The organism is Anaerostipes butyraticus, assembly GCF_016586355.1.
GTDB classification, from domain to species: domain Bacteria; phylum Bacillota; class Clostridia; order Lachnospirales; family Lachnospiraceae; genus Anaerostipes; species Anaerostipes butyraticus.
Window position 1 is genome coordinate 1 of record NZ_BLYI01000006.1, and the last position, 112,852, is coordinate 112,852.

The following is a 112,852-nucleotide window of genomic DNA, read 5'->3' on the forward strand; positions in this document are numbered from 1 at the left end:
GGTGTGGCTCAGCTTGGCTAGAGCGCTTGATTTGGGATCAAGAGGTCGCAGGTTCGAATCCTGTCACCCCGATTTAAGCGGGTGTAGTTCAATGGTAGAACTCCAGCCTTCCAAGCTGATCACGTGGGTTCGATTCCCATCACCCGCTTTTTGAGTCTGTAGCTCAGCTGGATAGAGCAACGGCCTTCTAAGCCGTGGGTCGGGGGTTCGAATCCCTTCAGGCTCGTTTTGTTCTGTAAGAACGATATATGACAGGAAGTCTGTCAGTCTGTGGTTATGGTGGGTATAGCGCAGCTGGTTAGCGCGCCAGATTGTGGCTCTGGAGGCCGTGGGTTCGAATCCCATTACCCACCTTTTTGTTATATAGATTTTTCTATGCATTGGGCTATCGCCAAGGGGTAAGGCACAGCACTTTGACTGCTGCATTCGCTGGTTCGAATCCAGCTAGCCCAGTTTAATTTTATCAGGGTGTGTAGCTCAGGTGGTAGAGCACTTGACTTTTAATCAAGTTGTCCGGGGTTCGAATCCCCGCACGCTCATTATAAATAATTAAATAGATACTATCAACCTGGATCACATGATGCCGGGTTGTTTTTATTTTTACAGGAAAAATTAAGAAATGTTTAAGAAAAAGAAGACACACGAAATGGAATATGAAGAACTGGAAATGAAGTGGAAACAGCTTCATCTGGGAATCGGCATTCTGCTGATTTTATGTGCTGCCATGATTGAAATAGGAATGTTTTTTATCATGGATCATTATCGTCTGGTAAACTGTACGACGGAACGGTATTTTAAAAAGTATGTATTTTTTCCAAGCGGAATCAATTTCGGGATTTTTATCATTTCCATGATGATGCTGGCACGCTGCTCTGAAGCGGCAAAGAAATATATTATATCGATTTTTCTGTCGCTGGTATGCGCGGTTCTGATGTTTGTACATGGGAATTTCATTTCCTTATATGTTCTGCCAATCATTCCAATCCTGACCACAACGATTTATGGAGAATATGCGCTGGTAACATGTACAGCTGCTGTTTCCGGAATCCTGGAGTTTATTATTTTTCTGTATGGACACTGGAACGGATATGCGGTAGAAGTAAAACAGCAGCCGGAATCCAGAGCAGATTTTATTGTCGGAATGCTCCTGGCAGGATCGGCTTATCTGATCAGCCTGATTATTATCTGGTTTGAAAAGAAGAAAAGGGAAATCCGGATCAGAAAAGAGCAGGAACGGATCCTTTTAAAACAGGAATTGATGGAAGACAGCCTGACGAGGATCAGAAACCGTCTGGCGCTGCAGCTGCTGTTTGACAAGATTGTAGATCAGGAAGAATTCCGTTCGTATGTTTTGGCGATTATGGACATCGATGATTTTAAAGGCATCAATGATCGGTACGGACATTTGTCCGGAGATTTGTTCCTGGAGAAAACAGGGGATATCCTGCGCAGCCATGAAGATATTTTCACGGGGTTTCGGTTTGGCGGAGATGAGTTCTGTCTGTATTTTAAAGAAACAGACCTGAAACAGATCAAAAAGATATGCAGTGAACTGAAAAGAGAAATAAAAGGAATCGGAGGCGGAAAGCTTCAGGTTTCTGTCAGTATTGGAATCGCAGCGGCTCAGGAAGGGGTGAAGCCGAAAAAAATCCTTGAGTATGCGGATGCTGCGCTGTATCAGGCAAAAGGAGAAAAAGACAGTATTTGCGTATATAAGGAAAAAAAGAATTGACAAATGAGAGCTCATTGGATATTATGTAATAAATAAAAGGGAGTAGCTGGCGCGAAGCGTTTGCGATGTCGTCAATCTCGGCAGGAGACTGCCCGTATCGTAATGAAACAGCGAGACTTTTATTGCAGCAGCTGATTTGTATGCAATAAAAGTCTCTTTTTTTGTCTATCTTATAACTATGGACAATTGGAGAGACTTAATTCCAGATTCAGAAAGGGAGAATGATTATGAAAGAATTTTACCATCAGTCCGTAACGGAAGTTCGGAAACAGGTCAATGGTTCGATGAAACCGCTGACAGATCAGCAGGTGGCAGAACATCAGAAAGAATATGGAATGAATGAGCTGACAGAAGGAAAGAAAAAGAGTACTCTGCAGATATTTCTGGAGCAGTACAAGGATTTCCTGGTTATTATTTTGATCTGCGCAGCCATCATTTCGGGATTTTTAGGAGATGTGGAGAGTGCTGCCGTTATTTTGATCGTAATTACGATTAACGCTATTCTGGGAACAGTGCAGACTGTGAAGGCAGAGCAGTCTCTGGCCAGCTTAAAACAGCTGTCTTCCCCGATGGCAAAGGTTTTAAGAAATGGGCAGATTGCAAAAATTCCATCCAGAGAGGTAACAGTAGGTGATGAAGTCATCCTGGAAGCCGGAGATCAGATTCCGGCGGATGGACGTATCCTTGAGAGCGCCAGCATGAAAGTAGATGAAAGCGCGCTGACAGGAGAAAGTCTGGCAGTGGAAAAAGAGGAGACGATCCTGGAGGACAAGGTGCCGCTGGGAGACCAGAAGAATATGGTGTTTTCCGGAAGTTTTGTAACTTACGGAAGAGGATCTTTCCTGGTAACGGCTGTTGGAATGAAAACAGAGGTTGGAAAAATTGCGTCTCTGCTTAAAAATACATCTGAAAAGAAGACACCGCTTCAGGTCAACCTGGATCAGTTTGGACAGAAATTATCTATTATTATCATTGTGTTCTGTGCTGTTTTATTCGGAATCAATGTATGGCAGGAGAAACCGATCGGAGATGCTTTTATGTTTGCGGTTGCGCTGGCAGTAGCCGCGATTCCTGAAGCTTTAAGCTCCATTGTAACCATTGTTCTTTCCTTTGGAACGAGAAAGATGGCAAAAGAAGGGGCAATCATTCGTAAACTTCAGGCGGTAGAGGGGCTTGGAAGTGTATCAGTCATTTGTTCTGACAAGACGGGAACTCTGACACAGAACAAAATGACAGTTGAGCATTATTATGTAGAAAATAAATGTTATTCCGCAGATGTTTTAAAGAAAGAAAATTCTGCGCAGAATCAGCTTTTAACAGCAAGTATATTGTGTTCTGACGCAAAAGTCTTGGACGGAAAAGATTTTGGAGATCCGACAGAGACTGCTCTGATTCATATGGGAAATAAGATGCAGGTTTCAGCAGATGAGATCAGAGAAAAATATCCGAGAATCTCAGAGGTTCCGTTTGACAGTGATCGTAAACTGATGTCAACGCTTCATGATCTTGATTCTGGAAGGACGATGATTACAAAAGGAGCAATCGATGTTCTTCTGGATCGTGTGACGGGAATTCAGAAAGACGGAAAAGTCTGTCCGTTTACAGAAGAAGACAGAGAAGAAATTGAAAAACAGAACCAGTTCTTTTCAGAAAATGGACTGCGTGTTCTGGCATTTGCTTATAAGAAGATGGATGGAGTCGAGGAAATTTCTCCGGAAGACGAGAAGGATTATATTTTCCTTGGATTAATTTCCATGATGGATCCTCCGAGAGAAGAATCCCGCATGGCGGTTGAGGAATGTATAAAAGCAGGCATGAAGCCTGTGATGATCACGGGAGATCACAAAGTCACGGCGGCTGCAATCGCGAAGAGAATCGGAATCCTGAAAGACGAAAAAGAAGCATGCGAGGGAATGGAGATTGATGCTTTGTCAGATGAAGAACTTCAGGATTTTGTGGAGAACATTTCCGTTTACGCCAGAGTATCACCGGAACATAAGATCCGGATCGTGAAGGCATGGCAGGAAAAAGGAAATATCGTTGCCATGACCGGAGATGGAGTCAATGACGCTCCTGCCTTAAAACAGGCGGACATTGGTGTTGCCATGGGAATCACGGGGACAGAAGTATCCAAGGATGCATCCTCTATGGTGCTGACCGATGATAACTTTGCAACGATCATCAAAGCGGTGGAAAATGGACGAAATGTTTATGAAAATATCAAACATTCCATTCAGTTTTTGCTGTCTGGAAACTTTGGCGGAATTCTGGCAGTTCTGTATGCGTCTGTCCGGGCGCTTCCGGTGCCGTTTGCGCCGGTGCATCTGCTGTTTATCAATCTTTTGACAGACAGTCTTCCTGCGATCGCACTTGGTCTGGAACCTCATACAAAGAAGGTAATGGAACGTAAGCCGCGTCCGATGAATGAGTCTATCCTCACAAAAGATTTTCTGATCAGAATCGGAACGGAAGGCCTGGTAATCGCATTTATGACGATGACGGCATATATGCTCGGATATGGAAGCAGTCATAATACGCTGCTGGCTCAGACAATGGCATTTGCTACCCTTTGTACTTCACGGCTGGTACATGGCTACAACAGCAAATCAAATTCACCGGTTATTTTTACAAACCGATTTTTCAATAATGTTTATCTGGCTGGAGCTTTCCTGATCGGCCTGGTTTTGATCACTGCGGTTGTTATGATACCTGGACTGCACGATATATTTAAGGTACAGACACTGCAGTTCAGCCAGCTGATGATGGTTTATGGACTGGCACTGTTGAATCTGCCGGTGATCCAGCTGTTAAAAGCGGTTACAAGAAAATGGCTGAAATAGAAAAGAAAAGTACTGCTCCAGAAAGAACTGACAGCAGTAAAAACGGCTCCGGTATATTATCTGCCGGAGCCGTTTGATTAAGATTCTTTGTAAAGAAAAGGCTGTAAAGATGTTTCAAGCTGTTCAATATCATTGTTTTCGTAGACGGTAAGGGTTAATGGATTCTGCAGATCCAGGCTGAAGATTCCCATGATAGATTTGGCGTCGATGATATATCTGCCGGAAGCCAGATCGGCGTCACATTCAAACCGATTGATCATATTGGCGAAATCTTTTACCTTATTAATAGAATTTAACAGAATTGTATAAGTTTTGTTCACACTTCTTACCTCCTTATAATCTGAATGTTACTTTCATCCTACATTCTTTTGATGAGAAAGTCAAACTTCTTTCTTGTGAGAGAAGATTTTATGATATAATAAACTCAAAATATGGATGTATATCGTAAAAGGTCTATGATGGAGGCAGAGGAATGACAGAAAAACAAAAGATGTATATGGGGATCTTATACCGGGCAGACGATGAACATTTAATAGCAGAGCGCAATTATGCAAAGGGGATTACCAGAGAATACAATCAGACACATCCTGACCGGGAGGAAGACAGAAAGAATCTGATGGGCAGGCTGCTTGGAAAAGTCGGAGAGAAAGCTCATATTGAAACGCCGTTTTACTGCAATTATGGCTACCGAATTTCGATTGGGAAGAATTTTTTCTCTAATTTTAATGTTACGATTCTGGATGGAGGGCAGGTCACCATCGGTGATAATGTGTATATTGCGCCGAATGTAGGAATTTATACGGCGCAGCATCCGACAGATGTAAGAAGGAGAAATCTGGGATATGAATGGGCTTTGCCGGTCGTGATCGGAGATAATGTCTGGATCGGAGGGAATGCAACGATCATGCCTGGCGTGACCGTAGGCAGTAATGTGACGATTGGCGCAGGAAGTGTTGTTACAAAAGATATACCGGATAATGTCATTGCGGCAGGTAATCCATGCAGAGTGATTCGAGAAGTGAAAGAAGGAGATATCAATGGGATTATTAACTAAAAAGACAGACACCAATCCATACAGCAGGGATATTGATGAACTGCTGGATCGTATGGATGAAGAAAAAGAAACAGAAAAAGAGTCAAAAGGTTCTTATGAGGAATCCTTGAAAAAAATTGAGGAACGTATCAGAGAGCTAGGCATCCTGGATGAAGAAGAGGAAGAAAACGAAGAATAAAAAACAGGTTCTGGCATAAGAGCAGCTGTGAATCCTGCAGCCGCAGGATTCTTTTTTTAATAAATTGTCAACTTATAAAATGTTGTTGTTGACAATAGGGAGCAAAACGGGTATAGTGTAAAAAAACAAACAACAGGAGGAAATGATGAAAACAAAAGATATTACAATCATCGGGCTGATGGCGGCGGTGATCTGCGTCCTGGGGCCATTGTCCATTACAATACCGGGAACGCCAGTACCGATTTCTTTTACAAACCTGGCTCTTTATTTTATTGTTATGACAGCGGGAAAGAGAAAGGCGGCAGTCAGCTATCTGATCTATATGCTTCTGGGAGCAGCAGGGCTGCCTGTGTTTTCTGCGTTTACAGGAGGAGCGGCAAAGCTGGCAGGACCGACAGGCGGCTATCTGATAGGCTTTCTCTTTCTGGCTTTAATCAGCGGGTGGTTTGTAGAGCGGTCTGATGGAAACCTTTGGATCAGCGCCTTTGGAATGGTGTTAGGAACTATAGTGACTTACGGATTTGGCACCGCCTGGCTGTGTGTTCAGATGAATCTGAAGTTTGTCCAGGGGCTGTGGATCGGAGTGATCCCATATCTTCCGGGAGATGCGGTAAAGATTGTGATTGCGGTGATCGCAGGAGCAAGAGCAAGATCCGCCCTGAAAAAATCTGTTGACATTTTTTGAGAAAAAGCATAAACTAAACATAGATAAATGCAGGGAACAGAAGGAGTACCATATTTGGAACTATCAGAGAGAGACTGTCACCGGCTGAAAGCAGTCTTTAGGAAAGAAGATGGGAATGCATCTGGGAGCAGACAGGACGAAGGAACAGTAGTCCTGTACGTAGCCGGCGTTAACGGAGAATGAGCGGAAGTCTTAAAAAGGCTTCTAAGAAGAGTGGAACCGCGGAATACTTCGTCTCTTTTTTTGAGACGGAGTTTTTTTATTTCACAGGAGAGCAGTTTCCTATAGAATAAAAATGATCCGCGAGGAACCGCACTGTGGCGGAGGCAAAGAAGCGGAATTGTCCGCTTCCTTATTATATGGCAGACTGAGAGGTAAGACGATGGGTTTTCGAAAATTTGCGAAGAGTCAATATGATACGATTAAAATGCGCGACCCGGCGTTAAAAGAAGAACGGGAAGTATTTTTATATCCGTATGTAAAAGCGCTTTACTGGTATCGTATTGCACATAAATTATATAAAAAAGGACATTTTTACATAGCGAGAAAAATATCCCAGTGGATGGCGCGGAAAACAGGGATTGAGATACATCCTGGAGCGCAGATTGGTGAGGGATTTTTTATTGACCATGGACATGGTGTTGTAATCGGAGAGACGACGATCATCGGAAACAATGTAACGCTGTATCAGGGAGTCACTCTTGGAGGAACCGGTCATGAAACCGGAAAACGTCATCCAACCATTGAGGATAATGTTATGGTAAGTTCCGGCGCAAAAGTACTGGGTTCCATTACCATAGGAGAAAATTCCAAGATTGGAGCAGGGAGCGTTGTGGTAAAAGACGTTCCGCCAAATTCTACGGTGGTCGGAGTACCGGGAAAAGTGATCAAGAGAGATGGTGAGAGAGTTCACCAGATTCAGAGTTTTGATCTGAATCAGATCGATCTTCCGGATCCGGTGGAAATGGATATTGAAAAACTCGCGAAGGAAAATGCAGAACTTCGTCAGGCACTGCAGACATTTATCGATCACTGCCTGAAAAATGAAAAACAGAGAAAGGAAAAAGAAGACAATGAAAATTTATAATACTCTGACAAGAAAGAAAGAAGAATTTGTGCCGGTTCATCCCGGGAAAGTGGGAATGTACGTGTGCGGGCCGACTGTATACAATTATATCCATATTGGAAATGCGAGACCAATGATTATTTTTGATACAGTCCGCAGATATTTTGAATACAAAGGATATGATGTAAACTATGTTTCTAATTTTACCGATGTAGATGACAAGATTATCAAAAAGGCCAATGAGGAAGGCGTATCTGCTATGGAAATTGCAGAGCGTTATATCAAAGAATGCAAAAAAGATATGGAAGGGCTGAACATTAAACCAGCCACTCATCAGCCAAGAGCAACGGAAGAAATTGACGGAATGATTCGTATGATTCAGACTCTGATTGAAAAAGGACATGCGTATGAAGTAGACGGAACCGTTTATTTTAAGACCCGTTCTTTTAAAGATTATGGGAAATTATCTAAGAAAAATATTGATGATCTGGAAGCCGGACATCGGGAAATCAAAGTGACAGGAGAAGAAGGAAAGAAAGATCCTCTGGATTTCGTTTTATGGAAGCCGAAGAAAGAAGGAGAGATCGCCTGGGATTCTCCATGGGGAGAAGGACGTCCTGGATGGCATATTGAATGCTCTGAAATGTCCAAGAAGTACATTGGAGATACTATTGATATCCATGCAGGGGGAGAAGACCTGATCTTTCCGCATCACGAAAATGAGATTGCCCAGAGTGAGGCATGCAACGATGAACCGTTTGCAAATTACTGGATGCATAATGGATTTTTGAATATTGATAATAAAAAAATGTCCAAATCCGCGGGAAACTTCTTTACAGTCCGGGAAATCAGTGAAAAATATCCTCTGCAGGTGATTCGATTCTTCATGCTGAGCGCTCACTACCGTACACCTCTTAATTTCAGTGATACTCTGGTGGAAAGTGCAAAAACAGGTCTTGAGAGAATACTGACAGCAGTGGATCTGTGCCGTGAAATGTCACAAAAAGACATGGGCAGAGAAATTTCTGAAGAAGAAAAGGGACATCTGGAAGAAGTGAACCGGCTGGTGAAAAAATTTGAAGATGCCATGGAAGATGATTTTAATACAGCAGATGCGGTTTCTGCTATTTTTGAAATCGTCCGCGTATCCAATTCTACAGTTAAGGATGCCGGAGCAGCATATGCCGGAGAGGTATTAAAAGTATTTGAGACATTATGCGGGGTTCTTGGAATTGAGACAAAACGCAGGGAAGAGATCCTGGATAAGGAAATTGAAGCGCTGATCGAAGAAAGAAATCAGGCCAGAAAAGAGAAAAACTATGCCCGTGCAGACGAGATCCGTGATCAGCTGCTGGAGCAGGGAATCATATTAAAAGATACCAGAGAAGGTGTAAAATGGAGCAGAGCGTAGTACAATATATAAAAAAGGAACTTAATCTGCCTGGATTGGATCCGAAATCATATTCACCGCTGGGGCTTGCTTATATTGGAGACGCGGTGTATGAAATGGTAGTCCGCACGATCGTATTGTCAGAAGGAAATATGAGTGTAAACAAATATCATAAAAAATCAAGCAGTATGGTAAAAGCCGCTGCGCAGGCGGAAGTTTTTGAAAAGATAGAGCCTCTTTTGACGGAGACAGAAATGGCTGTCTATAAAAGGGGAAGGAACGCCAAATCTGCAACGGTTGCAAAACACGCTACGGTTATCGATTATCGAAAGGCGACAGGAGTAGAAGCCCTGATCGGTTATTTATATTTAAATGGAGAAATGGAGAGAGCCGTCCGTCTGATCGGAACGGGTCTTGGAGCAGGAGAAGACAATGAAACATAGGGAAGATTTAATAGCAGGCCGGAATGCGGTAATAGAAGCGCTCCGGGCGAAAAAACCAATCGATAAGATTTTTATTTTGGATGGATGCAAAGACGGTCCGATCCGCACGATCATAAGAGAAGCAAAAAAGACGGATGCGATCCTGAAATTTGTTGATAAAGAACGCTTAAATCATCTGACCAGTGAGCAGCATCAGGGAGTTGTTGCCATGGCAGCGGCATATGAATACGCAGAGATTCAGGATATGTTTGATAAGGCAGAAGAAAAGGGAGAAGCTCCATTTTTCATTCTGCTGGATGGAATTGAAGATCCTCACAATCTGGGAGCAATTATCCGGACAGCGAATCTTGCAGGCGCTCATGGAGTTATCATTCCGAAAAACCGTGCGGCAGGACTGACTCCTACGGTGGCGAAGACGTCTGCCGGAGCCATTCATTATACACCGGTGGCAAAAGTAACGAATCTTGCCAGAACCATGGAAGAACTGAAGGAAAAAGGCATGTGGTTTGTCTGTGCGGATATGGATGGAGAAGTGATGTACGATCAGAATCTTACAGGATCCATTGGTCTGGTGATAGGAAACGAAGGAACGGGCGTAAGCCGTCTGGTAAAAGAACATTGCGATTTTACTGCGTCAATTCCTATGAAAGGGGATATCGATTCGCTGAATGCCTCAGTTGCGGCAGGAGTGCTTGCGTTTGAGATTGTAAGACAGCGGATGAAAAAATAGAACATATGAGCAGAAAAAAAGAATGCTCCGATCGTTGTCTCCTTCGGCGGATCCGCCAGGGAGACGATGATGCCATGGAGAAACTTCTGGAAAAGTACCGGGGACTGGTTCGCACAGAAGCCAGAAAATTTTTTCTGGCCGGAGGTGATGAAGAAGATTTGATTCAGGAAGGAATGATCGGTCTTTTTAAGGCAATACAAAGTTATCGGGAAGAAGAAGACACTGCTTTTTCAACTTTTGCGGTATTGTGTGTCCGGCGTCAGATTTATACAACGGTAACTGCCTCCAATCGAAAAAAACACAGTCCTTTGAATCATTATATTTCGATTTTTGGTGAAACGGGAGACAGAGAAACAGAGAATTTAAACAGCGCTCTTGGAGATCCGGTTGAAAATCCGGAGGAGCTGATGCTCCAGAAAGAAGCAATCCAGGATTACTACAGAGAAATGGATCAGAAGCTGAGCAGATTTGAAAAACAGGTGATGGAACAATATCTGAAAGGAGAGGACTATACAGAGATTGCGGGGAAACTGGGAAAGACAAATAAGTCGATCGATAATGCAATTCAGAGAATCCGCAGAAAATTAAGTCAGGATTCCTGAAGAAAGAAAGGCGGGATCGTATGGAAAATATTTATGTTATATCTGATCTGCATGGTCAGGGGAAAGCTTTTTTCCGGATGCTGAAAAAAATAAAGTTTTCGGAGGCGGATATCATGTACATTTTAGGGGATGTGATCGACCGCGGTCCGGATGGAATTTCCCTGCTTGAATATATCCGCAGGCAGCCCAATATGAAAATGATCATGGGAAATCATGAGGATATGATGCTGAAATCAACCAGATACCCAGCGGAAGAGATGTGGATCGGCACATGGATGTTTAATGGAGGCGGAACGACTCTTAACAGCCTCCGAAGTTTGTCCAGAGAAGACCGCCTTGCGTGTCTGGATTACGTTCGAAATCTGCCTTTGTACCGCGTAGTTTCTGTAGGGGGTATAGACTATCTTCTGATTCATGCAGGCCTTTCTGTAAAAGAAGGAACCATGGAAGAAAACTGCCGTGATATTGATGAAGAAGAAGCATTATGGATCCGGGCGGAATTTTTTAATTCTCCGGTGGTTCCGCCGTATTATATTATTTTTGGTCATACTCCGACCGGGGCAATGCTTCGGTATGCGGATACTCTTCCGGCGGATCAGAGGGAAAGATGCAGCAGATTTCAGATGGCTTTCTGGAACCACAGAATCGGAATTGACTGTGGAGCGGCTTATGGAAAGAATCTGGGCTGCCTGCGATTAAACGATTTTAAAGAATTTTATGTAAAAATCTGAGAGTTTTCAGAGAAAAAGATAAAACCGAGTGATTTCCATACGAGAATCGCTCGGTTTTTGTCTGACAAAAATAAAAAATAATTACCTGTGGAATACCTCAATATTATAAAAAGGTAATCACAAGTAATCATCTTAAATTGCATCTGGTATCTCGGAAAATGGCTTAAATACGTCATTTTCAAGCGTTTTTAAAAAAGCTGCTGACGGGAGTTGAACCCGTGACCTCCTCACTACCAATGAGGTGCGCTACCTCCTGTGCCACAGCAGCAAGACCGTTATTTACTTTACCATGAGAAGCTCTGTATGTCAACTGTTTTTTATGAAAAATACAGGATATTTTAAACCAGTATTTTCTGTGAAGATGCCTTGACACTCTGTATAGCAGGGTGTTATAATTTAGCACATAAAAGCGTTGAAGCATTAACGTGTAAGAGGAGGAAAAGTTATGAGATTGAAGAAGTTGGCAGCGATCGGACTGGCTGCGATAATGGCTGCATCCACACTGACAGGGTGTTCCGGGGGAGATGACAGCGCAGATGGGAAAAAGAAGATAGGAGTTGTTCAGCTTGTTGAACATGACGCGCTGGATTCTGCATATAAAGGATTCAAAGACGGACTGGAAGAAGCAGGATATAAAGATGGGGATAATATCGAAATTGAATATAAAAACGCTCAGAATGAGCAGTCAAACTGTCAGACGATTGCTCAGCAGTTTGTGACAGATAAATGCGATCTGGTTCTTGCGATTGCAACGCCGGCAGCGCAGGCGATGGCCAATGAGTCAAAGGATATTCCGATTCTTGTGACTGCGGTAACGGATCCGGCAGATGCAAAGCTGGTAAAATCCAACGAGAAGCCGGGGACCAATGTATCAGGAACTTCTGATCTGACTCCGGTAGCGAAGCAGATGAATCTATTAAAAGAACTGGTTCCGGATGCCAAGAAGGTTGCGATGCTTTATTGTTCTGCAGAGGCTAACTCAAAATTCCAGGTAGATCTGGCGAAAAAAGCAGCGAAGAAACTCGGTCTGGATACAGTTGATGCAACTGTCTCTGAGTCAAGTGAGATCCGCCAGGTTGTAGAATCCCTGAAAGGAAAAGTAGATGCGATCTATTCACCGACAGACAACATGATCGCGGCAGGAATCAATACGGTGTCCATGGTAGCCAATGAGGCAAAGCTTCCATTGATCGTTGGAGAAGAAGGTATGTGCCAGGGCGGCGGACTTGCTACATACGGAATCAACTATTATAAATTAGGAAAACAGACGGCAGCACAGGCGGTGAAGATTCTGAAAGGGGAGGCAGAACCGAAAGATATGCCGATCGAATATCAGGAAAATGCGGATCTTATCATCAACGAAGATACGGCAAAAGAACTGGGAATCACAATTCCGGACAATCTTAAAAAAGAAGCCAAGATGGTAACGACCCAGAAGACAGCAGAATAAGCAGTAAGAATATAAATGAATGATGAAGAAAGTGTCTTCTTATTTATTAAGAAGACACTTTTATGTTCGTTAAAAATGAGGTGGAAATATGACTTTAATAACAAATCTTTACAGTGCGCTTGCCCAGGGAACACTGTGGGGAATTATGGCACTGGGCGTATATATTACATTTAGGATTCTGGATATCGCGGATCTTTCCTGCGATGGAACATTCGCTTTGGGAGGATGTATCAGCGCAGTATTTATTACAAGAGGAGTCGATCCGTTTCTGACACTTTTAATGGCGCTGGCAGCAGGTATGATTGCCGGAGCCGTGACAGGAATTCTGCATACGAGGCTTATGATTCCGGCGATTCTGGCAGGTATCCTGACAATGATCGCATTATGGTCTGTGAACATCAGGATCATGGGAGGGCCAAACATTTCTCTTCTGGGAGAAGATACGGTATTTACCAAGATGATTTATTCTCTTGGGCTGGATCAGACGCTGGCAACTTTAGTGGTTGGTCTGGTGATTGGAATCATCGTGATTGCAGCTTTGTACTGGTTTTTTGGAACAGAAATCGGAAGTGCTGTCCGCGCTACCGGAAATAATGAGTTTATGGTAAGAGCCCTGGGAGGAAATACAGACACTGCCAAAGTGCTGGGACTGGTCATTTCAAATGGACTGATCTCACTTTCCGGAGCTTTGGTTGCGCAGAATCAGGGATATGGAGATATTAAAATGGGAACAGGATCAATTGTAATCGGTCTGGCTTCCATTGTTATAGGTGAAGTGATTTTCGGAAAGCGGTTTAATTTCGCATATATCCTTGCATCTTTGATCGGTGGTTCTATTGTATACCGCATGATCATATCTTTAGTGCTCCATTTCGGATTAAGCACAGACGATATGAAACTGTTCACAGCAATCATCGTGGCAATCGCACTGGGAATTCCGGCGCTGAAAGCAAAGTATTCCCAGAGAAGGACACCGGCGTAGAAAGGGGAATCAGGAAATGTTAGAGATTAAAAATGTTCATAAAACATTCAATAAAGGAACCATTAATGAGAAAAAAGCATTAAATGGAGTAGACTTGAAGCTGCAGCCGGGCGATTTTGTTACGGTAATCGGCGGAAACGGTGCGGGAAAATCCACGATGCTTAATATGATTGCCGGAGTGTATCCGATCGATCAGGGAACGATCCTGCTGGATGGAAAAGATATTTCAGATCTGCCGGAATATAAAAGAGCGTATATGCTGGGACGTGTATTTCAGGATCCGATGATGGGAACTGCAGCAGGTATGGAAATTCAGGAAAATATGGCAATGGCATATCGAAGAGGGAAAAGAAGAGGCTTAAGCTGGGGCATTACAAAGAAAGAGAAGAAGATGTTCAAGGAGAAACTGGCAACGCTGGATCTGGGACTGGAAGAGCGCATGACCTCAAAAGTAGGTCTGCTTTCCGGAGGGCAGAGACAGGCGCTGACGCTGCTGATGGCAACGTTGAAAAAGCCGAGCCTGCTCCTTCTGGATGAGCATACAGCAGCGCTGGACCCTAAAACAGCAAAGAAAGTTTTGGATCTTACAGAGAAGATTGTTGCCAAAGACAACTTGACAACATTGATGGTAACACATAATATGAAAGATGCAATTAATATCGGAAATCGTCTGATTATGATGAATGAAGGCCGGGTCATCTATGATGTTTCCGGACAGGAGAAGAAGAATCTGAAGGTTCCGGATCTCCTGAAGAAATTCGAAGAAGTCAGCGGTGAAGATTTTGCAAATGACAGGATGTTATTATCATAATAAAAGAAAAGAGGTAGACAATGAGCGACTTTAGAATGGAAACAAAATGTGTCCAGTCAGGATGGACGCCAAAGAAAGGGGAACCAAGAGTTCTGCCGATTTATCAGAGTACTACTTTCAAGTATGATACCAGCGATCAGATGGGAAGACTGTTTGATCTGGAAGACAGCGGATATTTTTATACGAGACTCCAGAATCCGACCAATGACGCGGTTGCTGCAAAAATTTGCGATATGGAAGGCGGTGTGGCAGCGATGCTTACATCTTCCGGACAGGCAGCGAATTTTTATGCGATCATGAACATTTGTGAAGCTGGTGATCATATTGTATGTTCTTCTGCTCTTTATGGAGGAACTTACAACTTATTTGCTCATACAATCCGTAAAATGGGAGTTGACGCAACTTTTGTAGAGCCGGATGTAAGCGAAGAAGAATTAAATAAAGCTTTTCAGGAAAATACAAAAGCGGTATTTGGAGAGACAATTTCAAACCCGTCTCTGGATGTACTGGATTTTGATAAATTTGTAAAGGCTGCGCATGATCATGGAGTACCAATGATCGTTGACAATACATTCGCGACTCCGATTAACTGCCGTCCATTTGAGTGGGGTGTTGATATCGTGACACATTCTACAACAAAGTACATGGATGGTCATGCTACCTGTGTTGGAGGAGCAATTGTAGACAGTGGAAATTTCGACTGGGAAGCACAGGGAGATAAGTTCGCCTGCCTGACACAGCCGGATGAGACATATCATGGAATTATTTATACACAGAAGTTCGGAAAAGCAGCGTATATTACAAAAGCAACTGCGCAGCTGATGCGTGATCTGGGATCTATCCAGTCTCCGGAAAATGCCTTCCTTCTGAATATCGGACTTGAGACTCTTCATCTCCGTATGGCACGGCACTGTGAGAATGCGCTGAAAGTGGCAAAATTCCTTCAGGGTCACGAAAAAGTTGCATGGGTGCATTCCCCGGCTTTAGAGGGAGATAAAAACTATGAACTGGCGCAGAAATATCTTCCGAACGGTACCTGTGGAGTTATCACATTTGGATTGAAAGGCGGAAGAGACGCATCCATCAAGATGATGGACAGCCTGAAGCTGATCGCAATCGTAACACATGTAGCTGATGCAAGAAGCTGCGTGCTTCATCCGGCAAGTCATACACATCGTCAGATGAACGATCAGGAATTGATGGAAGCAGGCGTTCAGCCTGATCTGATTCGTTTCAGTGTCGGAATTGAAAATGCAGAAGATATTATTGATGATTTGAAGCAGGCTTTGGAGAATATATAAAAAAATAAATAAAATGCAAAAAAAAGCTTGACTTTTTTCGAAAAATAAGGATAATAGATAGAGGTGGCTGGAACAGCCGCCTCTATCAAATAAAAAGGCTCCATGGTCAAGCGGTTAAGACGCGACCCTCTCAAGGTCGAATCACGGGTTCGATTCCCGTTGGAGTCATCCGAAAACCTGCGTATTTACGTGGGTTTTTTCTTTTCTGTTTTGCATTTGTGCTGCATTTATCTCTATAGCATCATCCACTCGTTCCTTTTCATCTGAAAAAGTCTGCTGATAAACGTTTTCATGATCTTGTCTGACTTCCATCCCCACGTTACTGGGCATATTTGCCCGGGATCCTGAGCAAAGCCATAAAATATTTCACATGGCTTATGAAATATTTTACTTTCGAAATTATTTTCAAACCTGTATAATATGGATGGACAGAAAAGAAGACAGAGAATTTGATTTAGAAAGGAAAGCAAACCTATGGAATTTAAATTAGATGTACATACCCATACGATTGCCAGCGGACATGCTTACGCAACAGTTACGGAAATGGTAAAGGCGGCATCCGAGAGAGGGCTGGAACTGATTGGAATTACTGAGCATGCCAAGGGAATTCCGGGAACATGCGACAGCATGTATTTTCATAATATGAAGATCATTCCAAGAAAAATGTACGGCGTAGAAGTCATGATGGGAGCGGAAATCAACATACTGGATTATGACGGGACTTTGAGCCTGGATGAAAAAATAATTGATAAGACGCTGGATATCAGAATTGCAGGAATCCATGATCCGTGTTATACAGTTGGAACCATTGCCCAGAACACACAAGCTTTGGTAAAAGCCATTGAAAATCCTCAGGTTGACATTATCAGCCACCCGGATGATTCCAGGATCCCGGTGGATTATGAAACCATAGTGGATGCAGCAAAAGAAAATCATACACTTCTGGAAATCAATAATAGTTCGCTGGATTGCCTGTCTTCCAGAGTCGGAGCCTGGGATAATCTCCAGGTAATGCTAAGGTTCTGTGAGGATAAGAAAGTACCGGTGATTGCCAATACAGATTCTCATTTTGCAGATGCAGTGGGAGTTTTTGACCATGTCAGTGTATTATTGGAAGAAATGAATTTTCCGGAGGAACTGGTGGTGAATCGTTCTGTTGATTTGCTGAAAGAGCAGATACAGAAACACCGGACAATCCGAAAGATCGGGAAGCAAAGATGCAGCAGTTAAAAAATACCGGCAGGAGATTTCTGCCGGTATCTGTATGTAAAAGAACTATTTAATCGGCCGGATTCATAAGGTAGATGATACTGTGGTGCAGAAAAGACTGCAGCGCCTGTGTATCATAAAGGAAATCCTGAGACGGTTTAAATTTTGAATAGCATCTGGAAGGAGAAGCGGGGATCCTGGCCTTTCGGTCGACAAAAGATCCCATGGATTTAGGGATAATGATATCTTCTTCTGGCAGATAGTAATAATCTTTCGGATTTGGATAATAGTGCCGAAGCGTCATGTCTTCTCCGAATTTGGCAGAAAAACGGGCAGAGTCCTTTTCAGTCTGAAGTGACATGCCGTCTTTTTCAAAATGAGCGGCTGCGGGAAAAGGATGTCTCAGAGAAAGCCCGGCGGTAAATCCGGAGGAAACAAATTCTGCATTTTGTACTGTGAAAGAGCCGGATTCCAGAGAAGGATAACAGAGAAGCTGAAATACAGCCCTGAGTCCTGTCAGGTCTTCCTTGTTATGAAGAAGAATCTGGTCTTTTAAAGCAGTGTCACCGGTTTTCAGCCAGGACTGGTAAGCCTTAATGACCTTTTTTCCGGAAAGTGAGTCTTTGCGCTTAATGCCAAGATAATCTTCAAAATTTTTCTGCCGGAAGCTGCGGAACGGGAAAAGGTGGCGGTATCGGCGCAGCTTTTGGTACAGATCCAGATGTTCTTTGGAACTTAGAGAATCTGAAAATCCGTATTCCCGGATTTTGGCAGTCAGAAACGGGAGATCAAAGGCCGCACCGTTGAAACTTATGATGGTTTTATAATCTTTGCAGAAGGAAAGAAAATCAGCAAGGATTTGTTTCTGGGAAAAACCATCTTCGTTAAACCACTGGACACAGGCGCCGTCAGACGGACAGCAGCCTATGATGGTAATGGCAGAAAGATCTGCACTGAGTCCGGTTGTCTCAATATCAAAAAATAAACAGTCATCCATTCTCATTTTCATAAAATATCCTCCAGAACATGTGTTTTTATTATAGCTTTTCCATATTTTTTTTGCAATCCCTAGGAATCAGAGGAACATATGTGTTATAATACCAGACAAATGGCGTATCAAGGAGGATAGACAGTGATTGCATATATAAAAGGAATTTTGGCCAGTGTAGATCCCAAAGGGATTGTTTTGGAAAATCAGGGAATCGGATACCGAATGATGATGCCAATGAGGATGGAAAGTTTTCCAAAGATCGGCCAGGAGATGAAAGTGTTTACCCACATGCATGTCAGAGAAGATGACGTCAGTCTTTTTGGCTTCAGAACACAGGAAGAACTGGAAGCGTTTGAACTGCTGATCAGTGTCAGCGGGATCGGGCCGAAAGTCGGTCTTTCTATTTTGTCCACTCTGACTGTTTATGAATTAAAGATTGCGCTGATGAGTGAAGATGTAAAGACCATTTCCTCAGCTCCGGGACTCGGACCGAAAGGAGCAAGGAAGCTGATCCTGGAATTGAAAGATAAGCTTGTGCTGGATGAATTTGAGGACAATGGATCAAAACCGCAGACAGCAGGTCTTTCAGAAGGAGAAAATGACGCGGTTCTTATGACCATAGAAGGCCTGGTAAGCCTGGGATATTCGAGGACAGAGGCTGCTGTTGCTGTGAAGAAAGTAGAAAATGCCCAGTCTTATGAACCGGAAGAGCTATTAAAGAAGGCATTAAAAAACATTATGATATAGGGGAAAAAGATGATAGATCGTGTGATTTCTACAGAACTGGAAGAAGAGATAACAATAGAGAATCATCTGCGGCCGCAGAGGCTTGCAGATTATATCGGACAGGAGAAAGTAAAACAGAATTTGAAGATTTTTATCGAGGCGGCAAAGAACAGAGGAGAATCATTGGATCATGTATTGTTTTATGGCCCTCCGGGGCTGGGGAAAACGACACTGGCCGGAATCGTTGCCAATGAGATGGGAGTTCATCTAAAAGTAACCAGCGGTCCTGCGATTGAAAAACCGGGAGAGATCGCGGCGCTGTTAAATAATCTTCAGGAAGGAGATGTCTTGTTTATTGATGAGATCCACCGCCTGAACCGTCAGGTAGAAGAGGTTCTTTATCCTGCAATGGAGGATTATGCTATTGATATTCTGATCGGGAAAGGACAGGCAGCAAGATCCATCCGGCTGGAACTGCCGAGATTTACTCTGGTTGGAGCGACTACAAGGGCCGGGATGCTGACGGCTCCGCTGAGGGATCGTTTCGGGGTGGTAAACCGTCTTGATTTTTATACAAAAGAAGAATTAAGTACGATTGTCAAAAATTCAGCCAAAATGCTGGAAATTGAGATTGATGACCAGGGAGCGCTGGAGATTGCCAGGCGGTCCAGAGGAACGCCAAGGCTTGCAAATCGTCTGTTAAAGAGAGTAAGGGATTTTGCCCAGGTGAAATATGAAGGGAAAATTACAGAGGAAGTAGCCGTAGATGCCCTGAATCATCTGGAAGTTGATACGATGGGGCTGGATCAGACAGACCGGTCGATTTTAAAGATCATGATGGAGACATTCGAAGGAAAACCTGTAGGTCTGGATACTCTGGCGGCAGCAGTAGGCGAGGATTCAGGAACGATTGAAGATGTATATGAGCCGTATCTGATTCAAAATGGGCTGATTCAGAGAACTCCGAGAGGAAGGATGCTGACAAAGGCTGCCTATGAACATTTCGGAGTGCCGGCTCCGGAAGGAAAGGAAAGATGAAAAAAAGAGAGATTGAGGTTCTGGCTCCGGCAGGATCCATGGAGTGCCTGCGGGCAGCGGTTTTAAATGGCGCTGACGCAGTTTATCTGGGCGGGGAGATGTTTGGCGCCAGAGCCTATGCGGGAAATTTTAAAAAAGAAGAACTTTGTGAAGCGATTGACTATGCTCATATTTTTGGAAAGAAGATTTTTCTTACGATCAACACGCTGGTGAAAGAAACAGAGAGCAGACAGCTTATTGAGTTTCTGATTCCCTATTATGAGCAGGGGCTTGACGCAGTAATCATTCAGGATCCTGGAGTCATTCGGATGGTCAGAGAACATTTTCCGGATCTGGAGATTCATGCCAGTACACAGATGACGGTCACAGGAGTGAACAGTGCCAGACTGGTCAAACGAATGGGAGCGAAAAGGGTCGTTCCGGCGAGAGAACTTTCCCTGGAAGAGATCAGAGAGATCAAAGAGGCAGCAAAGATGGACATTGAGTGCTTTGTGCATGGAGCTCTTTGTTACTGCTATTCCGGACAATGTTTTATGAGCAGCATGCTGGGCGGAAGAAGCGGAAACCGTGGAAGATGTGCGGGAACCTGCAGGCTTCCTTTTTATGGAAAAGATTCTGGGAAGAATAAATATCTTCTGAGTCTGAAAGATCTGTGTACGATCGAACAGCTTCCGGAAATTCTGGATCACGGAGTGGATTCTCTTAAAATAGAAGGAAGGATGAAAGGCGCCAGGTATGTAGGAGAAGTGACGAGGATTTACCGGAAATATGTAGATCTGTATTTGTCCGGAAAAGAATATAAGGTAGATCCGCAAGATAAAAAAATCCTGATGGAGTTGTTTAATCGCGGCGGTTTTACAGATGGTTATTATAACAGATATCACGGACGGGATATGATGAGCATGGAACGTCCGGATCATCAGGGAATTTTGATCGGGAAGATTCAGTCCATAAAAAAGGGAACATTATCATTTACATCCATGGAAAAAATCCATAAAGGAGATGTTCTGCAGATCCGGACTCGAGATGAAGAAAATATCGAACTGACCAGTCCGTCTGACTGGGAAAAGGGTGATTTTGTAACACTGAATGGACAGAAGATGAAGAAGCTTTCTGTGGGAATGAAAATCATGAGGACCAGAAACATGGAGCTGGTCACAAGGATTGATGGAATGCTTCAGCAGAAAAAGAAAGAAAAACTTAAGGGAAAAGTTACACTTTGTCCCGGCAGATGTGCTAAACTCTGGATAGAGGATGGTGAAATTTCTGTCAGTGCAGAAGGGCCGGTGATCGAAGAAGCGAAAAAACACGGAGCCCGGGCAGATGAGGTGCGGCGGCAGCTGGAAAAGACGGGAGAGACTCATTACGAATTTCAGGAGCTGGAAGTGGAATTAAGCGGTCAGGCGTTTGTTCCGGGTTCCGTCCTGAAAAAGCTGCGCAGGGAAGCGTTTTCACGGATGGATGAAGAAAAGACCGGAAGATACCGGAGACAATACCGGCGGATGGAGCCGGATACTGTACAGGAAGATAAACCATCGAAGGATCGGGAAGCCCGGTTTAGTGTTTCCCTGGAGAGTCTGGAACTTCTTGATACGGTTTTAAACCATCCGAAAGTTGAGGATATCTATCTGCCATGGCGGCAGTTAAAACAGGAAGCGGATCCGGAACACATTGTGAGAAGGGTCAGAGAGACAGGGCGGAAATGTTATCTTATGCTGCCTCAGATTGCAAGAAGACAGCAGATCAAGGAGCTGGATCAGGCAAAAAGCTGGATTCTGTCAGAAAAGATAGACGGTCTGATCATCCGGAATCTGGAAGAATATGGATGGGCCCTGGAAGCAGGATACGGCGGGGAAATGATCCTGGATTATATGATGTATGCCTATAATCGGAAGGCTGTTATGGAATATAAGGAGTACGCCAGAGGGGATGTCCGTATGACGTATCCGGAAGAATGCAGTCTTGAGGAGATGGAAGAACTGAATCTTGAAAGCGCGGACCTTCTGATCTACGGCTATCTTCCGCTGATGGTATCTGCTCAGTGTGTAAAGGAGAATCTGCATCGGTGTGATGGCAGAGAGCAGTGGATGACGATCCAGGACCGGTATCGAAAGAAGTTTTTTGTGCACAGCTGCTGCAGCGACTGTGTCAATGAAATTTATAATGGGCAGCCTTTGTGGCTTGGAGGAGAGATTGAGGCAGTCTGCCGGCGTCTGCGTCCAAAAGCATACAGGGTCCATTTAACAAAAGAAACGCCGAAAGAGGCGGAGTTGGTTTTAAAGGCGGCAGAGGAAGTGTGGGACGGCAAAGACCACGCTCCGGTCAAAGATTATACGAAAGGACATTTTAGGCGGGGAGCCTTATAGGTAGTGGTATGATACAGATTATTACAGTCATTGCAAAATATCTGATTTTGATCATGTGTCTGATTTACACTTTTTCCTGTTATACGATGTTTCGTCCAAAGAATAAGGAACGACAGGGAGATTTGCTGGATAATCAGGTAATCTACATGTTCATTTTCCTTTTTTTGTGCAATGCGGTTTTATTTTTAAAGACATTTGATTTGAAAATATTGATTTTTTTTGCGGCACAGATTGTATTTTTCGAGATACTGATGATCCTGTTTCCAAGGATTTATAAGAAGTGTTCGCGGCTTCTGATCAATAACACATGTTTTCTTCTGGGTGTGGGATTTGTTATCCTGACCAGGCTGTCATTTGATCTGGCAATCCGTCAGTTCGCGATCGCGGCGGTCAGTGTTCTGGTGACCAGTGTAATTCCGCTTATGATGCATAAGATCACAATCTGGAATAAACTGGGATGGCTGTATGCGGCGGCCGGTTTTGTTCTTCTTTCCTCTGTATTTGTAATTGGAGTACAGAAGAATGGATCGTATAACTGGGTCAGCATTGGCGGATTCGCATTTCAGCCGTCGGAGTTTGTAAAGATTATTTTTGTATTTTTTACTGCTGCGCTGCTGTGCAAAGCAAAAGAGTTTAAGGATCTGGTAAAGATAACGATTGTAGCAGCTTTGTATGTTATGGTTCTGGTAGTGGAACGAGATCTGGGAGGAGCTCTGCTTTACTTTATGATATATCTGATGATGCTGTATGTGGCAACGGCAAAAGCGATTTATTTGTTTGGCGGCCTGGGAGCAGGATCTCTGGCGGCGGTCATTGCGTACCATCTGTTTTCCCATGTGCAGGTCAGGGTGGCGGTATGGAGAGATCCGTTTTCCATGATTGAAGGCAGAGGACTTCAGGTATGTCAGTCTCTTTTTGCCATTGGAACCGGAGGCTGGTTTGGCATGGGACTTGGAAACGGACGTCCTAATGATATCCCGGTTCGGGAATCTGACTTTATTTTTTCTGTGATCAGTGAGGAATTTGGCGTTATTTTCGGAATCTGTCTGATTTTTGTACTGATCAGCTGTTTCATTTTGTTTATGGATATTTCAACCAGGAGCAGGAAGCTTTTTAATAAGCTGCTGTGTCTGGGATTTGGCGTATGTTTTTTATTCCAGGTGTTTTTAAGTATCGGAGGAGTAACGAAATTCATTCCTTCCACAGGAGTTACGATTCCTCTGGTGAGTTATGGAGGCACATCGGTTGTCAGTACGCTGATTATCATCAATATCATTCAGGGATTGTATATGTTAGCAGATAGTGAGGAAGAGGAACATGAGCGTATTAAGGCGGAAGAAGAAGCAGAAAAACGAAAATACAGAGAAAAAGACTATTCTTCAAAGAATTCAGGATTCCATTAAAGAAGGACCGAAAAAAAAGAGAAAGGCCAATCGGCAGATTCTTCAGATTACGTATATCTTTGTGGGAATGTTTCTGGTGCTGATCGGTTATATCATTTATTTTGTGGCTGTGGACAGCAAAGATGTGATTACAGATCCTCATAACAGAAGAGTCCAGGAGATGGCCAAAAATGTAGTCAGAGGAAAGATCATCAGCAGTGACGGCAATGTCCTTGCGCAGACGATCACGGAAAATGGCGAAGAAGAAAGAGATTACCCGTACGGCAGGATGTTTGCCCATGTGGTAGGTTATAATGATAAAGGAAAAGCCGGACTGGAATCAAAATGCAATTTTGATCTGCTGACATCCAACGCGAATCTTCTTTCTCAGATTACGAGCAGTCTGAAAGGAGAAAAAAGCCAGGGTGACAATGTCTATACCACGCTGAGTACAAAAGTTCAGACAGCGGCATATAATGCTCTTCAGGGAGAAAAAGGAGCGGTTGTTGCCATGGATCCGGAAACCGGGGCAGTCTATGCCATGGTTTCAAAACCGGATTTTCGTCCGGGACTGGTAGCGGAGAACTGGGAGGAGTTAAATACGGACGAAGATTCCCTCCTGTTAAACCGTGCCACACAGGGACTGTATCCGCCGGGTTCCACCTTTAAGGTTGTGACAGCGCTGGAATATATGCGGGAGCATCCGGATGACTATCAGGATTTCACATATAACTGTACAGGGCATACGACGATCGGAACGCTGGATATCCAGTGTTATGGCGGCGCAGTCCACGGAACTGTCGACCTGGCAGGAGCGATCGAACATTCCTGCAACACGGCATTTGTCCATATTGCGGAAAAGCTGGATAAGGATAAACTGGCATCTCTTGCTGGTGACCTGATGTTTAATTCCAAGATACCGATCAATCTGCAGGCAACTTCAAGCCGTTTTACATTCAACGGAGATTCCGGAATCAATGAGCTGGCGCAGACAGCCATTGGACAGGGCAAAACACTGGTGACTCCGCTTCAGAATGCCATGGTCATGTGTGCCATTGCCAATGACGGAGTGATGATGCAGCCGTATCTGGTGGATCAGGTGAGAAATGTAGACGGCGGTGTAATCAAAGAAACGGAAACAGAAGAACTGGCGCAGCCGCTTCAGAAAGGTGAATGTGAGACATTAAAGACGATGCTCAAAAAAGTTGTTGCCAGCGGAACCGGAACCAAGGCATATTCTTCAGAGTATACTGTTTATGGAAAAACCGGATCAGCGGAATATAATGACAACAAAGATTCCCATGCATGGTTTATCGGATGCGCGGAAAAAGATGGAAAGAAAATCGTTGTCAGTGTTCTGGTGGAAGACGGAGGTTCCGGAGGAAGTACGGCAGCTCCGATTGCGGACAAAGTTTTCCATTCATTTTTCGACTGATGACGCAACTTTTGGAAAAGAACTATTATGAGTTGAAATCGTGATTTAATCAAGGTATAATATTTTCAAGGAAAGGCACACAACATGCGGAACGGGAAAAGAAAATCCGCAGACAGGAGGTTGTTATGACGGAGGCAACGAGCTGTGGGGGTGTCGTAATATTTAGAGGGAAGATTTTGCTGTTATATAAGAGTTATAAGAATCGTTATGACGGCTGGGTACTTCCAAAAGGTACTGTTGAGAAAGGAGAAAATCACGAGGAAACGGCTCTACGGGAAGTGAAGGAAGAGACAGACGCAGATGCACGGATTGTAAAATATGTCGGGAAAAGTGAATATTCTTTTTATTCGTTTCATGAACAGATTGTAAAGAGTGTCCACTGGTATTTGATGGAGTCTGATAATTATCACTCCCGACCGCAGAAAGAAGAATTTTTTGTGGACTCAGGGTACTACAAATTTCACGAGGCTTACCACTTATTGAAATTCCCGAATGAGAAGGAGATTTTAAAAGAAGCGTATGAAGAATATAAAAAAATGAAATCTTCGAACTGCTGGGGAAAGAGGCCAAGATACTGAAGAAGGATCAAGAGATTGATTCTTCTTTTTTTGTCTTGTGGGGAAAAAGGAAATATGTTACAATTCTGATATGGAATAAAATTTCTTAATAATAAAAATAGTAAAAAATAATTTCTTCAAGATAGCTTCTTTTTTATGTATAAAACCAAAAATCTCATATTAAACTGTAATATAAGAGATTTGAGGTGTAAAAATGAAGCGATTATTCGCAGCTGTCATTTTCATTTGCTTCACGGCAGTACATACCGTCTGTGCGAATCAGCCGGAAGCGGTAGTGACATCAGCAGTTCCGGATTTAAACTTAACGGCAAAATCAGCAGTTGTTATGGAAGCAGGCAGCAAAACACTGCTTTATGAAAAAGACAAGGATAAAGAGCTTCCTCCGGCAAGTGTGACAAAAGTTATGTCGCTGCTGCTGATTTTTCAAGAGCTGGATGCAGGAAAACTCAGCCTAAAGGATGAAGTGACGGTCAGTGATCATGCGGCATCCATGGGCGGATCGCAGGTGTTTTTGGAACCGGGAGAAAAGCAGGATGTGGAAACTCTTATAAAATGCGTAGTTGTTGCCAGCGCCAATGATGCGGTCGTTGCTCTGGCAGAACATATTTCCGGAAGCGAAGATGCTTTTGTTCAGAGGATGAATCAGGAAGCGAAAAAACTGGGAATGAAACATACGGTTTTTAAAAATGCCTGTGGTCTGGATGAAGACGGACATGTAACGACAGCCTATGATATTGCCCTGATGTCAAGAGAACTGACAGTAAAGCATCCGGATGTATTTCAATATACGAAGATCTGGATGGATTCTTTTACTCATAAAACAAAAAAAGGAACCAGTGAATTTCAGTTAAGCAATACCAATAAGATGATTCGGCAGTACAACGGCTGTACCGGATTGAAGACCGGCAGCACCAGCACGGCAAAATTCTGTCTGAGCGCGACGGCGACAAGAAATCATGTGGATTTGATTGCGGTGGTCATGGCAAGCAGTGATTCCAAATCACGAATCAAAGATGCAGGAGCTCTTCTTGATTACGGATTCGCCAGCTGCCAGGTTGTAGAGGATGTTACAACCGCAGAAGAGATTGGAACGATCAAGGTTGAAAAAGGTAAAAAAGATACGGTGGTGTATCCGGAGAAGATAACGGCCAAAATAACAAGAATCAAGCAAAAAGACGGGAATCTGAAGAAAGAAATTAAGATTGATTCTCTGACGGCTCCGGTGAAAAAAGGACAGACCATCGGGAAAATCATATATAAAGACGGCAGTAAAACGGCAGCAGAGACCGATATCAAATCTATGGAATCCATACAGAAAATGGACTATTTGTCCAGCCTGCAGAAAATAGCGGAAGCATATTTTTAAGACAGTTCATGAAATTTCTTGCCGGCGGAAAATGACAACATTAAATTTAATTTCAGCGCTCATTATAATGAACTCATGAAGCAAAGATACTCAGTTTAAAAAGGAGGATTATAATGAGCGAATCTTGGTTAAATCTTGAAGGAAAAACTGTTATCGTTACCGGAGGAGCATCCGGAATCGGCAAAGCGGTTGCCCAGGAATTCCTGGAAGTCGGAGCAAATGTAGTAATTTCAGACATGGCTCCGGAAGCTCCGGAAATGAAAGCGGAAGAAGGAAAATTCCTCTATGTCAGAACAGATGTAACAAAATTGGCAGATGTTGAGGCAATGGTGGAAAAAACAAAAGAAACTTATGGAACGATTGATGTTCTGGTAAACAATGCCGGAATTAACATTCCAAGGCTTCTGGTAGATCCTAAAGATCCAAAAGGACAGTATGAACTGGACGAAGCTGTATGGGACAAAGTTTGCAACGTAAACTTAAAAGGTGTTTTCTTCTGCGCACAGTCAGTTGGAAGAGTCCTGGCAGAAAAAGGCAGCGGAGTCATCATCAATATGTCTTCTGAAAGCGGACTGGAAGGATCTGAAGGACAAAGTGTTTATGCAGCAACAAAAAATGCAGTGAATTCTCTGACAAGATCATGGGCAAAGGAACTTGGAAAACAGGGAGTCCGTGTCGTAGGAGTTGCGCCTGGAATTATGGAAGCAACAGGACTGCGGACACTTGCTTATGAATCTGCGCTGGCTTATACAAGAGGAATCACGGTAGACGATCTGAGAGCAGGATATTCAAAAACTTCAACAATACCTCTTGGAAGATCAGGAAAATTATCAGAAGTGGCAGATATGTGTGTTTATCTTGCCAGTGACCGTGCATCTTATGTACATGGAGTTACGATCAATGTAGCTGGAGGAAAGACAAGAGGATAAAAGAAACAAAAGCGGATGGAAAGGATAGAGATGGAGCTTTTTAATGATGAAAACAGGATATCATCCATTTTAAAAAATATTGAGATGCAGTCTGTTTGCAGCATTGATAAAATTGCCGGAAAGCTGAATGTATCCGCTAAGACGATTCGTAATGATATAAAGGAGCTGAATTACCTGCTGGGCGGGTATGCCTTGATCAGCATGAATAAGGGAGAGTGTAAACTGATCGTATTTGATCAGAGGGGATTTATGGAAATACGGAATAAAATTTTCCAGCAGAAAGATTTCTTTAATTCTCCGCAGACAAGAATGGCATATTTGTTCTGGCAGCTGATGAACGCCAAAGAACCTTATCTGACGGACGATCTGTCAGAGGAAATGAAGGTAGGGAGAACAACGGCCATCAGCGATTTGAACAAGCTTCGAAAAATCATCGATAAATATCAGCTGAAGATCAAAGGGAAAGCGAATACGGGACTGAAGCTGATAGGAGACGAATTGCACATCCGTTTATTTATTCTTGAGAATATTTATGAACAGCTGTATCTGAATTTTCCATTGGGCTCAGAAGTAAGAGAAAAATTAACCGGTTTCCAGGAAAGATTTTCGCTGGATGCGCTGGGATTCGGATTTTTCTATCGGTTTTTTGTTGTTATGATCCAAAGGATAGAAAGCGGACATGTGATCAAACATCTGGAAGAGAAATATATGGACCTTTATCAGAGTCAGGCATATGGCATTGTAGATGAATTCCTCAATGAGATCGAAGAGGTGAAAGGATATAAGATACCAAAAGAAGAGAGAATCTTTTTATGTATCCCTGTAGCCGGCATGAGGACTCCTGCCAATACGCGGGAGATTGAGCAAAAAATCAGTGTGTCTGAAGATGTCGCGGATATGATCATCGAAATGCTGGACCGGATCCATTCAGAGCTGAATGTAACGGTCATTGCCAATGAATTGTTTGATGATTTCGTATATCATATTTTCTTTATGATCAATCGGCTGAAATATGGTCTGCATATTCATAATCCTATGATCGATGACTTTAAGAATCAGTACAGTGTCGCTTATAAAATGGCGGAAATTGGAAAAGAAGTCATTGAAAAAAGAGAAGGAATCACGATCACAGAAGATGAAATGGCGTTTCTGGCAGCTTATTTTGGAGTGTTTCTGATTGAACAGGAACCGGAAGAAAAAAGATGCAGGATTGCGATCGTCTGCGGATCCGGAAAAATCATCGGAAGACTGATTGAGAACCAGCTGAAAAAGATTTTTGATGTGGAGCCGGAATTTGAGTTTTTTTACAATGGGAATTTTGCGGAACATAAGAAAGATACATTCGATTATATCGTTACGACTACAGAACTGGACCTGGATACCAAAACACCGGTAATTTTTATGGATGAAGTGTTTGACAGGGAATATATCCAGAAGAAATTTGAGAATATAAAATACCTGTCAGATGCAGGAAGAAATATCAGGAGAGGAATTGATTCGCTGTTTATGAATCTGCTGGATGAAAAAAGATTCTTTCTCCTGGATCCGGAACATACATATGATGAAAACGTTCGTCTTATGGCAGAAACACTGACGAAGCAGGGAGAACTTGACGAAGGATTCGCGGACAGAGTAGAGAAAAGAGAACAGTATTCCACAATGATACTCAATCAGCATATTGCGTTTCCGCATACAAAGAATCTGCTGTCAAAACTTACCCTTGCCCTGGGAGTATATCCAAGCCCTTCTCATGAAGAGGGGTGTGAAAATGTCGAACTGGTGATCCTGCTTGGCATTCCGGAAACCATGGAAGATGATACGGTGCTGGTAAGACTGTATGATGAGATTCTTACAATAGGAAAAGATGTGGGAGTAATCGATAAAATACGGTCTATGAAAAGCTATAAAGAATTGCTGCTGTATATAACAGAAGAAAATAATATTTTTAGATAATGAAAGAAGGAGGAAGAAAATGTCTTATTTTATGATCGTTGCAGTAGGTTTTTTGGCTGCCCTGATTCTGCAGTTTCTGATGCAGATGGTGCAGATGAAAAGTTTTAATCAATATTATACAAAGCTTCGAAAAATGGGAAGAGTAGCCATTGGAAAAGCAAAAGGCGGTTTCCATGCCGGCGCAATCGTTATGTTTGCAATCGATCAGAATGGCATTATTCTGGACGGATGCTTTATGAGAGGCTTTACGATGTTCGCAAGGTTTAAAGACTGGGATTTCTTTAATGGAATTGATGTTGGAACGATTCGGAAAGAAGACTGCGAAACGATCGGAGTATCTCTGCGCAGAGCAGTGTTAAACGCTTCCTCCAATTACAACACGATTATGAGTGGAGGCGAAGTCTTGGAGAAACCGGGGCTCCTTACCAGAATTGGTGATAAGATCTACGGTGTCAACAAGAAGAAAGCCTGAATGAAAGGAGAAATTTATGAACGTAATTGTAAATGCCGCATCAGGATTTATGGGATTGTTTGATGTAGGAGCTGAAAACCTTATTGGCTGGGTGTCAACAATCGTACCGAAAGTACTGTTACTGCTTATCTTAATGAATACGATCATCGCCCTGATCGGACAGGAGAAGATCAATAAATTTGCAAAAGTGTGTTCCGGAAATGTAATTCTGGCATATGGAGTCCTTCCATTTCTGTCAGCATTTATGTTAGGAAATCCAATGGCGCTGTCTATGGGAAAATTCCTTCCGGAAAGAATGAAACCAAGCTATTATGCGTCTGCCGCATATCACTGCCATACGAACAGCGGTATCTTCCCTCATATCAATGCCGGAGAGCTGTTTATTTACACAGGGATCGCGTCTGGAATTCAGACACTGGGATTAAATGAGATGGATCTGGCAATCCGTTACCTTCTGGTTGGTCTTGTTATGAACTTCTTCGCAGGATGGGTAACAGACTTTACAACGAAGATCGTTATGAAACAGCAGGGAATCGAACTTAGCAATGAATTGAAATAAGATGGATTAAAATACAGGAGGAAAAACTATGTCAGAATATAGAGCAATTACAATCAGACAGGGAAGCGGTGGATTCGGCGGTCCTTTAACGGTAAAGCCACAAGAAGGCAAAGATGTGTTATTATATATTACAGGAGGCGGAGCAGAACCTGACATCCTTCAGAAGATCGTTGACCTGACAGGATGCCGTCCGGTCAACGGATTTAAGACAACGGTACCGGAAGAAGAGATTTTCCTTGTTATCATCGACTGCGGCGGAACTCTTCGCTGCGGAATCTATCCACAGAAGAGAATTCCGACTATCAATATTAACCCGGTTGGAAAATCCGGTCCAATGGCAAAATATATCACAGAAGATATTTATGTTTCTGGTGTAACAAACAATGAGATTGAGCTGGCGGATGGATCTGAGGCTCCAATCCAGAGTGAAGCAGGACCGGCAGAAGAAAAAGAGGAAAAGGAATTCAAATACAGCGCAGATAAAAAAGTATCTGAGACAATGGGTGAGACATCAAAATCAAGTTTTATCCAGAAGATTGGAATGGGAGCCGGTAAAGTCGTTGCGACATTCAACGCGGCAGCAAAAGAATCTACTAATACGATTCTTCATACGATCATCCCATTTATGGGATTCGTATCACTCCTGATCGGTATCATTCAGGGATCCGGTTTCGGTGACTGGTTTGCAAGACTCTTACAGCCATTGTGCGGAAACGTGATTGGTCTTTGTATCCTGGGATTTATCTGTTCTATTCCGTTCTTAAGCTGTCTGCTTGGACCTGGAGCGGTTATCGCCCAGATTATCGGTACTTTGATCGGTGTGGAAATCGGAAAAGGAAACATTGAGCCAAGCCTTGCGCTTCCGGCATTATTTGCCATCAATACACAGTGCGCATGTGACTTCATTCCTGTAGGACTGGGACTCGCTGAAGCAGAACCGGAAACAGTAGAGGTTGGTGTTCCGTCTGTTTTATATTCAAGGTTTATCATTGGTGTACCGCGAGTACTGGTTGCATTTGTAGCAAGTTTCGGACTGTATAAATAGCAGTGGAGAATAAATAACTTAAAGAAAGGAAAATAGTATGATGTATCAGGTAACGATTAAAGGAAAAGGTGATATGGTAGAAGCATTCAAGGACGAAGGAATCTTTGTTACGTTTGGTGACAATGCGCCGGATACACTGAAAGATTTCTGCTATGCCATCGATGTAAATCCCGTAAACGGCGTAGTGAAGCCAGGATGCAAGCTGGTGATTGACGGCAAGGAATATAAGATTGTGAAAGTCGGAGATGTTGCCAATGAAAACCTTGCAAATCTGGGACATGTTACATACAGCTTCAACGGTGAGGATGCAGAGTGTCTGCCGGGAACGATCTGTGTAGAAAAAGCAGAAATTCCGGCTCTTGACATTGGAAGCACGATCGCGATTGTGGAGTAAGCTGTTTTCCTTGACTCAAAACACAAAGAACGAAGGCGGTGAGACAAAATGGTTCTTGCCGCCTTCGTTTTTTGGTTCTTTGTCAGGCAGACCATGAAGGGAAAGCTTTCTATGGGTCGAAAAGATTTTCCAGGAGGCTTCTAAGGGAAAAAACTGAGAAAGGATAGAAAAGCCAAGGATTCTTTCTTGATTGCCCATCTTGTATTTTCTATTTATATTTAGTAAAATAGAAAAAAGTATGATAGTGAACAGAGGACAGGCGGAAACTCTCTGTGTGAGGGAGGGAGCAGTTATGATTCCTTTTTGGATAGGGGGATTTATTTTAGCGGCCGTGATCTTTACAGTTGTGGTCGTGCTGGCAAGCAGGAGAGAAAATAAAAAATTAGTCGTTGAACGATATGAGATTCGGTCTCCGAAGATTCCGGAGGCTTTTGATGATTTTCGGATTGTTTTTCTTACGGATCTTCACTGCAGTGAGTTTGGCGAGGAAAACAGGGAACTGATAGAGATGGTGAAAAAATGCAGACCGCATATGATTTTGGCAGGCGGAGACATGCTGATCAGTAAAGAGGACAAGTCAATTGAGGTGCCGCTTAAGCTGATGCATCAGCTGGCAGAGAAATATCCGGTCTATTACGCAGATGGCAATCACGAGCTGCGTCTGATGAGAAATGAAGAGATTTTCGGAGTCAGATACAAAGAATACATTCATGAACTGAAGGAATACGGCGTGTGGCATATGTCCAATGAGACTGTGATCCTGGAACAGGAAGGGCAGTTCATTCATCTGACGGCAGTGGATCTTGAACCAAAATTTTATCAAAGATTCCGGATTCCGGAGATGAAACAGGAAGATATGGAACAGGCAGTTGGGAAAGCGTTTCGCGACAGGTTTCAGATTCTTCTTGCCCACAATCCTAATTATTTTGAAACTTATGCGCAGTGGGGAGCGGATCTGGTCCTGGCAGGACATTTTCATGGAGGAATGGTCAGAATACCGAAAATAAACCGGGGAGTGATTTCACCGCAGTTTCAGCTGTTTCCAAAGTATGATGCAGGGGAATTTCATATTGGAAACAGCACAATGATCCTAAGCAGGGGACTTGGGAACCATTCGATCAAACTGCGGCTGTTTAACAAACCGGAAATATCCTGCATTACATTAAAAAGTCGGAGAGATAAGACATGGCATTAGATATCAAACTGAATGTATTCGAGGGTCCGCTGGATCTTCTGCTGCATCTGATTGAGAAGAATAAAGTGGATATCTATGATATCCCGATTGCAGAAATCACGGAACAGTATATGGAGTATATCCAGGCAATGAAAGAGGCGAAGCTGGACAGTATGAGCGATTTCCTGGTCATGGCAGCAACTCTGCTTAAGATCAAAGTGAAGATGCTTCTGCCGGCTCCGGAAGAAGAGGAAGAAGAAGGAGATCCGAGAGGAGAGCTGGTCCGGCGGCTGATTGAGTATAAGATTTATAAGTATGCGTCAGGGAAACTCCGGGCATATGGCCAGGAAGCGGAAAAAAGTTTTTACAAAGAGCCGCAGATTCCGGAAGAGGTGCTGGCCTACAAAGAAGAGATCGATCCGTCAGAGCTTCTGGAAGGAGTTTCTGTTGAAAAACTATGCGAAGTATTCTGTTTTGTAATGCGCAGGCGTGAGAATAAGAAGGATCCGATTCGAAGTGATTTTGGTGAGATTCATGAAGAAGAGATCAAGCTGGAAGATAAGATAGAAGAAATCGATCAGTATATCCGAAGCAGCAAAACCGCTAGTTTCTTTCAAATCATGGAAATTCAGAAAACGAAGGAAGCCGCGATTGTTGCTTTTTTATCAATATTGGAGCTGATGAAGCAGGGGAGGATCTGGGCAGCTCAGGAAACCATCGGGGGTGACATTATAATAGAAGCATTGGAGCAGAAAGATGAAAGAAAAACAGGCAATGATTGAAGGAATCCTATTTTCTATGGGAACAAGTGTTTCCAAAAAACAGCTGAAGACAGCGCTGAATGTGGACGATGATCTGCTGGAATATCTGATCGATCAGCTGAAAAGGGAGTATAAACGGTCGGAGAGAGGAATTCGGCTGCTGGAATTCGATGATTCCATTCAGCTTTGTACAAAACCAGAATATTATGAGGCATTGATCAGGATTGTAAATCATCCAAAGAAACCAAAGCTTACGGATGTGATGCTGGAAACGCTGTCGATCATCGCATATAAGCAGCCGGTCACCAAGCAGGAAATTGAGGCAATCCGCGGGGTAAAATGCGATCATCCGGTCAATAAGCTTTTAGAATATAATTTAATCTGTGAAGCCGGGCGCCTGGATGCGGTAGGCCGTCCGATTCTATTCAAAACGACGGAAGAGTTTCTTCGGTGTTTTGGAGTCTCGTCAGTGAAAGATCTTCCGGTGGTACAGGAAGAGACGATTGAAGGCTTTAAGGCAGAAGCTCAGGAAGAAGTAAAATACGCATTGGAGGAAGAGGCTGCAGAAGAGATGGAGGAAAAATAGTATGGGTAAAATGACAGGAAATGAATTTTTAGTAAAAGCACTGCAGGAAGAAGGTGTTGAGAAAATTTTCGGATATCCTGGAGCCTGCGTTATAGATATCTTTGATGAGATCTATAAACAGGATCAGGTGGAACTTATACTGCCGCGTCATGAGCAGGGACTGATTCATGCGGCAGACGGTTATGCCAGATCAACTGGCAAGGTTGGCGTCTGTCTTGCGACCAGCGGACCTGGAGCTACAAATCTTGTAACTGGAATTGCAACTGCTAATTATGACAGTGTTCCGCTTGTATGCTTTACAGGACAGGTAGCGACGAATCTGATCGGAAATGATACTTTCCAGGAAGTAGATATCGTTGGAGTAACCCGGAATATTGCAAAGTTTGTAATTGTGGTCCGCAAGAGAGAAGATTTGAATCGTCTGATCAAAGAGGCGTTCTATATTGCCAGAACAGGAAAACCGGGGCCTGTACTCTTGGATCTTCCAAAAGATGTTATGGCAGAGCTGGGAAGCGATGAATATCCGGAGACAGTTAATATCCGCGGATATAAACCGAATACCAAAGTACATCATGGACAGATTCTCAGGGCCATGGAGATGATTTATAAAGCAAAGAGACCTTTGTTTTTGATTGGAGGAGGAGCTAAGATTTCAGGGGCATTTGATGAAATGACCCGTCTGATGGAGATGCTCAGGATTCCTGTGGTTACAACGATTATGGGAAGAGGGATTGTTCCGACCAATCATCCGCTGTATTTTGGAAATATAGGAATGCATGGAAATTATGCGGCCAATGAGGCGGTGAACAGCTCTGATCTTCTGATTTCCATCGGAACCAGATTCAACGACCGAATTACCGGCAAGCTGGGAACATTCGCTTCAAAGGCAAAGATCATACATATTGATATTGATACGGCGGCAATCTCAAAAAATGTTACCGTTGATGTTCCGATTGTCGGAGATGCCAAGGAAGCCATCGAGCTTATGACAGAGATTGCAGAACATGAAGAGGCGTGCAGGACAGAGCGCTGGCTGGAAACGATGGAAAGCTGGCAGAAAAAATATCCAATTAAGATGGAAGAAAAGGAAAAGCTGGTTCCGATCCAGATCATTGATGCGATCAATAAATTTTATGATGAACCGATCGTAACGACAGATGTAGGACAGAATCAGATGTGGACAACGCAGTTTCTGGAACTGCGGGGCAAACGCCAGATGCTGACGTCCGGCGGACTTGGAACTATGGGATACGGTCTTCCGGCGGCAATTGGGGCGGCGATCGGTAATCCGGGAAGAGATGTGATCACTATCTGCGGTGATGGAGGATTCCAGATGAATTCTCAGGAAATGGCAACCGCAGTGGTACAGGAACTGCCGATCACAATCTGTATTTTAAATAACGGATATCTCGGAATGGTACGCCAGTGGCAGGATCTGTTCTACGGCAAAAAATACGCAGGAACCTGCCTGAGAAGGAGAAAGAGCTGTGAACATTTCTGCGGAAATGATTTTTCAAAGTGTCCTCCATATACGCCGGATTTTGTCAAACTTGCAGAAAGTTACGGCGCACAGGGAATCAGAGTCTTTAAAAAGGAAGAGATCATCCCTGCCTTTGAAAAAGCAAGGGAGAAGAAAGACGGCCCGACACTGATCGAGTTTATTATAGAAGACGAAGAACTGGTAATGCCTATGGTGAAACCAAATGGTTCTATTACTGATCTGATCATGGAACGATAGGAGGAAGAGAGATGAAGAGAAGATGGTTATCTTTATTTGTAGAAAACAGGGTCGGCGTGCTCGCAAGGATTTCCGGATTGTTTTCCGGAAAAGCGTATAATATTCACAGTCTGACAGTGGGAGAGACGGAAGATCCTACAATGTCCAGAATGACAATCTGTATTGATGCGGATGACAAAACTTTTGAGCAGATCAAAAAGCAGCTGAACCGGAGCATTGAAGTAATAAAAGTCATCGATTATACAGATACATCAATCCGTACCAAAGAAATCATGTACATCAAAGTAAAAAGCATCAATGCGAAACAGAGAGCAGAGATTTTCCAGATGGGAGAAGTGTTCCGTTTTCTGATCAAGGATATGGGAAAAGACAGCGTTCTGATTGAAGCGATCCGGACAGAAACAAAAAATGATTCAATTTTGAAGGTTTTTAAAGAACGGTTTACGAATATTGAAGTTGTGCGGGGAGGCCCTGTGGCCATTGAATGCATCAGCATGCAGGACCGCTGATTGTGAGAGAGCAGATGATCTGCTCTCTTTTCTTTTTTTTCTGAAAACTTACAGAGGAAAACATTGTGAGGATTGCACATAAAAATAGAAAAAATATGGAAGAAATTATATAAAATGAATAGAAAATTGTTATTTTTTTGACGAAAATTTCAAAAAAAACCCTCACAAAACCGTGCTTTTTCGTATAGAGAAAAAAAGTCAGCTTCCAATTTATTAAGATTGTGTTAAAAAAAATACAATTTCCGACACAGATTGTATACAAGCGCAAGCCCAGTATTTATGCGGGTTTCAGGGATTTGTAATATTTATTGGAATTCTTTTTAAAAATTATTAATTGAAAAGAAATAAAGATTGTGATACTATTAACACAACGATGATATTTATCATCAGCACTTGAAAATTAATTTTATGGAGGAGAATTGATATGGCAAAGAAAGTAGTTATCGCAGGAGCATGCCGTACAGCAATTGGTAAAATGGGCGGAGGATTAAGCACGACTCCGGCAGCAGATCTTGGTTCAATCGTAATCAAAGAAGCATTAAACAGAGCTGGGGTTCCGGCTGACAAAGTGGACCATGTATATATGGGATGTGTAATCCAGGCTGGTTTAGGACAGAACGTTGCTCGCCAGGCTTCCATCAATGCAGGCCTTCCAATCGAAGTACCGGCAGTTACAGTAAACGTAGTTTGTGGATCTGGTCTTAACTGTGTAAACATGGCAGCACAGATGATTCAGGCAGGAGATGCTGACATCGTAGTTGCAGGTGGTATGGAAAACATGTCAATGGCTCCATTCGCATTACAGAAAGCTCGTTTCGGATATCGTATGAACAACGGCGTTCTGGTTGATACAATGGTAAATGACGCGTTAACAGATGCATTCAATCATTATCATATGATGATCACAGCAGAGAACGTTGCAGAACAGTGGAACTTAACTCGTGAAGAGTTAGATGCTTTTGCAGCAAAATCTCAGCAGAAAGCTGTTGCAGCACAGGAAGCTGGAAAATTCAAAGATGAGATCGTTCCTGTAGAAGTAAAACAGAGAAAGAAAACAGTGATCGTTGATACAGACGAGGGACCAAGACCGGGAACAACAGAAGAAACACTTGCAGGATTAAGATGCTGCTCAGGAAAAGCAGACGGAATGGTAACAGCAGGTAACGCTTCCGGAATCAATGACGGTGCAGCAGCAGTTGTTGTAATGAGCGAAGAAAAAGCAAAAGAATTAGGTGTAACACCAATGGCTACATACATCACAGGAGCTCTTGGCGGTGTTGATCCTAAGATCATGGGTGTCGGACCGGTAGCATCTACAAAGAAAGCATTCGCTAAATCCGGACTTACAATCGATGATATGGACTTAGTAGAAGCAAACGAAGCTTTCGCAGCTCAGTCTGTAGCAGTAGCAAAAGAATTAAACTTCAATATGGATAAAGTCAATGTTAACGGTGGAGCAATCGCTCTTGGACATCCGGTAGGAGCTTCAGGATGCCGTATCCTTGTTACACTGCTTCATGAAATGCAGAGAAGAGATGACGTGAAGAAAGGTCTTGCAACTCTTTGCATCGGCGGTGGAATGGGCTGCTCAACAATCGTTGAAAAATACGAATAAAACCTGTAGATTTTACTGAAACGATGGGAAAGGAGAATTCTAAGATGGAATTCGTTACATATGAACAGGATGGTTTTGTCGGAATCGTGACGATCAACCGTCCAAAAGCGTTAAACGCACTGAACAGTGAAGTGTTAAAAGAAATCGAAGCAGCATTTGACGCAATCGATCTGGATGCGACAAGAGCTGTCATTCTGACAGGAGCAGGAGAAAAATCTTTCGTTGCAGGTGCTGATATCGGAGAGATGAGCACACTGACAAAAGAAGAAGGAGAAGCATTCGGTAAAACAGGAAACGATGTATTCCGTAAGATCGAAACATTCCCGATTCCTGTAATCGCTGCAGTCAACGGATTCGCCCTTGGCGGAGGATGCGAGATCTCCATGAGCTGTGATATCAGACTCTGCTCTGACAACGCTGTTTTCGGACAGCCTGAAGTAGGACTCGGAATTACTCCGGGATTTGGCGGAACACAGAGACTTGCACGTCTTGTAGGCGCTGGAAAAGCAAAAGAGATGATTTACACTGCTTTCAACATCAAGGCAGACGAAGCATACAGAATCGGTCTTGTAAATGCCGTATATCCACAGGCTGAGCTTATGGACGCAGCAAAGAAGATGGCTGCAAAGATCGCAAAGAACGCTCCGATCGCAGTCCGCGCATGCAAGAAAGCGATCAACGAAGGCCTTGACGCAGATATGGATCAGGCAATCGTGATCGAAGAGAAAGCATTCGGAAGCTGCTTCGAGACAGAAGATCAGAAAGCAGGAATGGAAGCATTCTTAAATAAAACAAAAGTAGACGGATTTAAAAACAAATAGTCAGTTTTGGATCATGCTGCCGGCACTGCCGGCGGCGGATTCTTCATGAGTTTATATTTATTAGGAGGAATTAGAATGAAAGTTGGAGTTATCGGTGCTGGAACAATGGGCAGCGGAATTGCACAGGCATTTGCCCAGACAGAAGGATATGAAGTTTGCCTTTGCGACATCAATGATGAATTTGCTGCAAACGGAAAAGCAAAGATCGCAAAAGGATTTGAAAAACGTATTGCAAGAGGAAAAATGGATCAGGAAACAGCAGACGCTGTTCTTGCAAAAATCACAACTGGTACAAAAGAAATCTGTACAGACTGTGATCTGATCGTTGAAGCAGCGATTGAAAACATGGAAATCAAAAAACAGACATTCAAAGAACTGCAGGATATCTGTAAAGCAGATGCTATTTTCGCAACTAACACATCTTCTTTATCTATCACAGAAATCGGTGCAGGACTTGATCGTCCATTGATCGGAATGCATTTCTTCAACCCTGCTCCAGTTATGAAACTGATTGAAGTAATCGCAGGAATCAATACACCAAAAGAGACAGTTGACAAGATCGTTGCAATTTCTGAAGAAATCGGAAAGACTCCTGTACAGGTAGAAGAAGGAGCAGGATTCGTAGTTAACAGAATCTTAATCCCAATGATCAACGAAGCAATCGGAATCTATGCAGATGGAATCGCTTCTGTAGAAGGAATTGACACTGCAATGAAACTGGGAGCAAATCATCCGATGGGACCTTTAGCACTTGGTGACTTAGTAGGTCTTGATGTCTGCCTTGCAATCATGGAAGTACTTTACAATGAATTTGGTGATCCAAAATATCGTCCGCATCCATTATTAAGAAAGATGGTTCGTGGAGGATTATTAGGACAGAAGACTGGTAAAGGATTCTACGATTATAGCAAATAAGATTGAGAGCTTTTCTTCCGCATTGGTTTTTTCAGGGAGGACTGGTGCGGAAGATTAACTTTATAGAATCAATTATGGAGGAATAAAGAATGGATTTCACATTAAGTAAGAAACATGAGATGGCTAGAACTCTCTTCAAAGAGTTTGCCGAGAAAGAAGTAAAGCCTCTTGCACAGGACGTGGATGAAAATGAACAGTTCCCGGAAGAAACTGTTGCAAAAATGGCAAAAAGCGGATTCCTTGGTATTCCGATTCCGAAAGAATACGGCGGACAGGGATGCGATCCTCTTACCTACATTATGTGTGTGGAAGAGTTATCTAAAGTTTGCGGTACAACAGGCGTTATCGTATCTGCTCATACATCATTATGTATGGATCCGATCTTAACATTCGGTACAGAAGAGCAGAAGAAAAAATATCTTCCGGATCTGGCTTCCGGTAAGAAATTAGGAGCTTTCGGTCTGACAGAGCCAGGAGCTGGTACAGACGCTCAGGGACAGCAGACAAAAGCTGTATTAGATGGAGACGAGTGGGTATTAAACGGATCTAAATGCTTCATCACAAACGGTAAATACGCAGATGTTTACATCATCATCGCTGTAACAGGAACCGTTGAAAAACGTGGAAGAAAGCAGAAAGAGATTTCTTCTTTCATCGTTGAAAAAGGAACACCGGGATTCTCCTTCGGAACAAAAGAAAAGAAGATGGGTATCCGCGGTTCAGCTACATATGAACTGATCTTTGAAGACTGCCGTATTCCAAAAGAGAACCTTTTAGGAAAGAAAGGAAAAGGATTCGGTATCGCAATGCATACTCTTGACGGAGGACGTATTGGTATTGCTTCCCAGGCACTTGGTCTTGCAGAAGGTGCATTAGAGCGCACGATCGAATATGTAAAAGAAAGAAAACAGTTCGGACGTACGATCGGACAGTTCCAGAATACACAGTTCCAGTTAGCAGATATGGCTACAAAAGTAGAAGCTGCTAAGAACCTGGTATACAAAGCTGCTATGGCAAAAGCTACACAGAAGACATACAGTGTGGAAGCTGCTATGGCTAAATTATACGCAGCAGAAGTTGCTATGGAAGTAACAACAAAAGCTGTTCAGTTGCATGGTGGTTATGGATATATCAGAGAATACGAAGTAGAACGTATGATGCGTGATGCTAAGATCACAGAAATCTACGAAGGAACATCAGAAGTTCAGCGTATGGTAATTTCTGGAAGCTTATTGAAATAAGGGAGGTAATACCGTGAAGATAGTTGTTTGTATAAAACAGGTACCAGATACAAAAGGCGGAGTTAAATTCAATCCGGATGGTACATTAGACAGAGGTGCAATGCTTACAATCATGAACCCAGATGACAAAGCTGGTCTGGAAGCTGCACTTAGAATCAAAGACGAATATGGAGCAGAAGTTACTGTTCTTACTATGGGACTTCCAAAAGCCGATGAAGTTCTTCGTGAGGCTATGGCTATGGGAGCAGACAAAGGAATCCTTGTAACCGACAGAGTCCTCGGAGGAGCAGATACATGGGCAACCTCCACAACAATCGCAGGAGCGATCAGAAACCTGGATTATGACCTGATCATCACAGGACGTCAGGCAATCGACGGTGATACAGCCCAGGTTGGACCTCAGATTTCCGAACATCTGGATATTCCTGTTATTTCTTATGCACAGGATATCAAAATCGAAGGAGACAGCGTAATCGTTCAGCGTCAGTATGACGACAGATATCATGTAGTAAAAGCAAAAATGCCTTGCCTGATCACTGCATTATCTGAATTAAACGAGCCACGTTACATGACACCAGGCGGAATTTTTGATGCTTATGATGCAGAAGTAACAACATGGGGAAGAAAAGATCTGAAAGATGTAGATGATTCTAATCTTGGTCTTGCAGGATCTCCTACAAAGATCGCGAAAGCATCTGACAAAGTGAGAAAAGGTGCTGGAGAGAAAGTTACTCTTGATCCAGAAGAAGCAGTCAATTATATCGTTGATAAATTAACTGAAAAACATGTAATTTAAGGAATTTTCGAGACAAGATTTCTTAGCCTTCGGCGGATGCCGCGGATTCTGTGTTTTGCACGGAGTCCCGGTTGGCAAGTACGTCGCGGCGCACTTGAAAGGAAATAAAGGAGAAGAAAATGGGTTTAGAAGAATATAAAGGCGTATTTGTCTTTGCACAGCAGGTAGACAATGAGTTAAGCGGAATCGCTTTCGAACTGCTCGGCAAAGCAAAAGACTTAGCAAAAGACTTAGACACAGATGTAACAGCAGTTCTTGTTGGTTCTGACGTAAAAGGACTGGTAGATGATCTCGCAAAATACGGCGCAGACAAAGTAATCGTTGTAGACGATCCTGAACTGAAAGACTACAGAACAGAACCATATACACATGCACTTGCATCTGTAATCAATGAATACAAACCGGAAATCATGCTGGTAGGTGCAACAGCCATCGGACGTGACTTAGGTCCTCGTGTATCCGCAAGGGTTGCAACAGGTCTGACAGCTGACTGTACTGTACTTGAGATTGGTGATTTCCCATTAAATCCGATTCCAGGAAAAGAGCAGAAACACAATCAGCTGCTTATGACACGTCCTGCATTCGGTGGAAATACAATCGCAACAATTGCCTGCCCGGACAACCGTCCACAGATGGCAACTGTACGTCCTGGTGTTATGCAGAAGATTGATCCGATCGAAGGAGCAAAAGCTGAAGTGATCGAATTCAATCCAGGATTTACACCAAACGACAAATATGTAGAAATCCTTGATGTTGTAAAATCCGTATCTGATGTTGTTGATATCATGGATGCTAAGATCCTTGTATCCGGCGGACGTGGAGTTGGAGAAGAAGGATTCGCTATGTTAAGAGAATTAGCAGATGTTCTCGGCGGAGAAGTCAGCTGCTCTCGTGCTGTAGTAGACAACGGATGGCAGCCAAAAGACCTTCAGGTAGGACAGACAGGAAAAACAGTACGTCCTAATGTATACTTCGCAATCGGTATTTCTGGAGCAATCCAGCATGTTGCAGGTATGGAAGAGTCTGACATCATCATTGCAATCAACAAAGATGAGACAGCTCCTATCTTTGATGTAGCAGATTACGGTATTGTTGGAGATCTTAATAAGATCGTTCCGGCTTTAACAGAAAAATTAAAAGCTGTTGTAAAATAATCAACTTTTTACGAATTTAATCCTTTTTGAGAGGGGAATCTTGAGTTTTTTAGAAACAGAGAGATTCCTCTTTCTTTTCATGTTCGGCTATGGAAATCAATGGAGGGGTTGAGAATAAATATGAAATATTTTTGCGGTTGACCTGGCAGGAATATTCCTATATACTCAGACAGTGAAATAGAAAAGGAAAAGGAAAGATATGTTAAAAATACAGAGAGATGATATTATAATCCGCAAAGGAATTTTGCACATTCTTGACAGTAATAACGGTTATCTGGGGTTATCCGGAACACTTCTGGATATGGGACCGGATCTGATGGAATTTGTACGCGGACACATTTTTAAAATACTGGAAAGTGATGATGCAAAGAAATGCCAGTTTGACGGCAGTGTTTCACCGATGCTGAGTCTCCTTGAGACAATGGAAGAGACGGATGATGAGAGTTTTATTGAGGCAACCAGAGTGCTTGCTGAAAATCTTTTTGACATTATGTGCGACAGCGTGACCATTCCGTCAGCGGATCTTTTGTGTGTTACGTTCCAGTTAAATAGTGTTGTGCATCTTGCCCTTTTAAAAATGAATTATAAAATGACATACGTTCACCGACAGGATGAAAAAGACGGAAATGATATTGTCCGTCAGAGGGTCATGCCAACAGATTCTGCAAAGCTTACAGAAGCAGTGATTATTGATTTGACGGAGTATAAAGTTCAGCTGGCAGAGAAGAAATATGAGATGCTGAATGGAGATAAGATCAATTATCTTTCTGAGCGGTTTCTCCAGTGTTATGCAGATATGGCTCCAAAGAAGAAATTTCAGATCCTCAACAAGGTCATTACGGATATTAATAACAAATATCCGGAAGACGGAGTGGATAAACGGCTGGAGGCGAAAAGCCGTCTGAGAGAAGAATTTGAAGAAAACCAGGCGTTTAAAGTAAGTGAGATCGGAGATCGTCTGTTTGGAGATCATCAGGAAAAGAAGCGGGAATTCGATGAAAAAATCGAGCGTTATGATATGCAGTACGATACTTTTACAGTTGCGAAAGAAAATACAGTGCGTAAACTGGAGTATCAGATGATAGAGACGGATACGGGAATTGAAATTAAGATTCCGATGGAAGAATATGACCGGAAGCAAAATGTAGAGATCATAGAAGAGCCAGGAGGAGGAAGTACGATCGTCATTAAAAATATTGAACAGGTGAAGATCAAATAGAGAAGAACGAAGAAGCATGCGCTGTATCCGGCCGGATACAGCGCATGCTTCTTTAAATGGAAAGATCCAGAGAAGCAATGACTTCTTTTAATGTTTTAGCGGATTTTGTAAGTGCCAGATGTTCCTGACCGCTCAATGGAATTTCCAAAGGCTGCTGGGCGCCGCCTCGATTTACGATCGTTGGAATGCTGAGATAAAGATCCCGGATGCCGTATTGTCCTGTCAGGAGACTGGATATAGGCAGGATGGAGTTTTTGTTCCGGATAATACTTTCTGTAATATGACTGACTGCCATAGCGATTCCATAATAAGTCGCTCCTTTGCGGTCAATAATATCATAGGCGCTGTTTTTGACTCTGTGATAGATTGCCTCCATTGCTTCTGTGTGATGATAGTGCCCGCGAAATTCACAGAAATCATGGATGGGGATTCCAGCAACATTGGTACCGCTCCATACTGCAAGTTCACTATCGCCGTGTTCCCCGATGATAAACGCATGGATGCTTTCTGTATCAACCTTAAGATGTTCGCTTAGAAGATAACGGAACCGGGCGGAATCAAGCACTGTCCCGGATCCAAATACCCGGCTGCTTGGAAAGCCGGAAAGGCGGAAAGCCGCGTATGTGAGAATATCCACCGGATTGGATACAATCAGGAGCAGTCCCTCACAGCCTCGCTTTGTGATCTCGGGGATGATGCTTTTCAGGATCGCAACGTTTTTGTGAACCAGATCCAGTCGGGTTTCATTTGGCTTTTGATTAGCTCCGGCTGTAATGATGATCAGGGAACAGTCGGTGATATCATCATAAGTTCCTGCATAGATGCGGGCGGTATCTACATAAGGCCTTCCATGACTTAAATCCATGGCTTCTCCTTCGGCTTTTTTCTGGTCTGTATCAATCAGAACCAGTTCTGTAAAAAGACCCTGGTGCATCAGGCTGAATGCGGTTGTGGCTCCAACAAATCCGCATCCGATAATGGCAGCTTTTCTCATATTGATCATAAAAAATCCTCCTTTCCCGATTATTGTTCGGGAAAGGAGGACGTTTTATTCATATAAAGTATATAATACTTATTTGTTGGATCTTCTCCAGATCTTGGCAGCTTCAGCGTCTTTAATCAGCTGATCCCTGAAATCAGGATGCGCAATGCTGATCAGAGCTTCTGCACGTTCCCATGTAGATAATCCCTTCATGTTTACCATACCGTATTCTGTTACGATATAGTGAGCGTTGGCACGTGTATCTGTAACAACAGATCCCGGATGAAGGGTTGGAAGAATTCTTGAATGAGTTACGCCTTTCTTATCTGTGAAAGTAGAAGATAAGCATACAAAGCTCTTTCCGCCCTTAGACAGATAAGCGCCCATTACGAAGTCAAGCTGTCCGCCGGCACCGCTGATCTGTCTTGTTCCTGAAGATTCAGAACTGATCTGGCCGTATAAGTCAATATCTACCGCATTGTTGATAGAAATAAAGTTGTCCAGAGAGGAAATCGTTGCGATATTATTTGTATAGTTTACCGGAGCGCTCATACATTCCGGATTATTGTCAAGGTAATCGTATAATTTCTTGGTTCCTGCCGCAAAAGCGTAGGTCTGACGATACCGGTCAATGGATTTGTTTGCGCCTGTGATCTTACCGGCCTTTGCGATATCTACGAATGCGTCAACGTACATCTCAGTATGGACACCAAGATCTTTCAGGTCAGATTCTGCGATCAGGGATCCGACAGCGTTCGGCATTCCGCCGATTCCAAGCTGAAGACATGCACCGTTTGGAATCTGGTCTACGATCTGTTTCGCAACTGCTTTGTCTACATCTGTCGCAGCTCCGCCGCCGCCTAATTCAGCAATCGGAGGATTATCTCCTTCAACAATCATATCAACTTTTGAAATATGTACAGAGTCTTCAAATCCGCCGAGACAGCGAGGCATATTCTCATTAACTTCAACGATGATGCAGTCTGCTTTTTCCATCATGGCGCAAAGATGAGAAGCGCTAGGTCCAAGGCTGAAATAGCCATGCTGATCCATAGGAGCTACCTGCATCATAGCGACATTGGTTCTTGGCAGGTAATCACGATAATATCCCGGAAGCTCAGAATAACGGATCGGAGCATAGTATGAAAAACCTTCATTGATCCATTTTCTTTCAATGCCTCCCATGTGCCAGGAATTCCATGTAAAGTGGTCTGCAGGATTCTCAATCTGGGCGATTGCCAGAGGTTTCATAAGAATACCTCCATGAATCTGGATATTCTCGAGTTCCGGCATACGTTTTGCAAGAGCCACATCCAAAGCATCAGGCGTTGTTACACACCAGCCGTACTCCAGACGGTCCCCGGACTTGATGACTTTTACTGCTTCATCAGCAGTCGTTAATTTCTTCTGATATTCTTCAGCGAATGACATAATCAAGTGTCCTCCTTATAAAAATTATAATCATGTTTTAAGCTTTGCCTGTTACATTATGTATATTTTACCATTATGGAGATTAAAAGACAAGCATTTGGAGGCAAGAATGTGAAAAAATTATCAATCTGCAGAGAAAGAAGAAGATTGTTTTTTTATTGATACCTTTCCAAAAGGTATGGTTATTTTAAAATGAGTGTATTATAATACGGTTGTTGTGTCTAGGAGGTATTAAAATCATGAAAGGAAAGAAGTTAACATGGAAACACTACACCGGAATTGGCGTAGGAATTATTATCCTGATTTACTGCTGTGCTGCCTTTTACTATAGCAAAGGATTTGTCTGCGGGACAAAGATCAACGGGGTAAATGTTGCAGGAATGACGGCAGATGAGGTCATTGAAGTATTTCAGAAAAAAGCGCAGGATTATTTCCTGACGATCAAAGAACGAGAGGGGAAAAAAGAAGTCATAAGCGGCAGCCAGATTCAGGCAGAATTTAAAGGCGCGGACGAGATCCGGGAAATTGCAGAAAACCAGAGTCCGCTTCTTTGGATCAAGGGATTGTTTGGAGGGGAGACATACGACGATGTTTCGATGTTTTCCTATGATCAAGATACATTTGAAAAAGCATATAATCGTCTGGAATGCATTGATCCGGACAAGATGACAGACTGTGAGAATGCGAAACCGGTTTATAAAGATGGAAAATTTGTTGTGAAGAAGGAAGTAAAGGGAACGACCCTGGATCTTGACCGGACCAAAAAGACAGTGGAAGAATATGTTTCCAGCGGAATCAGCACGCTGAACCTGGAAAAAGAAAAATGTTATGAGAATCCGAAATATACCAGCACCAGCGAAAAAATCACGAAACTTGCCGATAAAATGAATGACGCCCTGAAAGGCAGCATTACATATAAATTCGGCAAACAGAAGGTTGTGCTGGATAAAGATGTGTACTCCGGCTGGATGAAGGTTACAGATGACGGAACCAATTATGAGATTGATGAAAACAAGATGGAAAACTGGATTTTAAAATTCATCTATCAGTATAATACCCAGTATGGATGGCATACATTTAAGACCCATGACGGCCGGACAAAGAGAATCTTTGGAGGACCATATGGATGGAGAATCAGCAAGGATAAAGAAATGGATGCAGTCAGAAAAATGCTGAAGGAAGGAACAACTGAGACAAGAGAGCCTTACTGGCGTCAGAAAGGCAAAGTATATGACGGTGTAAATGGTGATATCGGAGATACGTATGTGGAAGTTGATATGGGAGCGCAGACGGTTTATTACTATAAAGATGGAAAACAGAAGTTTTCTGCTCCGTGTGTAACAGGAATGATGACAGCGGACCGTAAGACGCCGGAATGTGTTGCGTATATTATGTATAAAGAGCGCAGCGCCACGCTGGTTGGAGAAAATTACTCTTCACCGGTTAAATACTGGATGCCGTTTGTCGGCAACGTGGGATTCCATTCTGCTTCCTGGAGAAATTCTTTTGGAGGAAGCATTTATATCAATAACGGTTCCCATGGATGTGTCAATCTTTCTGAGGCATCAGCCAAACAGCTGTACAGTCTGGTGGAAAAAGGGGATCCGGTAGTAACCTACTATTAAGAAAGGCCGGGATTTATGAGAATTACAATAACAGACTGGATTCATGATGTGCTGAGAGGACATATCAAAGAAGGAGACTTCTGTATTGACGCTACTATGGGAAAAGGAAACGATACCCTTTTTCTATGCCGCATGGCAGGAAAGGACGGCAAAGTTGCTGCCTTTGATATCCAGCAGACAGCGCTGGATCTAACGAGAAAAAAACTGCAGCAGAACGGATGCCGGGCGGAACTTTATCTTAAGAGTCATGAATTCATGGCAGAGTATTTTGATCCGGAAACGGTACAGTGTATTATGTTTAATCTGGGATATCTTCCAGGAGGGGACCATAGTCTGGCAACCAGGCCAGAAGGGACAATCGCGGCGGTAAAAGCCGGACTTACACTTTTAAAACCGGGAGGGATCATGAGCATCTGTATTTACAGCGGAGGGGACAGTGGATTTGAGGAACGAGATGAAGTTCTGAAATTCCTGGGCGGACTGGATGACAGAAAGTATTTTATTGCGGCACAGGAATTCTTAAATAAGAGGAATCATCCGCCGATGCCGGTTTTTATTGTTAAATTGTAGACAAAGGAATAAAGAAATGATTCGCTTCATATAATGTCTTGGAACGGGAAGGACAGGAAATATGAAGAGGATCATTTCTTTTTTGGTTGGAATTGTACTGCTGTGCAGCAGTATCCGTGTGCAGGCAGATGATGTAAAGCTGTACGCAAAGGCGGCAGTTCTGATGGATGCGGAAAGCGGAAAAGTATTATATGGAAAATCAGAGAAAAAGAAGATGGCAAATGCCAGCACAACGAAAATCCTGACCTGTCTGTACATTATCGAGCACTGCAACCTGGAAGAAGAGGCGGAAGTTTCTCAGAATGCGGCGTCCCAGCCTCAGGTCCGCCTGGGAGTCCGAAAAGGAGAAAAATATAAAGTCAAAGATCTTTTGTATGGCCTGATGCTGGAATCTTATAATGACTGCGCAGTAGTGCTGGCAGAACATGCAGAGGGATCCACAGAGAAATTTGCAGAAAAAATCAATCAGGAAGCAAAAAAGGCAGGTGCCAAAAACACTCATTTTGTCACACCCAACGGACTGGATGCGTCGGATGACGGTGGAAGCCATGGGACAACAGCATATGATCTGGCTGTGATCATGAAAAAATGTATCAGAAATGAAAAGTTTCTGGAAATCACCCGGACTGGATCTTACTCTTTTCATGATGCATCCGGAAAACGCAGTTTTACCTGTACGAATCATAATTCGCTTCTTTCTTCGATGGAAGGAGCGATCTCCGGAAAGACAGGGTATACATCCAAAGCCGGATATTGTTATGTGGGTGCTTTCGAGCAGGGAGGGATCCGAATGATCGCAGTTGTCCTGGCGAGCGGCTGGCCGCCTCATAAGAGTTATAAATGGACAGATGTGAAAGTGCTGGCTGCTTACGGTACAGAACATTATGAATACCGGGAAATTCAGCCGGATACCAGTGCTGTTGCAAAAATACCGGTCATAGGAGGAACCCAGTCATATGTAGGACTAAATGCCGGCAAAAAGAAAGTAAAGATTTTAATGAAAAAATCAGAAGAAGTAAAGATCAAATGCAGACTGCCGAAAAAAGTGGAAGCGCCGGTAAAACAGGGGGATGTGATCGGAGAAATTTTTTATATGGCTGGGAAACAATGTGTCGCCAAAACGAAAATAACAGCCCGGGAGGATGTCGAGCGGAAAGATTACTGGTGGTATCTCGGGAGCGCCATTGAGAAATATTCCCTTTGATGCAGGCAGGGAGTGCCCTGTCTGTATTTTTTTTAATTTCTGTGATAAGATAAAAATGAACTGAAAAATGAAAGGAGATCGCTATGTTATTTTTAGAATATCCAAAATGCAGTACCTGCAGAAAAGCAAAAAAGTGGCTGGATGAAAATGGAATCGCATACGAAGACCGCCATATCATTGAGGAAAATCCGACAAAAGAAGAATTAAAGGAGTGGTATGAAAAAAGCGGGCTTCCTTTGAAACGCTTCTTTAATACCAGCGGCATGAAATATCGGGAACTGAAATTAAAAGACAGGCTTCCTGATATGTCAGAAGATGAACAGTTAACCCTTCTTGCAACGGATGGAATGCTGGTGAAACGCCCGCTGGTGATCGGAGATGATTTTGTTTTAACTGGATTTAAAGAACAACAATGGAAGGAGACATTATAATGGAAAGAAAGAATGCATGGACGACCTATGAAGGAAAAGACCTGATTGAACTTACGGATTTGACAGAAGATTACAAAGAATTTCTTTCTTCAGGAAAAACCGAGAGAGAATGTGTAAGACAGTCTGTAAAGATGGCGCAGAAAGCCGGATACCGGGATCTGGAAGAGATGATTCATAACAGAGAGGAATTAAAGCCGGGAGATAAAGTGTATCGAACCTGGATGGAAAAAGCAATTGTTTTATTTCAGATCGGAAAAGAACCGCTGGAAGCAGGAATGAATATTTTAGGGGCACATATTGATTCTCCGCGTCTGGATCTGAAACAGAATCCGCTGTATGAGGATACGGAAATGGTTCTTTTGGATACTCATTATTACGGAGGAGTGAAAAAATACCAGTGGGTAACCCTTCCAATGGCGCTGCATGGCGTGGTAGTAAAAAAAGATGGGACACGGATTGATATCTGTATCGGTGAAAAGGAAGACGAACCGGTAGTTGGCGTTACGGATCTCCTGATTCATTTGTCAGGCAAACAGATGGAGAAGAAAGCCAGTGTCGTAGTAGAGGGAGAAGATCTGAATGTGTTGATTGGAAGCCGTCCTCTAAAAGGAGAAGAAAAAGATGCTGTGAAGAAACAGATGACGGATCTTTTAAAAGAAGAATACAATATCGAAGAAGAAGACTTCCTGTCTGCGGAAATTGAAGTGGTTCCTGCAGGAAGAGCAAGAGATTTTGGCCTGGACAGGAGCATGGTCATTTCCTACGGTCAGGACGACAGAGTCTGTGCCTTTACTTCTCTTGCGGCAATGCTGAATGTAGAAGAACCGGAGCGAACATCCTGCTGTATCCTGGTGGACAAAGAAGAAATCGGAAGCGTGGGAGCAACCGGCATGCACTCCAGATTTTTTGAAAATACCGTTGCGGAAGTGATGGCACTGAACGGATCTTACAGTGAACTGGTGCTGCGAAGAACCCTGCAGAATTCCTATATGCTTTCTTCTGATGTCAGCGCGGCATTTGATCCGAACTATCCAAATGTGATGGAAAAGAAAAATGCGGCATACTTTGGAAAAGGTCTTGTGCTTAATAAATATACAGGATCCAGAGGAAAATCCGGTTCCAACGATGCAAATCCGGAATTTATCGCAAAACTCAGAAGAATTTTCGATGATGAAAAAGTGGCATTCCAGACAGCAGAACTTGGAAAAGTGGATCAGGGCGGTGGAGGAACCATTGCGTACATCCCGGCTTCTTATGGCATGAATGTCATTGACTGTGGAGTTGCGGTTTTGAGCATGCATGCGCCATGGGAAATTACGAGCAAATCTGACATTTATGAAGTAGAAAAAGGTTATGAAGCTTTCCTGAAGAACTGCAGATAGAAAAAATTAAATCTTGACAAATGATAGGTACCTAATTATAATTCGTTAATTAGGTACCTTATTTTTGTGCAGCGAAAGATTCTGGCACAAGACTTAGATGGCAGGGAGAAGCACTGAAAATAAAGGAATTCTGTAGTGAAAAAGAAAGGGATGAAAGTATGAAGCACACAGACGACGAACTGGCAGATCTGTTTTTTTCAGCCGCCAGAATCAGTCAGTATACTTCTTCTGGCAGCAAGGGCCCGTCATTTTCCCACATGGGGCAGTGCCGATGCCTTTTTTATCTGGAAGAACATGGAAGTGTAAAACAAAAAGAGATGGCAGAAGAAATGGGAATTCGGCCGGCATCTCTGAGTGAGCTGATTTCTAAGCTGGAGCAAAGAGGATTTGTGAAAAAAGAACACTCAGCCAAGGACAGGAGAAGCGTATTGGTTTCCCTGACAAGAAGTGGAATGATGACGGCAAAACACTGCCGTGCCGGCCAGAGCCGTTTTCACAGCCTTATTTTTGAACCTTTGAGTGAAGAGGAAAAAGAAACACTGTATGGGCTGCTCTTTAAGATCAGACAGTACCATGAGAGGAGAAAAGATAATGACAAATAGACAGAAAATGCTGATATTTATTAATATTATGATCACCTGTATCGCGTCTTCCATGCTTGCTACGGCTCTGACAACGGCACTGCCGCCGATCATGGAAGATTTCGGCCTTACCATTGCAACCGGGCAGTGGCTGACCAGCGGATATTCTCTGGCCATGGGAATCATGATGCCGCTGACAGCTTTTCTCATTACCCGGTTCCCGACAAAGAGACTGTATGTGACAGCGATCGGATTGTTTATCGCAGGGCTGCTGATCTGTGTACTGGCGCCTTCTTTCCCGGTTATGATGGTGGGAAGAATTCTCCAGGCATCTGGAAATGGAATTCTTACATCTATGGCGCAGGTCATCCTGCTGACGGTTTTCCCGGAAGACAAGAGGGGTACAATCATGGGCTGGTATGGGTTATCTGTGGGAGCGGCGCCGGTAATCGCCCCTACACTGGCAGGAGTTCTGGTAGACTCTTTCGGCTGGCAGATGATTTTTTACATTGACGCAGCGATTATGGCGGTTTCTTTTGTTTTTGCGCTGATTGTATTCCGGGATGTACTGGAAACAAAGAAACAAAAATTTGATGTATCCTCTTTTGTTATGAGCGCGGTAGCGTTTGGAGGCGTTACCCTCGGAATTGGAAATCTGAGCGGACAGGGAATCACAAATATGGCCAACTGGGTTATTCTTGCTGTTGGGGTGATTGTATTCGTGGTTTTCGTGAGACGCCAGATTCATTTGAAAGAGCCATTCCTGGAAATGCGGATTGTGAAAGATTATAAATTTGCCTTAAGTCTTGCGGGAAGTATGCTGCTTTATCTGGTTATGATGGGTTCATCCATCATTATGCCGCTGTATGTACAGACTGTTATGGGGTATTCTGCAACGGTTTCCGGCCTGGTGACCCTTCCGGGATCTCTGGCCATGGCAGTTGTCAGTCCGTTTGCGGGAAAAATTTATGATAAGCTTGGAATGAAAAAACTGTTTGTGGCAGGTGCGGTCTGTATGCTGTTGAGCAACATAGGAATGTTTCTGATTACTATGGAAACTTCCATCTGGATTGCTGCATTCTATAATGTGATCCGCTGCATTTCCATCGGATGTCTGATGATGCCGCTGGTTACATGGGGCGTCAGTGGATTTGACAGTTATAAGACAGCGCATGGAACCGCTCTTCTTACATCACTGCGCACCATTGCCGGTGCTGTGGGATCTGCAGTATTCTCAGGAATCATGACTGCAGTCGGAGCAGCTTCTGCGGCTTCTTATGGAAGCGGAGCGCAGATGCATGGACTGAACACTGCTTTTCTGGCCATGTCTTTTGCAACCGCAGTGCTGTTGTTGATCGCAGTATTTCTTGTAAAAGAGAAAAAAGAACCATGGAGATAAAGTGAAAATCGAAGAATGGAAAAACGGGAATCCGGCAGAAAACCGGATTCCCGTTTTGTATCTGTGAATGCTGCTATTTTGCAGGGACAATCTCGATCCAGTAGCCGTCCGGATCATTGATAAAGTAAATTCCCATGTCCGGATTTTCGAAACAGATGCATCCCATTTCTTTATGACGCTGGTGCAGAGCATCAAAATCATCAGATGCCATGGCCAGATGGAATTCTTCATCTCCAAGATTATATGGTTCTGTACGGTCCTTCAGCCATGTAAGTTCCAAAGTGAAAGAAGTTTTTCCGTCTCCCAGATAAACTAATTTGAAACTTCCGTCAGATGCGTTTTTCTCCCGCACTACATCCAGATCCAGAGCCTTTTTGTAGAATTCTACACTTTTGTCCAGATCCAGAACATTAAAATTAAAATGATTAAATGTAATCATAGGATCCTCCTTTTGATGATTTATGACTTAATCATATCATACTGTTTTTATTTTACAAGAAAAAAATGGATTTTGCACCGCATAAAGAGTATTTTGGACAGTTGACACTTTTGCTTAATGTGATAAAATAAATTAGTTAGAAGAATTCATGAAAAGAACGATACCGACTCCGCGGACAGTACAGGAATCCGCAGGAGCGAGACTTGAATACGGCAGGAGGAGAAAAATATGGCAACACCTTATAATCATAAGGCAATTGAACAAAAATGGAGAAAACACTGGGAAAGCCATCCGGTGAATGTAAACGATGGAAAGAAGCCGAAATATTACTGCCTGGATATGTTCCCGTATCCATCAGGAAGCGGACTTCATGTAGGACACTGGAGAGGCTACGTGATCAGTGATGTATGGAGCCGTTATAAGATGCTCAACGGATACTATGTCATCCATCCAATGGGATGGGATGCGTTTGGATTGCCGGCAGAAAACTATGCGATTAAAATGGGAACCCATCCGAGAATTTCCACAGAGCAGAATATTAAAAATATCAAGCGTCAGATCAATGAGATTTCAGCAATCTATGACTGGGATATGGAAGTAAATACAACAGATCCAAGTTTCTACAAATGGACACAGTGGATTTTTGTAAAAATGTTTAAAGCAGGTCTGGCATACGAAAAAGAAATGCCGATCAACTGGTGTCCTTCCTGTAAGACAGGACTTGCCAACGAAGAAGTCGTAAATGGAAAATGTGAACGCTGCGGCGCTGATGTTACCAAGAAGAATCTGCGTCAGTGGATGTTAAAGATCACAGCGTACGCAGATCGCCTTCTAAATGATCTGGACAAACTTGACTGGCCGGAGAAAGTTAAGAAGATGCAGACAGAATGGATCGGCAAGAGCCATGGCGCGGAAGTTGATTTCCAGGTAGACGGAAGAGATGAAAAGATCACGGTTTATACAACACGTCCGGATACTCTTCACGGAGCAACTTTCATGGTGCTTGCTCCGGAACATGAACTGGCAAAGAGTCTGGCAACAGATGAGACGAGAGAAGCAGTGGAAGAATATATTTACCAGGCATCTCTGAAATCTTCTGTAGACCGTATGCAGGATAAAGAAAAGACCGGAGTTTTCACAGGAAGCTATGCAATCAATCCGATCAATGGAAAGAAAGTTCCGATCTGGCTGTCTGATTATGTACTGGCAGACTATGGTACAGGAGCGATCATGTGTGTTCCTGCCCATGACGATCGTGACTTTGAATTTGCAAAGAAATTTGACATTCCGATCATTCAGGTTATCGCAAAAGACGGAAAAGAAATTGAAAATATGGAAGAAGCTTATACAGAAGCTTCCGGAATCATGATCAATTCCGGTGACTGGAATGGAAGAGAATCTGCGGAACTGAAAGAAGAAGCGCCTGAGATCATCGAGAAGATGGGAGTTGGAAAGAAGACAACGAACTATAAACTTCGCGACTGGGTATTCAGCCGTCAGCGTTACTGGGGAGAACCGATTCCGATCGTTCATTGTCCGGACTGCGGGGCTGTTCCGGTACCGGAAGAAGAGCTTCCGTTAACTCTGCCGGATGTAGACCGCTATGAGCCGACAGGAACAGGAGAATCTCCGCTGGCTGATATTGAGGAATGGGTCAACTGCAAGTGTCCGGTCTGTGGAAAACCGGCTAAGAGAGAGACCAATACCATGCCTCAGTGGGCAGGATCTTCCTGGTATTTCTTAAGATATATTGATAACAAGAATGACAAAGAACTGGTTTCCAGAGAAAAAGCAGACAAATACCTTCCGGTGGATATGTATATCGGCGGTGTAGAACATGCTGTGCTGCATCTGCTTTACTCCAGATTCTATACAAAATTCCTGTATGATATCGGAGTGATCGATTTCGATGAGCCGTTCCATAAACTGTTTAACCAGGGAATGATCACTGGAAAGAACGGCATTAAGATGAGTAAATCCAAAGGAAATGTAGTATCTCCGGATGATCTTGTTAGAGATTACGGATGCGATTCCCTGAGAATGTATGAACTCTTTGTAGGTCCGCCTGAACTGGACGCAGAGTGGGATGAAAGCGGAATCGATGGCGTTTACCGTTTCCTGACGAAATTCTACAAATTAGTGATGGATCAGAAAGACAGCGGCGTAAAAGCCGATAAGGAACTTCTGAAAGAACGCCACAAACTGATCTATGATATCACAACCCGCCTGGATAACTTCAGCCTGAATACAGTAGTCAGTGGATTTATGGAACACACCAACAAGCTGACTGCCATGGCAAAGAAAGACGGTGTAGACAAGGAAACTCTGGAGACGGCAGTTGTGCTGTTAGCTCCGTTCGCACCGCATCTGTCAGAAGAACTCTGGGAGATGCTCGGTCATGAGGAAAGCGTCTTCGAGCAGACATGGCCGAAATATGATGAAGAAGCCATGAAAGAAGATGAGATCGAGATTGCCGTACAGATCAACGGAAAAGCAAGAGGAAAAGTTGTAATCGGCGCCGATGAAGCGAAGGATTCTGTATTAGCCAAGGCAAAAGAAGCTCTTGCTGACAAGATTACAGGAAATGTCGTGAAAGAAATTTATGTACCAGGCAGAATTGTGAACCTGGTTGTAAAATAATAAAATAGGAATGACCATATTCCACAAGATAAAAGATAAGATCTCCTGGGCTTAATTCCAGGAGATTTTATTATATACAAATAAGAAGAGGGAGAAACGGAAATGGAAAGCAGGAAAAAAGGGGAAATCCTGAAAAAACTATTTGGATTTCTGCAGCGGAAGCAGAAAATAGAGTTTGCCGGAGTGCTGGTGATTCTGGCAGTTTCAGCCGGGCTGTCACAGGTCACGCCAATAGCAGTGGAATATCTGACAGATTCGATTTTGAAAGCAGATCAGATTCATTTTCAGACGGTTGTTCCGGTTTTGCTTTTTATTCTGATTGCAAATGTCAGCAATGAAACAATCAAAGTCATTCGGCGGCTGATGGTGGAAGACACGGCAACATACATCGAAAAGTCTGCCCGGCAAAGAGCGACACAGGCTCTTTTGAAAGCACCGCTTATGTATTTCCGGAGTCATATGACAGGAAATATCCATGGCAGGCTGAATCGAAATCTGGAAGGGACCTCCAGACTGATCAAATTGATCTTTATGGATTTTGCTCCGGCGGTGGCGAGCGGAATCGCAGCAATCATTGTGATTTTTGTAAAGCTTCCGGTAACGGTAGCATGCATTGTAATTCTTGTAATTCCTCTTGGGACGTTTATTGTTTTCCGTCAGATTTCCACACAGAAAGGCATCCGGGTGGAACTGATGAATACAAAGGCGGCCATGGATGGCACTATGGTGGAACTGCTTGGCGGTATTGAGACGATCCGCATTATGGACTGCGCTGAACTTGAGACGTCCAGGATCGAAGAACGGTCAGAACAGCTTCGGGAAAAAGAAATGAAGCATCATAAGGCGATGGCTTTTTATGACTGTATGAAATTTATCAATGAGGCGGTCTTCCATGTGATCGTAATTGCAATTTCCATTTTTCTTGCAGCAAAGAATGTGATCAGTATTGGAACGGTGCTGGCAACTTATTTATGTTTTAATCAGCTTACGAGCCCTCTAAGAGAGCTTCATCGTATTTTAGATGAATTTTCAGAGAGTATGGTGCTGGCGGGAGATTATTTTGATATTGTAGAAATACCAGAAGATTTTTCTTACAGAGCCCTGGAATCCGGGAAAAATATACCGGAAAATGAAGCGCCGGAGATCTGTCTGGAAAAAGTTGTTTTTTCTTATCCGGAGAAAAAAGAAGATGAAATCCTGCATTCGATTGATTATTCTATTGAAAAAGGAAAATTTATCGGCATTGCAGGACCAAGCGGATGCGGAAAGTCCACGCTGATAAAATTAATTGCCAGATTAGAGCCTTACCAGGGGAAGATCTGGATCAGAGGAAAAGAACTAAGTCAGATGACCCGTCCGGATCTGGCGGAAACCATTGCCCTGGTTCCTCAGACTCCGTTTCTAATTGCGGATACGGTGTTTCATAATATCTGTTATGGCATGAGGCGGAAAGTATCGCTGGAAGAAGTGAAGGAAGCTGCGCGGAAAGCTAATCTGGAATCTGTGATTGAAAGACTTCCGGGGAAATATGATTTTTTCATTTCAGAGGGAGGAAGCAATCTGTCTGGCGGACAGAGGCAGAGAATTGCCCTTGCCCGGATTTTTTTGAGAAAACCAGAGATTCTTATTTTGGATGAAGCAACTTCTGCCCTGGATAATACATCGGAAAAAATGATCCAGCGGGAGATTGAAAATATGAAAGAGATGTATCATACGACCATTCTTTCCATTGCTCATCGTCTTACGACATTGGAACATTGTGATGAAATTATTGTTATGGAAAAAGGCAGCATCGTTCAGAGGGGAACTTTTGATGACTTGAAAGAAACGCCTGGAATTTTCCAGGATATGTACCGGGGAATTTTAAAATAACGAAGAAAAAACTACAATTATCTTGGACAAACTAGAAAATTTTTTAATCCATACTTGGATTTTTTCGATGTGAAGTTTTCTGGTATTATATGTAAAAAGACAGGAGAGATGTTCCTGTCTTTTTCATTTAAAATATAAGGAAAAACTCAAAATTTTCCTGCCGCAACCTGTGGTTGACAATGTGCCAACCGCTGTTTTCTTGCTTTTGTGATATAATAATGCTATGGTTCGTCTATATCACAAAAGGAGGATTGGAGAACATGAAGTTTGGAGAAAAACTAATCCAACTTAGGAGAAAAGAGGGAATGTCCCAGGAACAGCTGGCGGCAGAGATTGGAATTACCAGACAGTCTGTGAGCAAATGGGAGTCCGGGGGTTCACTTAGATAAAGATACCACATCAATCCCACGCTGACTTTTGCTCAACCGATACAGCCGGAGGGCTGGATAACAAGAAAAGGCGGTATGCGCCCCGTGGAGGGGTAGCGTACCGCCTTTTCTTGTGGGGGTTTCCAAAGGGGGCAACGCCCCCATTTGGCACACGACTTTGCGAAGCAAAGTGTAGTGTGTTATACGCTCTGTCGGCGTTGCCGTGAAAATGCCGTTGCCGCCGGGGAGGGCAAGGGCATTTGGAGCGGCAGGAAAACAGGGCTGTGCTTGCGTGGCGTAGAGCCGTAAGCACAGGTCTGGTTTCAACAGCAGACTGGGCGTATATGAAAGCCCCCGTCCCTCGTCCTACGCTCCGACTTGTGGACAAAGTGTCCCGAAGTTGTGGCTACACTCCCGGAAAAGTAACAGGACAGCGGGCAACCGTCAAGGCTGAAATGAACGGGCTTACACCCGGCCTTGACCGCCACCCGCCGTTCCGCTGAATGGGTGAACAAGGCGACCAATCCCTCAAAGTGCTTGGCCGCTCTCTTTCTGATTTTGGAGTGTTTCTTTTCTCATAATTGAAATGGGCGGGAAGCCATTTTAGGGCTTTCCCGCCTTGATTGCCCATCAGCAAAGCCAGACGGAACGGTCAACGGCGGCGCATGAAATGCGCCGTTCATCTTGACCGTTAACTGGCTTTGCTATTTCTCTGATAAATGAAATTTCGATTTTTAGAAATCGTTTAAGATAGCAATGCGGCTCCACTTGAAATTTTTTCTTTTACTGCAAAAACAGCCTCTTGGATAGAATAGGTTGTCGTTTCTATAACATTCGATTCATATATCCCCAAATTACAAAATTGCTCCCACATTGTTTCTACTAATTCAACATTTGTTTTTCTGTCTAATTTTGAACGTTCCACAGCTCGTTTCATAGTTTCTTCTTTACTGGCTCTTAAAACAATATAGTGTACTTCATAATCTTCTCGAACAAGGGCTCTCCATGGTTCTAAAAACCACGGCCCGACAATTCCATCTACAATTACATCATATCCGCCGCGGGCATAGCGCTTTGCAGCTTCTAAAAAGGCTTCAATGACAACTAAATTTTGTTCGTTGGACTCTGGTAAATGCGGCGGTATTGCTCCTTTGCTTAAATAATGAAAGGCTATGTCACAACAAACAGTTGATAAATAGCCATTTTTATAGGGGAGTATCAGAACTCCCCTACAAACTGTTATTTGCAGTTATCTATACTCATTTGGAATTTCGATATGAAGTGTCTCACACAATAACTTCACATCATGTGCATCATTTTCATCAAACTCGTATCCCAGATGGAACATTACTTGACTATATGGTTCAATACAGGAAACCTCTATTTCCTCAATTCTTCCTTTACCCGAAAAAGTTTCTACCGGAAAACAATCCCCATCATAAAGAATTTCACCTTCGTCCGTATATTCAAAACAATGCAAATCAATAATTCTGTTTTTCAAATCTTCCCATACAGTATGGTTCAATGTTGTATATTCCATCTTAATCTCATAAAAGCCATTAGCTTTCATTATTTCTATAAAGTTCTGATAATCGATCTTTTCTACAAAAATGTCAATATCATTATGGGCTCTTGACTGATATCCAAGAAGAGCATCTACACCCCAGCCACCATCAAGAAAGACTTTAATCTCCGCATCTATTGCAAATTGAAGAATCTGTTTTACATCTGTTATATTGACCATCTTATCATCTCCACAAATTCTAATTAGGCGACCAGAGGAACTGCTGGTCTGTTTGATAAATCTCTGCATTTAGCAGTTTTCAATGTTGCCAAAACGAAAGTTAAGAAGATGTTCCTTTTCTCCATGTCGCTTTCTTTGGCGTAATTTACAAGGTTATTCCACACAAGATAGTTGTTCAGATACTTGGTAGAAACACCGTTAAAGCCACGCATAAACCTCTTTAGCTGGCTATGGTAGCTATTGATATGTTGGATATTATAAATGCCTTTCTTGGCTTTGCCAGTCTTTAACTGCACAAGGTCAATGCCATTGGCATTTGTAAATCTCACATAGGAGTTCATCTTGTCCGTAACAAGAGTGGAATTGGTCTTAATCCTACCATCATAAATATGATGTAAATCTATTGTAGAAACTCTACCAGTATTCGTAATCTTGGAGATAGACAAGCCATTCCTATTAACCGCACAAGGAACACATACCTTTTCTTGGGACAAGCCTCTGATATGTGTAGAATGACCACGCTTATGAGCCTTGCGTGGCATAGCAAATGTCTTACTCTTGCTATGATTGCCCTTGTACGAGATGGCGAAAAAAGTTTCGTCAGCCTCAATAATGCCGTCAAGGGTAACATCGTCTGCCATATTCTGAAGTGCATCCAAAATCTTGTGTCTCCAAAGGAATGCGGTGTTTCTGTGAATCCCACAAGCAACAGCAGTCTTACGAATGGATAAGCCATTCATCATACAATCAATGTACTGCTCCCACACGGACAAGTCTTTTCTTGTACCAGACACAATGGAGTTCGTAGCAATCACGAAGGACTTGCCACAATCCTTACATACATATCGCTGTGTGCCATCTTTACGATGACCATTGCGAACCACATGGATACAGCCACAAAGAGGGCATACACGACCATTTGCAAAGCGTTCCTTTGCTACGAAATCTTCAATATTCAAAGACTTTACAAAGGCAGGACTTAAAAGCATTGTTTTAAGGCTTTCCTGCTCTGCGACAGTCAACTTACCGATAATATCTAATGCGTCTTTGATAGTAGGCATATCCAATTACCTCCTTCGGTGGTACTGTTTCTTACTATTATTATACGCTATTTCTCGTCAAAAATCAACCATTTGTTGTGACAGAGCCTAATGAAAAAAGTCGTCTGTGTGCATATGCACAGATTTATCCATGTTCGATTCTTTTGCGACAATCGACGCAGTTGTTGTCTTTCCTGTTCCCGGCGAACCTGTAATCACAATAATTCTTCCTTGATTCATCTACATTCTCCCTCGCAATTCAGATTTACCGCTCTCTTTCTGATTTTGGAGCGTTTCTTCTCTCAAGATTGAAATGGGCGGGAAGCCATTTTAGGGCTTTCCCGCCTTGATTGCCCATCAGCAAAGACGGGCGGGACTGTCAACGGCGGCGCATTTATGCGCCGTTCATCTTGACCGTTGATTGGCCCCGCTAACTTTGCTACTCTGTTCTAAGTAATTCCTCAATTTGTTTTTTCATATATTCTACAAGTGCCATCGCTTCCTTTTCTACTGTCTCCCATTCATCAGACAAATTTCCCAAATAAGCTTCCTTTGCCGTTGTTAGCAGGGGGGGAAATCTCTCCGGCAATTTTAAAATTACCCATTTTGCGGCAACATCTTTTGTCGTGATTTCTTCTGTTACTAAAGTAAACCACATTCGTGATAAGGTTAATAACACATTTCTTTCATCACCCTTAAAGCTGGAAATCAAACCAGGTAAAGAAAACCGAATTGCTTTTTTAATTTCGTGAAATGGGATAGCGGGAATAAGCTCTTTGCTTTCCGCCCCCTTCAAAGTTATGCTATTTTTTCTTGCTTGCCATAATAAAATCATTATATCTGGGTCATTGCAGGCTTGCGGATATTCTCCTGCTTCCATCTCTCCCCTTAGCCATTCACCATACATATACTGACATTTTGGCGGAAATTGCAACGGAACAATATCAGATTGATTGATAATAGTTACCTCTAAAGGTCTTTTTTCAATACAGCCTACGGAGCCAGAAATTTTCAATAATTGCTTTGTTAGATCTGCTCTGATTGAATTACTCAATTCTTGTTTAGTAATTATCAGTATATCTATATCACTATCTGGACGCAGCCCATTCATTGTTGCTGAACCATATAAATATATCCCCAATATTTGACCTTGTAATATGGTTTCTGCTATTGAAATAACTTGATTTACTTGTTGTGGAAATTCATTTATATTCATTGTAACTCCTATATGTATTTATTTTTACTCCTCAACAACTGATAAAACAGCGTCTAAGGCTAATTCTAAGGCTATGGATATACTTGTTTTTCCCCATTCTCTTTCTTGGTATTTATGAGGGTCTGCAAGAGTATCGGCTGAAAAAAGCAGCATAGCCCATGTAACTTTTCTAAATTTTGCACACGCCGCCAATGCGGAACATTCCATTTCTACTACTTGACATCCCTCTTCTTTCCGATACTGAACCATTTCTACTGTTTCTCGATAAAAACCGTCTGTTGTCCATGTTTTAACTTCCCAATATGGTATATTCTTTTGGCTTAAAGCAGATTCAATCGCATTTATACCAGCCTTTGAAATCTCTACTTCTCGGGAGGGAGGAAGATAATGGTAAGATGTTCCCTCATCTCTCAATGCAGAAACAGGTATCAAAAATCTATTTTCCGGGATGTCTTCCAATACGCCGCAGGAGCCGACGGAAATAATCTTTGTTACACCCCCTGCAATTAAATATTCTAAAACTTGGACGGCAGCAGCACTTCCCACAGGAGCCGGACATAGACATATTTTCTCCTGATTATAAAGACATTCATAAATAGGATATCGTCTTGTTGCACTTTCAAATTCATCTATCTGTATTCCATCATAGGTATGTGCATAATTTTCAACCTCGTCTCCTAAAAAAGCAAACACTGCTTTTGCAGGAAAACATTTTTTCCCATTTCCCGGCTGAAAAACAGCTTTTGATGCGGTATCGTACTCTAAAACAGGGTAGTCATGCTTTACTAATGGCATATTATTATCTCGAATAACAGGCTATTATTCTATTCCTTTCATCATCTTTTTTGCCAACTGCTTGAACAGGTCGGCAGTTTCTTCATCCATCGGTGCAAGCTGTCCGATCTGTCCGGCAACCATCGCCGTTACATCGTCAATGGAAAGCGGGTTTTGCTTCTGTTCCGCCAATGCGTCCCGCATGGCTTGGAACATCGCGGCGGTCACAGCTTCTCCCGGCTGTTCCCCGTTGTCAATGTCTTTCTTAATATCCCGCAGGATAGCAAGGAACACATTTTTGATTTTCTCAATCTCCGCCTCATGTTCCCCCATCTTCTGGGCGTTCAAAAGCTGTAAATCCTGCTTTGCTTCCGCCCGGTGTTCCGGGTGTTCTTTCATCAGGTCGGACAGGGAAGCCGTTGCCATCTCGATAAGCTGGTTTCTTGCTGTTATGCCTTTTGCCGCTGTGTCCTGAAAATAAATCCGTATCAAATCTATCAGCTTAGGAAAATTCCTATGTTCCAACAGGCGGTTGAGGATTTGCACATCAACAGCACCCGTCACAAGCCCCCTCACGGCTCCCTCGGACAAGCCTAATTCAGAAATATCGTAGCTTTTACGAACGCTCACGGTAGACAAGCCCAGTATGTAGTCTGTCGATACCTTAAATTCCTTTGCTACACCTATGAGAATATCACTGCTGACCGTTCTTGTTTCGCCGCTGACAATGCGGCTCAACTGGGAAGCGGAAACGCCTATCTTCTCCGCAAGTTCCTTTTGTGTGATGTGGTTCCCGTTGCATAAATCGGAAATCCGCTGTCCGGGTGTTCCGGGTAAAGCCATAGATGCGCACCTCCTCCGCATACTTCCATTATACAGAATGATTGCAAAAATGCAATTTCCAAAGTGTAAACTTCATCAAAATGCAATTCTCGCAATATTCCGGGAATTGCATTTTTTTCGTGTAGACTTAGGGTAGTTCATCGATGGACGGCACCTTGAAAACAGAATGACCGTCCGAAAAGGAATACCCAGGCTGGGGAAGCACCGCAAGGAGTCGGACTTCGGGACAAAATGTCCCGAAGTTGCGGGGAGCGTGCCAACGCCGGAACACGCCGCAGGAATGGGGCAGGAAACCTTTTCGGGGAGAACGGCAACGGAAAGCAAAATGGAGGGAACGCATGAGAGATAACCCCTATAAAGACTTGCCGCCGCTGGAACGCAGGCCGGACGGTTCCCTTTACCGCATGACCCCGGCGCAGAGAAAACAGGCGGCCAGCCTGATACGCCGGGAGTGCTGTTGCTGTGAGGACGGCAACTGCATTGTCCTTGACGATGGGGACACCTGCACCTGTCCGCAGACGATTTCTTTCTCGGTCTGCTGTAAGTGGTTCCGCTGGGCGGTCTTGCCGCTGGACGGGACGCTGGAAGCGGAGATTTTCCGGGATAAGGACTTGAAACGCTGTGAGGTCTGCGGCGGTGTGTTCGTCCCCAAATCCAACCGGGCAAAATACTGCCCCGGCTGTGCCGCCAGAGTTCACAGGCGGCAGAAAACAGAAAGTGAACGGAAAAGGAGGTCTGCTGTGGACAGTTAGGAGCGAAAAAAGCCTTGATTTATCAGGCTTCGCAAGCCCCAAACCGGGGCAGGTGGTATAAAGTATCGCCCGCCCCGGAAAACGGGCTTCTAACCGTCCACAAAACGCACTATGACAAATACCATCTATATCCATCAGCCGGAAAGGGCGTTCAGCTTCACCCGGCTCCCGAATTTCCTCTTTGAAGCCCCCACGTTCAAGCTCCTGTCCAACGAGGCAAAGGTTCTGTATGCCTTTATTCTGCGCCGGACAGAGTTATCCCGCAAAAATGGGTGGGCGGATGACTGCGGACGGATTTTCCTGTATTTCCCTATCTGTGAAGTGGTCACATTGCTCCATTGTGGGCGGCAAAAAGCGGTGAACACCCTGCGGGAACTGCAATACGCCGGACTGGTGGAAATCCAGAAGCAGGGCTGTGGAAAACCCAACCGCATTTTCCCAAAATCCTATGAAGCGGTTCCAAACACCGACTTCAAGAAATCCCGTTCTGGTACGCCGGAGGACTGAAAACCGTACCCTTGAAGTACGGAAATCAATCTTGAGAAGTACGAAAACCAGACGGTATATAGAAATACAAAGATTAAAATGATTTATTTATATCCATTCCATTCCTATCGTATCAGAGATAATTCTGGCGGGATTTTCCCTGTGGAAAACCCTGGATAGGAAAGGAATGGGGAAAGGAGCAGAATGGCACAACACGCAATTTTGCGGTTTGAGAAGCACAAGGGCAACCCGGCAAGGCCGCTGGAAGCCCATCACGAAAGACAGAAAGAACAATATGCCAGCAATCCCGACATTGACACAAGCCGGAGTAAATACAACTTCCATATCGTCAAGCCGGAGGGACGCTATTACCACTTCATTCAGAGCCGTATCGAGCAGGCCGGATGCCGGACGAGGAAAGACAGCACACGGTTTGTCGATACACTGGTAACTGCCAGCCCGGAGTTTTTCAAGGGGAAATCCCCAAAGGAGATACAGGCGTTTTTCCAGAGGGCGGCGGCTTTCCTCATTGGCCGGGTAGGACGGGAAAATATCGTGTCGGCGGTGGTACACATGGACGAGAAAACGCCCCACCTGCATTTGACCTTTGTTCCGCTGACAAAGGACAACCGCCTGTGTGCAAAGGAGATTATCGGCAACCGGGCAAACCTGACGAAGTGGCAGGACGATTTTCACGCCTATATGGTGGAGAAATATCCTGACTTGGAGCGTGGGGAAAGCGCCAGCAAGACAGGCCGGAAGCATATCCCCACCCGGCTTTTCAAACAGGCGGTTTCCCTCTCCAAACAGGCCAGAGCCATTGAAGCCGCCCTTGACGGCATTAACCCGCTGAACGCCGGAAAGAAAAAAGAGGAAGCCCTTTCCATGCTGAAAAAGTGGTTCCCGCAGATGGAAAACTTCTCCGGGCAGTTGAAAAAGTACAAGGTCACAATCAATGACCTGTTGGCGGAGAATGAGAAGTTGGAAGCAAGAGCAAAGGCCAGTGAAAAAGGCAAGATGAAAGATACGATGGAACGGGCAAAGCTGAAAAGCGAACTGGACAATTTACAGAGGCTGGTTGACCGTATCCCGCCGGATATACTGGCGGAACTGAAACGGCAGCAGCGGCACACGGCAAAGGAAAGGTGATAGATATAAGCAGAAATTTTCGCCGCCCCTGTGCGGCATTGTACCTTGAAAACTGAATATGGAGGACACTGGATGGCAAAAAGCGAAAGCGATATTTTTACACCCCGGACAGGGCAGGTCATACGAACAGAGAACGGGACGCAGTATTTTGTATGTGGGAACAACCGTATAAAAATCTCCGAACACTTCGCCGCAGTCGGGAAGCCCCTCGGTGATCTGATTGTAGATGTGGTGCGGCATACCGCAGAAAAAGCCGCTTCAACCTGATAGCCCATCATTGATAACACGCCCACGCTTATGATATAATTGCCATAGAGCAAAAGTATTGTAAGCGTGGGTTGTTTCTTTAGAAGGAGGATTTTTAACGGTGAAACAACCTTACAATACTACGATTTACAACACGGCGCTTTATATGAGATTGAGCCGGGACGATGAAAACTATGGTGACAGCGTAAGCATTGAAACACAGCGGACAATCCTGCAACAGTACGCAAAGGAACAGGGGCTTCATGTAGTCGGTGAGTATGTGGACGATGGCTGGTCGGGGACGAACTTTGAACGCCCGGATTTTCAGCGCATGATGGACGATATGGAAGCCGGAAAAGTAAACTGCATTGTCACGAAAGACCTTTCCCGTTTCGGGCGGGAACATGTGATGATGGACTACTATCTGGAATTTCTGTTCCCGGAAAAACGGGTGCGCTACATCGCCGTTGCGGAGAATGAGGACACAGAAAAAGGGCTTTCCGATTTTGTCCCGTTCAAAAACCTGTTCAATGAGTGGTTTGCGAAAGATACGAGCCGCAAGGTAAAGGCCGCTTTCAAAGCGAAGTTTGCCACAGGACAGCGTATCGGCGCCTATGCTCCCATCGGGTACAGGAAACACCCGGAAATCAAAAACAAGCTGATAATCGACGAGGAAACCCGCTGGATAGTGGAGAAGATTTTTGACCTTGCCATTCATGGCAGAGGGGCGGCCAGTATCACAAGAATACTGATTGCGGAAAAGGTTCCCACGCCGGGATTTATCAACTTCCAGCGTGACGGGACTTTCGCAAACATCTATGCGGGTGCACCGGAGGAAAAAAGCTACGCATGGACGATAGCGCAGGTCAAGAGCATTATGAAAGATGAAACCTATATCGGCCATACCATCCACTACCGGGAAACAAATATTTCCTTTAAGAACAAGCGGAGGGTACGCAAGCCCCAAAGTGAATGGGTGCGGGTGGAGAACACGCAGGAGCCGATTATCAGCGAGCAGGTTTTCCGGCAGGTACAGGAGCAGATAGCAAACCGCCGCAGGAAGTGCAAGGATGGTACAACGCAGATTTTTTCCGGATTGGTAAAATGTGCGGATTGCGGCTGGTCGCTGTCCTATGGGGAGAACAGGCAGAACAGCAAGCCTTACGGCCATTATCATTGTAGCAAGTACGGGCAGGGCACACGCCAATGCTCCATGCACTATATCCGTTATGATGTGCTTTATGCCTATGTCCTCTCCCGTCTGCAATACTGGTCGGGACTGGTACAACATGATGAAGAACGGCTCTTGAAGCGGCTGTTAAATGCCACTGATAAGGGACAGGCCGCCGCAAGAAAGAAGCAGGCCGCAGAACTGAAAAAGGCAGAGAAGCGAAAAGCCGAAGTCGATACTTTGTTTGCCCGGATGTATGAGGACTGGGCGGCGGGGCGTATCACGGAATACAACTTCTCTATGCTGTCCGGGAAGTACCAAAGCGAACAGGCTGAACTGGACGAAAAGATTGAGCGGCTTCAATCCGCTATCACCACTGAAAGCCAGAACGCCGCAGACGCAGAAAAATGGATTGCCTTGATGAAAGAGTGCGTCAATCCAACGGAACTGACCGCCGAACTTTTGAATACGCTGATTGAAAAAATCGTTGTCCATGAAGCGGTCAAAGGTGAGGACGGAAGCAGGGAACAGGAGGTAGAAATCTTCTACCGCTTTATCGGCAAGATTGATTGAATGACACCAATATCTTTAACTATGTGATACCGGAAGTACACTGCCGGAACTTGCAAAATTAATCGTGATTTCAGAATTATTTGACGTTAGTGTGGATTATCTGGTCAAAGATTCCATGGAAGAAGATTTCTCAGGAGATATGTATTCTATGGGAAATACGAGGCTGGAAGAAAAGATGGATGAACTTTCCAGATATGTGAAAGGATATCAGTATACCAGTAAGCGTCACATCAAGGGAATCCCTCTTGTATCCATCCGGCTTGGCCGGCGTCTCGGAAAAGAGAGTGTTGCAAAAGGAATCATAGCCATCGGAAACATTGCGATCGGCGTGGTCAGCCTTGGAGCTGTCAGCATTGGAGTATTCAGTTTTGGCGCACTGGCTTTTGGAATCATTGCCCTGGGAGCTATGGCGGCAGGACTGCTGGCTTTTGGAGCTATGGCAGTGGGGGTCATTGCCATAGGAACCGCTGCGGCTGGGCTTTATGCAGGTGGTGTGACAGCTCTTGGAAAAGAAGTGGCAGTGGGAGTCGCAGCCAGCGGGAAAACAGCCATTGGAGAGACGGCAGTCGGTCATCATTGCCTGGTGTGGAACAATGGTCTGGACGCAGAGCAGATTCGACAGTTCCTGGATCGGACCAATCCGCATCTCTGGGAACCTTTGCGGAAGTTTTTCATCTTTTTAGGGCAGCATATTAAATAAAAGGTGAAAAAGGGATGACTTTATCTAAATAAAGTGATACATTATAGAATAGATGAAAGAGAACATAAGGGACAAAGTTGTAATTCAATGACACACAGGAGGTAGAACGTATGTTGCAAGAGATTTCATTGGAAGGAAAAACAGCTTTGATCACCGGAGGGGGAACAGGGATTGGTTTCGCAATTGCAGAAGAAATGGCGGATGCGGGAGCCAGTGTAATTATTGTCGGAAGAAGAGAAGAAAAATTAAAAGAAGCGGCAGAAAAGATTGGAGAGAAATGCAGCTGGTATGTATTTGACGTAACGAAAACAGAAGAATATGAAGATTTTTTCCGGAAACTGGAAAAGAAAGCGCCGGTGGATATTCTGGTCAATAATGCGGGAATCAATATTAAGAAGGACTATTTTGATTTTACGGCAGAGGAATTTGATAAGATTATGGAAACGCAGGCAAAGGCGCCGTTTATGCTGTCACAGACAGCGGCAAAATATATGAAAGAAAGAAAATCAGGATGTATTTTGCTGATTTCTTCTCTGGCGTCCATTCTTGGCATGCATGAAATACAGGCATATACCGTAGCAAAGAGCGGCATGAAGGGGCTGGCGAGAAGCCTGGCAAGAGATCTGGGACCGTACGGAATCCGGGTGAACAGCCTGAATCCGGGGTTTGTGTACACAGATATGCTAAAAAATACCAATCTAAAGACGCCGGGACGTCTGGAAGAAATTCAGAACCGGACGCCGATGAGGGGATTTGCCAAAGAAAAGGATCTTGGAATGGCAGCAGCATTTCTGGCATCTGACGCAGCAGGATTTATTACCGGAATTGATCTGGTAGTAGACGGAGGAATCAGCAGTTCCTTCCTGATTTAAAAAAGAAAAAGGAGTCATAAAACCATGTACACGATGAGTGGAAGAATTCGATACAGTGAAACGGACCGGTCAGGGAAGCTTCCGGTTCCGGGAATTTTGGATTATTTTCAGGACTGCAGTGTATTTCAGTCAGAAGAACTGGGCCTGGGGGTAAAATATCTTGCGGAGCGTCATCGTGCATGGGTTTTGAATTCCTGGCAGCTGGAGATCGTAAGACTGCCGGTGGAATGTGAAGCAGTGACAGTCGAAACCTGGGCTTCCGGCTTTGACAAATTTCACGGAACAAGGAATTTTACAATGAAGGATCAGGATGGGAAGTTTTTGGCTTATGCCAATTCTCTCTGGGTTTATATGGATCTTGAAACAGGGCGGCCGGCAAAGCCGTCAGAAGAAGAAATTCAGAAATATCATGCAGAGACTCCTCTTGAGATGGAATATCAGTCAAGGAAGATCCGCACGCCAAAAGAGTGGGAAGAGCGGGAACCGGTTCGGGTGAAGCGAGACTGGATTGACAGCAATCATCATGTAAATAACAGTTATTATGTGAAAACTGCTTATAACGAGCTTCCGGAGGATGTCTCTGTAAAGAGACTCCGGGTGGAATACCGCCGACAGGCCCTTTATGGTGACGTGCTTTATCCGAAAACGGCACGGGAAGACAGCCGGATTATGGTGGCTCTTTGTGACCAGAAGGGCAGACCGTATGCGGTAACCGAATTTCTGATACAGGAAAAAAGCGCGGAATCATAAAATACAGCAGGAGGAAAAGACAGATGGAAACAAGAAAAATAGGAATCCTTGGAGCAGGCCATGTAGGAACCCACTGTGCGGTCAGTCTGATGTTTCAGGGACTGGCGCAGGAGATTGTTCTGATCGATAAAGACGAGAAAAAAGCAGAAAGTCAGGCACTGGATTTGAATGATATGGGAGCCTGCCTTTCGAGGAAAACGATCATCCGTGCAGGAGATTATGAAGATTTGAAGGACGCGGAGATTCTGGTCAATGCCATTGGCAGAAGCCGCCGCCCCGGGGAAACCAGACTGGATATGTTTGAAGATTCCATGGAACGGCTGAAAGATATCGTTCCCAGAATAAGGAAATCCGGATTTCAGGGGATTTTGATCAGCATTACCAATCCGGCAGATGTGGTCGGTGAATGTTTGAGAAGAAAACTGGGGATGGACCGGTTCCGGTGTTTCAGTACGGGGACCAGCCTGGACAGTCTTAGGATCAAGCGTATTTTGGAAGAGAAGACAGGATATGACAGAAAATCTATTGATGCTTTCTGCATGGGAGAACACGGAGACTCTCAGATGGTACCATTATCTCATGTTTCCATTGGCGGGAAACCATTTTTAAAACTTCAGGAAGAACATCCGGATACTTTAGGTATGATTACACTGGAAGAACTTCAGGAAGAAGTCCGGCAGGCAGGCATGACAGTGATCGAAGGAAAAGGCAGCACGGAATTTGGAATTGGAGTCGCTCTGAGTGAGATTGTAAGTGCGATTTTTTATGACCAGAAAAAAGTATGGCCTCTTTCTGTCTGCCTGGAAGGAGAATATGGTCAGAAAAATGTTGCGGCAGGAGTTCCTGCTGTTATTGGAGAGAACGGTGTAGAGGAAATCTTTGAAATTGACTTAAGCGAAAGAGAGAAACAGGAATTTGATCATTCCTGTGATGTCATAAGGGATTATCTAAGACAGGCGGAAGAAATGTTAAAATAAAAAAACAGGCATTGCCAGAGACAGATTCTGGCAGTGCCATTTTATTTATAAGATCAGCCCTCGCAGGGTGTCTATTCTTTGCTGTTCTTCGGAAGACATTCCTTCCTTCAGAGCATCCAAGATAATGGAAGTTTCTGTATTAGTAAAAGAAAGCCCCTGTTCGGAGAGACGGCTGGAAGCAGCCATTAGATCCGGCAGGATCATCTCCAGAGATTTTCCCTGACACTGATGGATCAGGAATTCCATGATTTCCAGTTTTTTCGGATCAATCTGTTTTAATTTTGGATGGTTTTTCCAGTTTTCATTCATACAAAGAAGCTCCTTTTACTTATTTAAGATTTGATTCAGCTGGTTCATAAAGTCGCTGTTAGGGGCAGGAGTATTTTGCTGCCCTTGTGACATTAAAAGAGGCATGAGTTTGGCAAACATATCGTCATTTGTATTTGGGGCAGAGGATGAAGCAAGATTTGGATTCGATTTCATAAAACTCTGATAAGACTGGTAGAGTTTCATCATCTGCATCATTTGAAGCATCTGATCAATCTGGGCGGCGGTCTCTTTCGGCGCACGCAGTTTCATGGCGTTGAGCAGCATTTCAAGGGAAGCATCATTTTGATCCAGACCGCAGGCGGAAAGAGTCTCTTCATTGTCAAATTCATGGGCAATGTGGGACAGTTCAGTCAGTTTAATATAGATGGCGGCGGTTTTCTTTAAAGAAGCCGGAAGATACGGAAGAGCATCTTCCAGCATGTTAGAAGAGTCATCACGGAAAAAATGATCCCATGATTTCTTTTTTTGTTCCATTTTCGTCACAACCTCAGGCTTTGTTCTCATATCCTATAGTATTAGGAGGTGAGAAAAAATATGAGTGAAATTTTTGTGGAAGAAGAAAATACAGTATATGAACTGGATGAAGAATGTATGAAAAGAAAAGAGAAAATGAAACAGGAGAAAAACGGTCCGGCGCGTTATCGGGCACAGGAGAGGCCTGGGAGCTGCATCGGAATTTTTCTTATATTATTATGCTGCTGCATGAAATAAAATCAGGCCGGAACCGTTAGAAAGTTCCGGCCTGAAAACGGTCTATAATCTGTTCTGGTCACCCCATTCACACATACTGTCTAAAATAGGAATCAGAGATTTTCCTCTTTCTGTCAGACTGTATTCGACCTTTGGAGGGATCTGTGGATATTCTTCCCGGTGAACCAGCTGATCTGCCTCCAGTTCCTTTAAAGTAGAACTGAGCGTTTTGTAGGAAATGGTTCCAATATATTTTTTCATTTCATTAAATCGTACAACGCCAAACTCCATCAAAGTATACAGAATGGTCATTTTGTATTTGCCATTGATCAGGGACAGGGTGTAGCTGAATCCGGTATCGCCCAGACTTTCATTTGAAATACATCGTTCGCTCATTTCTCACTCTCCTTAAGTAAGTATATAACCTGAATGCAAGTATCTCACTTTCATGTGCGTACTTGTTTTGTGTATTATTCTTGATATGATTATAGTATCAAAGATTTGAAAAGTCAAAAATCCGTGTTGGGATTTTGACATACACAGGGAGGTTTTGGCAATGAGTAAAAAAATAACAGTGATCACAGGAAGCCCGAGAAAAAACGGTAACAGTTTCGCTATGACGGATGCTTTTATCAAAGCGGCCGAAGCAAAGGGACACAGTGTTGAGAGATTTGACGCTGCCATGATGAAAATTGGAGGATGTCATGCCTGCGAAACCTGTTACCAGACAGGAAAAGCCTGTTCTTTTGATGATGATTTTAATATCATTGCGCCGGCGATTTTAGAGGCAGATGTGCTGGTGTTCACGATGCCGGTTTACTGGTATTCCATTCCGGCTCAGATCAAAGGAGTGATTGACCGGATTTATTCTATGGTCGCAGGCGGCAAAGAGATTGCGGGCAAAGAGTGCGCCCTGATTGCCTGCTGTGAGGAAGATGATATGTCTGTTTTGGACGGCATCCGGATTCCGATGGAGCGGACAGCCGCATTGAATCAGTGGAAAATGATTGGGGAAGTGTTGATTCCGGGCGTTCTAAATGAAGGCGATATCACGAAAACGGACGGATGCAGTCAGGCTGCGGCATTGGCGGATAAGATCTGAAGAAAAGGAGAATCGGGATGAAGAAAATTGTAATCTTAAATGGCAGTCCCCGCAGAAACGGGAACACATCAGCTCTGGTAAAAGCATTTACACAGGGAGCGGAAAGTGCGGGGAATACAGTGACAGAGTTTTTTCTGGATTCCATGGAAATCCATGGATGCAGAGGCTGTTTTGGAGGACACAGCAGTCAGGAATGTCCTTGTGTCCAGAAGGATGATATGAGTCAGATTTATCCGGCGGTAAAAGAAAGTGATGTTGTTGTTTTAGCAACTCCGCTGTACTACTGGAATATGAGCGGGCAGATCCGGACTGCCATTGACCGGCTGTTTGCGCTGGAGGAGGGAGATGGGAATCTTCTTCGCGGGCATGAAAGAGCATCGGCGCTCTTGATGGCAGCAGAGGGGAATGGTTTTGATGATGTCCTTTTATACTATAACCATCTGGTGGAACATCTGCGCTGGAAAAATCTCGGTCATGTCCTTGCCGGAGGCAATGGGGATATCGGAGATATCGAAGGGAAACCGGAAATCCAGAAAGCCTGTGATCTTGGAAAATCAATACAATAAAAAGGAATCATCATACAAAAAAGCAGGGGCGCTTCACAAAATGAAGCGCCCCTGAAAGCATTTTATGCTTTTTTTAGCATCCGCATCCGTGTCCGCCGAATCCGCCGCCTCCGCAGCAGCAAAGCAGAAGGATGATCCAGATGATGCTTTCGCATCCACATCCGTCTCCTCCGAATCCGAATCCGTCACCGCCGCCTCCGCAGCAGCAAAGCAGAATAATTAAGAGAAGGCATCCATTTCCTCCGAATCCTGAGCTGCAGGAATTTCCGCAGCCTGTAGCAGCTAAATCACTCATGTTTTAATCCTCCTAGATTTATTTACAGTTTATAGTATTCGAAGAATAGAAAGATGTGAAAAAATAGGAAGAATGAAAAAGAAGCAACAATCCGGCAGAAGTTTGTGATATAATTTTCAGGAACAGAGACGAAAGAGGAGAAGTGCCATGGGAAATCCAGACTACGGTAAAATTTTTGAAAATATAAAAGAACATTCACCGCTGATCCACTGTATTACAAATTATGTGACGATCAATGATGTAGCCAATATCATTCTTGCGGCCGGCGGTTTTCCGATTATGGCGGAGGAGAAAGAAGAAGTTGAGGAAATCACCCGGATGTGTGATGGACTCGTGCTGAATATTGGTACTTTGCAGAAGAAAAAAACAGAGGCGATGCTTCTGGCAGGGAAGACGGCAAATGAGACAGGGCGTCCGGTTATTTTTGATCCGGTAGGAGCCGGCTCGTCCGGACTTAGGACCGAGACAGCTCACCGTATCATGAAAGAGATAAAACTTTCGGTCATCCGGGGCAATGTTTCTGAGATCAAGGCGCTTTGTCAGGACAAAGCAATGACAAAGGGAGTAGACGCAGATGGAAAAGACGCGCTGACAAAAGATTCCATGGAAGATATGATTTCCATGGGAAGAAGATTATCAGAAGAAACCGGAGCCGTAATCCTGATGACCGGAGCTGTCGATCTGGCGGTTTTTGGGAGACAGACTGCGGTCATTTATAATGGAGATCCTGATATGGCGAGGATTACAGGAAGCGGATGTATGCTGGACGGAGTTCTTGGAGTCTTTGCAGGAGCCAGTCCGGAGAGTTTGTTTGACAGCGTAGTCACAGCTGCCGGCACTATGGGCATCTGCGGAGAAAAGGCAGCGGCAGCCAGCCGGGGCACAGGCTCTTTTCGTATGTGTTTCATAGATGAAATGAGCAAAATAACAGCAAAACAGGTGGAAAGAGGAATCAGAATTGAATATAAAAGCAAGTGATATGACGCTGTATGCGGTAACGGATGCGGCCTGGACAGGTGAGAAAACATTAACGGAACAGACAGAGGAGGCAATGAAAGGCGGGATTACGTTTCTGCAGCTTCGGGAAAAGCATCTGCCGGAAGCAGCGTTTTTAAAGGAAGCCATTGAAATTAGAGATCTTGCCCGAAAATACCAGATTCCTTTTGTGATCAATGACAACATTGAGATTGCGCAGAAGGCAGAAGCTGATGGCGTCCACGTAGGGCAGGATGATATGCCGGTGGAAGAAGTCAGACAGATTCTTGGACCGGATAAGATCATTGGAGTTTCTGCCCATAATGTGGAGGAAGCGGTCAGGGCAGAGCAGGGAGGAGCAGATTATCTGGGAGTGGGAGCTGTGTATCCTACTTCAACAAAAGAAAATACATCGGCGGTTTCCATGGAAGAGATGAAAAAAATCTGTCAGACAGTATCTATTCCGGTTGTAGCGATTGGCGGAATCAAAAAAGATAATATGAATGTGCTGACGGGAACCGGAGTCGATGGAATCGCTGTCGTATCAGCGATTTTCGCGGCAAAAGACATCAGGAAAGCAGCCAGAGAGCTGCTGGAAGCAGTAAAGGAGATGAAGGCAGAATGAAAACGGTATTAACGATTGCAGGATCGGACTGCAGCGGCGGGGCAGGAATTCAGGCAGACTTAAAGACCATAGCGGCTCATGGACTGTATGGAATGTCGGCGATTACTGCCTTGACAGCGCAGAATACGACAGGAGTTTATGGAATATCTGAAACGACAGGAGAATTTCTGGCCAGTCAGCTGGACTGTATTTTTCAGGATATTTATCCGGATGCGGTGAAAATCGGAATGGTGTCCAGCAGGGAACTGATCCATGTCATAGCAGAAAAATTAAAAGAATATAAAGCAAAAAATATTGTGGTGGATCCGGTCATGGTTTCTACCAGCGGCAGCAGACTTTTGAAAGATGATGCCGAAGAAGCTCTGGAGGAATGTCTGTTTCCTCTGGCAGATGTCATCACACCGAATGTCCCGGAAGCGGAAGTTCTTTCAGGTATAAAAATCAGAGAAAGAGAAGATTTCTGTCAGGCAGCAAAGATCATTGCACAAAAAACGGCAGGAGGAATTTTGATCAAAGGAGGACATCAGATAGAAGACGCCAATGATTATCTTTATCTGAAAGGAGAGGAACACTGGTTTTCCGGCAGAAGGGTCAACAACCCTAACACTCATGGAACCGGCTGCACGCTTTCCTCTGCAATTGCGTCCAATCTGGCAGCTGGGAACAGTCTTCCGGAGAGCATCCGGAAGGCAAAGGAGTATCTGACCGGCGCTTTGGAAGACGGGCTGAATCTTGGCGCAGGAAGCGGTCCGTTAAACCATATGTACCGTCTGAAAGATTTGTTGTAAAATGTTGATTTATTTTTTCAGCGTGCTATACTTAGAAACTGTGCAGTGAAGTGAAAAACTATAAGATATATAGGAGGAATACAAATGATTCATATGTTGACAGACGGAGTTCTGCCCATAATGGCATTTATTGGTGTCATTGCGGCATTTGCTCTGACCTGTTTCTTTACATCAACATGCAGTCAGTATCTGCCAAAAGACATGGGGAGAGAATTTGCCCATAATGGGAAGCTTTCTGCAGGAAAACCAAGGGGAGCGGGAATTATTTTTATTACGGTATTTACGCTGGCGGCACTGCTGTTTGGCAGTCTTTCAACGGAACTGATCATTTATCTTGTGCTGATTTATGTAGAAATGCTGACGGGATATATGGATGACGCAGCGGACGAGCCATGGGGAGAATATAAGAAAGGTATTCTGGATTTTATCGTGGCCGCGATCGTAGCTCTGAATTATATTCATTTCAATTCAACGCAGATTCAGATTGCGACACTGGGAATCGATATCACCCTCCATCCGGTCGTATTCTTTATTCTTACGATCATTCTTGTCTGGGCAGCGATCAATGTCACAAACTGTTCTGATGGTGTGGATGGATTATCCGGTACTCTGACAATTGTAACGCTGGTAACCATCTATGTGATTGATCAGGTAAAAGGTGTCAGCTCTGATTTCGCTTATGTTATTTTATTGTTTGTTGTCTGTATTCTCGGATATCTCTGGTATAACGCAACGCCGAGCCGTCTTATGATGGGAGATGCAGGATCCAGGGCAATGGGGATTTTTATCAGCATTGCAATCCTGAAAACCGGAAGCCCGTTTTTGTTCCTGCCTGCGGCAGCGGTTCTGATTGTAGACGGAGGTCTTGGTCTGATCAAAGTTGCGCTGCTTCGATTCCTGAAGATACATATTTTCAGCAACACAACGATGCCGCTGCATGATCATGTGCGGAAAACGATCGGATGGTCTAATACACAGACTGTATTTCGATTTGCGATCATACAGATCGTAATTTCAATTGCGACAGTATATCTGCTGATCATTTAATTGATGAAGTTTCATTTATAAAATTTATTGGAAAGAAAAAACACCAGGTTTTAACGGTTTTGCCGTTTGGAACCTGGTGTTTTTTGACAGATTAGTTCTTTTTAAAGTTTTCAATGACTAAAAGAATCGTATTCAGCTGTTTTTCATTACAGGATGATAATTCCTGCAGAATCCGGCTTATTTTTTCAGGATTCGGATTGGAAGTATCGAAAAACTCGCTGGGAGTAACGCCCAAATATTCGCAAATATAGAAAAAGCACTGCATCGAAGGCAACGCGCGGTGATTCTCGATTCGGTTGATATAGCTGGCATTCTGACCGATTGCCAGGCTCATCTCCCGGGCAGATACGTTTTTCTGATTGCGGAGCGATGCGATTCTTTCAGCAAAGAAAGTTTCATCCATATATCGTATCCTCCTGATATTAGACATTATATGTTATATAGTTGACTAATGCGTGATTATGAATACAATAATTAGATTGGTTTAAGATATACAATGTCTTACAATGTACTTGTGTAAGTTTAGAAATTTTGCTGACAATGGGAATGGAGGGGGTTCATGAAGAAAACGTATGTGAAATCAGCTATGGAGGTTCATCCGTGTGAGCCTCAAAAGCTGAAAGGAGATGCTGCAGAGAAGGAAATAGAACAGCAGCTGAAAGAATCAGAGGGGTTGAAGCAAAAGAAATACCGCGGCAGTAAAAAATTTATTTTAAGAAAGATAGCAGGAGAAACATTTGAGGTAGATGCGAAAAAGCGCAGAAAGATATTGAAGTATCATTGAAGCTGCTGGAAGAACATGGGATGATGGAATATGAATAGAAGAAAGAAAAGGATTCCGGTCAGCGGCACATTCGAACTGACAGGCCGATGCAATTTATCATGCCGGATGTGTCTGGTCCGGGTGAATCATGAAAAGATGAGGCAGCTGGGCCGGAGGGAAAAACATCGGAAGAATGGATCCACATGGCAAGGCAGGCCAGGGATGCGGGGCACTGGGACTGTTGCTGACAGTGTATACCAACGCTGCGATGATCACGGACCGGGGAATGCGAAGTTTTAGGAAGTTTCCGCCGCACCAGATTGTGACTATGTATGGAGCATCGAACCGGACGCATGAGAAACTATGCGGATGTCCGGATGGATATGACCGTTTCTGTGAAGGAATTCAAAAACTGAGAGCACTTCCTTCCTTATTAGAAATGCGTACGACAATCGTGAAGGAAAATCAGGGAGATCTGGAAGCAATGAAGGAATTCACAAGAGAACATTTTGGAGAGGACCGGAAAGTTCAGATCAGCCGTTTTGTGACAAAAGGAATCCGGGGCAGTGTCACGGATCCGTCCCGGTGCCGTCTGACACCGGAAGAAAATGTCCGGATGATTTATTCCGGAATGGCACAGCTGCATCGCAAGGTGAAAGCAGTTGTTTTGTACCGTAAGGACAGGAAAATCATATGCTGTCAGTGGAAATGGCGGCTCATCGCCAGACTCTGGATGGCAGGATTTCCGGTTAGAAAATATCTTGTAAAATTGATGTGTTAAACGCGGTTGACACATTGCCAACATATATTGCTTGTCAGGATACTGCCGCCCAATTTATAATGAAAGCACTAAATGTAAGGAGGCATATGGCAGAAAATGAAATTTAACGAAAAACTTTTATCCATTCGGAAGAAAAAAGGATTATCTCAGGAGGAGCTTGGCATGGAACTTCAGGTTTCAAGGCAGACAATTTCCAAATGGGAAGCAGGACAATCATATCCGGATTTTCAAAGATTAGTGAGACTGAGCGATTATTTTGATATGACATTAGATGAATTGGTAAAAGATATAGACGTTCAGGACGTTCGGGAAAAGAGTCTGACGGATGAAAAGGTAAATTCTATTTATTTAGATGTGGAAAATGGAAAGGCAAAGCTGCAGCAGTTTATAAAAATATTCTGCTATATAGGCGCAGCTCTCATTTTAATAGCTGCAGCAGGTTTTTTATTGCATCTTCTTTTTCCTGATACACAATGGCTTTGGAGAAAAATGTAGATGTATTATTCATAATGAAAGACTTACAGAAGCATGATATAATGAATGTAAAGATAAATTGGAATTTGAGGGGATATGACCTACTATGTTTTTTGACTTCAAACAGAGTTTATTGATAGTTTATCATCAGAACAACAGCTGTTTTTCAGGTCTTTAGGAGCTGACTTGACTAAAGTAGAGATTGACAAGACCATTTATGAGATACCAGAAGATGACGAGACACCAGCTTCAAAAATATGTAAAATATGCAAAGCTAAGTTGTATTTGATAAATCCTAAGTTGTCGAATCGGAAGTGAATGAGGTGAGAATAAATGGATAAAGAAAAAAAGAGGAAGTTTCATCTAGCATTATATGGAATTGCTATTCCTGTCAGTTTATTCGCTCTATATACATTTATGTTTGTTTTTGATAATGGTATTGGGTGGAAAATTGCGTTGATTATGATTGGTTTGGGCTGGCTTATATCTGCTGTCTCTGGGTTTATAGAAAATTTGAAGAAATAGAACAGTAGTTGTCAAATAAAAAATAGAAATTCAGGGGATTGTAGGAGGAATGTCATGGAAGTTATTATAGATATTATAAAAGCTTTTTCTGGAGGTATCGTTGAGATTCTGGCAGAAAATAAATTGAGTGAAAAAAGAAGAGAGTATTTTAGTCATAAAAAAGGAAAATGGGCGAAAATCTGTTTTTGGGTATCTTTGATACTTGCTTTAGTACTCGTTATAATGGGGCTGATCCAAATAATTCAGAAAAAGATGATAGGAATATTGCTGTTTTGTATAGGTATGGGAATCGGCTTATCTATGGCAGCTGATTGGGGAACGGCAAAAAGATAATTACAAATCCTAATTTATCGTCAGATTAAGAAAAGCAGTAATCTGGAAGTTGTGGAGAAAGACACCGGTCAAAGAACCGTTCATTGTTTTACGCTGGATACTATTTTTGTATGCTGGTATTTAAGAGGAGATGATAGAGATGAAATATGTTATCAGGATGATTTAAATTTCTATACTTTTAGGCGGAGCAGAGTTTATGGCAATGCTGATTTTTGGAAATCTGACAGAGAGTGTCAGACCGGTTGTATCAGGGGCGGTATTTGTCAGTCTGATGATATCCGGAGTACTTGGCATAATTGACAGAAAATTGGCCGATAGAAGAAACAGGATGTCAGGTGTTTACTGAGAATAAAAGAGAAAAGTTTCTCAAAGAGTTTGGATGTAATATCAATCAAAAAGTAAAAATGAATTTAAGCCGTTCTTGAAATCTTTGATGACAAAAAGAGGTACAGCTAATTGTTCCTCGCTTAATGAAGAGAGTTCATGTATGATCAGATTCAGTTTCTTGGGATTTAAGTTGGAAGAATCAAAAATTTCTTGTAAGGACTGGCGTTGAAAGTTGCAACAATAAAGAGAGGAGTATGACGCAATGAGAATAATGATAGCCGGGATATTATGAACTCACTGGATACAGCACAAATGCTATTTGACAGCGTAATGCCGGATTATAAAAAGGTTCCTGAATTAATGGAAGAAATATCATCGGAATGGAATGATCTGGAGGGGACATTAAAAGAAGTATTGGAAAAGATTACAGAATTGCATTTTCGATTTGAACGAATCCATCCATTTGAAGACGGAAACGGAAGAACCGGACGAATGATTTTAAATAGACAATTGATAAATATAGGATTATTGCCGATTGCCTTAGATAAAATTTCAAAATATCGTTGTTGTTTTAAAGTATATGAACATAAGAAAGATGTCTCACTGCTGATGCGTTTGATTTGTAAAAGCGAATTAGAAGCCATGCAGCGTGTAAAGGAACTGCAGAGTAAGTATAAAGAAGCTTATAGTTAATATTAATTCAGATGAAATATGCGATGGTGCATCAGAGTAAAGAGCCGGCACAGTAAGATCAAGATTTTTCCAAAATTCTGAATCTTCACTGTGCCGGCTCTTTTCTTAAGGATCAGGGGCTGAAAAACAGCGCCCCCATTTTAAGGATTTCACATTTTGTTTTACTTAGAAAACTATGCAGTGATATTGGAATTCAGCTGCGCTCTCATGCCCCGGATATCAGGGACTGCATCCAGCACAGGAAACAGCAGGAATGATATTACCAGTCCGGACAGTCCCTGCACAATATTTCCCGGAACGCTTAAGAGCGCTGCCGGTCCGATGGTAATGTAGCTGTAAATGAAATATCCGCCGGTTACGATGATGATAGCGGCAATTCCGCATAAAATAACGGCAAGCATCTTGTTTACATGCAGGCCGGTCACTTTTTTATAAATAACAGCGGCGCAGAAGGCTGTCAGAAATTTGATAATGAAAGTAACCGGAGCAAAATAAACATATCCTGTAAACAAATCCGCAAAGGCAGATCCGATGCCTGCGGCAAATCCTCCATATTTCTTTCCAAGAATGATGCCGCTCAAGATAACAAAGGCGTCTCCCAGATGGATATATCCGTTGGTGGCTGCCAGCGGAATCTGAATCAGCATAGTCGCTATGCAGCAGAGTGCTGTAAATAATGCAGTATACACGAGTTTCTTCATTTGGTTCATTTGTTGTTCCTCCCTCCTGTGCCCTGTATCCTAATACAAAGCTGGTACCAATAAAAATGCCAGTTATCATAAATTTTATAGAGCCAGATTCTTTTTTGCTTTTCTAATGCGCTGTGATGTGGTATAATTATTGGCAAAAATAAACCCCAGGAGGATAAGACATGATTAATTTGTTTTCAGAAGGCGCATACCTTGTGAATGGAACAACCCTTGTAAAAGAGTCTGAAAAAGAAAAATTAAATCAGATGACAGGAAATGTGCCGGACAAAGAAGAAGCAGCGAAACAAACGATTGCCTATGGAATCTTAAAAGAACATAATACATCAGGAAATATGGAGAAGCTTCAGATCAAATTTGACAAACTGACTTCTCATGACATTACATTTGTAGGAATCATCCAGACTGCCCGTGCGTCAGGAATTGAAAAATTTCCTGTGCCGTATGTACTGACGAACTGTCATAACAGTCTTTGCGCAGTCGGAGGAACGATCAATGAAGATGACCATATGTTTGGACTGACTGCCGCAAAACGTTACGGCGGCATGTATGTTCCGCCTCATCAGGCAGTCATCCATCAGTTTGCAAGAGAAATGCTGGCGGGCGGAGGGAAAATGATCCTTGGATCTGACAGCCATACCCGTTACGGAGCTCTTGGAACAATGGCTATGGGAGAAGGCGGCCCTGAGCTGGTAAAACAGCTTTTAAACAGAACATATGATATTAATATGCCGGATGTGATCGGTATTTATCTGAAAGGAAAACCAGCCAAAGGTGTGGGACCGCAGGATGTAGCTCTTGCGATCATCGGAGCGGTTTTTGACAAAGGATATGTAAATAACAAGGTTATGGAATTCGTAGGACCTGGAATCGCAAACTTAAGTGCTGATTTCAGGATCGGAATCGACGTTATGACGACTGAGACAACCTGTCTTTCTTCCATATGGAAAACAGATGATACCATCAAAGAATTTTATGAAATCCATGGAAGAGAAGAAGAATATAAAGAATTGAATCCTGGAGCTGTTGCTTATTACGATGGAATCGTGGAAGTGGATCTGGATCAGATTCAGCCAATGATCGCAATGCCGTTCCATCCAAGCAATACTTATACAATCCAGGAAGTCAATGAAAATCTGGAAGATATTCTGGCAGACGTGGAAAAACGTGCTCTGGTCAGCCTGGATGGCGCAGTGGATTATTCTCTGCGGGATAAGATACGCGATGGAAGATTATATGTAGATCAGGGAATCATTGCCGGATGCGCCGGAGGCGGATATGAAAATATCTGTGCGGCAGCCAATATCCTGAAGGGAACCAGCATCGGAGCAGACGAGTTTACATTAAGTGTTTACCCTGCAAGTACGCCGATCTATATGGAATTAGTGAAGAACGGCGCTGTCGCTGATCTGATGGAGACAGGTGCGATTGTCAAGACTGCCTTCTGCGGACCATGTTTTGGAGCAGGTGACACACCTGCAAACAATGCGTTCAGTATCCGTCATTCCACAAGAAACTTCCCGAACCGTGAAGGATCCAAGCTTCAGAGCGGCCAGATTGCTTCTGTAGCTTTGATGGATGCAAGATCCATTGCTGCGACTGCGGCGAACAAAGGATACCTGACCGCGGCAACAGATGTAGATGCGGATGATTTTATTCCGAAATATCATTTTGATAAGACAATCTATGAAAACCGTGTCTTTGACAGCAAAGGTGTGGCAGATCCGTCCGTTGAAATCCAGTTTGGACCAAATATCAAAGACTGGCCGGAGATGCCGGCGTTCCCAGAACATATGCTGTTAAAGGTTGTTTCTGAAATCCATGACCCGGTAACGACGACAGATGAGCTGATTCCTTCCGGAGAGACATCTTCTTACCGTTCCAATCCGCTTGGTTTGGCAGAGTTCGCTCTCTCAAGAAAAGATCCGGCTTATGTAGGACTTGCAAAAGAAATCCAGAAGGCAGAAAAAGCGCTGGAAGAAGGAAAAGATCCGGCAGAAGCATATCCGGAAGTAAAGGATATCCTGGAGGCAGTGACTGTCGCATATCCGCAGGTAAACAACAGTAATCTTGGAATCGGAAGCACGATCTTTGCTGTAAAACCTGGTGATGGTTCTGCGCGTGAACAGGCCGCTTCCTGTCAGAAAGTTCTTGGCGGCTGGGCGAATATTGCCAACGAATACGCAACGAAGAGATATCGCTCCAATCTGATCAACTGGGGTATGGTTCCGTTTATTATTGATGAAGGAGAACTTCCGTTTAAGAATCATGACTACATTTTCATTCCGGAGATCAAAAAAGCAATTGAAGATAAGCTGACAGAGATTCCGGCATATGTAGTCTGCGGTACTGAATTAAAAGAGATCCAGCTGAAACTGGGTGAATTGACAGATGATGAAAGAGAAATTATCCTGAAAGGATGCCTGATCAATTATTACAGAGGTTAATTATTACAGAAGTTAATAAAAAGAAAGACGAATTCTTTGAAGGACAGAGGGCCCAAAAAGGATTCGTCTTTTTTCTTTCGGATTTCCAGTGAAAAAACAAACAAATATTACGAAATTATGAAGAAAATTAAAAAAATTCTTGACAAAGTTATATTATTTATGTAGAATCGTAACCAGTGCAACAATAAGGAAACAATTTTGTAAGCAAGTTAGGAGTTTTTATGAGACATATTATTGTGAAACTGTTTGTTTTGATTTTGATGGCGGCAGCATCTGTGACGATGACAACAAGTGGAATTGAGACAGATACACAGGCAGCAACGAGTAAAGGACAGCAGGTAGTCAACTATGCGAAAAAATTTGTCGGCAACAAATACAAGTATGGTGGAACCAGCCTGACAAAGGGAGCTGACTGTTCCGGTTTTACAATGTCAGTTTATAAGAAATTTGGAAAGAAGCTTCCACATTCTTCCAGCGGTCAGAGAAAAGTTGGAAAGAAGGTATCCGGAGGCATTAAGAAAGCGAAAGCCGGAGATATCATCTGCTACAGTGGACATGTAGCGATTTATATGGGAAATAATAAGATTGTTCATGCGAGCAATTCTGCTAAATATCCAAAAGGCGGCATCAAGGTTTCCAATAACGCAGGTTATAAGAAGATTCTTGCAATCCGCAGATTGGTTTAAGAGAGAAGATACAGAGACATTCATTTGCAGGAATGTCTCTTTTTTATTTCAGAGGAAACTTCGTTCCTATGAAATAAAAACGCTTCGCGAGAATCACACTGCGGCGGAACAAAAGATACCGCTCATGTGCTCCGCCGCAGGCGGAGAATCCTGCAAAGCAGGATCCTTTCTTGCATGGAAAGGATGACAGAAAAGGTTTTCGCACAGGATGAAGAGGGTTCGCGGCCGCAAACCTTGACAGTAAAGAGAAGAACATATTATAATTTTATAAAGTAAAAAAACAGCCTGGATCAGGCAAGACGAAAGGAAGAAGATTATGATTATAGCGCCAAAAGTAAGAGATTTTTTATGTCTGACAGCTCATCCGGAAGGATGCAGAAAAAATGTTGAAAAACAGATTGAATATGTACGTTCTCAGGGAGAAATCGAAGGGAACGCAAAGAAGGTACTGGTGATTGGCTGTTCTACAGGATACGGCCTGGCATCCAGAATCGTTGCGGCTTTTGGAGGCGGTGCAGATACGCTTGGAATCATGTTTGAAAAACCGGCAAAAGGCAAAAGGACAGCGACACCAGGATGGTATAACACCGCAGCTTTTGAAGAATTTGCGGCCAAGGAAGGAAAATATGCAAAAACAATCAATGGAGATGCTTTTTCACAGGAAGTGAAGGATCAGACCATTGAAATGATTCGTCAGGATTTTGGAAAGGTAGACGCTGTCGTATACAGTCTGGCAGCCCCAAGAAGAAAGGCACCAGATGGCGTTACATATAATTCTGTTCTGAAAACAACAGGGGAAGAATTTACAAATAAGAATCTGAATCTGAAGAATAATACCATTGAGATGAAGAGTATCCCGGCTGCAACGGAGGAAGAGATCGAAGCTACAGTAAAGGTCATGGGAGGAGAGGACTGGAAACTCTGGATGGAAGCATTAAATGAAGCCGGAGTGCTCAGTGAGAATGCTGTAACGGTTGCTTACTCTTATATCGGACCGGAGATCACATATCCGATCTATTTTGAAGGAACCATCGGTGCGGCGAAGAAAGATCTCCACAAAGCAGCTGCCCAGATTACAGAAGAACTCAAAGACCAGGGAGTCAGGGCATATATTTCTGTCAACAAAGGACTGGTAACCCAGGCGAGCGCGGCAATTCCAATCGTACCATTATATATGGCGCTTCTGTATAAAGTCATGAAAGAGAAAGGTCTTCATGAAGGATGCATCGAGCAGATGGAACGTTTGTTTAAGGACAAAAAACTTCTGGCGGATGCCATAACAGATGAGAATGGCTGGATCCGTATGGATGACTGGGAGATGAAGGATGAAGTACAGGAAGAAGTAAAACGTCTCTGGGAGATTGTTGATACAGATAATATCACAGAATACGGGGATATCGATGGGTACTGGGATGACTTTTATCATATGTTCGGATTCCGTGAGGAAGGTGTGGATTATGACGCAGATGTAGATCCTGCAGTTGCGATCCCAAGTCTGGAAGCATAAGATGTCCGCTGAAATTGTCATCACAAAGATAAAGGACCATCTGGTCAGTGCATGGCTCCACGATCATAAGATCGTGGAGTTTCAATGCCTGAATACAAAGCAGAAACAGATTGTAGGGAATATTTATGTCGGCAAGGTGAAAAATGTCGTAAAAAATATCAATGGGGCGTTTGTGGAATTTGAAAAAGGAGAACTTGGATTTCTCCCGATGCGGGACCGGAGTCTGAAAGCGGAAGAAGAAATTATCGTTCAGATTAAAAAAGAAGGAAGCAGAGAAAAGAAACCGCTTCTTTCTCAGCAGATTGAACTGACCGGGAGGTATCTGGTTTTAACTTCAGACAAAACAGCAGTCGGTATTTCCAATAAGATAAAAAGCCGTGAGCAGAGACAGGAGCTTAGAAAAATGGCAGAGCCGATGGTGACAGAGTCTTATGGATTCATTTTGCGCACCAGCGCTGCCAGTGCGCAGAAAGAGTCGGTTTTAAAAGAAGCCCAGGAGCTTTCTAAACGGTATGAACAGATAATGCAGAAAGGAAAATACCGGATGCCGTTTCAGCTTCTGGAAGTTAATCAGGATACAGAGTCTGTGCTGACGTTCGGAAAACTTCCGGACCAGGTAGATCAGGTGGTGACGGACCAGGAAGCGTTTGCAGAATCCTTATCAGACCAGGGATACTGTGTCTTACGGGATGATGAAGAAAACAGCATCGAACGAAGGTACAGAATCCGGCATTTTCTGAAAGAGGCTCTCAGCAAAAAAATATGGATGAAATCCGGAGGATTTTTATATATTGAGCAGACAGAAGCCATGGCGGTCATCGATGTAAACACAGGAAAGTCCATTGGCCATGGAAGAAAAGCTGAACATATCCGTATGACAAATCTGGAAGCTGCCAAAGAAGCAGCAAGACAGATCCGTCTCAGGAACCTGTCGGGGATCATTGTGATTGATTTTATCGATATGGATTCAGAATATGACAAAGATACACTTTTAAGAGTAATGCAGCAGTATCTGAATGAAGATTCAAAAAAAGCAGTGGCAGTAGATCTGACGAAGCTTGGATTAATGGAAATTACAAGAAAAAAAGAAAGAAATCCATTATTTCGTCAAATAGATATTGACATTCTCGATTAGAGTTGGTATTATTACATGGTATGCCGCACAGCGAGGTATAAGTATGACCGCAGAGGCGGAATCACCGGAGCTGGCGAGATTGATGATAGGAGGTGCCGTGATGTACGCAATTATCGCAACAGGTGGAAAACAGTATAAAGTAAGCGAAGGCGATGTGATCAAAGTAGAAAAACTTGACGCTGAAGTTGGCGCTAAAGTAACTTTTGATGATGTGCTTTTAGTTGGCGGAGATACTGTTAAAGTTGGAACACCTACCGTTGATGGAGCGAAGGTTGAAGCTTCCGTTGTAAGCGAAGGCAAAGGAAAGAAAGTCATCGTGTACAAGTATAAGAGAAAAACCGGATACCATAAAAAGAACGGTCACAGACAGTTATTTACACAGGTAAAGATCGATAACATCGTTGGATAATATTTTTTGAGGATAGAGTGATGACAAAGATAACATTCTATCAGCATGAAGATGGATCCTGGAGAGGATTTGATTCATGCGGTCATGCGGGATATGCGCAGGCAGGGGAAGATATCGTCTGTTCTGCCGTATCGGCATTGATAATAAATTTCGTAAATTCTCTGGAGGAATTTACCGATGACGATTACCGGGTAGATACTGACCAGGAGAATGCGGAGATTAACGTAGAATTTACGGGAAAACTTTCGAAAGAAGGAAATTTATTATTGAAATCATTGATCCTTGGGCTGACTTCAATTGAGGAAGAACAGGATCAGTACTTAGATGTGATATTTAAGGAGGTGTAACGAAATGATGAAAATGAACCTTCAATTTTTCGCTCATAAAAAGGGAATGGGTTCTACAAAGAACGGAAGAGATTCAGAATCCAAGAGATTAGGTGCGAAAAGAGCTGACGGACAGTTTGTAAAAGCTGGAAATATTCTTTACAGACAGAGAGGAACTAAGATCCATCCAGGCGTTAATGTAGGACGCGGTGGTGACGATACATTATATGCGTTAGTAGACGGTATCGTACGTTTCGAAAGAAAAGGTAGAGATAAGAAACAGTGTTCTGTACATCCAGTTGCATAATAGAAAGCTGCGGATGCCATACAGAAGACATAAGCAACAGCAATTACGGCTTCAAATTGATATTTGAGGCCGTTTTTTTCAAATTAGGGAAAGGAACAAGCCATGTTTGCAGATAGAGCCAATATCATAATCAGGTCCGGAAAAGGCGGAGACGGACATGTGAGTTTCCGCCGGGAACTGTATGTGCCAAACGGCGGTCCGGACGGCGGAGACGGCGGAAGAGGCGGAGATGTAATCTTTGTTGTGGATGAAGGAATGAATACTCTTTCTGATTATCGTCACAGAAGAAAGTTTAAGGCTGGAGACGGACAGGAAGGCGGAAGACGCAGATGCCATGGAGCAGACGGAGCAGACATCATTTTAAAAGTGCCTCCAGGAACCGTTGTTAAGGAAAAGGAGTCAGGAAAAGTAATTCTTGACATGTCAAATAAAAAAGAGCCGGTTGTTCTCTTAAAAGGGGGAAGAGGCGGAAAAGGAAACCAGCATTATGCCACACCGACCATGCAGGCGCCGAAATATGCCCAGCCGGGAGGAAAGGCTCAGGAAATTGAAGTTATGCTGGAACTTAAGGTAATTGCCGATGTAGGTCTGGTAGGATTTCCGAATGTGGGAAAATCCACATTTTTATCCAGAGTTACCAATGCAAGACCGAAAATTGCCAACTACCATTTCACCACACTGAACCCTAATCTGGGAGTTGTGGATATGGACGGCGGCAGAGGGTTTGTCATTGCAGATATTCCGGGAATCATTGAAGGAGCATCGGAAGGAATCGGACTTGGATTTGAATTCCTTCGTCATATCGAGCGCACCAAGGTAATGATCCATATGGTTGACGGTGCATCTGTAGAAGGAAGAGATCCGATTGCAGATATTTATGCCATTACGGATGAGCTGGAGAAGTACAATAAAGAAATTCTGGACAAACCACAGGTTATTGCAGCAAACAAGATGGATGCCATGACTGAGCAGGACAAAGAGACAGTCATCGGGCTGCTGAAAGAAGAGTTCGAGCCAAAAGGAATCAAAGTATTCCCTATTTCAGCAGTCAGCGGGGAAGGAATCCAGGAACTGCTGTGGCATGTACAGGAACTCCTTGCTGATCTTCCGGAAGGAGCTACAGAATTTGAACAGGAATATGAATTGAATTTTGATGAAGAAGAAGGCGGCATCATTGTAGGACATCCGGAGGAAGGCGTCTTTACTGTAGAAGGACCGAAAGTCGAAAGGATGCTTGGATATACGAATCTTGAATCTGAAAAAGGATTCAGTTTCTTCCAGCGTTTTATGAAGGAAAATGGAGTCATTGATCAGCTGACAGAAATGGGAATCCAGGAAGGAGATACCGTTCGTCTGTATGATCTGGAATTTGATTATTATAGATAGGAAATAAAATGGAGGGAAAAATGACAAGTAAGCAGAGGGCATATTTAAAAAGCCTTGCAATGAAGATCGATCCGATTTTCAACATCGGGAAAGGGAGTCTTTCTCCGGAACTTGTAGAAGGGGTAAGAAACGCTCTGGAAGCAAGAGAGCTGGTAAAAGTCGGAGTGCTGCAGAACTGCATGGATGATCCAAAGGAACTGGCGGAAGTTCTGGCAGAGCGTACACGCTCTCAGGTTGTGCAGGTGATTGGAAAGAAGATCGTATTATATAAAGAATCCAAGAAGAATAAGAGGATCGAACTTCCTAAGACTGGGAAAAAATAAGCACACGGAGGCATGAGATGAAAAAAATAGGAATTCTTGGCGGAACCTTTAATCCGATTCATTTTGGACATCTGATTTTGGGACAGTCTGCCAAAGAGGAATTCGGGCTGGACAAGGTTCTGGTCATGCCAACGAAAAATCCGGCGTATAAAACCATATCCGGCGGAGTTACGGAGCAAAACCGGATCGATATGATACAGCTGGCGATTCAGGATTTTCCATATTTTGAGTTTAGCGATGTGGAGCTTCGAAGAGACGGGGCAACATATACGGTAGATACATTAAAGGAACTAAAAGTTGAAAATTCGGAAGATAAATTTTATTTTATCATGGGAGCGGATTCTTTGTATCAGATTGAGACATGGAAAGACCCAGATAAGATTCTGTCGATGGTCAATGTTCTTGTGGCAACGAGAAATGATTCCAGAAGCGCTCTGGATGCCCAGATTGATTATCTGGAAGACAAGTACCATGGAAAGATTTATCATCTGAATAGTCCCAGCATTGAAATATCATCCAATGAAATCAGAAAGAGAAACGTTTCCGGTCAGAGCATTCATTTTTTCCTGCCGGAACCCGTCATAGATTATATAGAAAGAAATGGTTTGTATGAGCATAAATGAAATAGAAGAGAAATTGTCACAGGTATTAAAACCGGGAAGGTACCGCCACAGCCAGGGAGTTGCCTATACAGCGGCGAATATGGCCATGGTATTTGATCAGGACATAGAAAAGGCTTTCCGGGCAGGAATGCTTCATGACTGCGCAAAAGGATATTCCCTGAAGGAACAGGAAGATTTCTGCAGAAAATATGGAATCTGTCTGGATGAAATGCTTCCGGACAGTCCGCAGCTGATGCATTCGGCTCTGGCTCCTTTTATTGCCAGAGACTGTTACCAGGAAGAAGATCCGGAAATACTGGCGGCAATTGAGTGTCACACAACAGGAAAACCAGGAATGACACCTCTGGAACAGATTATTTTCATTGCAGACTACATGGAGCCCAACCGGAAGATGATACCGGGGCTTCCGGAGGTGCGCCGGCTGGCATTTCAGGACCTGGATCTGTGCACCAGAACAATTTTAAAGAATACAATAGATTACCTAAAGAGTCAGGGACAAAAAATTGGTCATAAGACCATAGAAACTTATGAATTTTATCAGGCATAAGGAGAAGAGTATGGAACAAGCATTAGAAATGGTGAAGATTGCTTATCAGGCACTGGATGATAAGCTGGCGGAGGATATCAGGATTGTTGATATCAGGGAGATCTCCACGATTGCAGATTATTTTATTATCGCCGATGGAACAAATAAAAATCAGGTTCAGGCTTTGGTGGACAATGTCCAGGAAGAACTGGAAAAAGCAGGATATGAAATGAAGGCAATGGAAGGATATCGTGCAGGAAACTGGGTCCTTCTGGACTTTAATGATATCATTATCCATGTTTTTGACAGAGAAAATCGTCTGTTCTATGATCTTGAAAGGATCTGGAAAGACGGAAGAGAGGTAAAAGCGCAGGACCTGGGAATCGAAGTACAGGATTGATCAGGTTTTTGAAAAGAAGAAAAAGGACCTGCACATCGTTTAAAAGCGGACAATGTGCGGGTCTTTTGTTTTTGGAATCGACATAGAATCTGGGTCGAAAATTCGTTCGAGAACACTTGTTTTGATTTACTTTTTATGGTATTATGAAAACAATAAGATAAAATGGAGGATATATTATGCCAAGAGAACAGTTAACTGATAAACAGCAGCAAATTCTTGAATTTATCAAACACCGCATATTGGAAAAGGGATATCCGCCGGCTGTCCGAGAGATCTGCCAGGCTGTTCATCTCCGCTCCACTTCTTCCGTTCATTCTCATTTAGAGACGCTGGAGCGTAAAGGCTATATCCGAAGAGATCCGACGAAGCCAAGAGCCATTGAGATTATTGATGATGATTTTAATCTGGCAAGACGGGAGATCGTTCATATTCCGATCGTTGGCACAATTACAGCCGGGGAACCGATTCTTGCTGTGGAGAATATAGAAGACTATTTTCCGATGCAGCCTGATTTTATCAGCAGCCGTGATACTTTCATGCTTCATGTGCGGGGAGAGAGCATGATCAACGCAGGGATTATGGATGGGGATCTGGTCATTGTCCAGCAGCAGCCGACTGCGGATAACGGAGACATTGTTGTTGCCATGATCGATGATTCGGCAACAGTCAAACGATTTTATAAAGAAGACGGTCATTATCGTCTTCAGCCGGAAAATGACGCGATGGATCCGATCATTGTACCGGAAGTTTCTGTTATCGGCAAAGTCATTGGTTTATACCGCTCCATGAAATAAATATGATTCGACAATAAAAGATAATTGAAAGACGGTTTTAGACGGGATGATTCGTTTGAAACCGTCTTTTTTTGGACTCTTGTGTCAAGAACAGCGAACAAGTGTTTTCGAACAAAGTTTCGAAAACACATTGACAAACGAATGTTCGATAGTTATAATAAGAACATAAACAAATGTTCGAATTTGATGGAGGGATACTTATGAGAAAGAAAGGAATTATCGGATGCGCTGTTTTTGCTATTGTCTTATTGCTGGTTTCTGTTGTACTGATTACAGGCAGCCGTTCTGTAGTAGACGCCAAAGACGGCAGAGAGAAGCGCTTTACAAGCATTCAGGTACAGGAGGGGGATTCTCTCTGGTCCATTGCCAAAGAGCATATGAGCAAAGAATATCCATCAATTGATGACTATATTCAGGAGGTTTGTGATACCAACCATATCTATGATCAGAAGATCACGGCAGATATGTATCTGGTAATTCCTTATTATACAGATGTGAAGTGAATGAAAAGAAGAAAAAAAGAACTGCGGGATGAAGACTCCGGAAAGCCGTGTGACGGCAGGAAGAATTTCATCGGCAGTTCTTTTTCGTTTCAGGTTTCATGCAGAAAAAAGGATTTTCAGAAGGACTGACAAAGAGCCTGATAAAGATATTTTCCAATCTCGGCAGTGCGGGAATGGATTCTCTGCGCTTCAGTCTGATTGGAGATAAATCCTATTTCTACAAGAGCGGTGGTCATCTTAGGACCGTTTAATACGGCAAGATCAGTTCGGTATTTTAGTTTCCGGTCATAACCTCCATTTTTGGCATATCCCATTCCTCTTAATGCATGATCCTGAACCGTTTGAGCATAGGTTTTGTATGTTTTATACAAAGTTTCAGTCCCACGGACAGATGAGGAGGCGGAATTAATATGAACGCTTAGAAATCGATCTGCTTTTGTGTCATTGGCCATCCGGTAACGGTAAGAGAGACTCGGATACCAGTCGCTCAGCCGCGTATAATATACTTTGTAATCGGGATTCCGGTCAAACTGTTTTTTGATTTCATGGACAATTTTCAAAGTCATATTTTTTTCGGCGTATCCGCTGCCAACAGCGCCGGGGTCATGACCGCCGTGGCCTGCGTCTACGACCACCACCCTGCGGAACATGTCCTTTGGTGCTGCATATTTTACATATATATAGGAAGAAGTCTGCGTCACGCTGAATCCTTTGATGGATGATGTTTTCAGATCGATATAAGTTTTTCCGCCGCTGTAAGAGACACTATAGGCAATCGTGTCTTTAATAGTACGGTTCGAAGCCGAAGCAAAATGATTTTTGTGATTTCCTTTTATGATCAGCCGAAGCCGGGTGTTATGATAATCGTCCTCTGCTGAAACCGATGACAGGCTCAGGCCGGACGGCCGCCTGATTCTGACAGAATAATTGCCGGATGATGCAGTAATTTTAGCGCCGGATCCCATTACGCTGGAAGAAGCAGAAGAAGATGGTCTGCCGGCAGAAGAAGTTTTTTTGAGAGAAATCATGCCGGAAAGTTTTGAATTGTTCCAGCTGTAATTAAGTCCCAGTTTTTTTGCAGTGATCTCTCCTGGAATCATAATATAATTCTTCTTTTTTGAAACATAGCGTATGCTGCGGGGCGCCGCGGGAAGCTGGAATTTTTTCCCGTTTAAGGCGGCGGACCGGCTGTTTAATTTCATTGTGATCGTATTAGAACCCCTTTTTAATGTAATTTTCTTTGTTTTGCCGGAATAAGTATATTTGGTTCCAAGGCTGGAACACCGGCCGAAGATCCAGTAAGCGGAATACATGGCAGTATTTCCCTCGATAAAGCCAGGCATATTTGTTTTAATAACCTTGTTTTGATAACGTGCCGCTATGGCTTTTTTTGAATAACGTTTCTTGTTGTGAGTGTATTGGATTTTAAAAGATTTCCCTGCGGCAGCAGATGTCTGTGCCGGTTCTGTCAGGCCAAAAAGGACGATCAACGCCACTGCCAGACATATAAATTGTTTTTTTAGCATAATAGCCTCCCCTGTTTTTTTGTAGAGCCCATTATATTATATTTTCTGTATGAATTCTACGAAATTATGATTTTACCAGAAATTTCATGAAAAATTGTTTCCATTCTTAGAGTAAATGTGCTATCCTAATATATAAGTTCGATTTTTGGCAGAAAAAGTTCGAATGATTTTAAAATCTAGGAGCAGAAAATGAAAGCGCATGATGATTTTAAACAAGGATTGATTGATGGAATTCCAATCGGTCTTGCCTATGTGGCAGTATCGTTTGCATTTGGTATTTCCGGAGTCTCGAAGGGAATTCCGGTGTGGGCAGTGACATTGATTTCGGCAACGTGCCTGACTTCGGCAGGACAGTTTGCGGCCATTATATCTATGACGGCAGGAGGTTCTGTGGTAGAATTGATTCTATCGCAGATTATTATTAATTTAAGGTATTCCATCATGTCGATTGCCATCGGTCAGAAACTGGTGGAGAAAGCAAAACTCTGGAATCGTTTTACGATGGCGTTTGGGGTGACAGATGAGATTTTCGCGGTATCCTGCGGAAGACCGGGAGAGATTACTCCAAAGTATTTTTACGCATTAATGTCGATTCCTTGGATCAGCTGGACATTGGGAACGCTGCTTGGAGCAACTGCCAGCGAGATTCTTCCTGGAGTGTTAAGAAGTGCTCTGGGAATTGCAATTTATGGAATGCTGATTGGAATCATTATCCCGCCGGCCAAGACCGACAAGAGGATCGTGGCGGTTATTTTGATTTCTATGGCAGTCAGTCTGGTTTTCCATTTTGTGGATGCATTATCTTTTGTATCCAGTGGTTTTGTTATTATCATTTGTACCCTGATTGCGGCGGTCATCGGAGCTGTTTTATTTCCTGTAGAAGAGGAGGATCCGCATGAGAGTTGAAAAACTGCTGATCTATATTGCGGTGACCGCGGTTTCTACTTATTTAATACGAATGATCCCGCTGGTGGCAATCCAGAAGAAGATTGAGAATCGGTTTTTCCGTTCTTTTCTGTTTTATGTGCCGTATGCGGTACTGGCATCCATGATCATGCCGGCTGTTTTCTATGCCACAGGAGATATGAAAGCGTCCGCGGTTGGATTTGTTACGGCAATGATTTTTGCCTATTGTGAGAAAAATATTGTAACAGTTGCCTGTGCAAGCTGCATTGCGGCATTTGCGGCGCTGCTGTTACTGTAAGGAGGAAGATAGACTATATGAAGTGTAATTTAGCAGTCATTAAAGGAGATGGAATCGGACCTGAGATTGTGGAAGAAGCAATGAAGGTTCTGGATGCTGTCGGAGAAAAATACGGACATACCTTTTCCTACGAGCAGATTCTGATGGGAGGAGCATCGATTGATGTCCATGGAAAACCTTTGACAGACGAGGCGCTGGAGATCGCAAGAAACAGCGACGCGGTGCTTATGGGATCGATCGGCGGTGACACCAGCACTTCACCTTGGTATCAGCTGCCGGCTCAGTTAAGACCGGAAGCAGGACTTTTAACTCTTCGCAAATCTCTTGGACTGTTTGCGAATATCCGTCCGGCATATTTATATGAGGAGCTCAAAGAAGCATGTCCTCTGAAAGATGAGATCATCGGTGACGGATTTGATATGGTCATTATGAGAGAACTGACAGGCGGTCTTTATTTTGGGGAAAGACACACAGAAGAAGTAGATGGAGTCCGGGTTGCAACTGATACCCTTACATACAGTGAGGAAGAGATCCGAAGGATTGCAGTAAAAGCATTTGATATTGCAAGAAAACGCAAAAAACATGTGATCAGCGTTGATAAGGCCAATGTGCTGGATTCTTCCAGACTCTGGAGAAGCGTTGTGGAAGAAGTCGCAAAGGATTATGAAGATGTCACATATGAACATATGCTGGTAGATAACTGTGCAATGCAGCTTGTCAATGATCCGGGACAGTTTGATGTGATTCTCACAGAGAACATGTTCGGGGATATTCTTTCAGATGAGGCAAGTATGATTACAGGATCCATTGGAATGCTGTCTTCCGCAAGTCTTGCAGAAGGAAAATTCGGATTATATGAGCCAAGTCATGGTTCCGCTCCGGATATTGCGGGACAGGACATTGCGAACCCGATTGCGACTATTTTATCTGCGGCCATGATGCTGCGCTATTCCTTTGATCTGGATGAGGAAGCAGCGGCAGTCGAGAAAGCGGTCAAAGATGTTCTCGCAGATGGATACCGCACAGTGGATATCATGTCTGAAGGCATGAAACAGGTAGGATGCCGGGAAATGGGCAGTCTTATCATAGAAAAAATAAAATAATAAATACAGGAAACAGTCAGGCCCGGAGGGTGTTTCCTTTCCGGGCTTCTGATAGAAGTGGAGGTTATTATGGGCAATACTTATACAGAAGGAGAAGAATTTGCTCCTCAGAGGTCTTTATTTAACGCATTGGGATTTACGAAAGAAGAGATGCAGAAACCTTTAGTAGGAATCGTAAGTTCCTATAACGAAATCGTTCCTGGTCATATGAACATTGACAAGATCGTGGAAGCGGTTAAAATGGGAGTAGCGATGGCAGGAGGAACTCCGGTTGTATTTCCGGCAATCGCTGTATGTGACGGAATTGCCATGGGCCATATTGGAATGAAATATTCCCTTGTAACCCGTGATCTGATCGCGGATTCCACAGAATGTATGGCGCTGGCCCATCAGTTTGATGCACTGGTTATGGTACCAAACTGTGACAAGAATGTACCTGGCCTGCTGATGGCGGCAGCAAGAATCAATGTACCTACAGTGTTCGTCAGTGGCGGACCAATGCTCGCAGGACGCGTAAAGGGACAGAAAACCAGCTTATCCAGCATGTTTGAGGCGGTTGGTTCTTATGCTGCAGGAAAAATTTCCAAAGAGGAACTGGATGAGTTTGAAAATAAAACATGTCCAACCTGCGGATCATGTTCCGGTATGTATACAGCAAATTCCATGAACTGTCTGACAGAAGTGCTTGGAATGGGGCTTCGCGGAAACGGAACGATTCCGGCGGTTTATTCTGAAAGACTCCGCCTTGCGAAACATGCGGGAATGCAGGTTATGGAACTGTTAAAGAAAAATATCCGCCCAAGAGATATCATGACAGAAGGAGCTTTTGAAAATGCTCTGACCGTTGATATGGCTCTTGGATGCAGCACAAACAGTATGCTTCATCTTCCGGCAATCGCTCATGAAGCAGGTATTGAGCTTGATCTGGATAAGGCAAATGCAATCAGTGCAAAGACGCCGAATCTGTGCCATCTTGCGCCGGCAGGACATACTTATATTGAAGAATTAAATGAAGCGGGCGGCGTATATGCAGTTATGAACGAGCTGAATAAGAAAAACCTTCTTCATACTGATTTAATGACAGTGACAGGAAAGACAGTTGGAGAAAACATTGCCGGATGTGTCAATAAGAATCCGGAGGTAATCCGTCCAATCGACAATCCATACAGTGAGACCGGAGGAATCGCAGTATTAAAAGGAAATCTTGCACCGGATTCCGGCGTTGTAAAACGTTCTGCGGTAGCGCCTGAGATGCTGAAGATGGAAGGACCGGCAAGAGTCTTTGACTGTGAGGAAGATGCGATCAAGGCAATCAAAGGCGGAAAGATCCAGCCGGGAGATGTTGTGGTAATCCGTTATGAAGGACCGAAAGGCGGTCCGGGAATGCGTGAGATGTTAAATCCGACATCAGCTATCATGGGTATGGGATTAGGTTCCAGCGTTGCTCTGATCACAGACGGACGTTTCTCAGGAGCCTCCAGAGGAGCCTGTGTTGGTCATGTATCACCGGAAGCGGCAGTCGGAGGACCAATTGCGCTGGTTGAAGAAGGTGATATTATTGCCATTGATATCAATGCAAATACGCTGAATCTGAAAGTTTCCGATGAGGAACTGGAAGAACGCAGAAAGAACTGGAAGCCAAGAGAGCCAAAAGTTACAACTGGCTATCTGGCAAAATATGCTTCTCTGGTAACATCAGGAAACAGAGGCGCAATTTTAGAAATCAATCAGGATAAATAGAAAGAAGGTCAGCGAATGAAACAATTGACGGGAGCGCAGATTGTTTTAGAATGTTTGAAAGAGCAGGGCGTAGATACAATATTCGGGTATCCGGGCGGCGCGATTTTGAACATATATGATGAATTGTATAAACAAAAAGATGAATTTACGCATATCCTCACATCCCATGAGCAGGGGGCTTCCCATGCAGCGGATGGATATGCCCGGTCAACCGGAAAGGTCGGGGTGTGTTTTGCCACATCCGGACCTGGAGCCACCAATACGGTGACGGGAATTGCTACGGCATATATGGATTCTGTCCCGATTGTTGTTATTACATGCAATGTAGGAGTCGGTCTTCTTGGAAAAGACAGTTTCCAGGAGGTTGATATTTCCGGTATCACACTTCCGATTACGAAGCATAATTTTATTGTGAAGGACGTTGACAAACTGGCAGATACGATCCGAAGAGCATTTCGTATCGCAAAGTCAGGACGGCCGGGACCGGTTCTGATCGATATTCCGAAAGATGTGACGGCGGCGAAGGCATCCTATACTTATCAGGAACCTGAAAAAATCATTCGTTCCAGCGAGCATATCAGGGAAATGGATATTTATACAGCCATCAGCCTGATCGAAGAATCCAAACGTCCGTTTATCTTAGTCGGCGGCGGAGCGGTAATATCGGATGCGGCAGACGAAGTCCGGGAGTTTGCGGAAAAGGTTCACTGTCCGGTCTGTGATACTTTAATGGGAAAAGGTGCTTTTGATGGCACCAATGCCTTGTATACGGGTATGATCGGAATGCACGGAACAAAGGCATCCAACAAAGGAGTTTCCGAATGTGATCTTCTGATCGCCATCGGAACAAGATTCAGTGACCGGGTATTTGGAAATGCGGCTACCTTTGCGAAAAACGCCGCAATCCTGCAGATTGATATCGATCCGGTGGAAATTAATAAAAATGTTATGGCATATGCTCATATCATCGGAGATGTCAAGGCAGTTTTAACGGTTATGAACCGCCGCCTGTCCCAGCAGAATCATAACGCATGGGTTAAAAAGATCATGGAATATAAGGTCAAATATCCATTGACATATGATAAAGGACGTCTTACCTGTCCGGAGATCATTGAAAAGATTTATGAAAGGACCAAAGGAGACGCCATTATCACGACAGAAGTGGGACAGCATCAGATGTGGGCAGCTCAGTTTTTCAAGTATGACGCACCGAGAAAACTTCTGACTTCCGGAGGACTTGGAACCATGGGGTACGGTCTTGGGGCCAGCATGGGAGCAAAACTTGGAAATCCGGATAAAGTGGTCATAAACATTGCAGGAGACGGGTGTTTCCGAATGAATCTTAATGAGCTTGCAACCGCTTCCAGGTATAATATTCCGATCATCGAAGTAATTATAAATAACAGCGTTCTGGGAATGGTACGCCAGTGGCAGGATTTATTTTACGATGAGAGATATTCTTATACTACGTTTAATGACCCGGTGGATTTCGTAAAGGTTGCGGAAGGTTTTGGAGTCATTGCCAAAAAAGTAACAACGATCGAAGAATTCGAGTTTGCTTTTGAGGAAGCGCTGGATGCAGGAAGACCGGTTGTACTGGACTGTCATATTGATCTGGATGACAAAGTATGGCCGATGGTAAATCCGGGAGGTTCCATTTCGGAAGCTTTTGACCAGAATGATTTAAATCAAAAAGAAGCACAATAGAGAAACAGCATTAAGAAAATGAAAAAGGAGAAAGAAATGGCTAGAGTATATAATTTTTCAGCAGGACCAGCAGTTTTGCCGGAAGAAGTATTAAAAGAAGCAGCAGATGAAATGTTGGATTACAGAGGATGCGGAATGTCTGTTATGGAAATGAGCCACAGATCTCAGATGTTTGCGGATATCATTGAAACAGCAGAAGCAGACCTGAGAGAACTCATGAACATTCCGGACAATTATAAAGTGCTTTTCCTCCAGGGAGGAGCGTCTCAGCAGTTCTCCGCAATTCCGATGAACCTGATGAAAAATAAAGTAGCGGACTATATCATCACAGGACAGTGGGCAAAGAAAGCATGTCAGGAAGCACAGAGATATGGAAAAGTAAATATCATCGCTTCTTCTGAAGATAAGACATATACATATATTCCGGACTGCAGCGATCTTCCGATTTCCGAAGATGCAGATTATGTTTATGTGTGCTGGAACAACACTATTTATGGTACAAAATATAATAAAGTGCCGAACACCAAAGGAAAAATCCTGGTTGCTGATATGTCTTCCAGTATTCTGTCTGAGCCGGTTAATGTAGAGGATTTTGGCGTAATCTATTTCGGAGTCCAGAAAAATGTAGGACCTGCAGGTGTGGTAATCTGCATCATCCGTGAAGATCTGATTACAGATGATGTTCTTCCGGGAACACCAACTATGTTAAAATGGAAAACACAGGCAGATGCCAATTCTCTTTATAACACACCTCCATGTTATGGAATCTATATTTGCGGAAAAGTATTCCAGTGGCTCAAAAAGCAGGGCGGACTGGAAGCAATGAAGCAGCGGAACGAAGAAAAAGCAAAGCTTTTATATGATTTCCTGGATCAGAGCGAATTGTTCAAAGGAACAGTTGAAAAGAAAGACCGTTCTCTGATGAACGTTCCATTTGTAACAGGAGATAAGGATCTGGATGCAAAATTCGTTGCGGAAGCAAAAGCAGAAGGACTTGAAAACCTGAAAGGACACCGTACAGTAGGAGGAATGCGTGCAAGCATTTATAATGCGATGCCAAAAGCAGGTGTTGAAAAATTAGTTGCATTTATGAAAAAATTTGAAGAAGAGAATAAGTAAGGAGACGTCATGTATACAGTAAAATGTTTAAATCCCATTTCTAAGCAGGGTCTGGATTTATTTACAAGTGAATTTGAAGTAATCGATGATCTGAATGCGGCAGATGCCGTTCTCGTGCGAAGCGCAAAAATGCACGGTCTGGAAATTCCGAAAAGCCTGCTGGCAGTAGCCAGAGCAGGTGCCGGAGTGAACAATATTCCTCTGGATGAATATGCAGAAAAAGGAATCACAGTGTTCAATACTCCTGGAGCCAATGCAAACGGCGTAAAAGAGCTGGTAGTTGCCGGACTGCTTCTTGCATCCAGAGATATCATCGGAGGATATAACTGGGTAAAAGAAAACGCCAAGATGGAAGATCTTCCAAAAGCCATTGAGAGCCAGAAAAAAGCATATGCAGGAAATGAATTGAAAGGAAAATCCATCGGTGTTATCGGTCTTGGCGCCATTGGTGTTCTCGTTGCCAATATCTGTAACCGTCTGGGAATGAAAGTTTATGGATATGATCCATATGTTTCTGTACGTTCCGCATGGAGCCTGTCAAGAATGGTAAATCACAGCAGTTCTCTGGATGAGATTTTTACAAAATGCGATTATATTACCCTTCATGTACCATGTACTGATTCTACAAAGGGAATGATCGGGAAAGAAGCAATCTTTAAGATGAAAGACGGTGTTAACATTTTAAACTTCGCCAGAGGAGAACTGGTTGATGATCAGGCAATCCTGGCTGGTCTTGCGACACAGAAAGTAAAACATTATGTAACAGACTTCCCGAACAATGAAGTTGCCGGAGCAGAAAGTGTCATCACGATCCCTCATCTTGGAGCATCCACAGAAGAGTCCGAAGACAACTGTGCAGAGATGGCAGTAGAGCAGCTGATGAATTATCTGGAAAATGGAAACATCGTAAATTCCGTAAATTATCCAAACTGCAATCTTGGAGATCTGGAAGCTGAGGCAAGAATTACCGTACATCATAAAAATCTTCCGAATATGATCGGACAGCTTACCGCAATCCTGGCAGGAGAAGATTATAATATTGTAAATATGCTGAACAAGTCAAAAGGAGACTGGGCATATTCTATGCTGGATGTGGAAAAGAAACCATCAAAAGAAATCATTCAGAAGATGAAAGAAATTGACGGAGTCGTTCGCGTCAGAGTTTTATAGGAGAAAGAAAGATGAGTAAAAAATTACAAGTAGGTATTTTAGGAGCCACAGGAATGGTAGGACAGAGATTCATTTCTCTGCTGGAAAATCATCCATGGTTTGAAGTAAAGACAGTAGCGGCAAGTCCCCGCTCTGCCGGAAAAACATATGAAGAAGCCGTTGGCGGACGCTGGAAAATGGAGACACCGATGCCGGAAGCGGTTAAAAATATGATTGTAAAAAATGTTAACGAGGTAGAAGCAGTTGCGTCAGAAGTCGATTTTGTATTCAGCGCGGTAGATATGTCAAAGGACGAGATTAAAAAAATCGAAGAAGAGTACGCAAAAACAGAAACACCGGTTGTGTCAAATAACAGCGCTCACCGCTGGACGCCGGATGTTCCAATGGTTGTGCCGGAGATTAATCCGGAGCATTTTGAAGTGATCGCAAGCCAGAAAAAACGTCTTGGAACGACACGTGGATTTGTTGCGGTAAAACCAAACTGTTCGATTCAGAGTTATGCGCCTGTTTTAACTGCATGGAAAGAATTTGAGCCGTATGAAGTGGTAGCAACCACGTATCAGGCAATTTCCGGAGCAGGAAAAACATTCAAAGACTGGCCGGAAATGAACGGAAATATCATTCCTTATATCGGGGGTGAAGAAGAAAAGAGTGAACAGGAACCACTGCGTCTCTGGGGACATATTGAAAACGGAGAAATTGTCAAGGCAGATTCTCCTGTGATTACAACACAGTGTATCCGTGTGCCGGTATTAAATGGTCATACAGCAGCTGTTTTCGTAAAATTCAGAAAGAAACCAACAAAAGAACAGCTGATTGAAAAACTGACTTCCTTCAGCGGGCTTCCGCAGGAACTGGGTCTTCCAAGCGCTCCAAAACAGATGATCCAGTATCTGGAAGAAGATGATCGTCCGCAGGTTTCTCTGGATGTAGATTATGAAAATGGAATGGGAATTTCTGTTGGCCGTCTCCGTGAAGACACAGTATATGATTACAAATTTGTAGGCCTTTCTCACAATACTCTTCGTGGAGCTGCCGGAGGAGCAGTTCTTTGTGCAGAGACATTGAAGGCGAAAGGATATATTACAAAGAAATAAGCAGATTGATGCGTACAGCAAGTATGGACCGTCACAGAAGAAACACGCAGGTGCTGCGTGTTTCTTTTTCTAAAAAACATAAGAGGAGCATAGAATGTTAGGAAAGACAAATGTGGATTGGAATACAGTATTGAACAATTATCTTGACGCGATTCTGGAAATGGCAGGAAATATTGTGATAGCAGTGCTGATCATTGTAATTGGCTTTAAACTGATCAAAATGCTGGTTAATATTTTAAAAGCCGCTTTGGAAAAAGGGGAAATTGATTATGGAGTCATTTCCTTCTCCTGTTCTTTTGTAAAAATCGCGCTGCGGGTTCTGGTCATCCTGGCAGCAGTTGATCATGTTGGCGTCAAGACAAGTTCCTTTATCGCATTGTTAGGATCTGCAGGTGTTGCTGTAGGTCTTGCGCTGCAGGGAAGCCTTTCTAATATTGCGGGAGGAGTTCTGCTTCTGATCCTAAAGCCTTTTCAGGTAGGTGACTATATTGTACTGGATGGAACAGGCTGTGAGGGAGAAGTTGCTGCGATGGACATTTATTATACGAAATTGAAAACCGTCGACAACCGGGTGATCGTAATCCCAAATGGTACACTGACCAACAGTAATCTGATCAATAACACAAAGCAGGATAAGCGTCTGATCGATATCACCGTAGGAATTTCCTACGATGCGGACATCGAGAAGGTAAAAGCGATTCTGCAGGAAATTACAGCAAAAGAAAAAAGTATCCTGGATCAGGAAGGTGTCAAGATTTTTGTCAGCAGTCTGGCAGACAGCGCGGTTATGATGGGAATCCGGTGCTGGGTTTCTACAGAAGAGTATGTGGGAGCCAAGTGGAGACTGAACGAGGATATTAAGTTGTCGTTTGACCGGGAGGGAATTGAAATTCCTTATCAGAAACTGGATGTGTGCATTAAATCAGACGAGACAGAACAAAACCCTGAAATAAAAGGATAACAAAACAAAGACAGCCGCGGCTTTTAAACCGCGGCTTCATTTATTATAGATTTATTCTTTTTTATGATCCGAAATTTTTTCTTCGATCCAGTCCTTGATCTTTATGGCTTTCGACGCGATCCACTGCCTTCGGATCAAGATAAAAAGGGCGATGCCGAAACAAAGGATCAGAGGAATCGCGATCTGTGCAATGGAAAACCAGTGGCTGGCGGCTGTGCTTCCTTCATAGGTCAGTTCCATCTTGTCTCCGGAAACGGAAAACTGACAGAAATCCTGGACTGTTTCATCTGATCTGAGCAGTCTGGACACTTCACGATTAGAAAGAGCCTGGGTTTTCCGGCTGGTCACTTTCTTTTCCGGTCCAAAATCTATAGAAGCGGACTCGGAAGCATTGACGGACGCAAAAGTATAAGAACCTTTTACCTTTTTGCTGCCGGAGGTAAATGCGAAGGAATCTTTTAAAGATGTTATGGTTCCGCGAAACAGAGAGTGTCTGGTATCAGCAGTTAAAGAAGACTTTGGAAAAAGATCCGCAAGGTCTTTGCTGCAGTCTTTCACGGAGCCGCGCTGTTCAAATGATAAGACCATGGATGAATCATCGCCGGACAGCTGAACATTGGAAATCGTATCACCGAAAAACGCTTCTTTCATCTGAGAAAGCTGCTGGCTGCTACACCCGGAATCAAAAGTAAAGGAAAACTTCCGACGAATATCAGAAGCGGTATTCCACACAGTAATGATGTCATAACTGGAAACGGGCTGCGTATATTCTCCTGAAAACTTCAGAGATTTGCTTTTTACCTTATCGTCCAGGACTTTTTTTCCGTCAAAAGTATAGGTGACCGGAACGGTTCCATTTTCCTGTATAAAGTTAGAAAAATCCAGAGATTCCCTGTAATCCATCTGGAAGCCAAACGGGTTCTCTTTGGAAGAAGAGACGGCGCAGGTTCCATAAGAAGAATCGGAATGCAGGATTTCCCGGGTTTTGGCTGACAGGTCTGTCAGACTGCCGGCAGAGAAGGAAAAATTTAAAATCCGTCCGTTTTTCCAGGCGGACCATGAAGGATTAAAAGACTGAAAATATGCCTGGATTTTTCCTGTGTTCTGATCAAGAACTTTCTGAGGAATATAAAAAGATATCCTGCGTTCCAGACTGCCGTCATCCTGGGTTTTGGTATCAATATGGATGGAAGACAGCTGGGTGTATTTCATTTCATCAATGGAAATTTTATTGTCTGTCGTATAGGTTTTTCCCTTAACGGAAATCGTTGTTTCCTTCAGGTTCATAAAATCTTCCGCAGAATCCTTATCTACATAATTTTTCTCATACAAGGCAGTGTAAAGCCAGGTCATAAGGTCGGTAGAAGAAAAATTTTCTTTATAGATCAGACCGGATACAAAAGGGGAATCCCCGTACTGCCAGGTGACTTTCGGAGCAAAATTCAGAATTTTTTCTACTTTTTCCTGATAGTCATCCAGAGAAGAGAAGGTCAGAGAAAAAGTGTAGATCAGGCTGTCATCTTTCGATGATTTTTTGCAGGTAAGCTGAGAAGGACAGACCTCCTGAATTGTCTGATCCAGATCTTTCTGGGTCCCATTAAAATAACGCTGAAAGTCACGAGAAGAAAAGGTACAGGACATAGTCCTTGTACCTGAGAAATTCTCGTCAAGATTCACTTTGCTGGTAAGTTCCACGCCGCATCCGGACAACAGAAAGAGCATCAGGAACATACATGCTGCAAGAATTTTTTTCTTCATCGTAAAACCTCTTATTTTAAATCAGCCAGATATGCTTCGTTCAGAGCAATGACTTTTTCCATGGCATCATGGCCTGGAGCGCCGATGGTGTTTCGCTTTTCAACGCATGTTTTCATGCTGATGGCATCATAGATATCATCTTCAAACACCGGGCTGACTGCCTGATATTCTTCCAGAGGGAGTTCATCCAGAGAAATATCTTTTTCAATGCAGAGAAGGACAAGGCGTCCAACAATGCCATGGGCATCACGGAATGGAACTCCGTGGTTAACCAGGTAATCGGCTGCGTCGGTTGCGTTGGTAAATCCGTTCTTTGCGCTGGCTTCCATTCTGTCATAATTAAAAGTGATGGTCTTCATCATGCCGTTAAACAGGGAAATACAGCCTTTTACAGTGTCGATGGCGTCAAAAGTAAGCTCTTTGTCTTCCTGCATATCTTTATTGTACGCAAGAGGAATCCCTTTCATTGTAGTCAGAAGGGACATCAGGGCGCCATACACTCTGCCTGTTTTGCCGCGGACAAGTTCTGCGATATCCGGGTTTTTCTTCTGCGGCATAATGCTGCTTCCGGTGCTGAATCCGTCATCAATGGAAACAAACTGGTATTCGTTGGAATTCCAGAGAATGATTTCTTCGCAGAAGCGGCTTAAGTGCATCATGATCGTGGATAGCGCGCAAAGCAGTTCAATCAGGTAATCACGGTCAGATACAGAATCCATACTGTTTAAAGTCGGACCATAAAAGCCAAGAAGTTCTGCAGTCTGCTCCCGGTCCAGCGGATACGTCGTTCCGGCAAGGGCGCCGGATCCCAGCGGACAGTAATTCATTCTTTCATAAATATCACATAAACGGCTGTAATCCCGTTTAAACATTTCCATGTAAGCGCCTGTGTGATGAGCAAGCGTTACCGGCTGTGCTTTCTGAAGATGTGTAAAACCAGGCATAAAAGCGTCAATGTTGTCTTTCATGATCTGATGAAGTGTTTCCATCAGTTCTTTTACCAGACCTTTGATCTCGATAATCTCATCCCGCGTATATAATTTCATATCCAGAGCTACCTGGTCATTGCGGCTGCGTCCGGTATGAAGTTTTTTGCCGGCGTCTCCGATCCGGTCGATCAGATTTGCTTCGACAAAACTGTGGATATCTTCATATTCACTGGTAATCTCAATTCTTCCATGTTCCAGATCATCAAGAATGCCATTAAGCCCTTCAATGATCTGATCCCGTTCTTCCTCCGTCAGGACACCTGTGCTGGCAAGCATCGTAACGTGAGCAATGCTTCCCTGAATGTCCTGTTTATAAAATTTCTGGTCAAAAGAAATGGAAGCGTTAAAATTGTATACTAACTGGTCAGTTTCTTTTGTGAAACGACCGCCCCATAATTGTGCCATAAATGAAATCCTCTTTTCTGTTAATTTTGTTCCTTTCGGTTTATCTGTATGCTTTCTACATTTTACACGATATGGGAGAAATTTGCCATATAAATTTGATTTTCTTAAGAATATATGGATATGAAAAGACGCACAATAATGGAAGAAAAAAGCATAGGTGGGATTATGGAAAAAAGATTACAGGTAGAAAAATATATGATATTGTTTGCGATAGGCGGGATGGCCTACTTTTTTTTGGAAGTGCTGGTCCGGGGATATTCACATTATACGATGTTTCTGTGCGGAGGAGCGTGTTTTATATGCTGCGGTCTGTTAAATGAAAATAAAAAGATCAGAATCAGTTTTTTAAGTCAGATGGTGCTGTCTTCCGTGATCATTACAGTGCTGGAGCTGATCACGGGACTGATCGTGAATGTGTGGCTTAGGATGGATATCTGGGACTACTCCAATCTTCCCTACAATTTCAAAGGACAGATCTGTCTGCTTTATTCTTTTTTTTGGTTCCTGGTTTCCAGCGTTGCTATTGTAATGGATGATTTTTTAAGATACAAACTGTTTGATGAAGAAAAGCCCCATTACAAATTTTTGTAATTATCTTTCCAATGACTATCGACAGGATTCAGATTGTCTGATAAGGTAAAAGAAAAACGGACAGGAGGAAACAATTATGAAATATGTTGCAGCCGGAGGAGCGGATCTGGAAGCTCCGGCAGTTATCCAGGGATGCATGAGAATTGATGCGCTGACCCAGAGTGAACTGGATGCGCTGATCAAGAATGATCTGGAAGCAGGGGTAAACTTTTTTGATCATGCGGATATTTACGGAGGAGGGGTCTGTGAAGAAAAATTCGGCCAGATCCTGAAGCAGCAGCCGTCTCTGAGAGATCAGATCTTTCTTCAGTCAAAATGCGGAATTGTAACAGGAGAAAAAAACAACTATTTTGATTTCTCAAAAAAACATATCATTGAGTCTGTAGAAGCAAGTTTAAAGCGTCTGGAGACAGATTATCTGGATTATCTTTTGCTGCACCGGCCGGATGCGCTGATGGAACCGGAAGAAGTGGCATCAGCATTTGATCAGCTGGAGAGACAGGGAAAGGTTCTGAGATTTGGCGTCAGCAACCAGAATCCCATGCAGATTGAATTGTTAAAGACATGTGTAAAACAGCCTCTGAAGATCAACCAGATGCAGCTGAGTGTCGCCCATACCTGCATGATTGATGAAGGAATCCAGGTCAATACGATGTTTGACGGGGGAGCCTGCAGGGATGGAAGTCTTTTAAATTATGCCAGATTACATAAGATTACGATCCAGTGCTGGTCGCCGTTCCAGCATGGCGCGATTGAAGGCACATTTATGGGAAATCCTGATTATCCCAAGATCAACAAAGCTCTGCAGACGATTGGAGAAAAATATGGAATCACAGACAGTGCGGCAGCAGTCGCATGGCTTTTAAGGCACCCGGCCGATATGCAGGTGATCATCGGATCCTGCAATTTAAAGAGAATGCGGGAGATTGTCAAAGCCTGTGATGTGGAACTGAGCAGAGAAGACTGGTACTGGGTTTACAAAATGGCAGGAAATGTGATACCATAAACAGATGAAAAGGGGCTGCAGATATGAAGATAAGCAGGAATTTAAAAAGACTCCTGATTGCCCTCGTTATCATCGGAATATGTCTGGTGCTGTTTTATCCGTTTACTTTTGAAAAGTATATAAGAAATAAGCAGGAAGTGCAGATTATTGTTACGGATTCTATTTTCCAGACGGATACAGTGAAAGACAGCGGCCAGGCAACGACTTTTAAGGCTGGATCAGAAGGATTCCAGAAAATTCGTGAGATACTGGCAGATTATCAGTATCACTATACGATCAAGACTTTTATCAATAATCCGCAGATCAGCGGAGATCCGGATGAATTTATGATGCTGATGCTGGGAGAAGACAGTCTGATTCTGACCAACGGCGGTGAAATCCTGATCAACGGCAGGGTATATCGGATTGGCTATGCTGGTGGAGAAAAGGCGCAGGATATGATAGACGAGATCAAGGCAGTCATGGAATAAGAGGATGCTGTCATCGGAAACGGCAGAATAGAAAGGATGAAATTCCGGGAAAGAAGGATTCATCCTTTTTATGTTTTGTGATAGTTTTTATGGTATAATATCTGCGGATAGAGAACAGAACAGATCTGTTGGAAAAGAAAGACTGAGAACCTATCTGGGTTCCATAAAATACAGGAGGAAAGAACATGGGAAAAGTAATATTAACAGGTGACCGGCCGACAGGACGCCTTCACGTAGGGCATTATGTAGGCTCTCTGCGAAGGAGGGTAGAACTTCAGAATTCAGGAGAATACAGTGATATTTATATTATGATCGCGGATGCTCAGGCTTTGACAGATAATGCGGAACATCCGGAAAAAGTCCGTCAGAACATTGTTGAAGTAGCACTGGATTATCTGTCTGTAGGAATGGATCCGGAGGTGACAACGA

The 112,852-nt window shown here is 43.4% G+C and carries 122 protein-coding genes, 7 tRNA genes and 1 other annotated feature (1 of these 130 cut by a window edge); of the genes, 107 read left to right on the top strand and 22 right to left on the bottom strand.

All coding sequences use genetic code 11. The features are described from left to right. The first annotated feature begins 77 nt into the window (after positions 1–77). The 7 genes from JMF81_RS00860 (at position 78) to JMF81_RS00890 (ending at position 4,572) form a co-directional block, all read left to right on the top strand. Positions 78–148, top strand: a tRNA-Gly gene (locus JMF81_RS00860). 4 nt (positions 149–152) lie between these two features. Further along, a tRNA-Arg gene (locus JMF81_RS00865) sits at positions 153–226 on the top strand. A 53-nt stretch (positions 227–279) separates the two neighbouring features. Then, positions 280–353, top strand: a tRNA-His gene (locus JMF81_RS00870). A gap of 28 nt (positions 354–381) precedes the next feature. Next, positions 382–453 (top strand) — tRNA-Gln (locus JMF81_RS00875). A gap of 13 nt (positions 454–466) precedes the next feature. Next, a tRNA-Lys gene (locus JMF81_RS00880) sits at positions 467–539 on the top strand. 80 nt (positions 540–619) lie between these two features. Then, a complete protein-coding gene (locus JMF81_RS00885) occupies positions 620–1,732 on the top strand; it encodes a GGDEF domain-containing protein (protein WP_201309595.1) in 1,113 nt (370 codons plus the stop codon). 227 nt (positions 1,733–1,959) lie between these two features. Then, complete coding sequence (locus tag JMF81_RS00890) at positions 1,960–4,572, top strand: cation-translocating P-type ATPase (RefSeq protein ID WP_201309596.1); 2,613 nt, start codon at positions 1,960–1,962, stop codon at positions 4,570–4,572. A gap of 77 nt (positions 4,573–4,649) precedes the next feature. On the opposite strand, the gene JMF81_RS00895 is transcribed toward JMF81_RS00890, so the two are convergent. After that, entirely contained in the window at positions 4,650–4,832 is a 183-nt protein-coding gene (locus JMF81_RS00895; RefSeq protein WP_201309841.1) for an HPr family phosphocarrier protein, read from the bottom strand. Between the two features lie 212 nt (positions 4,833–5,044). Between JMF81_RS00895 and JMF81_RS00900 the strand changes: the two genes are divergently transcribed. From JMF81_RS00900 to JMF81_RS00940, 9 genes are all read left to right on the top strand, one after another. Continuing rightward, positions 5,045–5,626, top strand: coding sequence for a sugar O-acetyltransferase (locus JMF81_RS00900; RefSeq protein WP_201309597.1), 582 nt, complete (start codon positions 5,045–5,047; stop codon positions 5,624–5,626). After that, positions 5,610–5,804, top strand: a complete 195-nt coding sequence (locus JMF81_RS00905; RefSeq protein ID WP_201309598.1) for a GTPase-activating protein — start codon at positions 5,610–5,612, stop codon at positions 5,802–5,804. Before JMF81_RS00900 ends, JMF81_RS00905 begins: the two co-directional genes overlap by 17 nt. A gap of 142 nt (positions 5,805–5,946) precedes the next feature. After that, positions 5,947–6,489, top strand: coding sequence for a biotin transporter BioY (locus JMF81_RS00910; RefSeq protein WP_201309599.1), 543 nt, complete (start codon positions 5,947–5,949; stop codon positions 6,487–6,489). 23 nt (positions 6,490–6,512) lie between these two features. Further along, positions 6,513–6,731 (top strand) — a binding site (T-box leader). Between the two features lie 140 nt (positions 6,732–6,871). Next, positions 6,872–7,576 (top strand): serine O-acetyltransferase EpsC, encoded by a 705-nt coding sequence (gene epsC, locus JMF81_RS00915; RefSeq protein ID WP_201309600.1) that lies wholly within the window; start codon positions 6,872–6,874, stop codon positions 7,574–7,576. Next, positions 7,563–8,966 carry a cysteine--tRNA ligase gene (cysS, locus tag JMF81_RS00920; RefSeq protein ID WP_201309601.1) on the top strand — a complete coding sequence of 468 codons (1,404 nt, stop codon included), beginning with the start codon at positions 7,563–7,565 and terminating at the stop codon, positions 8,964–8,966. The genes epsC and cysS overlap by 14 nt, the downstream gene beginning before the upstream one ends. Further along, positions 8,951–9,388: a Mini-ribonuclease 3 gene (locus tag JMF81_RS00925; RefSeq protein WP_201309602.1), complete on the top strand. Its 438-nt coding sequence runs from the start codon at positions 8,951–8,953 to the stop codon at positions 9,386–9,388. The genes cysS and JMF81_RS00925 overlap by 16 nt, the downstream gene beginning before the upstream one ends. Beyond that, positions 9,378–10,118, top strand: a complete 741-nt coding sequence (rlmB, locus tag JMF81_RS00930; protein WP_201309603.1) for a 23S rRNA (guanosine(2251)-2'-O)-methyltransferase RlmB — start codon at positions 9,378–9,380, stop codon at positions 10,116–10,118. The genes JMF81_RS00925 and rlmB overlap by 11 nt, the downstream gene beginning before the upstream one ends. A gap of 5 nt (positions 10,119–10,123) precedes the next feature. After that, complete coding sequence (locus JMF81_RS00935) at positions 10,124–10,720, top strand: sigma-70 family RNA polymerase sigma factor (protein WP_201309604.1); 597 nt, start codon at positions 10,124–10,126, stop codon at positions 10,718–10,720. 20 nt (positions 10,721–10,740) lie between these two features. Then, positions 10,741–11,451, top strand: a complete 711-nt coding sequence (locus tag JMF81_RS00940; protein WP_201309605.1) for a metallophosphoesterase — start codon at positions 10,741–10,743, stop codon at positions 11,449–11,451. Positions 11,452–11,646: 195 nt separating this feature from the next. Here JMF81_RS00940 and JMF81_RS00945 read toward each other — a convergent pair. Further along, positions 11,647–11,719: transfer RNA gene (locus JMF81_RS00945), tRNA-Thr, on the bottom strand. 177 nt (positions 11,720–11,896) lie between these two features. Between JMF81_RS00945 and JMF81_RS00950 the strand changes: the two genes are divergently transcribed. The 6 genes from JMF81_RS00950 (at position 11,897) to JMF81_RS00975 (ending at position 17,225) form a co-directional block, all read left to right on the top strand. Next, the gene (locus tag JMF81_RS00950) at positions 11,897–12,901 is read left to right on the top strand and encodes an ABC transporter substrate-binding protein (RefSeq protein WP_201309606.1); all 1,005 of its coding nucleotides are present in this window, start codon (positions 11,897–11,899) and stop codon (positions 12,899–12,901) included. An 88-nt stretch (positions 12,902–12,989) separates the two neighbouring features. Beyond that, complete coding sequence (locus tag JMF81_RS00955; protein WP_201309607.1) at positions 12,990–13,883, top strand: ABC transporter permease; 894 nt, start codon at positions 12,990–12,992, stop codon at positions 13,881–13,883. Positions 13,884–13,899: 16 nt separating this feature from the next. Continuing rightward, positions 13,900–14,694 (top strand): ABC transporter ATP-binding protein, encoded by a 795-nt coding sequence (locus JMF81_RS00960; protein ID WP_201309608.1) that lies wholly within the window; start codon positions 13,900–13,902, stop codon positions 14,692–14,694. A gap of 20 nt (positions 14,695–14,714) precedes the next feature. After that, positions 14,715–15,995 carry an O-acetylhomoserine aminocarboxypropyltransferase/cysteine synthase family protein gene (locus JMF81_RS00965; RefSeq protein ID WP_201309609.1) on the top strand — a complete coding sequence of 427 codons (1,281 nt, stop codon included), beginning with the start codon at positions 14,715–14,717 and terminating at the stop codon, positions 15,993–15,995. Between the two features lie 96 nt (positions 15,996–16,091). Further along, positions 16,092–16,163, top strand: a tRNA-Glu gene (locus tag JMF81_RS00970). 306 nt (positions 16,164–16,469) lie between these two features. Beyond that, a complete protein-coding gene (locus tag JMF81_RS00975) occupies positions 16,470–17,225 on the top strand; it encodes a phosphatase (RefSeq protein WP_201309610.1) in 756 nt (251 codons plus the stop codon). A 49-nt stretch (positions 17,226–17,274) separates the two neighbouring features. Here JMF81_RS00975 and JMF81_RS00980 read toward each other — a convergent pair whose 3' ends face one another. After that, positions 17,275–18,213: a ribonuclease H-like domain-containing protein gene (locus JMF81_RS00980; RefSeq protein WP_201309611.1), complete on the bottom strand. Its 939-nt coding sequence runs from the start codon at positions 18,211–18,213 to the stop codon at positions 17,275–17,277. A 123-nt stretch (positions 18,214–18,336) separates the two neighbouring features. On the opposite strand from JMF81_RS00980, the gene ruvA reads away from it, so the two are divergent. From ruvA to JMF81_RS01105, 25 genes are all read left to right on the top strand, one after another. Continuing rightward, positions 18,337–18,942, top strand: a complete 606-nt coding sequence (gene ruvA / locus JMF81_RS00985) for a Holliday junction branch migration protein RuvA (RefSeq protein WP_201309612.1) — start codon at positions 18,337–18,339, stop codon at positions 18,940–18,942. 9 nt (positions 18,943–18,951) lie between these two features. Beyond that, positions 18,952–19,959 carry a Holliday junction branch migration DNA helicase RuvB gene (gene ruvB, locus JMF81_RS00990; protein WP_201309613.1) on the top strand — a complete coding sequence of 336 codons (1,008 nt, stop codon included), beginning with the start codon at positions 18,952–18,954 and terminating at the stop codon, positions 19,957–19,959. Beyond that, positions 19,956–22,325: a peptidase U32 family protein gene (locus tag JMF81_RS00995; RefSeq protein ID WP_201309614.1), complete on the top strand. Its 2,370-nt coding sequence runs from the start codon at positions 19,956–19,958 to the stop codon at positions 22,323–22,325. Before ruvB ends, JMF81_RS00995 begins: the two co-directional genes overlap by 4 nt. Before the next feature lie 8 nt (positions 22,326–22,333). Further along, positions 22,334–23,728 carry an FtsW/RodA/SpoVE family cell cycle protein gene (locus JMF81_RS01000; protein WP_201309615.1) on the top strand — a complete coding sequence of 465 codons (1,395 nt, stop codon included), beginning with the start codon at positions 22,334–22,336 and terminating at the stop codon, positions 23,726–23,728. Then, entirely contained in the window at positions 23,643–25,142 is a 1,500-nt protein-coding gene (locus tag JMF81_RS01005) for a peptidoglycan D,D-transpeptidase FtsI family protein (protein WP_201309616.1), read from the top strand. The genes JMF81_RS01000 and JMF81_RS01005 overlap by 86 nt, the downstream gene beginning before the upstream one ends. Before the next feature lie 125 nt (positions 25,143–25,267). After that, positions 25,268–25,720 carry an NUDIX hydrolase gene (locus tag JMF81_RS01010; RefSeq protein WP_201309617.1) on the top strand — a complete coding sequence of 151 codons (453 nt, stop codon included), beginning with the start codon at positions 25,268–25,270 and terminating at the stop codon, positions 25,718–25,720. A 193-nt stretch (positions 25,721–25,913) separates the two neighbouring features. After that, the gene (locus JMF81_RS01015; RefSeq protein WP_201309618.1) at positions 25,914–27,086 is read left to right on the top strand and encodes a D-alanyl-D-alanine carboxypeptidase family protein; all 1,173 of its coding nucleotides are present in this window, start codon (positions 25,914–25,916) and stop codon (positions 27,084–27,086) included. 113 nt (positions 27,087–27,199) lie between these two features. After that, the gene (locus tag JMF81_RS01020) at positions 27,200–28,015 is read left to right on the top strand and encodes an SDR family oxidoreductase (RefSeq protein ID WP_201309619.1); all 816 of its coding nucleotides are present in this window, start codon (positions 27,200–27,202) and stop codon (positions 28,013–28,015) included. Positions 28,016–28,045: 30 nt separating this feature from the next. Further along, complete coding sequence (locus JMF81_RS01025) at positions 28,046–29,968, top strand: BglG family transcription antiterminator (protein WP_201309620.1); 1,923 nt, start codon at positions 28,046–28,048, stop codon at positions 29,966–29,968. A 19-nt stretch (positions 29,969–29,987) separates the two neighbouring features. Beyond that, a complete protein-coding gene (locus JMF81_RS01030; RefSeq protein ID WP_243282499.1) occupies positions 29,988–30,440 on the top strand; it encodes a transcriptional regulator GutM in 453 nt (150 codons plus the stop codon). A gap of 16 nt (positions 30,441–30,456) precedes the next feature. Then, a complete protein-coding gene (srlA, locus tag JMF81_RS01035) occupies positions 30,457–30,999 on the top strand; it encodes a PTS glucitol/sorbitol transporter subunit IIC (RefSeq protein ID WP_201309621.1) in 543 nt (180 codons plus the stop codon). A gap of 28 nt (positions 31,000–31,027) precedes the next feature. Continuing rightward, entirely contained in the window at positions 31,028–32,044 is a 1,017-nt protein-coding gene (srlE, locus tag JMF81_RS01040; protein WP_201309622.1) for a PTS glucitol/sorbitol transporter subunit IIB, read from the top strand. 40 nt (positions 32,045–32,084) lie between these two features. Continuing rightward, on the top strand, positions 32,085–32,438 hold the full coding sequence (locus tag JMF81_RS01045) for a PTS glucitol/sorbitol transporter subunit IIA (RefSeq protein WP_201309843.1): 354 nt from the start codon (positions 32,085–32,087) through the stop codon (positions 32,436–32,438). A 292-nt stretch (positions 32,439–32,730) separates the two neighbouring features. Then, positions 32,731–33,633 (top strand): metallophosphoesterase, encoded by a 903-nt coding sequence (locus JMF81_RS01050; protein ID WP_243282500.1) that lies wholly within the window; start codon positions 32,731–32,733, stop codon positions 33,631–33,633. Beyond that, entirely contained in the window at positions 33,624–34,394 is a 771-nt protein-coding gene (locus tag JMF81_RS01055; RefSeq protein ID WP_201309624.1) for a segregation and condensation protein A, read from the top strand. The genes JMF81_RS01050 and JMF81_RS01055 overlap by 10 nt, the downstream gene beginning before the upstream one ends. Beyond that, positions 34,369–34,959 (top strand): SMC-Scp complex subunit ScpB, encoded by a 591-nt coding sequence (gene scpB, locus JMF81_RS01060; RefSeq protein ID WP_201309625.1) that lies wholly within the window; start codon positions 34,369–34,371, stop codon positions 34,957–34,959. The genes JMF81_RS01055 and scpB overlap by 26 nt, the downstream gene beginning before the upstream one ends. Position 34,960: 1 nt before the next feature. Continuing rightward, positions 34,961–36,697: a biosynthetic-type acetolactate synthase large subunit gene (gene ilvB, locus JMF81_RS01065; protein WP_201309626.1), complete on the top strand. Its 1,737-nt coding sequence runs from the start codon at positions 34,961–34,963 to the stop codon at positions 36,695–36,697. Between the two features lie 11 nt (positions 36,698–36,708). After that, entirely contained in the window at positions 36,709–37,206 is a 498-nt protein-coding gene (gene ilvN, locus JMF81_RS01070) for an acetolactate synthase small subunit (protein WP_201309627.1), read from the top strand. A 424-nt stretch (positions 37,207–37,630) separates the two neighbouring features. Further along, positions 37,631–38,821: an acetyl-CoA C-acetyltransferase gene (locus JMF81_RS01075; RefSeq protein ID WP_201309628.1), complete on the top strand. Its 1,191-nt coding sequence runs from the start codon at positions 37,631–37,633 to the stop codon at positions 38,819–38,821. A gap of 44 nt (positions 38,822–38,865) precedes the next feature. Continuing rightward, positions 38,866–39,642 (top strand): enoyl-CoA hydratase-related protein, encoded by a 777-nt coding sequence (locus JMF81_RS01080; RefSeq protein WP_201309629.1) that lies wholly within the window; start codon positions 38,866–38,868, stop codon positions 39,640–39,642. 75 nt (positions 39,643–39,717) lie between these two features. Then, complete coding sequence (locus tag JMF81_RS01085) at positions 39,718–40,557, top strand: 3-hydroxybutyryl-CoA dehydrogenase (RefSeq protein ID WP_201309630.1); 840 nt, start codon at positions 39,718–39,720, stop codon at positions 40,555–40,557. Positions 40,558–40,646: 89 nt separating this feature from the next. Next, the gene (locus JMF81_RS01090; RefSeq protein ID WP_201309631.1) at positions 40,647–41,798 is read left to right on the top strand and encodes an acyl-CoA dehydrogenase; all 1,152 of its coding nucleotides are present in this window, start codon (positions 40,647–40,649) and stop codon (positions 41,796–41,798) included. 13 nt (positions 41,799–41,811) lie between these two features. Beyond that, complete coding sequence (locus JMF81_RS01095; RefSeq protein WP_201309632.1) at positions 41,812–42,594, top strand: electron transfer flavoprotein subunit beta/FixA family protein; 783 nt, start codon at positions 41,812–41,814, stop codon at positions 42,592–42,594. Between the two features lie 119 nt (positions 42,595–42,713). Then, entirely contained in the window at positions 42,714–43,748 is a 1,035-nt protein-coding gene (locus tag JMF81_RS01100) for an electron transfer flavoprotein subunit alpha/FixB family protein (protein WP_201309633.1), read from the top strand. Positions 43,749–43,947: 199 nt separating this feature from the next. Continuing rightward, positions 43,948–44,967, top strand: coding sequence for a nucleoid-associated protein (locus tag JMF81_RS01105; protein ID WP_201309634.1), 1,020 nt, complete (start codon positions 43,948–43,950; stop codon positions 44,965–44,967). Between the two features lie 52 nt (positions 44,968–45,019). On the opposite strand, the gene JMF81_RS01110 is transcribed toward JMF81_RS01105, so the two are convergent. Together JMF81_RS01110 and JMF81_RS01115 are read right to left on the bottom strand one after the other, a co-directional pair. Beyond that, positions 45,020–45,970 carry an L-lactate dehydrogenase gene (locus JMF81_RS01110; RefSeq protein WP_201309635.1) on the bottom strand — a complete coding sequence of 317 codons (951 nt, stop codon included), beginning with the start codon at positions 45,968–45,970 and terminating at the stop codon, positions 45,020–45,022. A gap of 69 nt (positions 45,971–46,039) precedes the next feature. Continuing rightward, positions 46,040–47,380 (bottom strand): butyryl-CoA:acetate CoA-transferase, encoded by a 1,341-nt coding sequence (locus JMF81_RS01115; RefSeq protein WP_201309636.1) that lies wholly within the window; start codon positions 47,378–47,380, stop codon positions 46,040–46,042. Positions 47,381–47,619: 239 nt separating this feature from the next. Here JMF81_RS01115 and JMF81_RS01120 point away from each other — a divergent pair, with 239 nt between their 5' ends. The 7 genes from JMF81_RS01120 to JMF81_RS01150 all read left to right on the top strand — a co-directional run bounded on the left by JMF81_RS01120 (position 47,620) and on the right by JMF81_RS01150 (position 54,572). Further along, positions 47,620–49,005 carry a L,D-transpeptidase family protein gene (locus JMF81_RS01120; RefSeq protein ID WP_201309637.1) on the top strand — a complete coding sequence of 462 codons (1,386 nt, stop codon included), beginning with the start codon at positions 47,620–47,622 and terminating at the stop codon, positions 49,003–49,005. Between the two features lie 15 nt (positions 49,006–49,020). Next, the gene (locus JMF81_RS01125) at positions 49,021–49,575 is read left to right on the top strand and encodes a tRNA (mnm(5)s(2)U34)-methyltransferase (RefSeq protein WP_201309638.1); all 555 of its coding nucleotides are present in this window, start codon (positions 49,021–49,023) and stop codon (positions 49,573–49,575) included. A 61-nt stretch (positions 49,576–49,636) separates the two neighbouring features. Further along, the gene (locus JMF81_RS01130; protein ID WP_201309639.1) at positions 49,637–50,779 is read left to right on the top strand and encodes a D-alanyl-D-alanine carboxypeptidase family protein; all 1,143 of its coding nucleotides are present in this window, start codon (positions 49,637–49,639) and stop codon (positions 50,777–50,779) included. A gap of 83 nt (positions 50,780–50,862) precedes the next feature. Beyond that, positions 50,863–51,210, top strand: a complete 348-nt coding sequence (locus tag JMF81_RS01135; protein WP_201309640.1) for an arsenate reductase family protein — start codon at positions 50,863–50,865, stop codon at positions 51,208–51,210. Continuing rightward, complete coding sequence (locus JMF81_RS01140) at positions 51,210–52,592, top strand: aminopeptidase (protein WP_201309641.1); 1,383 nt, start codon at positions 51,210–51,212, stop codon at positions 52,590–52,592. The genes JMF81_RS01135 and JMF81_RS01140 overlap by 1 nt, the downstream gene beginning before the upstream one ends. Positions 52,593–52,750: 158 nt before the next feature. Next, positions 52,751–53,194 (top strand): MarR family winged helix-turn-helix transcriptional regulator, encoded by a 444-nt coding sequence (locus JMF81_RS01145; protein WP_201309642.1) that lies wholly within the window; start codon positions 52,751–52,753, stop codon positions 53,192–53,194. Continuing rightward, positions 53,184–54,572: an MDR family MFS transporter gene (locus JMF81_RS01150; protein ID WP_243282501.1), complete on the top strand. Its 1,389-nt coding sequence runs from the start codon at positions 53,184–53,186 to the stop codon at positions 54,570–54,572. Before JMF81_RS01145 ends, JMF81_RS01150 begins: the two co-directional genes overlap by 11 nt. Positions 54,573–54,645: 73 nt before the next feature. Here the strand turns inward: JMF81_RS01150 and JMF81_RS01155 are convergent, their stop codons facing one another. Beyond that, on the bottom strand, positions 54,646–55,011 hold the full coding sequence (locus tag JMF81_RS01155; protein WP_201309644.1) for a VOC family protein: 366 nt from the start codon (positions 55,009–55,011) through the stop codon (positions 54,646–54,648). A gap of 228 nt (positions 55,012–55,239) precedes the next feature. Here JMF81_RS01155 and leuS point away from each other — a divergent pair, with 228 nt between their 5' ends. The 3 genes from leuS to JMF81_RS01170 all read left to right on the top strand — a co-directional run bounded on the left by leuS (position 55,240) and on the right by JMF81_RS01170 (position 59,912). Beyond that, positions 55,240–57,651 carry a leucine--tRNA ligase gene (leuS, locus tag JMF81_RS01160; protein ID WP_201309645.1) on the top strand — a complete coding sequence of 804 codons (2,412 nt, stop codon included), beginning with the start codon at positions 55,240–55,242 and terminating at the stop codon, positions 57,649–57,651. A gap of 102 nt (positions 57,652–57,753) precedes the next feature. Beyond that, positions 57,754–59,523: an ABC transporter ATP-binding protein gene (locus JMF81_RS01165; RefSeq protein ID WP_201309646.1), complete on the top strand. Its 1,770-nt coding sequence runs from the start codon at positions 57,754–57,756 to the stop codon at positions 59,521–59,523. 260 nt (positions 59,524–59,783) lie between these two features. Further along, positions 59,784–59,912, top strand: coding sequence for a helix-turn-helix transcriptional regulator (locus JMF81_RS01170; RefSeq protein ID WP_330611406.1), 129 nt, complete (start codon positions 59,784–59,786; stop codon positions 59,910–59,912). A gap of 724 nt (positions 59,913–60,636) precedes the next feature. Here JMF81_RS01170 and JMF81_RS01175 read toward each other — a convergent pair. From JMF81_RS01175 to JMF81_RS01205, 7 genes are all read right to left on the bottom strand, one after another. Beyond that, a complete protein-coding gene (locus JMF81_RS01175) occupies positions 60,637–61,140 on the bottom strand; it encodes a phosphotransferase-like protein (protein WP_441169890.1) in 504 nt (167 codons plus the stop codon). Further along, positions 61,141–61,635: a lincosamide nucleotidyltransferase Lnu(C) gene (gene lnu(C), locus JMF81_RS01180; RefSeq protein WP_058962568.1), complete on the bottom strand. Its 495-nt coding sequence runs from the start codon at positions 61,633–61,635 to the stop codon at positions 61,141–61,143. Between the two features lie 23 nt (positions 61,636–61,658). Next, positions 61,659–62,696: an IS1595-like element ISSag10 family transposase gene (locus tag JMF81_RS01185; protein ID WP_058962567.1), complete on the bottom strand. Its 1,038-nt coding sequence runs from the start codon at positions 62,694–62,696 to the stop codon at positions 61,659–61,661. Positions 62,697–62,783: 87 nt separating this feature from the next. Then, positions 62,784–62,915, bottom strand: a complete 132-nt coding sequence (locus tag JMF81_RS01190; RefSeq protein ID WP_132587467.1) for a zeta toxin family protein — start codon at positions 62,913–62,915, stop codon at positions 62,784–62,786. Between the two features lie 199 nt (positions 62,916–63,114). Continuing rightward, on the bottom strand, positions 63,115–63,891 hold the full coding sequence (locus JMF81_RS01195; protein ID WP_002578722.1) for an ANT(9) family aminoglycoside nucleotidyltransferase: 777 nt from the start codon (positions 63,889–63,891) through the stop codon (positions 63,115–63,117). Between the two features lie 24 nt (positions 63,892–63,915). Further along, positions 63,916–64,686 (bottom strand): nucleoside phosphorylase, encoded by a 771-nt coding sequence (locus JMF81_RS01200; RefSeq protein WP_201309647.1) that lies wholly within the window; start codon positions 64,684–64,686, stop codon positions 63,916–63,918. A gap of 24 nt (positions 64,687–64,710) precedes the next feature. Continuing rightward, a complete protein-coding gene (locus JMF81_RS01205) occupies positions 64,711–65,508 on the bottom strand; it encodes a helix-turn-helix domain-containing protein (protein WP_087231435.1) in 798 nt (265 codons plus the stop codon). A 338-nt stretch (positions 65,509–65,846) separates the two neighbouring features. Between JMF81_RS01205 and JMF81_RS01210 the strand changes: the two genes are divergently transcribed. The 9 genes from JMF81_RS01210 (at position 65,847) to JMF81_RS01250 (ending at position 73,184) form a co-directional block, all read left to right on the top strand. Continuing rightward, on the top strand, positions 65,847–66,260 hold the full coding sequence (locus tag JMF81_RS01210) for a cysteine-rich VLP domain-containing protein (RefSeq protein WP_002588751.1): 414 nt from the start codon (positions 65,847–65,849) through the stop codon (positions 66,258–66,260). 111 nt (positions 66,261–66,371) lie between these two features. Beyond that, positions 66,372–66,767 carry a replication initiator protein A gene (locus tag JMF81_RS01215; protein ID WP_087231432.1) on the top strand — a complete coding sequence of 132 codons (396 nt, stop codon included), beginning with the start codon at positions 66,372–66,374 and terminating at the stop codon, positions 66,765–66,767. Positions 66,768–66,950: 183 nt separating this feature from the next. Then, entirely contained in the window at positions 66,951–67,895 is a 945-nt protein-coding gene (gene mobV / locus JMF81_RS01220; protein WP_087258076.1) for a MobV family relaxase, read from the top strand. 72 nt (positions 67,896–67,967) lie between these two features. Next, complete coding sequence (locus tag JMF81_RS01225; protein WP_087258079.1) at positions 67,968–68,162, top strand: hypothetical protein; 195 nt, start codon at positions 67,968–67,970, stop codon at positions 68,160–68,162. A gap of 145 nt (positions 68,163–68,307) precedes the next feature. Then, the gene (locus tag JMF81_RS01230) at positions 68,308–69,885 is read left to right on the top strand and encodes a recombinase family protein (protein ID WP_079861243.1); all 1,578 of its coding nucleotides are present in this window, start codon (positions 68,308–68,310) and stop codon (positions 69,883–69,885) included. Positions 69,886–69,949: 64 nt separating this feature from the next. Then, on the top strand, positions 69,950–70,585 hold the full coding sequence (locus JMF81_RS01235; RefSeq protein WP_201309648.1) for an XRE family transcriptional regulator: 636 nt from the start codon (positions 69,950–69,952) through the stop codon (positions 70,583–70,585). Between the two features lie 110 nt (positions 70,586–70,695). After that, on the top strand, positions 70,696–71,457 hold the full coding sequence (locus JMF81_RS01240; RefSeq protein ID WP_201309649.1) for an SDR family NAD(P)-dependent oxidoreductase: 762 nt from the start codon (positions 70,696–70,698) through the stop codon (positions 71,455–71,457). Positions 71,458–71,481: 24 nt separating this feature from the next. After that, complete coding sequence (locus tag JMF81_RS01245) at positions 71,482–72,207, top strand: acyl-[acyl-carrier-protein] thioesterase (protein WP_201309650.1); 726 nt, start codon at positions 71,482–71,484, stop codon at positions 72,205–72,207. A 23-nt stretch (positions 72,208–72,230) separates the two neighbouring features. Beyond that, positions 72,231–73,184 carry an L-lactate dehydrogenase gene (locus JMF81_RS01250; RefSeq protein ID WP_201309651.1) on the top strand — a complete coding sequence of 318 codons (954 nt, stop codon included), beginning with the start codon at positions 72,231–72,233 and terminating at the stop codon, positions 73,182–73,184. Between the two features lie 45 nt (positions 73,185–73,229). On the opposite strand, the gene JMF81_RS01255 is transcribed toward JMF81_RS01250, so the two are convergent. Both JMF81_RS01255 and JMF81_RS01260 read right to left on the bottom strand, forming a co-directional pair. Then, positions 73,230–73,493 (bottom strand): hypothetical protein, encoded by a 264-nt coding sequence (locus JMF81_RS01255; protein ID WP_201309652.1) that lies wholly within the window; start codon positions 73,491–73,493, stop codon positions 73,230–73,232. Between the two features lie 15 nt (positions 73,494–73,508). Further along, positions 73,509–73,988 (bottom strand): hypothetical protein, encoded by a 480-nt coding sequence (locus JMF81_RS01260; RefSeq protein WP_243282502.1) that lies wholly within the window; start codon positions 73,986–73,988, stop codon positions 73,509–73,511. A gap of 60 nt (positions 73,989–74,048) precedes the next feature. Between JMF81_RS01260 and JMF81_RS01265 the strand changes: the two genes are divergently transcribed. Continuing rightward, the gene (locus JMF81_RS01265; protein WP_201309654.1) at positions 74,049–74,225 is read left to right on the top strand and encodes a hypothetical protein; all 177 of its coding nucleotides are present in this window, start codon (positions 74,049–74,051) and stop codon (positions 74,223–74,225) included. 42 nt (positions 74,226–74,267) lie between these two features. Here the strand turns inward: JMF81_RS01265 and JMF81_RS01270 are convergent, their stop codons facing one another. After that, on the bottom strand, positions 74,268–74,600 hold the full coding sequence (locus JMF81_RS01270) for a winged helix-turn-helix transcriptional regulator (protein ID WP_201309655.1): 333 nt from the start codon (positions 74,598–74,600) through the stop codon (positions 74,268–74,270). Between the two features lie 160 nt (positions 74,601–74,760). Here JMF81_RS01270 and JMF81_RS01275 point away from each other — a divergent pair, with 160 nt between their 5' ends. Together JMF81_RS01275 and JMF81_RS01280 are read left to right on the top strand one after the other, a co-directional pair. After that, positions 74,761–75,306, top strand: coding sequence for a flavodoxin family protein (locus tag JMF81_RS01275; RefSeq protein WP_201309656.1), 546 nt, complete (start codon positions 74,761–74,763; stop codon positions 75,304–75,306). Between the two features lie 17 nt (positions 75,307–75,323). Then, positions 75,324–75,872 carry a flavodoxin family protein gene (locus JMF81_RS01280; protein ID WP_201309657.1) on the top strand — a complete coding sequence of 183 codons (549 nt, stop codon included), beginning with the start codon at positions 75,324–75,326 and terminating at the stop codon, positions 75,870–75,872. Between the two features lie 73 nt (positions 75,873–75,945). Here JMF81_RS01280 and JMF81_RS01285 read toward each other — a convergent pair whose 3' ends face one another. Then, entirely contained in the window at positions 75,946–76,167 is a 222-nt protein-coding gene (locus JMF81_RS01285) for a chorion class high-cysteine HCB protein 13 (protein WP_201309658.1), read from the bottom strand. 147 nt (positions 76,168–76,314) lie between these two features. Between JMF81_RS01285 and thiM the strand changes: the two genes are divergently transcribed. The 4 genes from thiM to JMF81_RS01305 all read left to right on the top strand — a co-directional run bounded on the left by thiM (position 76,315) and on the right by JMF81_RS01305 (position 79,602). After that, on the top strand, positions 76,315–77,145 hold the full coding sequence (thiM, locus tag JMF81_RS01290) for a hydroxyethylthiazole kinase (protein WP_201309659.1): 831 nt from the start codon (positions 76,315–76,317) through the stop codon (positions 77,143–77,145). A gap of 1 nt (position 77,146) precedes the next feature. Beyond that, entirely contained in the window at positions 77,147–77,767 is a 621-nt protein-coding gene (gene thiE, locus JMF81_RS01295; protein ID WP_201309844.1) for a thiamine phosphate synthase, read from the top strand. After that, entirely contained in the window at positions 77,764–78,555 is a 792-nt protein-coding gene (thiD, locus tag JMF81_RS01300) for a bifunctional hydroxymethylpyrimidine kinase/phosphomethylpyrimidine kinase (RefSeq protein ID WP_201309660.1), read from the top strand. The genes thiE and thiD overlap by 4 nt, the downstream gene beginning before the upstream one ends. An 84-nt stretch (positions 78,556–78,639) precedes the next feature. Further along, the gene (locus JMF81_RS01305; protein WP_201309661.1) at positions 78,640–79,602 is read left to right on the top strand and encodes a phospho-N-acetylmuramoyl-pentapeptide-transferase; all 963 of its coding nucleotides are present in this window, start codon (positions 78,640–78,642) and stop codon (positions 79,600–79,602) included. Between the two features lie 91 nt (positions 79,603–79,693). Here the strand turns inward: JMF81_RS01305 and JMF81_RS01310 are convergent, their stop codons facing one another. Then, complete coding sequence (locus JMF81_RS01310; RefSeq protein WP_201309662.1) at positions 79,694–80,005, bottom strand: helix-turn-helix domain-containing protein; 312 nt, start codon at positions 80,003–80,005, stop codon at positions 79,694–79,696. A 156-nt stretch (positions 80,006–80,161) separates the two neighbouring features. Here JMF81_RS01310 and JMF81_RS01315 point away from each other — a divergent pair, with 156 nt between their 5' ends. From JMF81_RS01315 to JMF81_RS01345, 7 genes are all read left to right on the top strand, one after another. Next, a complete protein-coding gene (locus tag JMF81_RS01315) occupies positions 80,162–80,386 on the top strand; it encodes a hypothetical protein (protein ID WP_201309663.1) in 225 nt (74 codons plus the stop codon). 172 nt (positions 80,387–80,558) lie between these two features. Beyond that, positions 80,559–81,146 (top strand): hypothetical protein, encoded by a 588-nt coding sequence (locus JMF81_RS01320; protein WP_201309664.1) that lies wholly within the window; start codon positions 80,559–80,561, stop codon positions 81,144–81,146. 96 nt (positions 81,147–81,242) lie between these two features. Beyond that, on the top strand, positions 81,243–81,641 hold the full coding sequence (locus JMF81_RS01325; protein WP_201309665.1) for a helix-turn-helix domain-containing protein: 399 nt from the start codon (positions 81,243–81,245) through the stop codon (positions 81,639–81,641). Between the two features lie 312 nt (positions 81,642–81,953). Beyond that, positions 81,954–82,145, top strand: a complete 192-nt coding sequence (locus JMF81_RS01330; protein ID WP_201309666.1) for a hypothetical protein — start codon at positions 81,954–81,956, stop codon at positions 82,143–82,145. A 54-nt stretch (positions 82,146–82,199) separates the two neighbouring features. Next, complete coding sequence (locus JMF81_RS01335) at positions 82,200–82,478, top strand: hypothetical protein (protein ID WP_201309667.1); 279 nt, start codon at positions 82,200–82,202, stop codon at positions 82,476–82,478. Positions 82,479–82,674: 196 nt separating this feature from the next. Further along, complete coding sequence (locus JMF81_RS01340; protein ID WP_201309668.1) at positions 82,675–82,824, top strand: hypothetical protein; 150 nt, start codon at positions 82,675–82,677, stop codon at positions 82,822–82,824. A gap of 269 nt (positions 82,825–83,093) precedes the next feature. Beyond that, the gene (locus JMF81_RS01345; protein ID WP_201309669.1) at positions 83,094–83,498 is read left to right on the top strand and encodes a Fic family protein; all 405 of its coding nucleotides are present in this window, start codon (positions 83,094–83,096) and stop codon (positions 83,496–83,498) included. Positions 83,499–83,671: 173 nt separating this feature from the next. On the opposite strand, the gene JMF81_RS01350 is transcribed toward JMF81_RS01345, so the two are convergent. Beyond that, positions 83,672–84,208: an ECF transporter S component gene (locus JMF81_RS01350; protein WP_201309670.1), complete on the bottom strand. Its 537-nt coding sequence runs from the start codon at positions 84,206–84,208 to the stop codon at positions 83,672–83,674. A 161-nt stretch (positions 84,209–84,369) separates the two neighbouring features. Here JMF81_RS01350 and JMF81_RS01355 point away from each other — a divergent pair, with 161 nt between their 5' ends. The 14 genes from JMF81_RS01355 to JMF81_RS01420 all read left to right on the top strand — a co-directional run bounded on the left by JMF81_RS01355 (position 84,370) and on the right by JMF81_RS01420 (position 95,577). Further along, positions 84,370–86,652 (top strand): hydratase, encoded by a 2,283-nt coding sequence (locus JMF81_RS01355; protein WP_201309671.1) that lies wholly within the window; start codon positions 84,370–84,372, stop codon positions 86,650–86,652. Between the two features lie 221 nt (positions 86,653–86,873). Then, entirely contained in the window at positions 86,874–87,338 is a 465-nt protein-coding gene (locus JMF81_RS01360) for a C40 family peptidase (RefSeq protein ID WP_201309672.1), read from the top strand. Positions 87,339–87,654: 316 nt separating this feature from the next. Then, complete coding sequence (fabV, locus tag JMF81_RS01365; protein WP_201309673.1) at positions 87,655–88,845, top strand: enoyl-ACP reductase FabV; 1,191 nt, start codon at positions 87,655–87,657, stop codon at positions 88,843–88,845. Position 88,846: 1 nt separating this feature from the next. Continuing rightward, on the top strand, positions 88,847–89,980 hold the full coding sequence (locus JMF81_RS01370) for a ribonuclease E/G (protein WP_201309674.1): 1,134 nt from the start codon (positions 88,847–88,849) through the stop codon (positions 89,978–89,980). 100 nt (positions 89,981–90,080) lie between these two features. Next, the gene (rplU, locus tag JMF81_RS01375; RefSeq protein ID WP_201309675.1) at positions 90,081–90,389 is read left to right on the top strand and encodes a 50S ribosomal protein L21; all 309 of its coding nucleotides are present in this window, start codon (positions 90,081–90,083) and stop codon (positions 90,387–90,389) included. A 20-nt stretch (positions 90,390–90,409) separates the two neighbouring features. Continuing rightward, positions 90,410–90,736 carry a ribosomal-processing cysteine protease Prp gene (locus JMF81_RS01380; protein WP_201309676.1) on the top strand — a complete coding sequence of 109 codons (327 nt, stop codon included), beginning with the start codon at positions 90,410–90,412 and terminating at the stop codon, positions 90,734–90,736. A 4-nt stretch (positions 90,737–90,740) separates the two neighbouring features. After that, entirely contained in the window at positions 90,741–91,022 is a 282-nt protein-coding gene (gene rpmA / locus JMF81_RS01385; protein WP_201309677.1) for a 50S ribosomal protein L27, read from the top strand. A gap of 102 nt (positions 91,023–91,124) precedes the next feature. Next, positions 91,125–92,408: a GTPase ObgE gene (gene obgE, locus JMF81_RS01390; RefSeq protein WP_201309678.1), complete on the top strand. Its 1,284-nt coding sequence runs from the start codon at positions 91,125–91,127 to the stop codon at positions 92,406–92,408. A 20-nt stretch (positions 92,409–92,428) separates the two neighbouring features. Next, positions 92,429–92,731 carry a ribosome assembly RNA-binding protein YhbY gene (gene yhbY, locus JMF81_RS01395; protein ID WP_201309679.1) on the top strand — a complete coding sequence of 101 codons (303 nt, stop codon included), beginning with the start codon at positions 92,429–92,431 and terminating at the stop codon, positions 92,729–92,731. 17 nt (positions 92,732–92,748) lie between these two features. Beyond that, positions 92,749–93,354 (top strand): nicotinate-nucleotide adenylyltransferase, encoded by a 606-nt coding sequence (gene nadD / locus JMF81_RS01400; protein WP_201309680.1) that lies wholly within the window; start codon positions 92,749–92,751, stop codon positions 93,352–93,354. After that, positions 93,341–93,901 (top strand): bis(5'-nucleosyl)-tetraphosphatase (symmetrical) YqeK, encoded by a 561-nt coding sequence (gene yqeK / locus JMF81_RS01405; RefSeq protein WP_243282503.1) that lies wholly within the window; start codon positions 93,341–93,343, stop codon positions 93,899–93,901. The genes nadD and yqeK overlap by 14 nt, the downstream gene beginning before the upstream one ends. A gap of 10 nt (positions 93,902–93,911) precedes the next feature. Continuing rightward, a complete protein-coding gene (gene rsfS, locus JMF81_RS01410) occupies positions 93,912–94,280 on the top strand; it encodes a ribosome silencing factor (RefSeq protein ID WP_201309682.1) in 369 nt (122 codons plus the stop codon). A 176-nt stretch (positions 94,281–94,456) separates the two neighbouring features. Further along, complete coding sequence (gene lexA / locus JMF81_RS01415) at positions 94,457–95,074, top strand: transcriptional repressor LexA (protein ID WP_201309683.1); 618 nt, start codon at positions 94,457–94,459, stop codon at positions 95,072–95,074. Positions 95,075–95,274: 200 nt separating this feature from the next. After that, positions 95,275–95,577, top strand: a complete 303-nt coding sequence (locus JMF81_RS01420; RefSeq protein WP_243282504.1) for a LysM peptidoglycan-binding domain-containing protein — start codon at positions 95,275–95,277, stop codon at positions 95,575–95,577. 116 nt (positions 95,578–95,693) lie between these two features. Here the strand turns inward: JMF81_RS01420 and JMF81_RS01425 are convergent, their stop codons facing one another. Beyond that, positions 95,694–97,103 (bottom strand): N-acetylmuramoyl-L-alanine amidase, encoded by a 1,410-nt coding sequence (locus tag JMF81_RS01425; protein WP_201309685.1) that lies wholly within the window; start codon positions 97,101–97,103, stop codon positions 95,694–95,696. 189 nt (positions 97,104–97,292) lie between these two features. Between JMF81_RS01425 and JMF81_RS01430 the strand changes: the two genes are divergently transcribed. From JMF81_RS01430 to JMF81_RS01470, 9 genes are all read left to right on the top strand, one after another. Then, a complete protein-coding gene (locus JMF81_RS01430; protein ID WP_201309686.1) occupies positions 97,293–98,009 on the top strand; it encodes an AzlC family ABC transporter permease in 717 nt (238 codons plus the stop codon). Then, positions 97,999–98,307, top strand: a complete 309-nt coding sequence (locus JMF81_RS01435) for an AzlD domain-containing protein (RefSeq protein WP_201309687.1) — start codon at positions 97,999–98,001, stop codon at positions 98,305–98,307. Before JMF81_RS01430 ends, JMF81_RS01435 begins: the two co-directional genes overlap by 11 nt. A gap of 17 nt (positions 98,308–98,324) precedes the next feature. After that, the gene (gene leuB / locus JMF81_RS01440) at positions 98,325–99,410 is read left to right on the top strand and encodes a 3-isopropylmalate dehydrogenase (protein WP_201309688.1); all 1,086 of its coding nucleotides are present in this window, start codon (positions 98,325–98,327) and stop codon (positions 99,408–99,410) included. Positions 99,411–99,479: 69 nt separating this feature from the next. Continuing rightward, a complete protein-coding gene (gene ilvD, locus JMF81_RS01445; RefSeq protein ID WP_201309689.1) occupies positions 99,480–101,150 on the top strand; it encodes a dihydroxy-acid dehydratase in 1,671 nt (556 codons plus the stop codon). Between the two features lie 15 nt (positions 101,151–101,165). Further along, the gene (gene ilvB / locus JMF81_RS01450; protein WP_201309690.1) at positions 101,166–102,857 is read left to right on the top strand and encodes a biosynthetic-type acetolactate synthase large subunit; all 1,692 of its coding nucleotides are present in this window, start codon (positions 101,166–101,168) and stop codon (positions 102,855–102,857) included. Positions 102,858–102,893: 36 nt separating this feature from the next. Continuing rightward, positions 102,894–103,976: a 3-phosphoserine/phosphohydroxythreonine transaminase gene (gene serC, locus JMF81_RS01455; protein ID WP_201309691.1), complete on the top strand. Its 1,083-nt coding sequence runs from the start codon at positions 102,894–102,896 to the stop codon at positions 103,974–103,976. Positions 103,977–103,985: 9 nt separating this feature from the next. Beyond that, positions 103,986–105,146 (top strand): phosphoglycerate dehydrogenase, encoded by a 1,161-nt coding sequence (locus JMF81_RS01460; protein ID WP_201309692.1) that lies wholly within the window; start codon positions 103,986–103,988, stop codon positions 105,144–105,146. An 11-nt stretch (positions 105,147–105,157) separates the two neighbouring features. Beyond that, positions 105,158–106,243 (top strand): aspartate-semialdehyde dehydrogenase, encoded by a 1,086-nt coding sequence (gene asd / locus JMF81_RS01465; protein WP_201309693.1) that lies wholly within the window; start codon positions 105,158–105,160, stop codon positions 106,241–106,243. Between the two features lie 94 nt (positions 106,244–106,337). Next, the gene (locus JMF81_RS01470) at positions 106,338–107,204 is read left to right on the top strand and encodes a mechanosensitive ion channel family protein (RefSeq protein ID WP_201309694.1); all 867 of its coding nucleotides are present in this window, start codon (positions 106,338–106,340) and stop codon (positions 107,202–107,204) included. Positions 107,205–107,255: 51 nt separating this feature from the next. Here the strand turns inward: JMF81_RS01470 and JMF81_RS01475 are convergent, their stop codons facing one another. Both JMF81_RS01475 and argH read right to left on the bottom strand, forming a co-directional pair. Then, positions 107,256–108,962 carry a hypothetical protein gene (locus JMF81_RS01475; RefSeq protein WP_201309695.1) on the bottom strand — a complete coding sequence of 569 codons (1,707 nt, stop codon included), beginning with the start codon at positions 108,960–108,962 and terminating at the stop codon, positions 107,256–107,258. Positions 108,963–108,973: 11 nt separating this feature from the next. Continuing rightward, on the bottom strand, positions 108,974–110,356 hold the full coding sequence (gene argH / locus JMF81_RS01480) for an argininosuccinate lyase (RefSeq protein WP_201309696.1): 1,383 nt from the start codon (positions 110,354–110,356) through the stop codon (positions 108,974–108,976). Between the two features lie 165 nt (positions 110,357–110,521). Here argH and JMF81_RS01485 point away from each other — a divergent pair, with 165 nt between their 5' ends. The 4 genes from JMF81_RS01485 to trpS all read left to right on the top strand — a co-directional run. Next, positions 110,522–110,947, top strand: coding sequence for a putative ABC transporter permease (locus tag JMF81_RS01485; protein WP_201309697.1), 426 nt, complete (start codon positions 110,522–110,524; stop codon positions 110,945–110,947). Positions 110,948–111,023: 76 nt separating this feature from the next. Next, on the top strand, positions 111,024–111,953 hold the full coding sequence (locus JMF81_RS01490; RefSeq protein WP_201309698.1) for an aldo/keto reductase: 930 nt from the start codon (positions 111,024–111,026) through the stop codon (positions 111,951–111,953). A gap of 23 nt (positions 111,954–111,976) precedes the next feature. Continuing rightward, on the top strand, positions 111,977–112,423 hold the full coding sequence (locus JMF81_RS01495; protein ID WP_201309699.1) for a hypothetical protein: 447 nt from the start codon (positions 111,977–111,979) through the stop codon (positions 112,421–112,423). A gap of 185 nt (positions 112,424–112,608) precedes the next feature. After that, positions 112,609–112,852, top strand: the 5' portion of a protein-coding gene (trpS, locus tag JMF81_RS01500) for a tryptophan--tRNA ligase (protein ID WP_201309700.1). Its footprint extends 845 nt past the window's final position; only the first 244 of its 1,089 coding nucleotides appear in the window; its start codon is at positions 112,609–112,611; its stop codon lies off the right edge, out of view.

Excerpts from the sequence above, each read along its gene's own strand:
- JMF81_RS01305 (WP_201309661.1), top strand. The coding sequence starts at position 78,640 with ATGATTCATATGTTGACAGACGGAGTTCTGCCCATAATGGCATTTATT.
- JMF81_RS00975 (WP_201309610.1), top strand. The coding sequence starts at position 16,470 with ATGGAATTTAAATTAGATGTACATACCCATACGATTGCCAGCGGACAT.
- JMF81_RS01275 (WP_201309656.1), top strand. The coding sequence starts at position 74,761 with ATGAGTAAAAAAATAACAGTGATCACAGGAAGCCCGAGAAAAAACGGT.
- JMF81_RS01350 (WP_201309670.1), bottom strand. The coding sequence starts at position 84,208 with ATGAACCAAATGAAGAAACTCGTGTATACTGCATTATTTACAGCACTC.
- JMF81_RS01050 (WP_243282500.1), top strand. The coding sequence starts at position 32,731 with ATGATTCCTTTTTGGATAGGGGGATTTATTTTAGCGGCCGTGATCTTT.
- asd (WP_201309693.1), top strand. The coding sequence starts at position 105,158 with ATGAGTAAAAAATTACAAGTAGGTATTTTAGGAGCCACAGGAATGGTA.
- JMF81_RS01325 (WP_201309665.1), top strand. The coding sequence starts at position 81,243 with ATGAAATTTAACGAAAAACTTTTATCCATTCGGAAGAAAAAAGGATTA.
- JMF81_RS01025 (WP_201309620.1), top strand. The coding sequence starts at position 28,046 with ATGGAGCTTTTTAATGATGAAAACAGGATATCATCCATTTTAAAAAAT.
- mobV (WP_087258076.1), top strand. The coding sequence starts at position 66,951 with ATGGCACAACACGCAATTTTGCGGTTTGAGAAGCACAAGGGCAACCCG.
- JMF81_RS01310 (WP_201309662.1), bottom strand. The coding sequence starts at position 80,005 with ATGGATGAAACTTTCTTTGCTGAAAGAATCGCATCGCTCCGCAATCAG.
- JMF81_RS00910 (WP_201309599.1), top strand. The coding sequence starts at position 5,947 with ATGATGAAAACAAAAGATATTACAATCATCGGGCTGATGGCGGCGGTG.
- JMF81_RS01140 (WP_201309641.1), top strand. The coding sequence starts at position 51,210 with ATGGAAAGAAAGAATGCATGGACGACCTATGAAGGAAAAGACCTGATT.
- JMF81_RS01210 (WP_002588751.1), top strand. The coding sequence starts at position 65,847 with ATGAGAGATAACCCCTATAAAGACTTGCCGCCGCTGGAACGCAGGCCG.
- JMF81_RS01265 (WP_201309654.1), top strand. The coding sequence starts at position 74,049 with ATGAGTGAAATTTTTGTGGAAGAAGAAAATACAGTATATGAACTGGAT.
- JMF81_RS00950 (WP_201309606.1), top strand. The coding sequence starts at position 11,897 with ATGAGATTGAAGAAGTTGGCAGCGATCGGACTGGCTGCGATAATGGCT.
- JMF81_RS00965 (WP_201309609.1), top strand. The coding sequence starts at position 14,715 with ATGAGCGACTTTAGAATGGAAACAAAATGTGTCCAGTCAGGATGGACG.
- obgE (WP_201309678.1), top strand. The coding sequence starts at position 91,125 with ATGTTTGCAGATAGAGCCAATATCATAATCAGGTCCGGAAAAGGCGGA.
- ruvB (WP_201309613.1), top strand. The coding sequence starts at position 18,952 with ATGATAGATCGTGTGATTTCTACAGAACTGGAAGAAGAGATAACAATA.
- JMF81_RS01285 (WP_201309658.1), bottom strand. The coding sequence starts at position 76,167 with ATGAGTGATTTAGCTGCTACAGGCTGCGGAAATTCCTGCAGCTCAGGA.
- JMF81_RS01240 (WP_201309649.1), top strand. The coding sequence starts at position 70,696 with ATGTTGCAAGAGATTTCATTGGAAGGAAAAACAGCTTTGATCACCGGA.
- JMF81_RS01075 (WP_201309628.1), top strand. The coding sequence starts at position 37,631 with ATGGCAAAGAAAGTAGTTATCGCAGGAGCATGCCGTACAGCAATTGGT.
- JMF81_RS00960 (WP_201309608.1), top strand. The coding sequence starts at position 13,900 with ATGTTAGAGATTAAAAATGTTCATAAAACATTCAATAAAGGAACCATT.
- JMF81_RS01260 (WP_243282502.1), bottom strand. The coding sequence starts at position 73,988 with ATGGAACAAAAAAAGAAATCATGGGATCATTTTTTCCGTGATGACTCT.
- JMF81_RS01420 (WP_243282504.1), top strand. The coding sequence starts at position 95,275 with ATGAGAAAGAAAGGAATTATCGGATGCGCTGTTTTTGCTATTGTCTTA.
- JMF81_RS01055 (WP_201309624.1), top strand. The coding sequence starts at position 33,624 with ATGGCATTAGATATCAAACTGAATGTATTCGAGGGTCCGCTGGATCTT.
- ilvD (WP_201309689.1), top strand. The coding sequence starts at position 99,480 with ATGGGCAATACTTATACAGAAGGAGAAGAATTTGCTCCTCAGAGGTCT.
- JMF81_RS01315 (WP_201309663.1), top strand. The coding sequence starts at position 80,162 with ATGAAGAAAACGTATGTGAAATCAGCTATGGAGGTTCATCCGTGTGAG.
- JMF81_RS01475 (WP_201309695.1), bottom strand. The coding sequence starts at position 108,962 with ATGAAGAAAAAAATTCTTGCAGCATGTATGTTCCTGATGCTCTTTCTG.
- thiD (WP_201309660.1), top strand. The coding sequence starts at position 77,764 with ATGAAAACGGTATTAACGATTGCAGGATCGGACTGCAGCGGCGGGGCA.
- JMF81_RS01145 (WP_201309642.1), top strand. The coding sequence starts at position 52,751 with ATGAAGCACACAGACGACGAACTGGCAGATCTGTTTTTTTCAGCCGCC.
- JMF81_RS01170 (WP_330611406.1), top strand. The coding sequence starts at position 59,784 with ATGAAGTTTGGAGAAAAACTAATCCAACTTAGGAGAAAAGAGGGAATG.
- nadD (WP_201309680.1), top strand. The coding sequence starts at position 92,749 with ATGAAAAAAATAGGAATTCTTGGCGGAACCTTTAATCCGATTCATTTT.
- JMF81_RS01105 (WP_201309634.1), top strand. The coding sequence starts at position 43,948 with ATGTTAAAAATACAGAGAGATGATATTATAATCCGCAAAGGAATTTTG.
- JMF81_RS01195 (WP_002578722.1), bottom strand. The coding sequence starts at position 63,891 with ATGAATATAAATGAATTTCCACAACAAGTAAATCAAGTTATTTCAATA.
- JMF81_RS01085 (WP_201309630.1), top strand. The coding sequence starts at position 39,718 with ATGAAAGTTGGAGTTATCGGTGCTGGAACAATGGGCAGCGGAATTGCA.
- JMF81_RS01110 (WP_201309635.1), bottom strand. The coding sequence starts at position 45,970 with ATGATCAATATGAGAAAAGCTGCCATTATCGGATGCGGATTTGTTGGA.
- JMF81_RS01430 (WP_201309686.1), top strand. The coding sequence starts at position 97,293 with ATGAAAGCGCATGATGATTTTAAACAAGGATTGATTGATGGAATTCCA.
- JMF81_RS01255 (WP_201309652.1), bottom strand. The coding sequence starts at position 73,493 with ATGAATGAAAACTGGAAAAACCATCCAAAATTAAAACAGATTGATCCG.
- JMF81_RS01270 (WP_201309655.1), bottom strand. The coding sequence starts at position 74,600 with ATGAGCGAACGATGTATTTCAAATGAAAGTCTGGGCGATACCGGATTC.
- JMF81_RS01010 (WP_201309617.1), top strand. The coding sequence starts at position 25,268 with ATGACGGAGGCAACGAGCTGTGGGGGTGTCGTAATATTTAGAGGGAAG.
- lexA (WP_201309683.1), top strand. The coding sequence starts at position 94,457 with ATGCCAAGAGAACAGTTAACTGATAAACAGCAGCAAATTCTTGAATTT.
- JMF81_RS01205 (WP_087231435.1), bottom strand. The coding sequence starts at position 65,508 with ATGGCTTTACCCGGAACACCCGGACAGCGGATTTCCGATTTATGCAAC.
- thiE (WP_201309844.1), top strand. The coding sequence starts at position 77,147 with ATGACGCTGTATGCGGTAACGGATGCGGCCTGGACAGGTGAGAAAACA.
- JMF81_RS01185 (WP_058962567.1), bottom strand. The coding sequence starts at position 62,696 with ATGCCTACTATCAAAGACGCATTAGATATTATCGGTAAGTTGACTGTC.
- JMF81_RS01130 (WP_201309639.1), top strand. The coding sequence starts at position 49,637 with ATGAAGAGGATCATTTCTTTTTTGGTTGGAATTGTACTGCTGTGCAGC.
- JMF81_RS01090 (WP_201309631.1), top strand. The coding sequence starts at position 40,647 with ATGGATTTCACATTAAGTAAGAAACATGAGATGGCTAGAACTCTCTTC.
- JMF81_RS01245 (WP_201309650.1), top strand. The coding sequence starts at position 71,482 with ATGTACACGATGAGTGGAAGAATTCGATACAGTGAAACGGACCGGTCA.
- leuB (WP_201309688.1), top strand. The coding sequence starts at position 98,325 with ATGAAGTGTAATTTAGCAGTCATTAAAGGAGATGGAATCGGACCTGAG.
- JMF81_RS00955 (WP_201309607.1), top strand. The coding sequence starts at position 12,990 with ATGACTTTAATAACAAATCTTTACAGTGCGCTTGCCCAGGGAACACTG.
- JMF81_RS00890 (WP_201309596.1), top strand. The coding sequence starts at position 1,960 with ATGAAAGAATTTTACCATCAGTCCGTAACGGAAGTTCGGAAACAGGTC.
- JMF81_RS01485 (WP_201309697.1), top strand. The coding sequence starts at position 110,522 with ATGGAAAAAAGATTACAGGTAGAAAAATATATGATATTGTTTGCGATA.
- JMF81_RS01125 (WP_201309638.1), top strand. The coding sequence starts at position 49,021 with ATGAGAATTACAATAACAGACTGGATTCATGATGTGCTGAGAGGACAT.
- JMF81_RS01080 (WP_201309629.1), top strand. The coding sequence starts at position 38,866 with ATGGAATTCGTTACATATGAACAGGATGGTTTTGTCGGAATCGTGACG.
- JMF81_RS00995 (WP_201309614.1), top strand. The coding sequence starts at position 19,956 with ATGAAAAAAAGAGAGATTGAGGTTCTGGCTCCGGCAGGATCCATGGAG.
- JMF81_RS01200 (WP_201309647.1), bottom strand. The coding sequence starts at position 64,686 with ATGCCATTAGTAAAGCATGACTACCCTGTTTTAGAGTACGATACCGCA.
- JMF81_RS00895 (WP_201309841.1), bottom strand. The coding sequence starts at position 4,832 with ATGATCAATCGGTTTGAATGTGACGCCGATCTGGCTTCCGGCAGATAT.
- JMF81_RS01345 (WP_201309669.1), top strand. The coding sequence starts at position 83,094 with ATGAACTCACTGGATACAGCACAAATGCTATTTGACAGCGTAATGCCG.
- JMF81_RS00940 (WP_201309605.1), top strand. The coding sequence starts at position 10,741 with ATGGAAAATATTTATGTTATATCTGATCTGCATGGTCAGGGGAAAGCT.
- JMF81_RS01320 (WP_201309664.1), top strand. The coding sequence starts at position 80,559 with ATGGATCCACATGGCAAGGCAGGCCAGGGATGCGGGGCACTGGGACTG.
- JMF81_RS01330 (WP_201309666.1), top strand. The coding sequence starts at position 81,954 with ATGGATAAAGAAAAAAAGAGGAAGTTTCATCTAGCATTATATGGAATT.
- JMF81_RS01135 (WP_201309640.1), top strand. The coding sequence starts at position 50,863 with ATGTTATTTTTAGAATATCCAAAATGCAGTACCTGCAGAAAAGCAAAA.
- JMF81_RS01490 (WP_201309698.1), top strand. The coding sequence starts at position 111,024 with ATGAAATATGTTGCAGCCGGAGGAGCGGATCTGGAAGCTCCGGCAGTT.
- JMF81_RS00935 (WP_201309604.1), top strand. The coding sequence starts at position 10,124 with ATGAGCAGAAAAAAAGAATGCTCCGATCGTTGTCTCCTTCGGCGGATC.
- JMF81_RS01215 (WP_087231432.1), top strand. The coding sequence starts at position 66,372 with ATGACAAATACCATCTATATCCATCAGCCGGAAAGGGCGTTCAGCTTC.
- JMF81_RS01020 (WP_201309619.1), top strand. The coding sequence starts at position 27,200 with ATGAGCGAATCTTGGTTAAATCTTGAAGGAAAAACTGTTATCGTTACC.
- JMF81_RS01280 (WP_201309657.1), top strand. The coding sequence starts at position 75,324 with ATGAAGAAAATTGTAATCTTAAATGGCAGTCCCCGCAGAAACGGGAAC.
- JMF81_RS01015 (WP_201309618.1), top strand. The coding sequence starts at position 25,914 with ATGAAGCGATTATTCGCAGCTGTCATTTTCATTTGCTTCACGGCAGTA.
- JMF81_RS01100 (WP_201309633.1), top strand. The coding sequence starts at position 42,714 with ATGGGTTTAGAAGAATATAAAGGCGTATTTGTCTTTGCACAGCAGGTA.
- JMF81_RS01150 (WP_243282501.1), top strand. The coding sequence starts at position 53,184 with ATGACAAATAGACAGAAAATGCTGATATTTATTAATATTATGATCACC.
- JMF81_RS01155 (WP_201309644.1), bottom strand. The coding sequence starts at position 55,011 with ATGATTACATTTAATCATTTTAATTTTAATGTTCTGGATCTGGACAAA.
- JMF81_RS01250 (WP_201309651.1), top strand. The coding sequence starts at position 72,231 with ATGGAAACAAGAAAAATAGGAATCCTTGGAGCAGGCCATGTAGGAACC.
- JMF81_RS01230 (WP_079861243.1), top strand. The coding sequence starts at position 68,308 with ATGAGATTGAGCCGGGACGATGAAAACTATGGTGACAGCGTAAGCATT.
- JMF81_RS00900 (WP_201309597.1), top strand. The coding sequence starts at position 5,045 with ATGACAGAAAAACAAAAGATGTATATGGGGATCTTATACCGGGCAGAC.
- thiM (WP_201309659.1), top strand. The coding sequence starts at position 76,315 with ATGGGAAATCCAGACTACGGTAAAATTTTTGAAAATATAAAAGAACAT.
- JMF81_RS01435 (WP_201309687.1), top strand. The coding sequence starts at position 97,999 with ATGAGAGTTGAAAAACTGCTGATCTATATTGCGGTGACCGCGGTTTCT.
- JMF81_RS01335 (WP_201309667.1), top strand. The coding sequence starts at position 82,200 with ATGGAAGTTATTATAGATATTATAAAAGCTTTTTCTGGAGGTATCGTT.
- epsC (WP_201309600.1), top strand. The coding sequence starts at position 6,872 with ATGGGTTTTCGAAAATTTGCGAAGAGTCAATATGATACGATTAAAATG.
- ilvB (WP_201309626.1), top strand. The coding sequence starts at position 34,961 with ATGGGTAAAATGACAGGAAATGAATTTTTAGTAAAAGCACTGCAGGAA.
- JMF81_RS01470 (WP_201309694.1), top strand. The coding sequence starts at position 106,338 with ATGTTAGGAAAGACAAATGTGGATTGGAATACAGTATTGAACAATTAT.
- rsfS (WP_201309682.1), top strand. The coding sequence starts at position 93,912 with ATGGAACAAGCATTAGAAATGGTGAAGATTGCTTATCAGGCACTGGAT.
- JMF81_RS00905 (WP_201309598.1), top strand. The coding sequence starts at position 5,610 with ATGGGATTATTAACTAAAAAGACAGACACCAATCCATACAGCAGGGAT.
- JMF81_RS00980 (WP_201309611.1), bottom strand. The coding sequence starts at position 18,213 with ATGAAAATGAGAATGGATGACTGTTTATTTTTTGATATTGAGACAACC.
- JMF81_RS01370 (WP_201309674.1), top strand. The coding sequence starts at position 88,847 with ATGTCCGCTGAAATTGTCATCACAAAGATAAAGGACCATCTGGTCAGT.
- JMF81_RS00925 (WP_201309602.1), top strand. The coding sequence starts at position 8,951 with ATGGAGCAGAGCGTAGTACAATATATAAAAAAGGAACTTAATCTGCCT.
- JMF81_RS01340 (WP_201309668.1), top strand. The coding sequence starts at position 82,675 with ATGGCAATGCTGATTTTTGGAAATCTGACAGAGAGTGTCAGACCGGTT.
- yhbY (WP_201309679.1), top strand. The coding sequence starts at position 92,429 with ATGACAAGTAAGCAGAGGGCATATTTAAAAAGCCTTGCAATGAAGATC.
- srlA (WP_201309621.1), top strand. The coding sequence starts at position 30,457 with ATGAACGTAATTGTAAATGCCGCATCAGGATTTATGGGATTGTTTGAT.
- JMF81_RS01030 (WP_243282499.1), top strand. The coding sequence starts at position 29,988 with ATGTCTTATTTTATGATCGTTGCAGTAGGTTTTTTGGCTGCCCTGATT.
- leuS (WP_201309645.1), top strand. The coding sequence starts at position 55,240 with ATGGCAACACCTTATAATCATAAGGCAATTGAACAAAAATGGAGAAAA.
- JMF81_RS01190 (WP_132587467.1), bottom strand. The coding sequence starts at position 62,915 with ATGAATCAAGGAAGAATTATTGTGATTACAGGTTCGCCGGGAACAGGA.
- JMF81_RS00885 (WP_201309595.1), top strand. The coding sequence starts at position 620 with ATGTTTAAGAAAAAGAAGACACACGAAATGGAATATGAAGAACTGGAA.
- rpmA (WP_201309677.1), top strand. The coding sequence starts at position 90,741 with ATGATGAAAATGAACCTTCAATTTTTCGCTCATAAAAAGGGAATGGGT.
- ilvN (WP_201309627.1), top strand. The coding sequence starts at position 36,709 with ATGAAGAGAAGATGGTTATCTTTATTTGTAGAAAACAGGGTCGGCGTG.
- JMF81_RS01360 (WP_201309672.1), top strand. The coding sequence starts at position 86,874 with ATGAGACATATTATTGTGAAACTGTTTGTTTTGATTTTGATGGCGGCA.
- scpB (WP_201309625.1), top strand. The coding sequence starts at position 34,369 with ATGAAAGAAAAACAGGCAATGATTGAAGGAATCCTATTTTCTATGGGA.
- yqeK (WP_243282503.1), top strand. The coding sequence starts at position 93,341 with ATGAGCATAAATGAAATAGAAGAGAAATTGTCACAGGTATTAAAACCG.
- JMF81_RS01380 (WP_201309676.1), top strand. The coding sequence starts at position 90,410 with ATGACAAAGATAACATTCTATCAGCATGAAGATGGATCCTGGAGAGGA.
- JMF81_RS01045 (WP_201309843.1), top strand. The coding sequence starts at position 32,085 with ATGTATCAGGTAACGATTAAAGGAAAAGGTGATATGGTAGAAGCATTC.
- JMF81_RS01225 (WP_087258079.1), top strand. The coding sequence starts at position 67,968 with ATGGCAAAAAGCGAAAGCGATATTTTTACACCCCGGACAGGGCAGGTC.
- srlE (WP_201309622.1), top strand. The coding sequence starts at position 31,028 with ATGTCAGAATATAGAGCAATTACAATCAGACAGGGAAGCGGTGGATTC.
- JMF81_RS01005 (WP_201309616.1), top strand. The coding sequence starts at position 23,643 with ATGAGCGTATTAAGGCGGAAGAAGAAGCAGAAAAACGAAAATACAGAG.
- JMF81_RS01115 (WP_201309636.1), bottom strand. The coding sequence starts at position 47,380 with ATGTCATTCGCTGAAGAATATCAGAAGAAATTAACGACTGCTGATGAA.
- cysS (WP_201309601.1), top strand. The coding sequence starts at position 7,563 with ATGAAAATTTATAATACTCTGACAAGAAAGAAAGAAGAATTTGTGCCG.
- argH (WP_201309696.1), bottom strand. The coding sequence starts at position 110,356 with ATGGCACAATTATGGGGCGGTCGTTTCACAAAAGAAACTGACCAGTTA.
- JMF81_RS01495 (WP_201309699.1), top strand. The coding sequence starts at position 111,977 with ATGAAGATAAGCAGGAATTTAAAAAGACTCCTGATTGCCCTCGTTATC.
- rplU (WP_201309675.1), top strand. The coding sequence starts at position 90,081 with ATGTACGCAATTATCGCAACAGGTGGAAAACAGTATAAAGTAAGCGAA.
- JMF81_RS01000 (WP_201309615.1), top strand. The coding sequence starts at position 22,334 with ATGATACAGATTATTACAGTCATTGCAAAATATCTGATTTTGATCATG.
- ilvB (WP_201309690.1), top strand. The coding sequence starts at position 101,166 with ATGAAACAATTGACGGGAGCGCAGATTGTTTTAGAATGTTTGAAAGAG.
- rlmB (WP_201309603.1), top strand. The coding sequence starts at position 9,378 with ATGAAACATAGGGAAGATTTAATAGCAGGCCGGAATGCGGTAATAGAA.
- fabV (WP_201309673.1), top strand. The coding sequence starts at position 87,655 with ATGATTATAGCGCCAAAAGTAAGAGATTTTTTATGTCTGACAGCTCAT.
- JMF81_RS01120 (WP_201309637.1), top strand. The coding sequence starts at position 47,620 with ATGAAAGGAAAGAAGTTAACATGGAAACACTACACCGGAATTGGCGTA.
- JMF81_RS01355 (WP_201309671.1), top strand. The coding sequence starts at position 84,370 with ATGATTAATTTGTTTTCAGAAGGCGCATACCTTGTGAATGGAACAACC.
- JMF81_RS01165 (WP_201309646.1), top strand. The coding sequence starts at position 57,754 with ATGGAAAGCAGGAAAAAAGGGGAAATCCTGAAAAAACTATTTGGATTT.
- serC (WP_201309691.1), top strand. The coding sequence starts at position 102,894 with ATGGCTAGAGTATATAATTTTTCAGCAGGACCAGCAGTTTTGCCGGAA.
- JMF81_RS01460 (WP_201309692.1), top strand. The coding sequence starts at position 103,986 with ATGTATACAGTAAAATGTTTAAATCCCATTTCTAAGCAGGGTCTGGAT.
- JMF81_RS01425 (WP_201309685.1), bottom strand. The coding sequence starts at position 97,103 with ATGCTAAAAAAACAATTTATATGTCTGGCAGTGGCGTTGATCGTCCTT.